This window comes from Marinobacter sp. ELB17 (assembly GCF_000169375.1).
Classification (GTDB): Bacteria; Pseudomonadota; Gammaproteobacteria; order Pseudomonadales; family Oleiphilaceae; genus Marinobacter.
Genome location: NZ_AAXY01000010.1, coordinates 1 through 115343, shown reverse-complemented (window position 1 = coordinate 115343; position 115343 = coordinate 1). Strand labels below are relative to the sequence as shown.

The 115343-nt window shown below is 54.0% G+C and carries 109 protein-coding genes and 9 pseudogenes (1 of these 118 running past the window's edge); 61 read left to right on the top strand and 57 right to left on the bottom strand.

Features of this window, described 5'->3' with window-relative positions; genetic code table 11:
- Window positions 1-245, top strand: a pseudogene (locus MELB17_RS13350) (flavin reductase family protein); it begins 375 nt to the left of the window's first position.
- Window positions 246-376: 131 nt separating this feature from the next.
- Here the strand turns inward: MELB17_RS13350 and MELB17_RS23885 are convergent.
- The gene (locus tag MELB17_RS23885; RefSeq protein ID WP_007350792.1) at window positions 377-553 is read right to left on the bottom strand and encodes a CCGSCS motif protein; all 177 of its coding nucleotides are present in this window, start codon (window positions 551-553) and stop codon (window positions 377-379) included.
- A 222-nt stretch (window positions 554-775) separates the two neighbouring features.
- Between MELB17_RS23885 and MELB17_RS13345 the strand changes: the two genes are divergently transcribed.
- Window positions 776-1984 (top strand): MFS transporter, encoded by a 1209-nt coding sequence (locus tag MELB17_RS13345; protein WP_050774931.1) that lies wholly within the window; start codon window positions 776-778, stop codon window positions 1982-1984.
- Between the two features lie 498 nt (window positions 1985-2482).
- On the opposite strand, the gene MELB17_RS13340 is transcribed toward MELB17_RS13345, so the two are convergent.
- Window positions 2483-3478, bottom strand: coding sequence for an NADP-dependent oxidoreductase (locus MELB17_RS13340; RefSeq protein ID WP_007350789.1), 996 nt, complete (start codon window positions 3476-3478; stop codon window positions 2483-2485).
- Window positions 3479-3612: 134 nt separating this feature from the next.
- Between MELB17_RS13340 and MELB17_RS13335 the strand changes: the two genes are divergently transcribed.
- Complete coding sequence (locus MELB17_RS13335; protein ID WP_007350788.1) at window positions 3613-4416, top strand: LysR family transcriptional regulator; 804 nt, start codon at window positions 3613-3615, stop codon at window positions 4414-4416.
- Between the two features lie 17 nt (window positions 4417-4433).
- Here MELB17_RS13335 and istB (MELB17_RS13330) read toward each other — a convergent pair whose 3' ends face one another.
- The 3 genes from istB (MELB17_RS13330) to MELB17_RS25670 are packed head-to-tail and all read right to left on the bottom strand — an operon-like array spanning window position 4434 to window position 6630.
- Window positions 4434-5189 (bottom strand): IS21-like element helper ATPase IstB, encoded by a 756-nt coding sequence (istB, locus tag MELB17_RS13330; RefSeq protein ID WP_007348516.1) that lies wholly within the window; start codon window positions 5187-5189, stop codon window positions 4434-4436.
- Window positions 5186-5797 carry a Mu transposase domain-containing protein gene (locus tag MELB17_RS25675; RefSeq protein WP_227498901.1) on the bottom strand — a complete coding sequence of 204 codons (612 nt, stop codon included), beginning with the start codon at window positions 5795-5797 and terminating at the stop codon, window positions 5186-5188. Before MELB17_RS25675 ends, istB (MELB17_RS13330) begins: the two co-directional genes overlap by 4 nt.
- Window positions 5740-6630, bottom strand: a complete 891-nt coding sequence (locus MELB17_RS25670; RefSeq protein WP_007350786.1) for a DDE-type integrase/transposase/recombinase — start codon at window positions 6628-6630, stop codon at window positions 5740-5742. The genes MELB17_RS25675 and MELB17_RS25670 overlap by 58 nt, the downstream gene beginning before the upstream one ends.
- A gap of 100 nt (window positions 6631-6730) precedes the next feature.
- On the opposite strand from MELB17_RS25670, the gene MELB17_RS24610 reads away from it, so the two are divergent.
- Both MELB17_RS24610 and MELB17_RS13315 read left to right on the top strand, forming a co-directional pair.
- Window positions 6731-6910 (top strand): hypothetical protein, encoded by a 180-nt coding sequence (locus MELB17_RS24610; protein WP_157133303.1) that lies wholly within the window; start codon window positions 6731-6733, stop codon window positions 6908-6910.
- A 287-nt stretch (window positions 6911-7197) separates the two neighbouring features.
- The gene (locus MELB17_RS13315; RefSeq protein ID WP_007350785.1) at window positions 7198-8415 is read left to right on the top strand and encodes a polyhydroxyalkanoate depolymerase; all 1218 of its coding nucleotides are present in this window, start codon (window positions 7198-7200) and stop codon (window positions 8413-8415) included.
- Window positions 8416-8585: 170 nt separating this feature from the next.
- On the opposite strand, the gene MELB17_RS13310 is transcribed toward MELB17_RS13315, so the two are convergent.
- The 4 genes from MELB17_RS13310 to MELB17_RS13295 form a co-directional block, all read right to left on the bottom strand.
- Complete coding sequence (locus MELB17_RS13310) at window positions 8586-9644, bottom strand: 2,3-butanediol dehydrogenase (protein ID WP_007350784.1); 1059 nt, start codon at window positions 9642-9644, stop codon at window positions 8586-8588.
- A gap of 33 nt (window positions 9645-9677) precedes the next feature.
- The gene (locus MELB17_RS13305) at window positions 9678-10673 is read right to left on the bottom strand and encodes an NADP-dependent oxidoreductase (RefSeq protein WP_007350783.1); all 996 of its coding nucleotides are present in this window, start codon (window positions 10671-10673) and stop codon (window positions 9678-9680) included.
- A gap of 121 nt (window positions 10674-10794) precedes the next feature.
- A complete protein-coding gene (locus MELB17_RS13300) occupies window positions 10795-12681 on the bottom strand; it encodes a monovalent cation:proton antiporter-2 (CPA2) family protein (RefSeq protein WP_007350782.1) in 1887 nt (628 codons plus the stop codon).
- Window positions 12682-12849: 168 nt separating this feature from the next.
- Window positions 12850-13527 carry a fasciclin domain-containing protein gene (locus MELB17_RS13295; RefSeq protein ID WP_227498900.1) on the bottom strand — a complete coding sequence of 226 codons (678 nt, stop codon included), beginning with the start codon at window positions 13525-13527 and terminating at the stop codon, window positions 12850-12852.
- 445 nt (window positions 13528-13972) lie between these two features.
- Between MELB17_RS13295 and codB the strand changes: the two genes are divergently transcribed.
- From codB to codA, 3 genes are read left to right on the top strand one after another with little or no spacing between them, the layout of a single operon-like run.
- Window positions 13973-15256: a cytosine permease gene (gene codB, locus MELB17_RS13290; protein WP_007350780.1), complete on the top strand. Its 1284-nt coding sequence runs from the start codon at window positions 13973-13975 to the stop codon at window positions 15254-15256.
- The gene (locus tag MELB17_RS13285; RefSeq protein WP_007350779.1) at window positions 15257-15880 is read left to right on the top strand and encodes a PucR family transcriptional regulator; all 624 of its coding nucleotides are present in this window, start codon (window positions 15257-15259) and stop codon (window positions 15878-15880) included.
- 28 nt (window positions 15881-15908) lie between these two features.
- On the top strand, window positions 15909-17168 hold the full coding sequence (gene codA / locus MELB17_RS13280) for a cytosine deaminase (protein ID WP_007350778.1): 1260 nt from the start codon (window positions 15909-15911) through the stop codon (window positions 17166-17168).
- Window positions 17169-17205: 37 nt separating this feature from the next.
- Here codA and mtgA read toward each other — a convergent pair whose 3' ends face one another.
- Window positions 17206-17907, bottom strand: coding sequence for a monofunctional biosynthetic peptidoglycan transglycosylase (gene mtgA, locus MELB17_RS13275; protein ID WP_036184738.1), 702 nt, complete (start codon window positions 17905-17907; stop codon window positions 17206-17208).
- Window positions 17908-17970: 63 nt separating this feature from the next.
- Here mtgA and MELB17_RS13270 point away from each other — a divergent pair, with 63 nt between their 5' ends.
- Entirely contained in the window at window positions 17971-18618 is a 648-nt protein-coding gene (locus MELB17_RS13270) for a DsbA family oxidoreductase (RefSeq protein ID WP_036184736.1), read from the top strand.
- A 62-nt stretch (window positions 18619-18680) separates the two neighbouring features.
- Here the strand turns inward: MELB17_RS13270 and putA are convergent, their stop codons facing one another.
- Complete coding sequence (gene putA, locus MELB17_RS13265; protein ID WP_036184734.1) at window positions 18681-22310, bottom strand: bifunctional proline dehydrogenase/L-glutamate gamma-semialdehyde dehydrogenase PutA; 3630 nt, start codon at window positions 22308-22310, stop codon at window positions 18681-18683.
- A gap of 371 nt (window positions 22311-22681) precedes the next feature.
- On the opposite strand from putA, the gene MELB17_RS13260 reads away from it, so the two are divergent.
- The 8 genes from MELB17_RS13260 (at window position 22682) to mnhG (ending at window position 29115) form a co-directional block, all read left to right on the top strand.
- Window positions 22682-23137, top strand: coding sequence for an Lrp/AsnC family transcriptional regulator (locus MELB17_RS13260; protein ID WP_007350774.1), 456 nt, complete (start codon window positions 22682-22684; stop codon window positions 23135-23137).
- A gap of 183 nt (window positions 23138-23320) precedes the next feature.
- Window positions 23321-25627, top strand: a complete 2307-nt coding sequence (locus MELB17_RS13255) for a putative monovalent cation/H+ antiporter subunit A (protein ID WP_036184732.1) — start codon at window positions 23321-23323, stop codon at window positions 25625-25627.
- The gene (locus MELB17_RS13250; protein WP_007350772.1) at window positions 25624-26049 is read left to right on the top strand and encodes a Na+/H+ antiporter subunit B; all 426 of its coding nucleotides are present in this window, start codon (window positions 25624-25626) and stop codon (window positions 26047-26049) included. Before MELB17_RS13255 ends, MELB17_RS13250 begins: the two co-directional genes overlap by 4 nt.
- A 52-nt stretch (window positions 26050-26101) precedes the next feature.
- Window positions 26102-26449, top strand: coding sequence for a Na+/H+ antiporter subunit C (locus tag MELB17_RS13245; RefSeq protein WP_007350771.1), 348 nt, complete (start codon window positions 26102-26104; stop codon window positions 26447-26449).
- Entirely contained in the window at window positions 26446-27957 is a 1512-nt protein-coding gene (locus tag MELB17_RS13240) for a Na+/H+ antiporter subunit D (protein WP_007350770.1), read from the top strand. Before MELB17_RS13245 ends, MELB17_RS13240 begins: the two co-directional genes overlap by 4 nt.
- Window positions 27954-28427 carry a Na+/H+ antiporter subunit E gene (locus MELB17_RS13235; RefSeq protein ID WP_007350769.1) on the top strand — a complete coding sequence of 158 codons (474 nt, stop codon included), beginning with the start codon at window positions 27954-27956 and terminating at the stop codon, window positions 28425-28427. The genes MELB17_RS13240 and MELB17_RS13235 overlap by 4 nt, the downstream gene beginning before the upstream one ends.
- Before the next feature lie 11 nt (window positions 28428-28438).
- Complete coding sequence (locus tag MELB17_RS13230; protein ID WP_007350768.1) at window positions 28439-28705, top strand: monovalent cation/H+ antiporter complex subunit F; 267 nt, start codon at window positions 28439-28441, stop codon at window positions 28703-28705.
- Window positions 28702-29115 (top strand): monovalent cation/H(+) antiporter subunit G, encoded by a 414-nt coding sequence (gene mnhG, locus MELB17_RS13225; RefSeq protein ID WP_007350767.1) that lies wholly within the window; start codon window positions 28702-28704, stop codon window positions 29113-29115. The genes MELB17_RS13230 and mnhG overlap by 4 nt, the downstream gene beginning before the upstream one ends.
- Window positions 29116-29290: 175 nt before the next feature.
- On the opposite strand, the gene MELB17_RS13220 is transcribed toward mnhG, so the two are convergent.
- The 6 genes from MELB17_RS13220 to istA form a co-directional block, all read right to left on the bottom strand.
- Window positions 29291-30013 (bottom strand): amino acid ABC transporter ATP-binding protein, encoded by a 723-nt coding sequence (locus MELB17_RS13220; protein ID WP_007350766.1) that lies wholly within the window; start codon window positions 30011-30013, stop codon window positions 29291-29293.
- Window positions 30010-30663: an amino acid ABC transporter permease gene (locus MELB17_RS13215; RefSeq protein WP_007350765.1), complete on the bottom strand. Its 654-nt coding sequence runs from the start codon at window positions 30661-30663 to the stop codon at window positions 30010-30012. Before MELB17_RS13215 ends, MELB17_RS13220 begins: the two co-directional genes overlap by 4 nt.
- Window positions 30663-31328, bottom strand: a complete 666-nt coding sequence (locus tag MELB17_RS13210; protein WP_036184763.1) for an amino acid ABC transporter permease — start codon at window positions 31326-31328, stop codon at window positions 30663-30665. The genes MELB17_RS13215 and MELB17_RS13210 overlap by 1 nt, the downstream gene beginning before the upstream one ends.
- A 153-nt stretch (window positions 31329-31481) precedes the next feature.
- A complete protein-coding gene (locus MELB17_RS13205) occupies window positions 31482-32303 on the bottom strand; it encodes a transporter substrate-binding domain-containing protein (RefSeq protein ID WP_007350763.1) in 822 nt (273 codons plus the stop codon).
- 296 nt (window positions 32304-32599) lie between these two features.
- Window positions 32600-33355 carry an IS21-like element helper ATPase IstB gene (gene istB, locus MELB17_RS13200; protein ID WP_007350762.1) on the bottom strand — a complete coding sequence of 252 codons (756 nt, stop codon included), beginning with the start codon at window positions 33353-33355 and terminating at the stop codon, window positions 32600-32602.
- Between the two features lie 11 nt (window positions 33356-33366).
- Window positions 33367-34908: an IS21 family transposase gene (istA, locus tag MELB17_RS13195; RefSeq protein WP_036184729.1), complete on the bottom strand. Its 1542-nt coding sequence runs from the start codon at window positions 34906-34908 to the stop codon at window positions 33367-33369.
- A 1178-nt stretch (window positions 34909-36086) separates the two neighbouring features.
- Between istA and MELB17_RS13190 the strand changes: the two are divergent.
- From MELB17_RS13190 to MELB17_RS13180, 3 genes and pseudogenes are all read left to right on the top strand, one after another.
- Window positions 36087-36632 (top strand): annotated as a pseudogene (locus tag MELB17_RS13190) (TRAP transporter small permease subunit).
- Entirely contained in the window at window positions 36622-37944 is a 1323-nt protein-coding gene (locus tag MELB17_RS13185; protein ID WP_007350757.1) for a TRAP transporter large permease, read from the top strand. Before MELB17_RS13190 ends, MELB17_RS13185 begins: the two are co-directional and overlap by 11 nt.
- 96 nt (window positions 37945-38040) lie before the next feature.
- The gene (locus tag MELB17_RS13180) at window positions 38041-39504 is read left to right on the top strand and encodes an NAD-dependent succinate-semialdehyde dehydrogenase (protein WP_007350756.1); all 1464 of its coding nucleotides are present in this window, start codon (window positions 38041-38043) and stop codon (window positions 39502-39504) included.
- On the opposite strand, the gene MELB17_RS24605 is transcribed toward MELB17_RS13180, so the two are convergent.
- From MELB17_RS24605 to MELB17_RS13165, 4 genes are all read right to left on the bottom strand, one after another.
- Complete coding sequence (locus tag MELB17_RS24605; protein ID WP_157133302.1) at window positions 39496-39678, bottom strand: hypothetical protein; 183 nt, start codon at window positions 39676-39678, stop codon at window positions 39496-39498. The genes MELB17_RS13180 and MELB17_RS24605 overlap by 9 nt on opposite strands.
- 223 nt (window positions 39679-39901) lie before the next feature.
- Window positions 39902-41035: a glycerate kinase gene (locus MELB17_RS13175; protein ID WP_007350755.1), complete on the bottom strand. Its 1134-nt coding sequence runs from the start codon at window positions 41033-41035 to the stop codon at window positions 39902-39904.
- A gap of 42 nt (window positions 41036-41077) precedes the next feature.
- Window positions 41078-42421: a GntP family permease gene (locus MELB17_RS13170; protein ID WP_007350754.1), complete on the bottom strand. Its 1344-nt coding sequence runs from the start codon at window positions 42419-42421 to the stop codon at window positions 41078-41080.
- Window positions 42422-42571: 150 nt separating this feature from the next.
- Entirely contained in the window at window positions 42572-43705 is a 1134-nt protein-coding gene (locus tag MELB17_RS13165) for a sugar diacid recognition domain-containing protein (RefSeq protein WP_007350753.1), read from the bottom strand.
- Between the two features lie 310 nt (window positions 43706-44015).
- On the opposite strand from MELB17_RS13165, the gene MELB17_RS13160 reads away from it, so the two are divergent.
- Window positions 44016-44225: a hypothetical protein gene (locus tag MELB17_RS13160; protein WP_007350752.1), complete on the top strand. Its 210-nt coding sequence runs from the start codon at window positions 44016-44018 to the stop codon at window positions 44223-44225.
- 129 nt (window positions 44226-44354) lie between these two features.
- Here the strand turns inward: MELB17_RS13160 and MELB17_RS13155 are convergent, their stop codons facing one another.
- The 8 genes from MELB17_RS13155 to MELB17_RS13120 all read right to left on the bottom strand — a co-directional run bounded on the left by MELB17_RS13155 (window position 44355) and on the right by MELB17_RS13120 (window position 54942).
- Window positions 44355-45278: a LysR family transcriptional regulator gene (locus MELB17_RS13155; protein WP_007350751.1), complete on the bottom strand. Its 924-nt coding sequence runs from the start codon at window positions 45276-45278 to the stop codon at window positions 44355-44357.
- A 149-nt stretch (window positions 45279-45427) separates the two neighbouring features.
- Entirely contained in the window at window positions 45428-45856 is a 429-nt protein-coding gene (locus tag MELB17_RS13150) for a universal stress protein (RefSeq protein WP_007350750.1), read from the bottom strand.
- Window positions 45857-45867: 11 nt separating this feature from the next.
- Entirely contained in the window at window positions 45868-48462 is a 2595-nt protein-coding gene (locus MELB17_RS13145) for a TRAP transporter permease (RefSeq protein WP_007350749.1), read from the bottom strand.
- 138 nt (window positions 48463-48600) lie between these two features.
- Window positions 48601-49578, bottom strand: coding sequence for a TAXI family TRAP transporter solute-binding subunit (locus MELB17_RS13140; protein ID WP_007350748.1), 978 nt, complete (start codon window positions 49576-49578; stop codon window positions 48601-48603).
- 198 nt (window positions 49579-49776) lie between these two features.
- On the bottom strand, window positions 49777-51765 hold the full coding sequence (locus MELB17_RS13135; RefSeq protein ID WP_007350747.1) for a hypothetical protein: 1989 nt from the start codon (window positions 51763-51765) through the stop codon (window positions 49777-49779).
- An 85-nt stretch (window positions 51766-51850) separates the two neighbouring features.
- On the bottom strand, window positions 51851-53176 hold the full coding sequence (locus MELB17_RS13130; RefSeq protein WP_036184762.1) for a PQQ-dependent sugar dehydrogenase: 1326 nt from the start codon (window positions 53174-53176) through the stop codon (window positions 51851-51853).
- Window positions 53177-53383: 207 nt separating this feature from the next.
- Window positions 53384-53803: a hypothetical protein gene (locus tag MELB17_RS13125; RefSeq protein ID WP_007350745.1), complete on the bottom strand. Its 420-nt coding sequence runs from the start codon at window positions 53801-53803 to the stop codon at window positions 53384-53386.
- Window positions 53804-53994: 191 nt separating this feature from the next.
- A complete protein-coding gene (locus tag MELB17_RS13120; RefSeq protein WP_007350744.1) occupies window positions 53995-54942 on the bottom strand; it encodes a sodium-dependent bicarbonate transport family permease in 948 nt (315 codons plus the stop codon).
- 281 nt (window positions 54943-55223) lie between these two features.
- On the opposite strand from MELB17_RS13120, the gene MELB17_RS13115 reads away from it, so the two are divergent.
- The 4 genes and pseudogenes from MELB17_RS13115 (at window position 55224) to MELB17_RS13105 (ending at window position 58017) form a co-directional block, all read left to right on the top strand.
- Window positions 55224-55661: a hypothetical protein gene (locus MELB17_RS13115; RefSeq protein ID WP_007350743.1), complete on the top strand. Its 438-nt coding sequence runs from the start codon at window positions 55224-55226 to the stop codon at window positions 55659-55661.
- Window positions 55662-55777: 116 nt separating this feature from the next.
- Window positions 55778-55879, top strand: a pseudogene (locus MELB17_RS26495) (PEP-CTERM sorting domain-containing protein); the annotation flags it as partial.
- Between the two features lie 614 nt (window positions 55880-56493).
- Window positions 56494-56745 (top strand): hypothetical protein, encoded by a 252-nt coding sequence (locus tag MELB17_RS23270; protein ID WP_007350741.1) that lies wholly within the window; start codon window positions 56494-56496, stop codon window positions 56743-56745.
- A gap of 33 nt (window positions 56746-56778) precedes the next feature.
- A complete protein-coding gene (locus tag MELB17_RS13105) occupies window positions 56779-58017 on the top strand; it encodes a cation:proton antiporter (RefSeq protein ID WP_007350740.1) in 1239 nt (412 codons plus the stop codon).
- Between the two features lie 48 nt (window positions 58018-58065).
- Here MELB17_RS13105 and MELB17_RS13100 read toward each other — a convergent pair whose 3' ends face one another.
- Together MELB17_RS13100 and MELB17_RS13095 are read right to left on the bottom strand one after the other, a co-directional pair.
- Window positions 58066-58266 carry a hypothetical protein gene (locus tag MELB17_RS13100; RefSeq protein ID WP_007350739.1) on the bottom strand — a complete coding sequence of 67 codons (201 nt, stop codon included), beginning with the start codon at window positions 58264-58266 and terminating at the stop codon, window positions 58066-58068.
- Window positions 58267-58342: 76 nt separating this feature from the next.
- Entirely contained in the window at window positions 58343-58897 is a 555-nt protein-coding gene (locus MELB17_RS13095) for a YgjV family protein (RefSeq protein WP_007350738.1), read from the bottom strand.
- Between the two features lie 230 nt (window positions 58898-59127).
- Between MELB17_RS13095 and MELB17_RS13090 the strand changes: the two genes are divergently transcribed.
- On the top strand, window positions 59128-59538 hold the full coding sequence (locus tag MELB17_RS13090; protein WP_007350737.1) for a hypothetical protein: 411 nt from the start codon (window positions 59128-59130) through the stop codon (window positions 59536-59538).
- A gap of 34 nt (window positions 59539-59572) precedes the next feature.
- Here the strand turns inward: MELB17_RS13090 and MELB17_RS13085 are convergent, their stop codons facing one another.
- From MELB17_RS13085 to MELB17_RS26170, 4 genes are all read right to left on the bottom strand, one after another.
- On the bottom strand, window positions 59573-60103 hold the full coding sequence (locus tag MELB17_RS13085) for a hypothetical protein (RefSeq protein WP_007350736.1): 531 nt from the start codon (window positions 60101-60103) through the stop codon (window positions 59573-59575).
- 163 nt (window positions 60104-60266) lie between these two features.
- Window positions 60267-60620 carry an SDR family oxidoreductase gene (locus tag MELB17_RS13080; protein WP_227498898.1) on the bottom strand — a complete coding sequence of 118 codons (354 nt, stop codon included), beginning with the start codon at window positions 60618-60620 and terminating at the stop codon, window positions 60267-60269.
- Window positions 60621-60762: 142 nt separating this feature from the next.
- A complete protein-coding gene (locus MELB17_RS13075; RefSeq protein WP_007350734.1) occupies window positions 60763-61218 on the bottom strand; it encodes a GatB/YqeY domain-containing protein in 456 nt (151 codons plus the stop codon).
- Window positions 61219-61365: 147 nt separating this feature from the next.
- Complete coding sequence (locus MELB17_RS26170; RefSeq protein ID WP_264673233.1) at window positions 61366-61554, bottom strand: DUF1294 domain-containing protein; 189 nt, start codon at window positions 61552-61554, stop codon at window positions 61366-61368.
- Between the two features lie 303 nt (window positions 61555-61857).
- Here MELB17_RS26170 and MELB17_RS13065 point away from each other — a divergent pair, with 303 nt between their 5' ends.
- Window positions 61858-62415, top strand: a complete 558-nt coding sequence (locus MELB17_RS13065; RefSeq protein ID WP_007350731.1) for a cytochrome b — start codon at window positions 61858-61860, stop codon at window positions 62413-62415.
- Window positions 62416-62549: 134 nt separating this feature from the next.
- Here MELB17_RS13065 and MELB17_RS13060 read toward each other — a convergent pair whose 3' ends face one another.
- Window positions 62550-63413: a substrate-binding periplasmic protein gene (locus MELB17_RS13060; protein WP_227498897.1), complete on the bottom strand. Its 864-nt coding sequence runs from the start codon at window positions 63411-63413 to the stop codon at window positions 62550-62552.
- Between the two features lie 360 nt (window positions 63414-63773).
- Here MELB17_RS13060 and MELB17_RS13050 point away from each other — a divergent pair, with 360 nt between their 5' ends.
- On the top strand, window positions 63774-64331 hold the full coding sequence (locus MELB17_RS13050; protein WP_007350728.1) for a cytochrome b: 558 nt from the start codon (window positions 63774-63776) through the stop codon (window positions 64329-64331).
- Window positions 64332-64390: 59 nt separating this feature from the next.
- On the opposite strand, the gene MELB17_RS13045 is transcribed toward MELB17_RS13050, so the two are convergent.
- Window positions 64391-64654, bottom strand: coding sequence for a hypothetical protein (locus MELB17_RS13045; RefSeq protein ID WP_007350727.1), 264 nt, complete (start codon window positions 64652-64654; stop codon window positions 64391-64393).
- Between the two features lie 185 nt (window positions 64655-64839).
- Here MELB17_RS13045 and MELB17_RS13040 point away from each other — a divergent pair, with 185 nt between their 5' ends.
- The 12 genes from MELB17_RS13040 (at window position 64840) to MELB17_RS12985 (ending at window position 79627) form a co-directional block, all read left to right on the top strand.
- Window positions 64840-65844 carry a DUF6635 family protein gene (locus MELB17_RS13040; RefSeq protein ID WP_007350726.1) on the top strand — a complete coding sequence of 335 codons (1005 nt, stop codon included), beginning with the start codon at window positions 64840-64842 and terminating at the stop codon, window positions 65842-65844.
- A 179-nt stretch (window positions 65845-66023) separates the two neighbouring features.
- Window positions 66024-66152: a hypothetical protein gene (locus MELB17_RS26165; RefSeq protein ID WP_007350725.1), complete on the top strand. Its 129-nt coding sequence runs from the start codon at window positions 66024-66026 to the stop codon at window positions 66150-66152.
- Between the two features lie 215 nt (window positions 66153-66367).
- Entirely contained in the window at window positions 66368-66670 is a 303-nt protein-coding gene (locus tag MELB17_RS13035; RefSeq protein ID WP_007350724.1) for a 2OG-Fe(II) oxygenase, read from the top strand.
- A gap of 16 nt (window positions 66671-66686) precedes the next feature.
- Complete coding sequence (locus tag MELB17_RS13030; protein WP_007350723.1) at window positions 66687-67655, top strand: ribonuclease Z; 969 nt, start codon at window positions 66687-66689, stop codon at window positions 67653-67655.
- 113 nt (window positions 67656-67768) lie between these two features.
- Window positions 67769-68650: a crotonase/enoyl-CoA hydratase family protein gene (locus MELB17_RS13025; RefSeq protein WP_198136487.1), complete on the top strand. Its 882-nt coding sequence runs from the start codon at window positions 67769-67771 to the stop codon at window positions 68648-68650.
- Window positions 68651-69185: 535 nt separating this feature from the next.
- Window positions 69186-71960, top strand: a complete 2775-nt coding sequence (locus MELB17_RS13015; RefSeq protein ID WP_007350720.1) for a DEAD/DEAH box helicase family protein — start codon at window positions 69186-69188, stop codon at window positions 71958-71960.
- Window positions 71957-73540 (top strand): restriction endonuclease subunit S, encoded by a 1584-nt coding sequence (locus tag MELB17_RS13010; RefSeq protein WP_007350719.1) that lies wholly within the window; start codon window positions 71957-71959, stop codon window positions 73538-73540. Before MELB17_RS13015 ends, MELB17_RS13010 begins: the two co-directional genes overlap by 4 nt.
- Window positions 73537-75108, top strand: a complete 1572-nt coding sequence (locus tag MELB17_RS13005; RefSeq protein WP_007350718.1) for an LA2681 family HEPN domain-containing protein — start codon at window positions 73537-73539, stop codon at window positions 75106-75108. Before MELB17_RS13010 ends, MELB17_RS13005 begins: the two co-directional genes overlap by 4 nt.
- Complete coding sequence (locus tag MELB17_RS13000; RefSeq protein ID WP_007350717.1) at window positions 75108-75749, top strand: DUF4433 domain-containing protein; 642 nt, start codon at window positions 75108-75110, stop codon at window positions 75747-75749. Before MELB17_RS13005 ends, MELB17_RS13000 begins: the two co-directional genes overlap by 1 nt.
- A 17-nt stretch (window positions 75750-75766) precedes the next feature.
- Window positions 75767-76810, top strand: coding sequence for a macro domain-containing protein (locus tag MELB17_RS12995; protein WP_007350716.1), 1044 nt, complete (start codon window positions 75767-75769; stop codon window positions 76808-76810).
- A 265-nt stretch (window positions 76811-77075) separates the two neighbouring features.
- Complete coding sequence (locus tag MELB17_RS12990; RefSeq protein ID WP_007350715.1) at window positions 77076-78134, top strand: virulence RhuM family protein; 1059 nt, start codon at window positions 77076-77078, stop codon at window positions 78132-78134.
- Window positions 78131-79627, top strand: coding sequence for a type I restriction-modification system subunit M (locus MELB17_RS12985; protein ID WP_007350714.1), 1497 nt, complete (start codon window positions 78131-78133; stop codon window positions 79625-79627). The genes MELB17_RS12990 and MELB17_RS12985 overlap by 4 nt, the downstream gene beginning before the upstream one ends.
- A 75-nt stretch (window positions 79628-79702) precedes the next feature.
- On the opposite strand, the gene MELB17_RS12980 is transcribed toward MELB17_RS12985, so the two are convergent.
- Window positions 79703-81487: a DEAD/DEAH box helicase gene (locus MELB17_RS12980; RefSeq protein WP_007350713.1), complete on the bottom strand. Its 1785-nt coding sequence runs from the start codon at window positions 81485-81487 to the stop codon at window positions 79703-79705.
- Window positions 81488-81856: 369 nt separating this feature from the next.
- On the opposite strand from MELB17_RS12980, the gene MELB17_RS12975 reads away from it, so the two are divergent.
- From MELB17_RS12975 to MELB17_RS12965, 3 genes are all read left to right on the top strand, one after another.
- On the top strand, window positions 81857-82537 hold the full coding sequence (locus MELB17_RS12975; protein ID WP_157133301.1) for a TetR/AcrR family transcriptional regulator: 681 nt from the start codon (window positions 81857-81859) through the stop codon (window positions 82535-82537).
- 218 nt (window positions 82538-82755) lie between these two features.
- The gene (locus MELB17_RS12970; RefSeq protein WP_007350711.1) at window positions 82756-83889 is read left to right on the top strand and encodes a zinc-dependent alcohol dehydrogenase family protein; all 1134 of its coding nucleotides are present in this window, start codon (window positions 82756-82758) and stop codon (window positions 83887-83889) included.
- On the top strand, window positions 83882-84343 hold the full coding sequence (locus tag MELB17_RS12965; RefSeq protein ID WP_007350710.1) for an acyl-CoA thioesterase: 462 nt from the start codon (window positions 83882-83884) through the stop codon (window positions 84341-84343). Before MELB17_RS12970 ends, MELB17_RS12965 begins: the two co-directional genes overlap by 8 nt.
- 49 nt (window positions 84344-84392) lie before the next feature.
- Here the strand turns inward: MELB17_RS12965 and MELB17_RS12960 are convergent, their stop codons facing one another.
- Window positions 84393-85100, bottom strand: coding sequence for an SDR family NAD(P)-dependent oxidoreductase (locus MELB17_RS12960; protein WP_007350709.1), 708 nt, complete (start codon window positions 85098-85100; stop codon window positions 84393-84395).
- Between the two features lie 122 nt (window positions 85101-85222).
- Between MELB17_RS12960 and MELB17_RS12955 the strand changes: the two genes are divergently transcribed.
- From MELB17_RS12955 to MELB17_RS25655, 11 genes and pseudogenes are all read left to right on the top strand, one after another.
- Window positions 85223-86002, top strand: a complete 780-nt coding sequence (locus MELB17_RS12955) for a cobalamin-binding protein (protein WP_007350708.1) — start codon at window positions 85223-85225, stop codon at window positions 86000-86002.
- A 140-nt stretch (window positions 86003-86142) separates the two neighbouring features.
- Window positions 86143-86439 carry an ArsR/SmtB family transcription factor gene (locus MELB17_RS12950; RefSeq protein WP_007350707.1) on the top strand — a complete coding sequence of 99 codons (297 nt, stop codon included), beginning with the start codon at window positions 86143-86145 and terminating at the stop codon, window positions 86437-86439.
- Window positions 86440-86493: 54 nt separating this feature from the next.
- Window positions 86494-86709 (top strand): annotated as a pseudogene (locus tag MELB17_RS12945) (NAD(P)-dependent alcohol dehydrogenase); the annotation flags it as partial.
- A gap of 498 nt (window positions 86710-87207) precedes the next feature.
- A pseudogene (locus MELB17_RS25665) lies at window positions 87208-87702 on the top strand (tyrosine-type recombinase/integrase); the annotation flags it as partial.
- Window positions 87698-88423 carry a tyrosine-type recombinase/integrase gene (locus MELB17_RS12940; RefSeq protein ID WP_007350705.1) on the top strand — a complete coding sequence of 242 codons (726 nt, stop codon included), beginning with the start codon at window positions 87698-87700 and terminating at the stop codon, window positions 88421-88423. The pseudogene MELB17_RS25665 and the gene MELB17_RS12940, both read left to right, overlap by 5 nt.
- The gene (locus MELB17_RS12935) at window positions 88395-89429 is read left to right on the top strand and encodes a tyrosine-type recombinase/integrase (protein ID WP_227498895.1); all 1035 of its coding nucleotides are present in this window, start codon (window positions 88395-88397) and stop codon (window positions 89427-89429) included. The genes MELB17_RS12940 and MELB17_RS12935 overlap by 29 nt, the downstream gene beginning before the upstream one ends.
- A 395-nt stretch (window positions 89430-89824) precedes the next feature.
- The gene (locus MELB17_RS25085) at window positions 89825-90607 is read left to right on the top strand and encodes a site-specific integrase (protein WP_007350703.1); all 783 of its coding nucleotides are present in this window, start codon (window positions 89825-89827) and stop codon (window positions 90605-90607) included.
- Window positions 90514-91074, top strand: coding sequence for a tyrosine-type recombinase/integrase (locus tag MELB17_RS25080; protein ID WP_319795885.1), 561 nt, complete (start codon window positions 90514-90516; stop codon window positions 91072-91074). The genes MELB17_RS25085 and MELB17_RS25080 overlap by 94 nt, the downstream gene beginning before the upstream one ends.
- Complete coding sequence (locus MELB17_RS12925; RefSeq protein WP_227498758.1) at window positions 91053-92018, top strand: tyrosine-type recombinase/integrase; 966 nt, start codon at window positions 91053-91055, stop codon at window positions 92016-92018. Before MELB17_RS25080 ends, MELB17_RS12925 begins: the two co-directional genes overlap by 22 nt.
- On the top strand, window positions 92015-92374 hold the full coding sequence (locus MELB17_RS25660; protein WP_007350701.1) for a site-specific integrase: 360 nt from the start codon (window positions 92015-92017) through the stop codon (window positions 92372-92374). The genes MELB17_RS12925 and MELB17_RS25660 overlap by 4 nt, the downstream gene beginning before the upstream one ends.
- A 28-nt stretch (window positions 92375-92402) precedes the next feature.
- Window positions 92403-93023, top strand: coding sequence for a tyrosine-type recombinase/integrase (locus tag MELB17_RS25655; protein WP_227498904.1), 621 nt, complete (start codon window positions 92403-92405; stop codon window positions 93021-93023).
- Between the two features lie 88 nt (window positions 93024-93111).
- Here the strand turns inward: MELB17_RS25655 and MELB17_RS23860 are convergent.
- Window positions 93112-93559, bottom strand: a pseudogene (locus MELB17_RS23860) (IS66 family transposase); the annotation flags it as partial.
- Between the two features lie 104 nt (window positions 93560-93663).
- Between MELB17_RS23860 and MELB17_RS23855 the strand changes: the two are divergent.
- Window positions 93664-93858 (top strand): annotated as a pseudogene (locus MELB17_RS23855) (TatD family hydrolase); the annotation flags it as partial.
- On the opposite strand, the gene MELB17_RS12915 reads toward MELB17_RS23855, so the two are convergent.
- The 6 genes and pseudogenes from MELB17_RS12915 to MELB17_RS24595 all read right to left on the bottom strand — a co-directional run.
- Entirely contained in the window at window positions 93827-94546 is a 720-nt protein-coding gene (locus MELB17_RS12915) for an ABC transporter ATP-binding protein (RefSeq protein ID WP_007350697.1), read from the bottom strand. The pseudogene MELB17_RS23855 and the gene MELB17_RS12915 overlap by 32 nt on opposite strands.
- Window positions 94543-95289 (bottom strand): ABC transporter ATP-binding protein, encoded by a 747-nt coding sequence (locus MELB17_RS12910; protein ID WP_007350696.1) that lies wholly within the window; start codon window positions 95287-95289, stop codon window positions 94543-94545. Before MELB17_RS12910 ends, MELB17_RS12915 begins: the two co-directional genes overlap by 4 nt.
- Window positions 95290-95299: 10 nt before the next feature.
- On the bottom strand, window positions 95300-96277 hold the full coding sequence (locus tag MELB17_RS12905; RefSeq protein ID WP_007350695.1) for a branched-chain amino acid ABC transporter permease: 978 nt from the start codon (window positions 96275-96277) through the stop codon (window positions 95300-95302).
- The gene (locus tag MELB17_RS12900; protein ID WP_007350694.1) at window positions 96267-97139 is read right to left on the bottom strand and encodes a branched-chain amino acid ABC transporter permease; all 873 of its coding nucleotides are present in this window, start codon (window positions 97137-97139) and stop codon (window positions 96267-96269) included. Before MELB17_RS12900 ends, MELB17_RS12905 begins: the two co-directional genes overlap by 11 nt.
- A gap of 97 nt (window positions 97140-97236) precedes the next feature.
- Window positions 97237-98496, bottom strand: a complete 1260-nt coding sequence (locus MELB17_RS12895; RefSeq protein ID WP_007350693.1) for an amino acid ABC transporter substrate-binding protein — start codon at window positions 98494-98496, stop codon at window positions 97237-97239.
- Between the two features lie 156 nt (window positions 98497-98652).
- Window positions 98653-99037 (bottom strand): annotated as a pseudogene (locus tag MELB17_RS24595) (transposase domain-containing protein); the annotation flags it as partial.
- A 361-nt stretch (window positions 99038-99398) separates the two neighbouring features.
- On the opposite strand from MELB17_RS24595, the gene MELB17_RS12890 reads away from it, so the two are divergent.
- Both MELB17_RS12890 and MELB17_RS12885 read left to right on the top strand, forming a co-directional pair.
- Window positions 99399-100310, top strand: a complete 912-nt coding sequence (locus tag MELB17_RS12890; RefSeq protein WP_007350691.1) for a tyrosine-type recombinase/integrase — start codon at window positions 99399-99401, stop codon at window positions 100308-100310.
- Complete coding sequence (locus MELB17_RS12885; RefSeq protein ID WP_007350690.1) at window positions 100307-101380, top strand: transposase; 1074 nt, start codon at window positions 100307-100309, stop codon at window positions 101378-101380. The genes MELB17_RS12890 and MELB17_RS12885 overlap by 4 nt, the downstream gene beginning before the upstream one ends.
- An 848-nt stretch (window positions 101381-102228) precedes the next feature.
- On the opposite strand, the gene MELB17_RS12880 is transcribed toward MELB17_RS12885, so the two are convergent.
- Window positions 102229-103800, bottom strand: coding sequence for a transposase (locus tag MELB17_RS12880; RefSeq protein ID WP_007350689.1), 1572 nt, complete (start codon window positions 103798-103800; stop codon window positions 102229-102231).
- A 201-nt stretch (window positions 103801-104001) separates the two neighbouring features.
- On the opposite strand from MELB17_RS12880, the gene MELB17_RS12875 reads away from it, so the two are divergent.
- Together MELB17_RS12875 and MELB17_RS12870 are read left to right on the top strand one after the other, a co-directional pair.
- A complete protein-coding gene (locus tag MELB17_RS12875; protein WP_007350688.1) occupies window positions 104002-104241 on the top strand; it encodes a type II toxin-antitoxin system ParD family antitoxin in 240 nt (79 codons plus the stop codon).
- Window positions 104241-104537: a type II toxin-antitoxin system RelE/ParE family toxin gene (locus MELB17_RS12870; RefSeq protein ID WP_007350687.1), complete on the top strand. Its 297-nt coding sequence runs from the start codon at window positions 104241-104243 to the stop codon at window positions 104535-104537. The genes MELB17_RS12875 and MELB17_RS12870 overlap by 1 nt, the downstream gene beginning before the upstream one ends.
- An 89-nt stretch (window positions 104538-104626) precedes the next feature.
- Here MELB17_RS12870 and MELB17_RS12865 read toward each other — a convergent pair whose 3' ends face one another.
- From MELB17_RS12865 to MELB17_RS12820, 10 genes and pseudogenes are all read right to left on the bottom strand, one after another.
- Window positions 104627-105010 carry a hypothetical protein gene (locus MELB17_RS12865; RefSeq protein ID WP_007350686.1) on the bottom strand — a complete coding sequence of 128 codons (384 nt, stop codon included), beginning with the start codon at window positions 105008-105010 and terminating at the stop codon, window positions 104627-104629.
- A gap of 693 nt (window positions 105011-105703) precedes the next feature.
- Window positions 105704-105905: pseudogene (locus tag MELB17_RS23840) on the bottom strand (tRNA dihydrouridine(16) synthase DusC); the annotation flags it as partial.
- A 269-nt stretch (window positions 105906-106174) separates the two neighbouring features.
- Window positions 106175-106657 carry a type IV pilin protein gene (locus tag MELB17_RS12860; protein ID WP_007350684.1) on the bottom strand — a complete coding sequence of 161 codons (483 nt, stop codon included), beginning with the start codon at window positions 106655-106657 and terminating at the stop codon, window positions 106175-106177.
- Between the two features lie 42 nt (window positions 106658-106699).
- Entirely contained in the window at window positions 106700-107965 is a 1266-nt protein-coding gene (locus MELB17_RS12855) for a hypothetical protein (protein WP_227498894.1), read from the bottom strand.
- 33 nt (window positions 107966-107998) lie between these two features.
- Window positions 107999-108757 (bottom strand): PilX N-terminal domain-containing pilus assembly protein, encoded by a 759-nt coding sequence (locus MELB17_RS12850; RefSeq protein ID WP_083796389.1) that lies wholly within the window; start codon window positions 108755-108757, stop codon window positions 107999-108001.
- Window positions 108754-109869 (bottom strand): PilW family protein, encoded by a 1116-nt coding sequence (locus tag MELB17_RS12845; protein WP_007350681.1) that lies wholly within the window; start codon window positions 109867-109869, stop codon window positions 108754-108756. Before MELB17_RS12845 ends, MELB17_RS12850 begins: the two co-directional genes overlap by 4 nt.
- Window positions 109866-110456 (bottom strand): type IV pilus modification protein PilV, encoded by a 591-nt coding sequence (gene pilV, locus MELB17_RS12840; RefSeq protein ID WP_007350680.1) that lies wholly within the window; start codon window positions 110454-110456, stop codon window positions 109866-109868. The genes MELB17_RS12845 and pilV overlap by 4 nt, the downstream gene beginning before the upstream one ends.
- 29 nt (window positions 110457-110485) lie before the next feature.
- Window positions 110486-111058: a GspH/FimT family pseudopilin gene (locus tag MELB17_RS12835; RefSeq protein ID WP_007350679.1), complete on the bottom strand. Its 573-nt coding sequence runs from the start codon at window positions 111056-111058 to the stop codon at window positions 110486-110488.
- Between the two features lie 746 nt (window positions 111059-111804).
- Window positions 111805-112284 carry an FKBP-type peptidyl-prolyl cis-trans isomerase gene (locus MELB17_RS12825; RefSeq protein ID WP_007350677.1) on the bottom strand — a complete coding sequence of 160 codons (480 nt, stop codon included), beginning with the start codon at window positions 112282-112284 and terminating at the stop codon, window positions 111805-111807.
- A gap of 406 nt (window positions 112285-112690) precedes the next feature.
- Window positions 112691-113383 (bottom strand): VTT domain-containing protein, encoded by a 693-nt coding sequence (locus MELB17_RS12820; protein WP_007350676.1) that lies wholly within the window; start codon window positions 113381-113383, stop codon window positions 112691-112693.
- Window positions 113384-113552: 169 nt separating this feature from the next.
- Between MELB17_RS12820 and MELB17_RS12815 the strand changes: the two genes are divergently transcribed.
- On the top strand, window positions 113553-114356 hold the full coding sequence (locus MELB17_RS12815; protein ID WP_007350675.1) for a DUF3750 domain-containing protein: 804 nt from the start codon (window positions 113553-113555) through the stop codon (window positions 114354-114356).
- Between the two features lie 121 nt (window positions 114357-114477).
- Window positions 114478-115332, top strand: coding sequence for an ATP-grasp domain-containing protein (locus MELB17_RS12810; RefSeq protein WP_007350674.1), 855 nt, complete (start codon window positions 114478-114480; stop codon window positions 115330-115332).
- Window positions 115333-115343 lie beyond the last annotated feature (11 nt).

Genomic DNA, 115343 nt, shown 5'->3' with positions numbered 1-115343 from the left:
CGGAAAGTCCGGTAACATTTGAATGTCGGGTCACGCAGATTATTCAGTTGGCAGGCGTCGACGGTCAGAAGGTCAATACCTGGATGGTGTTCGGCGAGGTGGTGGGCGTGCACATAGCGCAACACCTGCTGCGGGACGGCGTTTACGATACGGCAGCGGGCGAACCCATTCTTCGCGGCGGCGGACCGGCGGACTACTTTGCAGTAAATGCGTCGCAAAAATTTCAGATGCATCGGCCGAAATAAATCAGCCCCGACTTAACTGGAATGCGTTAAATCGCGCTGTGTCAAAAATGGCGGCGCTAACATCAAGAAGCTGCAAACAGCTCGCGCGCGTTTGCAGCCTTAGTCATTCGAAAAGCGATACCGCTATCGGCTCACGAGCAAGAACCGCAGCAAACGCCCGGATCGCCGTGTTTACCGTTCTTTTTGGGCAGCATCTCGGCGTCAACTGCGGCTTCTTTTTGTGCTTTTGGGTCGAAGTGCTGAGCTGAATCCACTTGTACTGCCGCAGCTTTTTTTCCTTTGAATACGTCTTTAAATGATTGAACCATTGGATTGCACCTTGGATTGGGTCTTTAACATCTATTTATAATGAATCTTATTGGTTGGACCAAAAGTAGTCAAGAGGTTCTTTGCCCGCGGGGCTTGTTGCGTTAAAAAAACGCTAAAACCCGGCTTCCATTCATAGAGGGGCTTCTGCGACCTATGTACAATGCCCTTCACGGCTAATTCTTTGTTGCGAATCAACCTTCCGAAACCGTTACCAGACCATTATGCAATCATCAACTACGCACACAGACCCTCACAGCTTATCAGCATTCCTGGTGTTTCTCGGCACCGCCTTCGCATTCAGCGTGGTGATGATCGGTACCACCATGCCAACTCCGCTTTACCCAATCTATCAGGATGCTTTCGGGTTTTCCCAGTTAATGATTACCATTATCTTTGCCGCGTACGCCTTCGGTGTCATTGCAGCGCTGGTCATCACCGGGCGCTGGTCTGATCAGTTGGGGCGCCGGCCGTTGCTGTTTGCCGGCATCGCGTGTTCGATTATCAGCGATTTGGTATTCTGGCAGGCCGACGGGCTGGCAATGATTCTTGTGGGCCGTGTCCTGTCCGGGCTCTCGGCAGGTATTTTTACCGGCACCGCGACCGTGGCCGTGCTGGAACTGGCGCCGCCGCACTGGCGTGAGCGGGCCACATTTTTTGCCACCGCCGCGAATATGGGCGGTTTGGGCCTTGGCCCTATGCTTGCGGGCGCACTTTCACAATACCTGCCCTCTCCACTGCAATTAACCTACCTGATACACATCGCACTTGCCCTTCTGGCACTCATCTGCATCTGGCGAGCCCCGGAAACCGTAACAAAACCAACTCAGCCAAAGCTGTCACTTCAGCGCCTGAATGTGCCCCCAGAAGTACGCGGTGTGTTTGTGCCGGCCGCCATCGCAGGCTTTGCTGGTTTTGCGGTTTGTGGCTTCTTCACCTCGATAGCGCCGGCGATGATGGGCAATGTGCTGGGCTATGATAACCGTCTATTGGTCGGCGTTGTCGCGGGCAGTATCTTTATTGCCTCAACGCTCGGCCAGTTCCTGCAGGATAAACTGCCGCTGCGCCGGCGTTTACCAATCGGGTGCGCTACGCTCGTTGCTGGCGTGACGCCCGTAGCGCTCGGTATCTATTCTCAGTCGCTCACCCTATTCATGGCCGGTGCAGTCATCGCTGGCATGGGCCAAGGAATCGCTTTTCGCGCCGGCCTGGGCGCTATAAACGCAGCTTGTCCGCCGGCGGAACGCGCCGCGGTAACCTCCACCTTCTTTATTGTTGCCTACATCGCCATCTCAGTACCGGTGATTGGCATCGGCTTGATGGCCAGTCTGCTCAGCCTTAAGGCAACCGGTATGATCTTCTCCGTCTTCGTTGGCGCTATGGCAGCCGTGGCGTTGCTGATTATTCTATGGCGTGATTACCGTAGAAACTGATGGGTAATATCCGGCGACGATTAAGCCCTAGATTGATGCACGACCGCCTATAAACGGGCCATTTTAGTTCAAAAATACCGAATGCGTTGAAGGTAGGTTACCTGCTTTACTTGCTGTTGGTACTCAACCGATGTCGCCGATACAAACTTCTTAAACTCACGCAAGAAATGGAGCTGAACGCTTTAGGTGACATTCCCAAGTCACCGAGCTCGATCTGTGGGCCGAGTGGGTCGCCATGGATCATTTGATCATTAGCCCGCTGATTGGTTTCTATACGCCGGACTCCAGCGCCAGTAACCAGGGTAACGACGATACCAACGTTTATGCTCAGGTAATTGCGGTCGTTCCATTCTGAGAACAACAGCAGAACGGCTGGCACTGTTGATCAGCAAAGCTCTGACAACCGTGCCAACCGCCGTTTTGAACCCTGGGCGTTCAGGCGAAAGGCCTGAACAAGCAATTACCTATCACCTCAAGGGGTAATGGGTAATTTCGCAATTAAAGCCTCACCATCAACTTACCTTTGTTGTCACCGGTCAGGAACAGACTCAGACCGCCCATGGCCGACTCCAGCCCCTCCAGAACGTGTGCCCGGTATTTGACCTGCCCGCTCTGAACATAAGGCGCAAGTTTCGCCTGCAGCTCTCCCGCCTTATGCATGTGATCGGGCATAGTGAAACCTTGAATCTTAAGGCGTTTTTTGATGATGCGCATCCAGTTGGGGCCGGGGCTCGGGTTTGCAGAGGTGTAATCAGCAATCATGCCGCACACCACAATACGGCCGTGCGCGTTCATCCGCTCGAACACAGCGTCTTGAATCGGGCCACCGGTGTTCTCGAAGTAAACGTCGACACCCTCTGGTGCCAGCTCATCCAGTTTCGCGCCCAGGTCGTCGATTTTGTAGTTCACGGCGCCGTCAAAGCCCAGCTCGTTGATTATCCAGCCTGCTTTCTCATCGCTGCCGACCACGCCGATTACCCGTAAGCCTTCGGCTTTCGCCAGCTGGCCCACAATCGAGCCAACGGAGCCAGCCGCACCGGACACCACGAGCGTTTCGCCCGCTTTCGGATGACCGCAGCCAAACAAACCCTGAGTGGCCGTCAGCCCTGGAAGGGCAAATACCGACAGCGCCATTTCCGGTGGTATTTTCTTGTCGACCTTGTTCACGCCTGTTCCGTCCGTGAGGGCCATTTCCTGCCAGCCAAACATCCCCATCACTTGGTCGCCCACGGCGAAATCAGCGTGATTGGAGGCAACCACCTCACCAATGCCTGACGAACGCATCACTGTGCCCAACTCTACACGCGGAATGTAACTGTCGGTGTCGGCGGTCATCCAGCCCATCATGGCCGGGTCAAGGGACATATAAGCCTGTTTGACCACAAATTCGCCGTCGGCCGGTTGTGGCGCTGTTTTTTCCACCATCTCAAACAATTCCGGGCCGATATGGCCCTCATTACGCTTCACCAGATTGATCGCTTTGTAGGTACTCATAACTATGCTTCTCCTATGATGACTTATGGCCCAATTGTCCGCCATTGATTAGTAGACTTTAAGACAGCTAAAAGCGAAACTTTATTGTCATAAAGACAAAAATAGGCCGTTCAAACGGAACACCAGGAGAAAACGTGGACCAGTTGAGAGCAATCCGCTATTTCGTGAAAGTGGCAGAAACCGGCAGCTTTAGCCGTGCGTCGGAACATTTCGGGGTGCCGCCTTCGTCATTGTCACGACGGGTGGCCGACCTGGAAGCACACTTGGGTACCAGCCTACTCAAGCGCTCCACCCGCGTGGTAAAACTGACCGAAATTGGCCAGAACTATTATGCGGAGGTGTGCCATATACTTTCGCAACTGGAAGCCACGGATGAGGCGGTCGGCCAGTACCAGTCGCGCCCCATAGGCCGATTGCGCATAAGCTCCATGGTCGGCTTTGGAGAGACCATCTTTTTGCCGTTGATGGATCGGTTCAGCGCGCGTTATCCCGACATTACGCTCGACATCACCCTGACCGACTCCCTCAGCGTGCTCAACCGGGATGATGTGGACCTGGCGATTCGCGGAGGTTTCGCACCCGACGAACGAGTTATCGCTACGCGTTTGATGGACAACCGCTTTATCGCTGTCGCCTCCCCCACTTACCTGAAACGTTTTGGCAATCCCCACAACCCGGGCGACCTTCGTAACCATAAAGGGCTGTATTTTCGAACGCCCCAGGGGCCGACACCCTGGCTGTGCGAAGTGGATGGTCGCCTGCAGGACGTTTCAGCCCCCGCCGCCGCGATCAGTAATTCCGGGCACTGGTTACGCGATAAAGCCGAGCGTGGCGAGGGCATTCTGCTACTTCCACGATGGGTGCTAGAGCCCTTTCTGCAAAAAGGCTCCCTGGTATGTTCGGCGTCAACTATCCTGTCCGGTCCGCGACAACTATGATGGCCGGTTGGGTGGTCTTACTTCTTACTCTTTGCAGCCTGCTTGAGATGCTGCTGTCTTCGGTAACTTTCCCCCTCTAATTCGATAATAGTTGCGTGGTGTATCAGCCGGTCTATGGCCGCTACAGTCATCATGCTGTCTGGGAAGATTTGATCCCACTCACTAAATGGTTGGTTGGCTGTGACGATTAGACTGCCACTCTCATAGCGATGGGCGATGAACTCGAACAGTACCTGGGTTTCTGCATCCGTCTTTTTTACATAACCGATGTCATCGATGATGACGACCCTGTATTTATCCAGCCGTGTCATGGCTGTCATCAAGTCGAGATCGCGCTTGGCCTGTTGTAAGTGCTGAACCAGCGCTATGGCAGGGAACAGTTTGCAGCGTACCCCCTGTTCGGTGAGTTGATGACCCAGTGCATTAGCGATATGGGTTTTGCCAGTGCCGCTGGGGCCAATCAACAGCACATTGTCGGCATGGTGTGCCCAGTCACTGTCTTGTTGCAGCCTTGCCAGTGCGGTGTTGCAGGGGCGGCTGAACGCGCTTTGATCAAGCGCTGAGAAGGTCTTGTTGGCGGCAAGTTTTGCCTCGCGTACCCACTTCTGGGTCCGGCGCTGGTAGCGGTCTGAGAGCTCGTACTCACACAATGCCGCTAGGTAATCGGTGTGTGACCAGTTCTTCTCAATGGCGGTTTCCCAGAGCGATTGGTAATGACGGTGGAAGGCCGGCAGACGGAGTTCTTTTAACAGTAAAGCGACAGAGCCTGTCATATCTGTGCCTCCTGACTGTTGATCGAGGACAGTAGCTCGTCGTAGCTCACTAAGGTGTGTTGGCTTGATGCAGAGCACTTGAGGTCTGGGTTGCCGCGAAGGTAGCGTGACTGAATCTCGGTAATGGACGCGAACCGGCCTGCTTGGGCCTCAATCAGCAGATCCTCCCCCAGCGACTGTTCATCATCGTACTCGAAGGCCAGTCGCAATGTTGTCACGATCCATTTGCAGGCTTCTCGGGCTTCAAGGTGCGTATCCGCAAGCTGCCAGAGTTGACGGTAGTTGTCGTCCGGGAGTAAGTCATCACGCAACTGAGAGTAACGGAAGGCCTGCGGCTTCGAGGCCAGCGAGCGGATAACGTGCCGGTAATTGACGCTGCGGGCGCGATTCTCGCCAGGTTTGGGGTAAATGCGCGGTAATGTCAGTGCCGGCTGCTGTCCGACGAACAGCACCAGCTTGTCGTGGTGCAACCGGATTTGTACCGACTCTCCAATCAGCCGCGATGGCACGGTGTAAACAACGCGCCGGACTTCGATCGTTGAGCTGCGCGTCACCTTAAGGTGGAGGGTCTGATACTCGGCCGCCGTAAACTCCGGCAGAGGCTGCAAGGCCGCCTGCTCTTCAAGCGCGCGCGATCGGTTGCGCTGATGAGCTGTCGACACGCGATCATAAAGCTGATAGTGCGCACACGTCGAGTCACTGTGACGCGCATACACTGTGTGCAGCGTTCTGAGCGAGCCATGCGCACTCCACCACCCGTTTCATGGGACTGCCCCAGATTATTGCGAGTGGGTGTCATGCGGTAATGCTGGCACAGCTCGCTATAAGCCTCAGTCCACACGTTTTGACGGTTATTGCGTGCCGCGCTTAAGCTGTCGGTGCGGTGCTCAATGGGACTGCCACCCACCTGTTGTAAGGCTCGCTGCAAGCCCGCCGCCAGAGCCGCATAACTCTCACCACCTTGAACGACGGTAACCGAGCGCCAACCGCTGTAGGCCAATCGAAATTGATAGAGCAGGTGTGGAAAGGTCTTGGATTGAATCGTAACCGGGTTGTCGGGGTGGGTAAAATCAGAAAACCCCTGTTGCGCCACAACCGCCTGCTGGCGAAAAATGACCTCGCGTTCCGGCCCGTGTAGCGCCCGCCAGAGCTTCACACGGCGTTGCAGGGTGCGCAGAATGGTCTGATCGTAGTGCTCAGGGTAATGCTCTTGCAGATAATCAAGCAGAGTTGTACCGGTCAGCTTAGGCTCATTTTCTAACAGATGGAGCAACTCTGTTTCCCAAACCGCTTCCAGTGGATCTTCTCGGGTACGCCATTGCCGCTCGGTGTCAAGGCAGGGTTTTTGTGCTGATGTCTCGATGCGTCGCCCAGATCGGACAGAAACGCCTGCCTTGGCGGCAGCTACTTCTTGGCTTGCGCCATTTTGTCGGTGCTGCATGTACAGCTCCTCTTGTCGGTTGGTTATGTGTTGACCAGGCACCTTGTGCTCCACAGTGGAAAACAAAGTACCGATTGTTACACCCAACCGGCCAAGATAATTGTCGTTAACCGGTCATCCTAATTGTCGCCGAACACTGGTACCCCTGGCGCTATCGCCACTGTTGAGGGTAACACCCGACCCAGACCTGGCGATTTACCTGCTATATCGCGAGACCCGCTATCAGGTTCCGAAAATCAGGGTGGCGGTGGATTTTCTGATTGAAGAGATGGGGGCTTAAGCAAAAGAGGCTGCGACCCGCAGCGAGGGGGAGGGATAAAGGCCAGAACAATCGCCGTAGAAGCCAATAATGCTGCCAAAATAGACCTGTCCCGGTTTTTCACGCTGTCCGGTAAATAAGATATGCTAGTGTATCTGTCGCTTTTCCCCCAAGAGTAACCGGGGCACAGACGCTGTCCAAACGGTACTTCTACCGGGTCCACGCCCAGAAAATGACCATCGGGTGGTGTATGAGCCAAGGAATCTGCTCGATAATGCCGCAACCCAGAATTCAAGCAGGATAATGACATGATGTACTTTGCTCACGAGATAGGCCGCGCTGCGATGAAGCCTATGCGCATGATTACAAGCACCCATAGCACCGTGCTCCAACACCGCCTGAGCCCCTTATCCCGCATTCCCGGTTCACGCAGCATTGCCTCGGCTTACGATGTGTTCGGAGACCTCACCCGTCGTTACTCGAAACCGGCTTTCAATCTGCCTACGACCCTCTGTGACGGCCAGCAAGTCGACGTTCATGAAGCCATCTTATGCCGCAAGCCGTTTGCGCAGCTCAAACACTTCCAACGTGACGTAGCGCGGCCCGATGACCCGAAACTGCTGATCGTCGCGCCGCTGTCCGGCCACTTTGCCTCACTCCTGCGTGGCACCGTGGAGGCCATGTTGCCGGATCATGACGTGTACATTACCGACTGGCGCGATGCCTGCAAGGTTCCGCTGTCAAAAGGCGATTTTGGTCTTGATGATTACATCGACTACGTCATTGACTTCATTGACCACCTGGGGCCAGACACCCACGTGCTGGCCGTCTGCCAGCCAGTGGTGCCAGTGCTTGCGGCCACCGCCATCATGGCCGAGGATGGCCACCCCGCCGCACCTCGCTCGCTGACGTTGATGAGTGGCCCCATAGACGGTCGCGTCGACCCCACCGCGCCGTGTAAAGTAGCCACCGAACACAACCTGGCGTGGTTCAAACGCAATCTGGTTCACTCGGTACCCGCGCCCTACCCCGGAGCCATGCGCAAGGTTTACCCCGGATTCCTGCAGTTGACCGGGTTTGTAAACATGAATTTCGACCGCCACGTTGATGCGTATCGCGGGCTGTTCAGATCCATTCGCGACAAAGAGACCGAAAAGGTCAGCCGCCACCGTGAATTCTATAACGAGTACCTGGCGGTAATGGATTTACCAGCCACCTATTATCTGGACACCATAGAGCGCGTTTTTCAGGAGTTTCATCTAGCCCGGGGCTGTTTCAAACACCGCGGGCGCCTGGTGAACCCGGCCGCTATTCGTAACACGGCTCTGATGACTATCGAAGGTGAGAAAGACGACATTTCGAGCCCCGGACAAACCCGGGCCGCGCAAGATCTGTGCGTTAATGTACCAGACTCCCGCCGACTGCATCACCTGCAACCGGATGTTGGCCATTACGGTGTATTCAACGGCAGTAAATGGCGCGAGTCCATTGCGCCGCGGTTACGGGACTTCATCCGCGCCGCCTGACTGGTTGATGTGTGCCAATTCCTTGTAATGCAGGAAGAGGGCGTCTGAGCGCTTAAAAAAAGCTAAGTTATAGCCCTAATATTTATTAGCTATAACTTAGCTTTAACCAAATTCTTCTGCAATATTCATACAATCGACATTATTTTTAATTTTTTATGTAACGATGCCTGTTATGTATGAACAATGATCTTTACTGCTGATTCGTTATTATGAATTAGCCTTTCGAAGCCTTCAGAAACCAGATCATCTAATTGAATTCGCTGAGTAATAAACGGTTCGAGGTTCACTTTACCTTCCTCTACCAGCTTAATGGTTTCTGCATGGTTGTTTGCGTAAGCAATGGTTCCACGCACGTCCAGTTCTTTCATCACAACGCTGTGTACATTCACCGTCGCTGGGTGGCTCCAAATCGATACGATGACAACGGTCCCACCCGGTTTTGTCGTCTCTACCAGCGTATCCAGCACTTCATTGATGCTGCTGCACTCAAAAGAAACATCCACACCCCGATCTTTGGTAATCTTCATAACCTCTTCGGTCACGTTGACTTCAGAGGGATCCAAAACATAATCCGCAACGCCGGTTTCTTCCGCTTTTTCCTTACGCTTTGCGCTCAATTCCGTGAGGATAACGGTTATACCCTTGGCCTTTAACACAGACGCCAATAACAGGCCAATAGGCCCACCACCGCCCACCAGAGCAACATCGCCGGCTTTGGCGCCACTGCGAACAAACGCGTGATAGCCAACCGTAAGAGGTTCAATTAAAGCGGCTTGATCGAGGGGAATGGCGTCAGAAATCGGATGCACCCAGCGACGTTTGACTGCTATTTTTTCGGATAAGCCGCCACCGTGGCCACCAAGGCCAATAAAGTTCATGTTTTTGGACAACTGGTAACTCTCACCCGGGCCCGTGTCCACATCATCCGCAATAATATAAGGTTCAACCACAACGTGCTGACCAATTTCAATATCGTCTACACCGTCACCAACAGCATAAACCACACCTGAAAACTCATGCCCCATTGTTATCGGCGCAGATTCTCCCGAGACCGGGTGGGGGTGGCCGCACGGAGGAATAAAGATGGGCCCCTCCATAAATTCATGCAAATCGGTACCACAGATACCGCACCAGGCTACATCTATGCCCACAGTGCCTGGTTCTACCGTCGGTTCGGGGATATCTTCAATCCGGATATCACCTTTGTCATAAAAACGAGCAGCTTTCATTTGAACCTCCTTGCTTTTAACTGAAAAGAAACCCTAGATTTTAACCATCAACTTGCCCTTGTTACCACCGCTCAGGAACAGGTTCAGGCCGTCCATAGCCGACTCCAGCCCTTCCAGAACGTGAGTCCGATATTTGATATCGCCGTTCTGAACGTAAGGGGCCAGTTTGGCTTGCAGCTCCTGCGCCTTGTGCATGTGGTCAGGCATAGTGAAGCCTTGAATGCTCAGGCGCTTTTTGATAATACGCATCCAGCTTGGGCCAGGGCGTAGGGTTTCGGCGGTGTAATCGGCAATCATCCCGCACACCACAATACGGCCGTGCGCATTCATGCGATCGAACACGTAGTGCTGAATCGGGCCACCGGTGTTTTCGAAATACACATCAATGCCATTCGGCACCAGTTCATCCAGTTTCGCGCCCAGGTCGTCGGTCTTATAATTCACGGCACCGTCGAAACCAAGCTCGTTAATAATCCAGTCCGCTTTCTCTTGGCTGCCAACGACACCAATAACCCGCAGGCCTTCGGCTTTGGCCAGTTGGCCAACAATCGAGCCCACCGAGCCAGCCGCTCCGGACACCACCAGCGTTTCACCCGACTTGAGATGACCACAGCCGAACAGCCCCTGAGTGGCGGTCAGCCCCGGCAGTGCAAAAACCGCCAGCGCCATTTCCAGTGGTATTTTTTTATCCACCTTGTTGATGCCTTTGCCGTCTGTCAGAGCCATTTCCTGCCAACCGAACATTCCCATCACCTGATCGCCCACGGCGAAATCAGCGTGCTTGGATGCAACCACCTCACCAACGCCGGATGACCGCATCACCGTCCCAAGCTCCACCGGTGGAATATAGCTGTCGGTGTCGCCGGTCATCCAACCCATCATGGCCGGGTCCATAGACATGAAAGCCTGCTTGACCAGAAATTCGCCGTCGCCAGGTTCAGGCACAGTTTTTTCCACCACCTCGAACAGCTCCGGTCCGGGCTTTCCCTTGAGGTGCTTCACCAGATTGATCGCTTTGTAAGTACTCATAAACAAGTCTCTCCTATGATGATTAAGGGATCGCTATCGACTATTGATCACTAGACGTTAAGGCATCTGACAGCTGAACACTATTGCCATAAAGACACAATTGAACGTGGCGGAATGGCTTTTAATCCTTACCGGGGGGCGTCCATACAGGAACATCTTCAGGCTTTGGTGCTTCCCAGTCCCGCTGCATGGAAGTGCTCAACGATTCTTCGAGCTTCATGAACAGCTCGCCATAGCGGGGGCTGAAGTTAATGCCTTCCTCGATTTCTTTCCAGGCTTCGAATAATTCTGCGTCGTGGGCCCGCTCATTTTCAACGAACGCCCAGGTCATCTGTTTTGCCCGCATGGGGTGCACGCCCATCGCCGTAAGCGCATAGCCACCCAATTCCAGAGCAGAGTGATAAGTTTCGCTCATCACATCATCAGCACCCGCCTCCAGAAGCTGATATCCGTGGCCACGGTCGAAGGCACGCGCCAGCACCCACACACCAGGGAAGAACTTCTTCACATGCGTCACCATTGCCACAGCGCGGTCTCGATCATCAATCGCCACAATCAACAGACGTGCCTGTTCAATACCCGCCTTTTCCAGCAAATCGGGGCGACTGGCATCCCCAAAAAAGCTCCTGATGTTGATTCGTCTAACATTTTCAATCTGCTCGATCTCATGGTCGAGCACTACTATGGGAACGCTGTTAGCCCGCAGTAAACGGCAGACAATCTGCCCAAACCTCCCCACGCCAGCCACGATAACCGGGGCTTGCTCATCAATGGTGTCCGCATCCCGGTCATCGTTTTGCGAGCGTCGGTAACGCGGCAGCACAATACGGTCGTAAACGATAAACAACAGAGGTGTGAGGAACATAGACAGCGCAACAACCAAAGAGAGAATCTGGGAAATTTCTAGCGGAATCACATCGTTTTGCACGCTGTAGGTGAGCAACACAAAACCGAACTCGCCTGCCTGCGCCAGCCCCAGAGTAAATAGCCAGCCGTTGCTGCTGTGAATCCCGAACATCTTCGCAAGCGCAAATAGAATAAGCGCCTTGACCACAATAACCGCCGCGCCCAAAGAAACGATGGCGCCCCACTCGGCCAGCAATACCTCGAAGTTGATTCCGGCACCCACGGTAATAAAAAACAGACCCAGCAACAGGCCTTTGAACGGCTCGATGTTGGCTTCCAGCTCGTGGCGGAACTCGCTGTTGGCCAAAACCACACCTGCCAGGAAGGCCCCCAAAGCAGGCGAGAGGTTGACAACACTCATGAGTGCCGCAATACCAATAACCAACATCAGCGCCGTGGCGGTGAAAACCTCTCGTAACCCGGACTTCACCACGTAACGAAACAACGGACGGCTCAGATAATAGCCGCCAACAATGACGGCAGCGACCGCGCCGACAACAACAAGGGCATGAGCCCAGCCCGGAAGGCCAGCCACCAGACTCAAACCCGCGTCTTGGCTGGACCTAGAGGTGGGATTACCCTTCAATCCTGGCAACGCCAACAGCGGAATCAGGGCTAGCATGGGAATAACAGCGATGTCCTGGAACAGCAACACAGAAAATGTATTACGGCCACCTTCCGTCTTCGACAGCCCTTTCTCGTCCAGGGTTTGCAGCACAATGGCCGTAGACGACAGCGCGAAAATAAGGCCAACCGCGAGGGCCGTCTGCCACTGAAGCCCAAGCCACCAGGCCCCCGCCATCCCTGCGGCCGCCGTCAACGTAACCTGAAGACCGCCGAGCCCCAATAGGCGAACTCTCATGGCCCAAAGCGCTTTCGGATCGATTTCCATACCGATCAGAAACAGCATCATGACAACACCGAATTCCGCAAAATGCTGAATAGTGCTGGTTTCCTGCCCCACCAGACCCATAACCGGCCCGATCACCACGCCGGCAATCAGGTAACCAAGCACCGAACCCAGGCCGAAGCGTTTTGCCAAAGGCACTGCGATCACCGCCGCCAAAAGGTAAATAAACGCCTGAATGAAATAGGCCGTCATGGTTTGGTCACAATCCTGCTGACAGACATCTGATGCAATCGTCCTTCTGCAAAGTGATGCGTCACGATGCCTGACTGTCGGTTAAGAAAAAACCAATATTATTCCTAACCAAAAAAAGACGGCCGCGAAGGCCGTCTTTTTTCTATTCAATCTCTTTCCGTTCTAGCACTACGGCATCAGCACCGTATCAATCACGTGCACTACACCATTAGACTGCATCAAATCTGCCGCCACCACTGTGGCCATATTTCCTTTTGAGTCCTCGATCATCAACGAGTCACCTTGGAGACTGAACGTAAGCTCGCCGCCCTGAACCGTGGCTACTGAGGCCGATCCACCACCATCCTGAACCATCTGAATCGCTGCCGCCGCAGGCGCTTTGGTGGCCAATACGTGATAGGTCAGAATCGACTGAAGTTGTTCTTTATTTTCTGGCTTCAACAATGTTTCGACGGTGCCTGCGGGCAGTTTCGCAAACGCTTCGTTGGTGGGTGCAAATACTGTGAAAGGGCCTTCTCCGGAAAGCGTTTCTACCAAGCCGGCGGCTTTGACCGCAGCAACCAACGTACTCAGGCTATCTGTCTCTACCGCTTTTTCTACAATGTTCATTTTATCCATTTTGCCCATCGCATGATTTTCGGCGAAAGCTGGCAAGGCAACTGCTGCAGCGCCCAACATCAGCGAAGACATTACAAATGACTTTACGATTCCTGTTTTTTTCACGTCATCATCCTCTGATCTAGTTCGGTTAATTACCCCCATGTTTACGGACACCCGACGGTGGCGGATTCTGACGATCAGCTTAAATTGATTAACTTTTATACAGACAAGGATGTTAGCGCTCAATTTCGCAAGATGCAGATCTGTTCACGAGCAGGGCATTTTTATGAAAAATACATCTATCCCGATAGCTCAGGCTCTTAATCCATGAATAGGGGTTTCCAGACCTGAAAACCCTCAGGATTGGGTGCTCCGGCCCCATGCGTAGTGCTGTTCAGCGCCTCTTCAAGCTTCATAAACAACTCGCCATACTGGGGCGTGAAGTTAATGCCTCTCTCGATTTCAATCCAAGCCTCAAACAGCTGTGCACCCTCGCACCATTGCCGTCATTTACCACAAAAAATGCACCGATGAGGCGCACATCAATCCTGAAAAACATGTACAACGACACCCGATTGTGCATTTTGCACAACGCCTCCGCAGATTTCCGATGCCTATCCCTGCCTAAACCGTCTCTGGCACGAAGGTTGCCAACAATCAACGTGTTTACTCACGATACGGAGAGATCGCCATGACCACGCAGGCAACCCCAAAAGAGCAGGACTATCCTTTGAGCCCGGTGCCTATAGATCAACGCAAAAGCGTCTGGTCCATGGGACTGGTTCTTCTTGGCTTCACCTTTTTCACCGCGACCATGTGGGCCGGTGGCAGTGTGGGCGTCGCGTTTGACTTCTCAACCATGCTGCTGATTCTGGCCGCAGGTAATTTGCTGCTCGGAACCTACGCAGCCGTGTTGGGCTACATTGCCGCAGAAACCGGTTTGAATACTGCACTGATGAGCCGTTTCACCTTTGGTGAAATAGGCAGTAAGCTTTCGGACATTATCCTCGGCTTCACTCAAATTGGTTGGTACGCCTGGGGCACCGCGACCATGGCCATCCTTCTGGTAAAATTGACAGGCCTGCCAGAAAGCCTGACGACACCGTTGATGGTCGTGTTCGGTTTCGGCTTCTGCATAACCGCTTTTATTGGCTACCGTGGCCTGGAGTGGCTGTCACGCATTGCCGTGCCCGCGATGATCATTCTGGTCGCCGTAAGTATGACCATCGCCACCTCCGATGCCGGTGGCCTTTCAGGCTTGCTGGCCATTACCCCAACTGACAACATGACCGTCGCCGCTGCCATCACTCTGGTGTTCGGAACCTTTGTCAGCGGCGGCACCCAGGCAACTAACTGGACCCGCTTCGCTAAATCCGGAAAGACCGCCGTGTTTGCTACGCTGCTGGCCTTCTTCCTTGGCAACGGTCTGATGACCCTGATCGGCGCCTTCGGAGCCCTGGTGTATCAGCAAGCCGATATTGTCGACATCATGGTGACCCAAGGCCTGGCAACGCTCGGTATCCTGATGCTGTTCCTGAACCTCTGGACCACGCAAGACAACACCGTTTATAACTTTGCCATTGCAGGCTGCAACCTGGTGCGTACCCGTCGGCGCAAACTGGTAACGATTGCCGGTGCTGCCATTGGCACCGTGTTGGCCGTCATGGGCATGTATGAATGGCTGATTCCCTTTCTGGTGTTGCTAGGTACGTTTATCCCACCCATTGGCGGGGTGATCATGGCCAGCTATTTTGTTGGCTATAAGCGCCAGTATCCGGCTCTGGGCGAGGTAACGCTGCCCGCCTTTAACGTAACCGGCCTTGCTGCCTATGCCATTGGTTCGGCTGCGGCGTACACGTCACCCTGGATCGCGCCCATTGTGGGTGTTCTTGTGGCTGCCCTGAGTTACAGCGTGATTCTGGTGGTCAGCCAGGGCGTGCGCGAGCGCCGGGCCCAGCTTATGGGAGCCGCGTAAGTGCCACTGCGATGCGACGAAATCCCCAAACTTCCCGGCCTCGGCGCCATTCGGCTCCGGGGCGGGAGCGCGGCGGCAAAAAACCCGGTGCGCTGGCCTTACGTGGCGGAAAACCGCTCGTTCAAAAGCTGGGTAAAAGGCGGCGAACTGGTGTTTGTCACCGGTATCAGCCGGCATCGCAGTCCCGAGAACCTGGCGGAATGCCTTTACGAGGGCAAAGAGTGCGCTATATCGGGCCTGGTGGTACTCACCGGCGATGCGTATATCGGCCACCTGCCGAACACTCTTTGCAAACTGGCCGACGACCTGGCCATCCCGCTGTTTGAGCAGCCCTATTCCTTGCCTATGGTGGACGTTAGCGAAACGGTTGGCAGGGCCATCGTCTGGTCCGAACAGGCCGCCGGGTATAGGCTTGATGCCGATACCCTGGCCGGTTCGGCAGACCTGCTAGACGCCTGGATTGCGTGCCGGGGTAACCAGCGCGCCATGGCACAAACACTTGGCTGCCATAGAAACACCGTGCGCAATCGAATGAACCAACTGAGCCACACTCTGCCTGGGGGAACTGACCCCGCAGACCACTTCAAAACACGGTTAATGGCTCATCTGCTGTTACAGCCATAACCGCACCGAGCTATCACCTGGAGACACCATGACGGAAACATTAAGCGCCATCGTAAACGCCCGCTTACAAGGCCGGGAAGGCCTGCACCGGGTCACCATCGCCAATGGCCGTTTCGCCGAAATCACCGTCCAACCCGAGCCGGTGGCGGGCAGAGACAACGAACTGGATGCCGCCTGCAATCTGGTCACCCCCGCCTTCGTGGAACCTCACATTCATCTGGACGCTTCGATGACCGCAGGCGAGCCCCGTTGGAACCAGAGCGGCACCCTGTTCGAAGGCATCGAGTGCTGGGCCGAACGCAAGGCTACCCTGAGCCGTCAGGATGTCATTAACCGGGCCACCCAAACGTTAAAAATGTTCGCGGCCCACGGCATCCAGTATGTCCGTACCCATGTCGACGTAACCGACCCTAACCTGACCGCGCTCAAGGCCATGCTGGAGGTGCGCGAGCTGGTGGCCGGTTTTGTCGACCTACAGATTGTGGCCTTTCCCCAGGAAGGTATCTGGTCTTTCCCGAACGGCCGCGAACTGATGGAAGAAGCCATTCGCCTTGGTGCCGATGTGGTTGGGGGCATTCCCCACTTCGAGTTCACGCGGGATTACGGCACCGAATCCGTTCGATGGCTGATGGAGCTCGCCCACAAACATGACCTGCTGGTCGACGTTCACTGTGACGAAATCGATGATCCCGAGTCTCGGTTTCTGGAAGTGCTCGCCGCCGAAGCCCTGCGGCTGGATTACGGCTCCCGGGTTGCCGCCAGCCACACCTGTGCCATGGGCTCCTACAACGACGCTTACTGCAGCCGGCTGTTTCCGTTGCTGAAAAAATCCGGCCTGCGGTTCCTATGCATGCCCACAGAAAACCTGCACCTGCAGGGCCGGTTCGACAGCTATCCAAAGCGCCGAGGCATCACCCGCGTCCCCGAACTGCTGGACGCCGGCCTGAAAGTCGCCTTCGGCCAGGACTCCATCCGCGACCCCTGGTACCCCATGGGCAATGGCAACCTTCTGCGCACTCTTGATGTGGGATTGCACGCCTGTCACATGCTGGGCATGAGCCGGATCGATCGCTGCCTGGAACTGATCACCGACAACGGTGCAGCCGCCATGAACTTGAAAGAGTATGGCATTGCCACAGGACTACCGGCACGGTGCGTTGTACTTCAGGGACAGACGCCTTATGAGGTTTTACTGGGACAGCATCCGGTTTTAGCGTCTGTTCGGGATGGTAGAGTGTTGCTTCACAGAGAAGCGATAAATCACGAGGCTGGTTTGGTGCTCTCGTAAAAACCTGAGGCCCTCGTTAGGGAAGCTCTGGTACTGGTTAATCGTCTAGCCCGCGCAGGTATTGCAGCCCGGACAACTGTTCCATTTGGCCCCGGATCCACGCAACCCGACCCCATACATAGGCTGAAGGTTGTGCGGCGCTGAGCACTTTCGGGTTCGGAAGAACCGCCGCAAGCCTGGCAGCCTGCGTTTGCGACAACTGGCTGGCTGGAATACCGAAATACCGCCTGCTGGCCGCTTCCACGCCGTAAACCCCGCGGCCAAATTCCGCAATATTCAGATAAACCTCAAGGATTCTGCGCTTCGGCCAAAGTGCATCAATGGCCATGGCCAAGCCAGCCTCCAGAGCCTTGCGAACAAAGCTGCGACCATTCCAGAGAAACAGGTTTTTAGCGGTTTGCTGGGTGATCGTGCTGGCGCCACGCAGGCCCTGCCCCTTCTTGTATTCTGAAACGGCTTTGCGGATAGCTGCAAAATCGACCCCATGATGTTCAGGGAATCGCTGATCTTCGCTGGCAACCACAGCCAGCGGCATCCACGGGGAAATATCCGATAGCGCCACCCACTTTTGCTGAAGCTCAGGGTTTGTATTTGTCACCAGATAAGCCAACACAAACGTAGAAGTCGGCGGATTCACGAACCGGAACAGCAGTATCAACAACAACACAAACAGCACACACCCGGCAAGGAACCCGGTAAGGCGGCGTAGAAATTTTCGGATCAATGATTGTCGGGCCACAATTTTATCTTTACGCCGTTTTGGGTCAGAATCGAATCTGAACAGAAACTGGAGGAACTTTCCATGAAACACGTAACGATTGATATTGTGTCAGACATCGCCTGCCCGTGGTGCGCAATTGGCTATGCACGGCTGGAAAATGCCATGGACGAACTGAAAAACGAGATGGATTTTGCCATCGAATGGCACGCTTTCGAGCTCAACCCGGACCCATCCGGCGACGGCGAACCCATACTCCCGGCGCTGAGCCGCAAATATGGGCGCAGCGAAGACGAAATGAGGGCAAATCAAGCCCAGATGATAGACGTCGCCCACAGCCTCGGCCTGAATTTCGAGAAACTGCAGGAACGCTATACCCGCAATACTTTTGATGCTCATCGATTGGTGAAGTGGGCTGGGCAGCACAACAAGCAGACGGCGATGAAACAAGCATTTTTCGAAGCCTATTTCGGCCGCGCCGAAAACATCGCCCAGGCGGACGTCCTTGTTCAATGCGTGGAGCAGATTGGCTTGAGCGGTTCTGAAGCCCGAGAGGTTCTTACATCAAACCGGTATGCCAATGATGTAAGACAAGACGAGGCTAAATACCAGCAAGCTGGGGTCTCAGCCGTGCCTGCCTATATCATTAATGGCAAATATATGATTTCTGGCGCCCAGGAACCGGAAACGCTGGCCAAAGCCTTGCGGGAGATCGCAGCGGAGCCGGTCTAGGTCTTTCCATTGCCGGGCGTGGGGCCCTTCCAAGAGCCACCCGAGCCTTGTGACGAGATTGCTTACTCAGACGCAGCGATCAGGCTGGCATTGCCGCCAGCAGCCGTTGTGTCAATACACAGGTGGCGCTCAATCACGTACCGCTGGTCAAGTTTATGCTCGGTAATGAGTGGCAGCAGCGCACCATCGCGCTTCCTCAGCGCCTGGCGGTACGGTTTTAGCACTGAGTGCTCGCCACAGCTGACCACTGCCTCGAAGCCCTTGACGGTTTCAAGAGCATCTGGCTCCAGCTGGCCTTCCACACCAACCACCGGCAAACCAGCCTTGGCAGCGCGATCTACGGTATCACTGACACCCGGCGCAACCACCACGGCTTTGTTGCCCTGAGCCAGGGCCATGATCATCTGCTCAATCGCTGTGTCTTTATCCGGACCAAGACATAACACCGTGCCACGGGCGTGATTGGTCAGAACGTTGCTTTCACCGGTTGGCCCCGGCATTACCTCTTCGTGGGCGTCAAGTGGCTCCGGAACACTGTCGAAGACCGACTGCATGGCCTCAACCCGCGCTTTTGGCACTTGGGTGTTCATTCTGCCAAGCTTGCCGATCAGGCTCTCCAGCGCTCTTGCATCCACTTTCTTGCCGCCCGATTCTGCCGGCCGCTGAACCGTCTCGCCTTTCATAAACCGACGCACATACTGCGGGCCACCGGCTTTCGGACCAGTCCCTGACAAACCTTCGCCACCAAACGGCTGCGAACCCACGACCGCACCGATCTGATTCCGGTTGACGTAGATGTTACCCACCTTGATGCGACGGGAGATACGATCAATTCGGCTGTCTACCCGGCTGTGAACACCAAAGGTCAGGCCGTAGCCCTTTGCATTAATGTCATCCACTACCTTGTCGATATCTTTCGCATCAAAAGTAGCCACATGCAGAACGGGGCCGAAGATTTCTTCTTCCAGATCCCCAATACCGTTCACTTTGATCACCGCAGGAGACACAAAGTTGCCTTTGTGCGGCACTGACAGTTTCTTCAGAAGCTGGTTCTTGTTCTCGAACTTCTTGCAGTGATCGATGATTTTCTTCGCGGATGGTTCATCAATGACCGGGCCCACATCTGTAGACAACAGCCACGGATCACCAATGCCCAGCTCTTCCATGGCGCCGTACAGCATTTTTAGCAGACTATCGGCAATGTCCTTCTGCACATACAACATCCGCAGCGCAGAGCAACGCTGGCCCGCACTCTGGAAGGAAGAAGCCAGCACATCACGAACGACCTGTTCTGGCAGTGCGGTGGAATCTACAATCATCGCGTTCAGGCCGCCGGTCTCTGCCACCAAGACTGCATCCGGTGCCATGTTTTCGGCCATGGCCTTGTCGATGACCTTGGCGGTATTGGTAGAACCGGTAAAACAGACGCCGGCTATACGAGAATCCGAAGTCAGGCCCGCACCCACAGTGGCACCGGTGCCCGGCACCAGTTGGATCGCATCCTTGGGAATGCCTGCCTTATGCATCAGCTCTACTGCTCGAACGGCCAGCAGCGACGTTTGCTCGGCTGGCTTGGCCAGAACGACGTTACCCGCCACCAGGTTAGCCAGAATCTGACCGGTGAAGATAGCCAGCGGAAAATTCCAGGGTGAGATACACACCACCGGACCTATGGCTTCACCGCTGTTTTCATAGCGAACGCCTTCGTTGGCGTAATAGTGGGCAAAGTCCACCGCTTCACGAATTTCAGCGACGGCGTCCGACAGCGATTTGCCCGCCTCGCGGGTGGCCAGTGCAAACAGCTCGAGGGTGTTCTCTTCATAAAGATCCGCGACTTTACGCAGGCAGGCGGCACGTTCTTCTACTGGCGTGGCAGACCATGACTTAAAACCTTTCTGCGCGGCAGAAATTGCGGTTTCGATATCGGCCTCGTTGGCCTGGGTAACATGACCCACCAAATCTTCCGGGTTGGCCGGGTTGCGAACTACCTGTGCTTCGGTGCCCGATACCTTACCCGCAATCAGCGGCCCGCCTTTCCAATGGTGCTCTTTGTAAGCATCGCGACCCTGATCAATGGCTTCGATGGTGGCCGAATCAGTCAGGTCCCAGCCTTTGGAGTTGCGGCGATGTTCACCAAAAATTTTGGCTGGACGCACAATCGCCTTGCTGGAAATGTCGTCGCCCATTTCCTTAACCAGATCGATCGGATCTTTTGCGATCATTTCAGGCGGAATATCTTCATCTACAATTTGGTTTACGAAGGAGCTGTTGGCACCGTTCTCCAGCAGACGACGAACCAGATACGCCAGCAGTTCGTGATGGGGGCCTACCGGCGCATAGATCCGACAAGGTACGCCGCTGTCACCCATAACTTGGCCGTGCAGAGATTCACCCATACCATGCAAGCGCTGAAACTCGTAGTTGGCTTCACCACGCACTCTGGCCAGCTCAAGAATTGCCGACACAGAGTGCGCGTTGTGAGTCGCGAACTGAGGGTAAATGCGATCCGTCATGTTCAACAATTTGGTAGAACAAGACAAGAACGACACATCACTACAGGCCTTGCGAGTAAACACAGGGAATCCGTCCAGGCCCATGACTTGGGCACGCTTGATTTCAGCGTCCCAGTAGGCACCTTTAACCAGCCGCACCATGATCCGACGATCGTATTTTTCAGCGATTCCGTACAACCAGTCCAGCATGAAAGGCGCGCGCTTACCGTAAGCCTGCACACATACGCCGAAGCCATTCCAGCCTGCAAGTTCAGGATCACTCAGCAGCGCCTCAATGACGTCCATTGAGAGTTCCAGCCGGTCCTGCTCTTCCGCGTCAATATTGAAGCCCATATTAGCGGCGGCCGCTTTTTTGACCAGTCGCATAGCCCTGGGCACAAGCTCCTTCATAACCCGCTCTTTGTTGCCGTACTCATACCGTGCAAGCAATGCAGAAAGCTTGACAGAAATGCCCGGATTTTTGCGAACGTCACCACTGCAATGCTTGGCGATGCTGTCAATCCCGTCAGAGTAGGCGTTGTAGTAACGCTGGGCGTCGTGATCCGTGCGGGCCGCTTCTCCCAGCATGTCATAAGAGTAGGTGTAGCCCTTTTTCATGTAACCTTCACTGGCTTTCTGGGCTTCTTTGATATCGCGCCCCAGAACGAATTGCCGCCCCATCTCCTTCATGGCTTGGCTTGCCACCGTGCGAATCACCGGTTCACCCAAGCGCTTCAGGAGCTTGCGGAGCGTTTCGCCCACGTTTTTACGCTCGGAATCCTTGAGCAGGTTGCTGGTCATCAGCAGGGCGATGGTCGCTGTGTTTATCAAAGAGGAAGAGGCCCTGCCCACATGGTCACCCCAGCACCCGGACGTGATCTTGTCTTCGATCAGGTCATTAATAGTCGTAGCGTCCGGCACACGCAGCATGGCCTCAGCCAAACACATGAGAGCAACACCTTCCTTCGTCGTCAGCCCGTACTCGGCCAGGAATTTTTCCATGATGGTGGGCTTGGCGCTCTTCCGAACGCCGCGAACCAGGTCGGACGCTCTGGCAGAGATGGCCTTGCTCTCGGACGGCGATAATTGAGCGCCAGCAATCATCTCGTGAACGACGACATGCTCGAACGCAAGATAATAATCTTGGATCGCCTGTCGACTGTCGACAACTGCGGGACTCTCTGATTGCTGCGGTCTCATGGTTGTACCCTCTTCTACATTGTTTGTATAACTTGCCGATCCGGCATTCTACCGAGAACAGCAAAAAAATTTTCACTGAAAAAAAGGAATTTACAGGCCAATTTATCTTTTTTTGGAGGTAAAAAATGGTAGAAACTCTGAGACAGCACGGCTAAATAGGCTAAACTCCCAGATCCAAACACGTAAGTACCACGCTTTACCCTGATTACCGCACGCTTTTAAATTTTAAGCGTAGCCTCAGTATCGATGCTTTGCAGAAGCCGATGGACGCAAAATTAAAACTTAGGCAACTAAGTTTCGAACGCCGACCACATTTTACGTATGAAATACGGAAAAGTTCAAACAGACCGGTGCACACCCAGCAGGAGATAATGATCGTGGAACTGGACCGGATTGATCACTCAATTATTCGCGAACTGCAGAAGAACGCTCGAGTCACCGTCACCGAGCTGGCGTCCCGGGTTGGACTGTCCAAAACGCCCTGTCAGGTCCGTATGCGGCGGTTAGAAGAACAGGGATACATTACCGGTTACACAGCACTGGTTAATCACACCAAATTGCAACAAAGCCACATCGCGTTTACGGAGGTAAAACTGAGCGACACCAACAGCCACGCTCTCAACGCGTTCAACGAGGCAGTCATCCAGATCTCCGCCGTTGAGCAGTGCCACATGATTGCCGGTAACTTCGATTATCTGCTCAAAGTCCGCACCCGCAACATGGCTGAATACCGGCAAGTTCTCGGTGAACAGATTTCAGCCTTGCCCCACGTTTTACAAACCAGCACCTTTGTGGTGATGGAGAACGTCAAAGACGTGGGGGTCTAGAACGTAAACCTGAACGAAACCGAGGATAGGAGCGCACGCCTACGAGCTCTCTTGCCTTTAACCAAGTTGTCGGATAATCTCCCAAGTTATTGAGAAGGAAGCGATAATTAACGTTTATAGGTTGGTTCCTTACTGGCAGTAACCTAATTATTCCAAAGGACCTGACTGGAGCGCGATTACGTTATGTTACTGGCTGTATTATCAGGATTTTTACTTGCGATGGCCGTTCCGGCGCTGCACCGGATAACCGGGAAATACATTGGTTGGGCGCTCGCCTTCCTGCCAGCCAGCCTTACGGTCTACTTTGCCAGCCTGATTCCAGCCGTCCAGGCGAATGGTTCACTGCTTATCGAATATGCCTGGTTGCCTGGCCTGGATATTACGCTGAATTTCCTGGTGGATGGGCTCTCCCTCGTTTTTGCATTGCTGATCAGCGGCATCGGCACGTTTATCCTCATTTATTCTGGCTCTTACCTTGCTGGACACAAATATCTGGCCCGATTCTTCGTGTTAATGCTGTCTTTTATGGCGTCGATGTTCGGTCTGGTGCTTTCAGACAATCTTGTAACGCTCTTCGTGTTCTGGGAGTTGACCAGCATTACGTCCTACCTGTTGATTGGCTTTAATCACGAAGACATGGAAGCCCGAAAGTCTGCCCTGCAAGGTCTTTTCGTAACGGTTGCCGGTGGCCTGGCACTGATGGCGGGCCTGATTCTGCTGGCCATCATGAGCGGCAGTTATTCGCTGTCTGAAATCTTGTCGTCAGACATGGCGCTGCACGAGCACGCGTTTTACACCGCAGCGGTTATTTGCATCCTGGCAGGCACGTTTACCAAATCAGCCCAGGTGCCCTTCCATTTCTGGCTTCCCAACGCCATGGCCGCGCCCACGCCGGTTTCCGCGTTTCTGCATTCGGCTACCATGGTCAAGGCGGGCATTTACCTGATGGCGCGACTGAACCCCTCACTTGGACAAGGTGAGCTATGGAGCCAGGCGCTCATGCTTTTCGGCGCCGCTACTATGCTGACCGGGGCCTATCTTGCTTTCAGTAGCACCGGTATTAAGAAGGTATTGGCCTATTCCACCATAATGGCGCTGGGCACCCTGACCATGTTGCTCGGAGTGGGCACTGAGCTGGCCCTGACCGCCTTTGTCTGCTTTTTGGTGGCACACTCGCTTTATAAGGGCGCTCTGTTCATGATCGCCGGGGCATTGGATCACGAGACTGGCACCAAAGACATCACCGTCATGGGCGGGCTGCGAAAGGCCATGCCGGTTACGGCGGTAATTGCCTGCCTCGCCGCTCTTTCTCTGGCAGGGCTGCCACCGCTGTTCGGCTTTATCGCCAAGGAATTGCTGTTTGAATCTCTGCTTGAATCGCCAATTTGGTCGGCCAGCCTAACCATAACAATGGTCCTGGCGGCGATGCTGCTTGTGGGCGTGGCCGGGTTGGTTGCGATCAAACCGTTCTTCGGGCAAAGCGGCAACACACCGAAAAAGCCCCATGAAGCGCCCTTTGGCATGCTGATTGGCCCGGCGGTGCTATCGGTGACTGCCCTGGTGTTTGGACTGGTGCCTTTTCTTCCCGAAGCTGCATTACTGCAGACAGCGATAGGAAGCGTCAATGGGGCCGCCGTCGAAACCAAATTGGCACTCTGGCATGGCGTCAACAAACCCCTGATGCTGTCGGTCATTAGTCTGCTTCTGGGGTCGGGCCTGCTGGCCAGCTGGAATCGGCTCCGATCCCCTCTTGCTGCGATCAATGCGTCAGCCGCACGATTTGGCCCGGAGGCTGGGTATTTCAAATTTATGGATGGCATCACCATCATCGCCGCTTGGCAAACCCGGATACTTCAGAACGGCGTGCTTGGGCTGTACCTGCTGATTCTGGTTGCCGTGACCTTCGGTTTAACCGGCTACACGCTGCTGACTCAGCACGGTATCAATCTGACACTGGACCTTGCTGACAGTCACTTTTATGAGTGGGGCATTGCGCTGTTATTGGTGGCGGCCGCGACTTTCTCCAGCACGACCCATTCACGCCTTGGCTCTGTTGCATCTATGGGCGTGCTTGGCTTCGGTGTTGCACTCACGTTCATTTTGTTCAGCGCGCCGGATCTGGGCATCACCCAGCTGCTGGTCGAGACGTTGACAGTGATCCTGCTGGTGCTGGTGCTGTTCAAACTGCCTGAATTTGGCAACCTGTCGTCCCCGTTTGAGCGTTATCGCGATCTTGCGGTTGCGATTTTTGCTGGCATAGTTATGACCCTGGTGATTCTTGCGGCGCTGGACGTGCAGTACTTCGAGAGCATTTCGAGTTATTACATCGAAAACAGCGCAACGCTTGCCTACGGCCGCAACATCGTAAACGTCATTCTGGTGGACTTCCGGGCGCTGGACACTCTGGGCGAAATCTTTGTTTTGTCTCTTGCCGCTCTGGGTGTGCTTTCAATGATTAAACTGAAGGCGGAGGATCAGCACAAACCATGAAAACAAACACGCTGATTCTGCACACAGCGGCACTCTTCATTATGCCGCTGCAGTTGATGTTCTCGTTATTTCTGTTGCTCCGGGGCCATGACGAACCCGGCGGCGGTTTTATCGGCGGGCTTGTAGCCGCAAGCGCGTTCGTGCTTTATGCCTTCGCATTCGGTGCGACAGCCACACGGCACATTCTTCGGGTCGACCCTCGGGATTTGCTGTCAGCGGGCCTGCTATTCGCCCTTGCATCAACGATTCCCGCTTTTTTGGCCGGCCAACCCATGTTAACGGCCCATTGGTGGGAACTGCCTTTGCCTGGCGATACCTATCTCAAGCTGTCGACCGTGTTGATCTTCGATATCGGCGTTTACGCGGCCGTGCTCGGAACCATCATGACGTTTGTGATCAACCTGATGGAGTCGGAGGAATGATTCAGGACTATCGTAACCACTCGCCCCCGTTGAACTCACAAGGAGAGCCAGTATGGAAAGCTTGATGGCTTATGTCGTCGGCATCCTGTTCGCTGCAGCGATTTACATGATGCTGCGTCGCTCCATCGTTAAACTGGTTATCGGTCTGATCTTATTAAGCAACGCTGCCAACCTCCTTATTTTTGTAGTCTCAGGCATGACCCGCGGAGCGCCGCCTCTGCTTCCGGAAGGAACCAATGCACCGTTGGGCGCTATAGCGGACCCGCTACCCCAAGCGCTGATCCTCACAGCGATTGTTATTGCCTTTGGTGTTCTGGCATTTGCGGTGGTTCTGATACGCCGCGCTTATGAAGTCGTGGGAACCGATGACCTCGACCAAATGAAGGATACGGACACTTGAACCTGGAACTGGCCCTACCGATTCTGATACCGCTGACTGCCGGCGCAGTGTCGATAGCACTGTGGCGTTCGGTTCGCTATCAGCGCATTATTGCCGTGCTGGCGACCGCTTTGCTTCTTGCAGCCAGCGTATGGTTGCTGCGCTCCACTATAGACCAGGGGTTTCTGGTTATGGAAATGGGAAGCTGGCCGGCGCCGTTCAGCATTGTGTTTGTCTCTGATTTGCTCAGTGCCATCATGATCGTGCTGACCGGCATCATAGGGCTTGCCATCGCCATCTATTCGCTGGCTTCCACGCCCAAGGGTCACGAGAAGTTTGGCTACTACCCACTGATGCATCTGCTGCTGGCAGGGGTTGCCGGCTCTTTTCTGACCGGCGATATTTTTAATCTTTTTGTTTGGTTCGAGGTGATGCTGCTCGCCTCCTTCGCCCTGCTCACCCTGGGAGGCGAACGGGCACAAATGGAGGGCGCGATAAAATACGTCACTCTGAACCTGTTCTCCTCGGCCATTTTCCTGTCTGCGGTGGGTTTGCTTTACGGCACGATCGGTACACTGAATATGGCCGACATTGCTCAGAAAGTAGCCACCATTGAAGACCCCGGTATGGTGACCGTCATATCGATGATGTTCATGGTGTCCTTCGGTATAAAGGCGGCGGCCTTCCCCCTGTTTTTTTGGCTACCGGCTTCTTATCACACCCCCCAAGTGGCTGTTTCTGCGCTGTTCGCCGGCCTGCTGACCAAGGTAGGTGTCTACGCGCTTTACCGGGTTTTCACGCTGATTTTTACCCAGGACGTCGACTACACCCATACCATTCTCTTGTGGGCTGCCGCGCTGACTATGCTGACCGGCGTACTTGGGGCGGCCGCGCAGTTCGAATTCCGCCGGATCCTGTCTTTCCACATTGTCAGCCAGATTGGCTACATGCTTCTGGGCCTCGCACTGTTCACGCCGCTGGCCATCATTGGCGGGGTGTTTTATATCATGCACCACATCCTTGTTAAGACGAATCTGTTCCTGATCAGCGGTATCACCTACCGGTTGCTCGGCAGTTACGATCTGAAGGATCTTGGTGGCGTTTACAAAGAACGTCCTCTTTTGGCGCTGCTTTTCCTTATCCCCGCACTGTCACTGGCGGGCATTCCGCCGCTGTCCGGTTTCTTTGCAAAATTCGTGGTTATCCGCGCTGGCCTGGAAGCGGAGGCCTATGTTGTCACCGGTATTGCCTTGCTGGTCGGTTTGCTGACCCTCTATTCCATGATCAAAATCTGGGCGGAAGTGTTCTGGAAGAAAACACCGGAACACGTGACCGATTTGCGCCGTTTGCGGGGTGAGGTGAAAGACAAACACAACTGGGCCTACTTCGTGCCGGTCATCGGCCTTGCGGCCTGCACCGTGTTTATCGGCCTTAATGGTCAGCCGATCTATGAGCTGGCAGAAATGGCCGCACACCAGCTGTTGAATCCACAGCTTTATATCGAAGCGGTTCTGGAGCCACAGCAATGATCGGTTTTTTCTGGAACATCATGCTGGCGCTGGCATGGGCAGCACTGAGCGGCGACTTCAGCGGCATGAACTTCGTGGCAGGCTTCTTCTTCGGCTATCTGGCGCTCATGGTCTTGCAAAGACAGGTGCCGGTACTTAAAGGTTATTCCAGGCGCCTTCCGAGGGTCGTCGCGTTTTTGGTATTCTTTATAAAGGAATTGGTAAAAGCGAATTACCGCGTCGCCTACGACGTTGCCACACCGGTCTGGTATATGAAGCCCGGCGTTATTGCGTTTCGCCTCAAGGCCCGCACGGACGTCGAGATTATGTTCCTGAGCAGCGTGATTTCATTGACACCCGGTACCCTGAGCCTGGACGTGTCCGACGACAAAAAGGTGCTTTTTATACACGCCATGTTTCTGCAAGATGAAGAACAGTTGCGGCAAGACCTCAGGGAACTTGAGCACAAAATCCTGAACATCTTGCGCTGAGGAGCCAAAACGTGATCCCGTTTGTCATCAATATTGTTTATTTTCTGCTCTCCCTGGCACTCTTGCTTGCGTTCATCCGCCTTACGCGGGGCCCGTCTCTTCCAGACAGAGTGGTGGCTCTGGAGCTGATTGCATCGATCGTGGTGGGCTTTGTGGGGGTTCATGCCATTGACACCGGTATTTCAAGCCTGCTGGACGTCGCGATTGTTATCGCCCTGACCGCGTTTCTTGCAGCCATCGGCTTTGCGCGGTTTCTGGAACGGGGGACGCAAGAATGACGGATATCATCGTATCCATACTGCTACTGGCCGGCGCCGGCTTCATGTTGCTGGCTGCCGTTGGCATCATTCGCCTGCCGGACCTGCCCACACGCATGCATGCATCCACCAAGGCGGGTGCCATGGGGGCCATGTTTACTATGGCTGGAGTGGCGTTTTTCTTTGCCGACGGCGTCGTATTGGCAAGGGCATTCGCCATCGTCGTGTTCATCCTGATTACCTCGCCGATCGCAGCTCACGTTATCGGGCGTGCCGGTTACTTTATTGGGACGCCGCTCTGGAGCGGCACAATAAAAGACGAACTTCGAGACAACTATGACTCGCAGACCCACACTCTCAGGAGCGGTTATGAGGACAGCCCTGAAAGCGTTACGCTACCTCCCAAGCCGAACCCGGACAAGAACCCCTAAACGCACCACCCCCAGTCAACCGGGAGAACCGAGACCCTGCATGTGTGCTGAACTGCCTAACGTTATGACACCCCGCCCTATCAAAAAACGCTTGATGCAATGCGGTAACAAGAGCACTAAAAAAGGGGGCGAGTTTTAACTCGACCCCTTAAGAATTCAAATCAGCAATATCTTATCAGCGTACTTTTGACAGGAATTTTTGGGTTAGCGGGTTTTGCGGATCGATAATAACCTGTTTAGCCTCACCAATCTCGGCAATAACGCCTTCGTGAAAGTAAGCCACGCGATCAGACACATCACGCGCGAAGCCCATTTCATGTGTCACGCAAATCATGGTCATGCCTTCGTCCGCCAACAGGCGCAAGGTATCCAGAACCTCACCCACCAATTCGGGATCAAGGGCGGATGTAACCTCATCAAAAAGCATGCAATCGGGTTTCATGGCAAGGGCGCGGGCGATCGCCAGGCGCTGCTGTTGACCTCCAGACATTTTTGTAGGGTAGACGTCAAACTTGTCACCCAGGCCAACATGCACGAGTTCCTTTTTGGCGATTTCAATCGCCTCTTCCTTGCTCATTTTTTTGACGATTCTGGGGGCAAGAGCTGCATTTTCCAGCACGGTCATGTGCGGAAAGGAATTCCATTGCTGAAATACCATGCCCAGTTTTTGGCGCAGCTTATCTTTATTGGTCTCTTTACTATGAACATCAACACCATCCACGATGATTTTGCCTTTTTGAATATTCTCGATGGCATTGATGCAATACAGCAGGGTCGACTTGCCACTTCCGGAGCCACCGATAATGCTCACGACTTCGCCGTCGTTGACATCCAGACTGACACCTTTAAGAACTTCGAGATCACCAAAAGATTTATGGACATTCTGGATACTGATCATATTGCCATTTTCCTTTCAACATACCGACCATATGACGATAAGGGGTATGAAATAATAAAGTAAAAGATACCAACACCGATCAGAATCATTAATGGTTGCTGGGTACGGGAGATGAGCTGATCAGACGTGCGCAGCAGCTCCATATAACCAATAACAGAGACCAGAGCCGAGTCTTTGATGACGCTTAGGGCAACACCCAACCAGGAGGGAAAGACTGCGCGCAAACCGATGGGTAAACGAATATAGAAAATGGTTTGCCAGTATGACATACCCAATGAGCGGGCTGAGGTCCGCATGGATTGATGCACGCTTTCGAAACCACTACGGAAAACTTCACTCATGAACGCCATAGTGTAAAGCGAAAGAATGATGGAGCCAGCCACAAACGGATCGAGCGGGTATCCCATTGCGCCAACAAAGGTCGAAAAAAGAATCAGCTGAATGATCAGCGGCACACTTCTGAGTATATCCAGCACACTACCAAGCAGTACGTTGACCACCTTGCTGCTTTCAGCGCGCAAAAAACCGACGGCCAAACCCAGCAGGGTTCCCAACACTATCGCTACTATCGATATGGTCACCGTATTCATGACACCGATAAGAATAAAACCGGTGTCACTCCAGGACAGAGGCGTAAACAAAGAGTTCATCAGATTTCCCCTTTGAATAGTTTGCGGGAAAGAAGTGACGAACTGATCAGCACTAACTTAGTGATGATGAAGTACATAACCGCTGCCACCATAAAGAACTCAAGCGTCCGGAATGACAATGACTGGAGTCTTTGGGTTGTCCCGGAAAGCTCGCCCATTCCAACCAAAATACCCAAGGAACTCATCAGGATAGACCAGACAAACTGGTTGGTCATCGGGTGATAGATTCGTCTGAGCATTTGCGGAAGGATGATGTATCGATACACTTGAATACTGGTCATGCCCAGAGATTTAGAAGCGCTGTACTGTGTGTTGGGGATGGACTGAAATCCGCCACGAAAAGTCTCGGTCAGGTAACCGGCATTGATAAATACAAGTGCGCTCAACACAGCAACATAAGGGCTTAAATGAATACCTAAAGCTCCCAGCCCAAAATAAGCCATATAGATTTGGAAAAGTGCGGGAGTGTTTCGGGCTATCTCGACCCATGTGGTTGCAATATAACAATAGGGCTTGCTGTTGTTCATCTTGGCAATCGCCAACAGTATTGCTATCACAATGCCCAGGAGCATTGCGAGCACAGATACGTGCAGGGTTACAAAGGCCCCATTCAGCAACTCAGGCATATTCTGGAACACGACGTTCCAGTGAAATTCATAATCCATACCTTGGCCACTTTCTGTGGTTAAGAAGGGATCTGATGGGTGCTTTATCAAAGCACCCATCAGAGTACGAAGCCGTTACGCAAGGATATATGCGCTTGGCCTGTCGACAAGTAATATTGGCAGCCGCCTGACTGGCGGTCACCGATGTCGCTATTACTTGTTATCCCTCAAGGACTGGATCAAATCAGCAGGCGCATCTGAACCGAAGTGCTTGTTGTAGTGCGTATTCATGTTGCCATCGCGAATCTGATGCACCAGGAACAGGTTCAGGTAGCTAATCCAGGCGCCTTCGCTTCTTTTTGCAATCAGACCTACGACGTCGTCATAGTTGGGTACGAAAGGCCCCGCAGCAAAATCTTTGAACTCTGCGCTTTGCAGCTTGGTGGCAATATTGGTGTTGGTTGAGATAACCGCATCCACTTTGCCTTGGTACAAGCCCAGGTAAGCATCATTTTCAGACTTGAACGCTGTGTAATTATCCGTTCCCCAGCCTTTTTTCTCGGCGTAGGCAAGATATTCAGTTTCGTAAGTAGTACCCAGTGCAGCACCAACCTTCAGATTCTTAAGATCATCAAACGACTGGATATTCTTGTTTTTCGGGGCAATTACCTGGAATTTGAAAACAAAGTACGGGTAGGTGAATCCAACAGATTTTGCACGTTCCAGAGTATCGGACGTAGAGCCGATAACAACATCAGTTTTTCCGGAAATCAAGGATGGGATTCGATCACCCCAGGTAAGATTGAGTATATTTGACTCCACGCCGAGGGCGGCAGCCAGATCGTTACAATAACCGACATCGAAACCTGCGGGCTGATTGTTTCCGTCAAAATAGCCCATTGGTGGGAAATCTAGAACCACACCACAGTTCAATGTGCCTCGCTGAATCACGGTGTCAAGCTGATCGGCTGTAGCATTCACGGAGGTGAACGCAATGCAGGAAAGTACGAGTGACGTTGCTAATTTACGCATCATAGTTTGTTTCTCTGGTTTTTTTTGTTACGTCATAAGTTACGAAACTTACATAGACTTAAACTAAGCACAATCAGCTTACCTTAGATTTGTGAGTGAAAATCACTAAAAAGCATGATTAAGTAGGCTATTTAACTTTTGTATCTAGCTTTAACAAGAAATTACGAACAAAAATGATTAAAATTCAGCAAAACCTGCGTAAACCGCTGAAGGTTGCCACCCATTCCATCTGAAGCCTGCCACCCGGACCGGCGCAAGGCTGCCACCCATCGGAGCGTAGCGACGCGGGGATTTCATTGTTACTCCGAAGCTGTGGTGCCCGTCAACTTTGCTTGTCGTTTCCGCATGGATTCACCCCTGAGATTGATCTTGTAAGCGTTGTGAACCAGCCGATCCAGAATGGCATCCGCCAGAGTGGCGTCACCGATGACGTCATGCCATTCCTCGATAGGGAGTTGGCTGGTGGCGATGGTGGAGCGACGGCCGTACCGGTCTTCCAGCACTTCCAGCAAGTCTCTTCGGTTCTCTGCGCTCAGTTTCATGAGTCCCCAATCGTCCAGGATCAGTACATCGACTTTGGCGAGATTTGCTAGCAGTTTGGGGTACTGACCGTCTCCTTTAGCGATGGTCAGTTCTCGTAGCAGCCGGGCCAGGCGAACGTACTGGGCGGTGTAGCCTTCCCGGCAGGCTTTGTGCGCTAGGGCACAGGCCAGCCAGGTTTTGCCAACACCGGTGGGACCGGTGATGAGCACATTCAGGTGTTCCTTCACCCATTGGCAGCTTGCCAAGGATTGGATCAGTCCCTTATCCAGACCCCGTGAGTTCCGGTAATCCAGGTCTTCGAGAACGGCGGTGTGTCGCAGTCCAGCCCGGCGCAGCCGGCTGGTCAGGCGTCGGTTATCTCGTTCGGTCATCTCCCGGTCAACCAGCAGTCCAAGGCGTTCCTCGAAGCTCAGTTCCGTGATGTCAGGCGTGGCCGACTGATCAGCCAGTGCGGCGGCCATGCCGGTCAATTTGAGGGCATGGAGTTTGTCCAGAGTCGGATGTTTCAGCATGTCAGGTTCCCTCAGTGGTAGTAGGTTGGGCCGCGGATGTTGTCGTGGGCATCCGGTAAGGCCAGCTCTTGCTGTTCTTCCAGGGGCTGCTGGTCTAGGCGATGCTTGAGGATGGATTCAATGCTTTTGTAACGGCAACTACCCAGCATCAGGGCCCGCCGGCAGGCGGCTTCCAGTCGTGCCTCGCCGTAGCTCTTGCCCAGCCGGAGAATGCCCAGGCAGGAGCGGTAAGCCTGCTGTGGGTGTTTGCGGGCACCCAGTGCGGTGCGGATGAGCTTTTCCGTCGCGGGCCCGGTCTTGGCCGCCCAGGCAGTGAGCCGTTCCGGTGACCACTCACCCGCCTGCCGATGGGATTCGGGCATATGGGCGGAGATGGTGGTATGCCGTCCCTTTTGGTCAGAGCGACGGTGGCTGGCGATCCGGTTGCCCCGGTAAAAACACTCAATGGTGTTGTGGGTAATCCGGACCTCCACTTCCTTCTTGATCAGGGTGTAGGGTACCGAATAGTAATGCCCGTCAACGGCTATGTGGTAGTCGATGTTCACCCGAGCCTTCTTCCATTCCGCGTAGACATAACGCTCAGCTGGCAGGGGTTGTAGGGCGGGTTTGTCCAGCTGTTCGAAGTGGTCGCGCCGGCAGCCGGGCAGCTTTCGGAAGGGGCGGCGATTGAGCTTTTCCAGCAGCTCACGGAGGGTTGCATTGAGCTGCCCCAGGGAGAAGTGCTGACGGTGGCGCAGCGCCGCCAGAATCCAGCGTTCGACGATCAGCACACCGCCTTCCACCTTGGCTTTATCACGTGGCTTTCGGACCCGTGTAGGGACAACGGCTACGCCGTAATGGGCGGCCATGTCCTGGTAGGTCGGGTTGAGGTCAGGTTCGTAGCGGTGAGCTTTGGTCACACCGGATTTTAGGTTATCGGGGATTACCAGTTCAGGCACTCCCATGAGGAATTCGAAGACCCGGATGTGGGAGCCAATCCAGTCCGGCAGCTTCTGGCTCCAGGTGGCTTCGGCGTAGGTGTAATTGGAAGCGCCCATGACCGCCACAAAGATCTGCGCCTCGTGGATCTCTCCGGTGGTGCGGTCAATGACGGGCACGGTCTGGCCGGCGTAGTCCACAAACAGCTTCTCACCCGCTCGATGGTCCTGGCGCATCACCAGGTCCAGCTTGCCCTGCCAGGCCCGGTAGCGCTCGCAGAACCAGCTGTACTGATACCCTTCCGGGTTTGCCTGCCGGTACTCCTGCCAGAGCAGGAACAGAGTGACGTATTTACCCTTCAGTTCGTCGTGGACCTGATTCCAGTCCGGTATGCCCCGGACCTGAGCCGGCAAGTCTGGAGGGGGCGGGAACAACAGCTGCTCCAGCTGAGTCTCATCCAGATCCTCCGGCAATGGCCAGTTCAAACCGGCTTCGGCCAAACGCCGAAGATACTCGCTTACCGTGGGGCGGCTGACGCCGCAGGCCGCTGCAATCTGTCGGTTGCTCAGCCCTCGCTCCCATTTCAGGCGAAGGACTTCTTTGATCTTACGCATGGATAACCTCTTCGCAGGCATCTGGTCTTCTCCGGATGAAAAGACTCAGAGTACCGTTAAGTTATCCCGCGCCGGACGGTTTCGATGGGGTGAGTCAGACAGCCTGCCGGGGTGGCAGCTTTGCCGTGGAATCAGTGGCAGCTTTCGCGTGGAATGGGTGGCAGGCTTCGTCTGGAATCAGTGGCAACCTTGGTCTGGAATACGCAGCAAAACCCCCACAATTTACATTAAATTAATTATCCAATCCTTTGAATTAAAGTATTTTAAGACCTTTTATAGTGTGTGAACAAAATTATTTTGAGGCCTGCCCGAGCGAAAAAGTAAGTACCAGCGGGTCTTTATGAGCGGTGAAAAAGTCAGAGTGAGGCTAACCACTCGTTAAAATACGTCTTGGTGTCCCATCGTCGCACGGCACTTTCACCCATTTTAAGGGCGTACAGGCATGCGCAAATCAGCATCCTTAGTCAGGCGCCAGACCGGTGATTCCTACTTGAAATTGAAGGGAAAGAAACGTCGTTTCCCGGTCATCAGACACCTCACTTACGACTGCAATATAACCAACTAAATTCGTGTCCGACTTCATTGGACCACTGCAGAAAACCTATGCATCTAATAATTGATGCGACTGCTTACTTACTGTGCTTTTGCCTCGCGCTTAACCACCTAATGCCGCCGCATCCGATCAAAAACACATTAAAAACAGTTGTTTAAATTAATTTTTTTTCGGCGCACCACTTGTTTACCAATCTGTAGTTAGGGGAAAAATTTTGCCAATTGGCCCGAAAACCTCTAATTTCCTTCACGCTGTGTGCGTGCACCTTTCTCAGTTGCGGAGCACTTTCTTGTAAGACTGCGGAAACTCCAGTTGCTGGACTCAAATATGAGTAATCCGACAAAAAGACCTAAAGTCAGTGCGATTTGCTATGAGCGAAGCCGACAAAAAAGCGTGGGCTGCTGCGGGTTCAACTCTTCGGGAAGAGTACGCCGCGCAGGACAAGTACAGCAAGCAGCTGATCGACATCCTGAATACCACCGACTACTGATAATTTAGCAGGCATTTTGCCTCTATAATTATCGCCCTTGAAAACGGGTGAGTTTTTGCAAAAATCACCCGTTTTCAAGGGCTCGTATTGGGCCTTTGGCCAAGGCGGAAAGTAAACGGTACTTTTCGCCTTTTGTATAATTTCAGGATATCCCTTATGTTCCATTCTTTTCTGAGGGGGCTCTGCCACAGTATCGATTTTCTTGTCATGCTGACAGGCAAAGCAGCTGCCTACCTAATGCCGCTATTGGCCGGCATCGTCGCCTTTGAAGTATTCGCTCGCTACGTCCTGAACAGCCCCACCATCTGGGCCTACGACATGTCGCTGTTTCTGTTCGGCTATGTCACAGCCCTCGGCGGCGCTTATGCTTAACAGAAGCGAGCGCACATCAATGTCGACATTCTTTACCTGAAGGTCTCCCCCAAGACCAAGAGCGTTTTTAACGTCATCAGCTTCGCCCTGGGCATATTCTTCCTGGTCATCATCGTGAAGGTAAGCACTGGCAAACTGACAGAAGCCCTGGAATTCGATTACCGTCGCGAAAGCGAGTGGGCGCCGCCCATGTATCACTTCTGGGTGATGATGATCGCCTGCTCGCTTTTTATTGCCCAACTCGTGCGGGACATATTGAACGATATTTATTACTTGGCGACGGGTATACCGCTGCTGAAACAAAAAGAGGGTACCCATCATGGGCATTGAACTGCTGACCGGGGTGCTGCTGCTGTGCATCCTGATCTTCTTCGCTCTCGGAGCCCCGGTGGGCCTGGCTCTGGGTGGAATCGCCATGGGGATCGGCTACCTGACTTGGGGCGAGGGCATCTTCAACGTTATTCCAACGACACTGGAATCGACCTTTTTCAGTTTTATCCTGCTCGCCATTCCCCTGTACATCTACATGGGACAATTGCTGACCAAGTCCGGGATCGGCGATGCCATGTTCAACGCTAGCCAGCTGATGATCGGCCGGGTGCGTGGTTCTCTGGCCATCAGCGTTATCGCGGTTTGCTCAATGATCGGTGCCATGGTTGGCATTATCGGCGCCGGCATCATGACCTCAGGCAGCATCGCCCTGCGCCCGATGCTTGAGCGAGGCTATGACAGGCGCTTGGCGCTGGGCGTCATAATGGCGGGCGGAGGCTTGGGCATACTGATTCCTCCCAGCATTCCCATGATAATGTTTGCTGCCGCAACCCAGAACTCGGTCGGGCGCATGTTTCTGGGCGCCATGGTTCCGGCCTTACTGACGATCGCGCTCCTGATAAGCTACGTGGTAATCAGCTGCCGGCGCGATCCCACCAAGGCCCCCCTGGAAAAAGACAGGACCGACGAGGAACCCCGCACCTCAAGTCAGAAATTCGTCATACTGCGCGACGGCCTCTCCGCCTTACTGCTTATCTTTGTAGTGCTCGGCAGCATTATCAGTGGCATTGCCACCCCTACTGAATCGGGAGCCATCGGGGTGGTGGGCGCCATCTTGCTGGCGATCGTGTTCAAGCGGTTCAATCCGGCCATGTTCCAGGCCGCCGGCTTTCAAACAGCCACTCTGGTCAGCGTGGCCATGTGGATCATTTTCGGCGCCTCTGTATTCAGCAACTTCCATTTATTGATGGGAGTGCAGAATATGGTGGCCGAGGTCACGACCGGCCTGGACCTGCCACCCATCATGATCATCATAATATTTCAGCTGATCATGCTGCTGCTTGGATTCATTATTGACGAGTTCATCATCGTGCTGATGTGCGCGCCGCTGTTTACTCCGATCGCGGTGGCCCTGGGCTACGACCCCATTTGGTTCGGGGTGCTGATGATTCTAAACATCCTGATCGCTGTACAAACGCCACCCTATGGTTTTGCACTTTTCTACCTGAAAGGAGTCGCTCCCGATGACGTTGGAATGGGTGAAATCTACCGGTCGGTCACGCCATTTATCGCACTGAACCTGATCGTACTGATATTATGTATGATCTTCCCGGAGATCGTACTCTGGCTGCCTAACAAAGTGATGGGCTAAGAAGGCCCCATGTTCAATGAGATCTTGACCCCTATCGTTCCCGCTCGCCATTAGCAGGAAGGATAGGCCGGTCAACCACAAACGAGAATACTTACAATGGTACTAACGCTTAAAGACGCAGCGCTGCTTCGACAGCAGGCTTTTATTAACGGCGAGTGGTGCGCGGCGGCCAACGGCCGAAGCTACACCGTCACCAACCCCAGCACTGGCGACCGAGTAGGCGATGTGCCCGACATGGGCGCGGTGGAAACCACCCGCGCCATCGATGCCGCCGCAGCAGCGCAGCCCGCATGGAGCGCCCTAACCGCCAAAGCGCGTGCCAAAGCGCTGCGCAAATGGTTCGAGCTGATCCTCGCCCACCAGGAAGACCTCGCCCAGCTGATGACCAGCGAACAGGGCAAGCCTCTGGCTGAAGCCCGTGGCGAAGTGGCCTACGGCGCGTCTTTTATCGAGTGGTTCGCCGAGGAGGCCAAACGGGTTTACGGCGACGTTATCCCGTCCCACGGCCCCGACAAACGTATTATTGTTCTTAAGCAGCCCATCGGCGTCGTCGCAGCGATTACCCCATGGAACTTCCCTATCGCCATGATCACCCGCAAAGTCGCCCCGGCGCTGGCGGCGGGATGTACAGTGGTCGTCAAACCCGGGGAAGACACTCCCCTTTCCGCTCTGGCTCTGGCCGAGCTGGCATCCCGTGCCGGCTTGCCCGCTGGCACCTTTAACGTGGTCACCAGCCAAGATGCCGCCACCGTCGGTCAAACCCTCTGTAACGACAGCCGGGTACGTAAACTTTCTTTTACCGGTTCAACCCCGGTGGGCAAACTGTTGATGCGCCAATGCGCCGATACGGTCAAGAAGATTTCTCTGGAGCTTGGGGGTAACGCCCCCTTTATCGTCTTTGACGACGCCGATCTGGACGCGGCAGTAGCCGGTTTGATGGCATCCAAGTTCCGCAACGCCGGTCAAACCTGCGTCTGCACCAACCGCATTCTGGTGCAAGATTCCGTCTACGACACCTTCGTCGAAAAGCTCGCCAGCGCCGTAGCCCAGTTGAAGGTCGGTGACGGCTTGACCGAAGGAGTCACCATCGGCCCCCTGATCAACGCCAAAGCAGTAGCCAAAGTAAAAGGACTGGTGGCCGAGGCCGTCGAACAGGGTGCCATCCTGCATCAGGCCGACAACGCCGAGGGACTTGGAGAAAACTTCTACGCCCCGGTGATACTCACCCAGGTTACGACCGCCATGAGCATCGCCAATGCAGAGATCTTCGGCCCGGTGGCGACAGTATTCCGCTTCTCCAATGAAGCTGAAGCCGTGCAAACCGCCAACGACACCCCCTTCGGTTTGGCCGCCTACTTTTACGCCCGGGACATCGGCCGTATCTGGAGGGTCGCCGAAGCGCTGGAGTACGGCATGGTGGGTATCAACGAAGGGATAATTTCCACTGAAGTGGCTCCCTTTGGCGGCGTCAAGGAGTCCGGCATTGGACGCGAGGGCTCCAAGTACGGCATCGACGACTATGTCGAAATCAAATACCTGTGTATGGGCGGCCTAGGCTGATCGGTTAGAGGTCGCCGCAGAAACGATGAGCCCTAACGTCGGTCGATAACCATGAATTTCCATGGCGTCCACTTCAACCGGTACGATCTCCTCGCCAACACCGCACTGGCTAAACGGAGCTGGAATGAGTGCTGACGGCACGTGCTCCCGCACGTGCCGTCTACCAGTTGACACTCACTCTCTGAATTGAGTTATTTCTGCTTGAGAATATCTCTGATTTCACCAAGAAGCGTCTCTTCCCTGGTCGATGCCGGAACGGCTTCAAGCACTACTTACTCTTTTTTCTTCATGGAGTTCCTTTGATTAAAGTCGCTCAACAGCCTTTGGTAAAGAACGGAGAACACGAACCATAAACCCGCTTGACGAGTATTACTGCAACCTCGCATGTTTCGGTTTTTTATTTCAGCCTTGAAACAAGCCGAGCCAGCTGCTCGCTGGTGCTTTCAAGATAGTGCGATGCATGTGCGATAGCGTCGCTTTTACTGATGGGTCCAGGGGCAATCGAGAAAACCGATGTAATGCCCGCCTCATGAATGGCCGTCATATTTTTGCCCCCCAACATGCCGGCAAGGCCAATAACAGGTACCTGATAGCGTTGTGCCAGCTTGGCAACGCCTGTCGGCGTTTTGCCAGAAGCACTTTGGCCGTCAATCGCCCCTTCAGCCGTAATCACCAAGTCGGCTACCTTCATCTGTGCGTCCATACCCACGGCCGCCATTACCAATTCGATACCGGGTTTTAAAAGCCCACCAAGAATCCCAGCGACCGTTCCCCCAATGCCGCCTGCTGCGCCACTTCCTGCAAAGCTGCTTATGTCGTAACCATTTAGCGCCACACACTGGGCAAAGTGACCAAGGTTGGCGTCGAGCACTTTGACGTCGTCTGGCGAAGCACCTTTTTGTGGCCCAAACACTGCTGCGGCGCCCAAGTTGCCGAGTAGGGGATTCGTCACATCGCATGCGACCACAACGTCTATACCTGCCAGCTCTGCTTTCGCGTCGGCAATGTCAAAGTGACTGATGTATTTTAAACCCTCTCCACCGGGAGGTATGGATCGGCCTTTACTGTCCAATAATTGTGCGCCCATAGCTTGCAGCAAACCCGCGCCACCATCGGTGGTGGCACTGCCACCCAAGCAAACGATAAGGGTCTTCGGCCGGTGTTTCAAAGCAGCCATGATGAGCTGACCGGTGCCATAACTGGACGCTGACATCGCATTACGGTCAGGCTCGGCCACACAGTGCAGGCCGCTTGCCTCAGCAACTTCAACAATGGCGGTTTTGCCATTATCTATCAGCCCGTAACTGGCATTGACCGGGTAGCCGGAAGGACCGCTTACCCGTGTCTGGTGCAACTTGCCGTGCATAGCCCCCACGAGAGTGGCTGTTGTGCCTTCACCGCCATCTGCCAGGGGGATTTTAATCACCTGGTCAGCCGGAGCACCACGCAACCAACCAACGGCGATCGCGTCAGCGACGGCTTTCGCCGTCAGACACTCTTTGAACGAATCAGGGGCAATGAGTACACGCATGCTGCGGTCCTTACCAAGTTGTTTGAATATCGCTAGTGCCCCTTACAGAGCTGCCAGGGATGCTAGCCACACGGCAGTAATTGTTACCAGGCCCATAAAAAGTGTCGCCGCTGTGTGTGAGCGATACGCCGTTGCAACGTCCATTTTACTGAACTGGGATACCACCCAAAAATAGCTGTCGTTGGCGTGGGAGACGGTCATTGCGCCAGCACCAACGGCCATAACCGTTAGTACGCGGCCCATATCTGAGTCCAATCCCAATTGCGGCAACAACGGGGCAACCAGCGCAGAAGCGGTAACCAGGGCGACGGTTGAAGAACCTTGTGCCGATTTGAGCGCAGCGGCCACAATGAAAGGCATGATAACCCCCAAGCCCAATGTAGACAGGTTCTGGCCAAGGAAATCACCCAGCGGTGTCGCGGCCAGCACAGCACCGAATGCGCCACCCGCACCGGTAATCAGAATAATCGGTGCCGAGACAACCAGACCTTTTTCGGTGTGACGGGCAAATCCTTTGAGTTTCTCATTACCTTGAATCAGCAGTACTGCAAACCCAAGGCCAATCAACAGAGCATTTAGCGGCTTACCAAGAAAATTCAGCGCTTCATAAAGAAACCCATCACCCAGCGGGGCGGTTGGGTAACTGGCTACTGAGCCCAAACAAATAAGGGCAATGGGTACAAAAATAGGAGCAAAGGCTTTCCATGGGCCAGGCAGTTCACCGTAATGCTCTTTACCTTCCTCAAACGCTTCTTCTGTTAGATCCAGTTCTGTACTGGGCAGGTTTCGTGAGAAATAGGCCCAAACCAAACCCGCCATCGCCGCGATTATGGCGAAAACAAGGCCGACGCCGATAACCAGCCCCAAGTTGTTTTCCAACCCCAGGTTGCCTGCGGCCGCAATCGGGCCGGGCGTGGGTGGTACAAGGGTGTGGGTTGCAAATAGACCGGTAGAAAGTGCCACCGTCATTGCGACGGGGGATACGCTAAGGGTTCTCGCCATGGAGCGCTTCAGGCTGTTGAGAATGACAAAACCGGAATCACAAAACACCGGAATAGACACAATAAAACCAACGATGGACATCGTCATGGTAGGGAATTTTTTACCCAAACATTTAATGATCGTCTCAGCCATCACAATAGCGGCACCGGTGCGCTCAAGAATGACACCGATGATGGTACCCAAAACGATAACCAGGCCGATGTAGCCGAGAATTTTACCAAAACCACCGCGAATCGTTGATTCGATGGCATCGAGCGGCAGGCCAAATGCGAACGCGGCAATGAACGATGCCAGCAAAAGTGTAATGAAAGGGTTGAGGCGCAATTTGCTCGTTGCGAACACAATGAACGCAATAAGAGCGATTAAAATAAAAACCATGTGCATAGAAAATCTCCAGCATCGCTTTAATTATTATTTTCCCAAGGAGGGAGCTAAGTACAATCCGTGAGTCTAGAATCTGAGCGGGGATTCGTCTTTAGCCAAGTAACCTAAAAATTGAGCCATAACCTGCTAAATTTTGTGCAAAACGACAAATCAGTCATTTTTGCGGGGGCCGCCTGCGTTAAGTGCCAGATACAGGTGGAGAAGCTCGGGGAGCTTGAACGGAGACAACCCGGTGAGCTGCTCAATGCTTTTCAGTCGGTATCGAATGGTATTCCGGTGCAAATGCAGGGTCGACGCACATTGTTGTACATCGCCATTGGCGTCAAAAAACGCTTGCAGGGTTCGTGCATACAAAAGATGACGAGGGTGGGCGTGCAAGGCGTGCAAGGGACGCAGCAACTCGTGCTGCTGCCAGCCTGGGTGAAAGCTCTCCCACAAGATGGCTACTGGGCTATCCGAGTAACAATGTGTTTTGAGGTGTGGTGACTCACGTCGGCCATACGTCATTGTTGCAAGAGCAGACTCGTAGCAGCCCCGAAGATTGCTCTCAGTATACTGTCCGACGGCTATCACCATTGGCGCGTAAATGGCTGCGGGTAAATGGCGCTGCAGGCGCTTTAGCGACTGCTCTGTCATCGAGCGATGCTCTGGGGTGCCTGGCAGCTTTACCGGCACCAGAACAAGAAGTCGCTGGGGCGCTACTTGGGCCAATAACAAGCTTTTGTCACTGATTTCCAGCTGCCGCATCAGCGAAATAACAAAATCGTCGGGACCCGGTAACTGCGCAGGTTCTATGATCAATGCAAGGCGCGGCTGAGCCTGATCGAAGCCGACTCGTTCCAGCCAAACCTGCGGCACGGTGCGTCCATTAATCAGCGCTAACAACGTATCCTCAATTTGCCGGCGACGGTGCTGGCCTAGCTCCAGCAGAGCGGTATGCTCCAGCATGAGCTCTGCCGTAACCTTCACCAAATCTGCAAACGGCAAGACTTTGGCCGGTTCCCCGGAAATGCCAACAACAGCAACGACCTGGTGGCCAACCGTGATGGGGACGTTAACACCATGGCGAACCCCGGGGAATTGCTCAGCATTGTGAGCATCAACCGCCAGCGACTCCCCTCGCACAGCCACATGCCGTGCGCCCTGATGAATTTCACCAACTCGTAGCGGATCACCTGAAGCGATGATCACTCCGTCGGGTGTCATCACATTTACCGAGTGGCCAATAACCTGCATTGCCCTGTCTACGATGCGCTGAGCTGTCGTTTGGTCAAGCGTAATCATAGGCGCACCTTACCACAGGGTATTGCGGAGCAAATGGACGCCCAGCCACTTGAAAGCCTGCTTCTTACGACAAAAAGAGAAAGCATTCACACACTTGGCGATCAGGCGGTAAACCAACCGATTGGGGCTGACGCTAATCGACGACGCTATAGTCTATCGCTTTACTCATCACTTACAGTGATACCAGAAATACCACGCAACAATTATTCAACCTGGCTCTTCATCCTGATAATGCCCTCATCGGATTAGAAAGCACCCACGTGATTTCCAGTCCCTGACAAACCAATCAAAGATCCTTAGGAAAATAACCATGCGAAACATTACCGCAACCACAACCGTACTCGTAGCCGTCTTGGCCGCTTTCGCCCTACCGGCTTCTGCCAGCTTGGCAGACCGGAAGTCCGATGAGCAGAAAATCGAGCAGCCAGCAGCGCCCGCTCCATACAGCGGTCGCGACGTAATTCGCGGCGAGATTATTGCCGCTGACCACACATCTATCCAACGCACATCCAAAACCTGAACAGCGTAGCCACTCTGTTCAAGCACTCGAAGGTCGGAATGTATTTTTACCCGCTGCTCGGCGGTAAAACGTATTTTCCCGACCCGCTGGGCTTAATTCTGCACTTTCAATATCATCATAAATGCCGGCTTAGCCTGTCGTGTCCATAATGCTTGAGTAACGTTCTTTCAGCGAAGTCTCGATCAACTCTCGCAACCAGACAACGCCGGGATCGCGGTCGTGCCTGGTGTGCCAAAACAAATAGAGGCTGCTGGGGTCTAGGTCAAACGGCAAGCGCGTGACCCACAGATTCGCTGTAAAGTCGCTACTTTGAAGAATAACCTCCGGGACTGCACAAATAAGGTCGGTGTGGCGCAACAACCTGGGCACTCCCACAAACTCATTCACCGTCACCGCAACGCGCCGGCTCAGCCCTTTCAGGTCCAGATAGCTGTCGACAATCCCGTGAGCTTCGCCGGACATCGTCACCAGTAAATGCCGCGCATCTATGAAGTCTTCCATAGAGAGCGGTTTACCTGCGAGTGGATGATCGGCCCGCATGGCAACCTGATAACCCCCCTGAAACAAAAAAATACTTCTAAGGCTATTGTCATGATGGCTGATCGGCCCAATAGCGAGATCCACGCTGGCTTCGCGTAAATCATTGTAGGTCCCTTCCGGCGTGTAGGGTACAGCGTGAAAGTCGATGCCTGGAGCCACTCGCTCGAGTTTTTGAGCCAGTTGGAGCCAGATCATCTCTACGGTGAGATCCGTAACCGCAATCCGGAAAGTCCGGCTCGCCTGCGCGGGGTCGAACTTAGTGGATCTGACGGCGGTTGACAGGTCATAGATTGGGCCCCGAATACGTTTCCAAAGGCTGAACGCATAGGATGTCGGTTCAATTTTGCGCCCCTTTCGCACGAACAGCGGGTCATTCCAAACCTGCCGCATTCGCGAAATCGCGTTGGATACCGCTGGTTGCGTCATTGCCAGGCTTTCAGCCGCGCGAGTGACCGAACGCTCGGTCATGATCGCATCGAACACATAAAGTAGATGCAACTCGTCGCTTTTCATCGAGCGGTTTTACTCCGGTCTGAAATGACCCGCTGTTCGTGCGAAAGGGGCGCAGGAAAATAGTCGTCGCATGCCATAAACACCCAAGCCTATGACTATGACTATGCTTGGGCTTGGGCTTGGGCTTGGGCTTGGGCTTGGGCTTGGGCTTAGCGCACGATCATTACCGACATCTTGGCATGATGCACCACATGCTCGGCATTGGGGCCCAGCACATAATCGGCGAACTTACGCTTGTTATGGGACGCCATAACGATCAGATCGATATCGAGTTGCTTAGCCACCTTGATGATCGCCTCCCAGGGCGAGCCATCAACAATAACGCTTTGCGCCCTTACATCCGCCGGCACGTTCGCCTTGATAAAGGCACGCTGAGCCTCGGCTATCGCCTCATGGGCGTTCTTGGCGAAGTCCTTGGGAAAATAAGACCCCACTATGGGCATATTATAGTCCGGCAGAACCGTGACCAAATGCAACGATGCGTCGAAACTTCTGCATAGCGTCAAAGCCGTTGGAAGCGCTTTCGACCAGGATTCCTCCTCATTAAGGTCCACTGGCAACATAATCTTGCTGTACATGGCAATCTCCTTCAGGCAGTGGCGGTAGCCGCCATATTGTCACGACGCCGACGCTGCAACATTATGACCAGCCCGAAAACCAGGAAGGCGGGGATCCACATCAGCTCCTTGGTCCAGCGATCAACAGGAGCCAGTACCTCGATAATTTCCTGGTCAAAGTCGAAGCCAAGATCCGACGCCTGGCTGCCATAGGCCACCATATCGACAATTGCCTTGTCGCCTTCGATCAACAGCTCCAGGCCCAGATTATCGAGCCGCTCCTGCCCGCTATCGCCGTCTGGCACTGGCACGGTCATGTAGGTGGTCATGGGATCGCCGAACGCATCAAGACCTGCAATCTGTATGCGCAAGGCAGAGTCTTCATCGGCACTGCCCATGGCCTCCACGAATTGTGCAGGTGGCATGGACTCATAGGGATCATGAATCATGTCCATCCAGAACCCGGGCCGGAACAGCGTGAACGCAATCAGCAACAACACGGCGGATTCGTACCAGCGGCTGCGGGTGATCATGTAGCCCTGAGTCGCCGCCGCAAAGATCAGCATGGCTATTGTCGACACCACAAAGATCAGAATACCCTGCAAAAAGGTTACATCGATCAGCAGAAGGTCAGTATTGAAGATGAACAGAAACGGCAAAGCCGCGGTACGAAGGCTGTAGTAGAAGGCCTGAAAACCGGTCCGGATAGGATCGCCGCCGGAAACCGCCGCCGCCGCGAAGGACGCCAGCCCCACCGGCGGCGTAACGTCGGCCATGATGCCGAAGTAAAACACGAACAGATGCACCGCAATCAACGGCACCAGCAGGCCGTTCTCCGCCCCCAGATGAACAATAACCGGCGCCAGCAGCGCCGAGACCACAATGTAGTTGGCCGTAGTGGGCAGACCCATGCCAAGAATCAGACTAAGCACCGCCGTAAGCAGCAAGATCAGCAGCAAATTCCCCATCGCGAGGATTTCCACCACTTCGGCCAGCACCAACCCCACCCCGGTCTGCGACACGGCCCCAACGATGATGCCAGCGGTAGCAGTGGCAATACCGATGCCAATCATGTTGCGGGCACCTGTGACCAATCCAACCCATAAATCCAGAGCGCCTTCGCGCAAGTCGGCGCTCATTTTGCTGCGACCGCGGAAGATTGAGGTAATGGGACGCTGGGTAAGAATGATAAAGACCATGAACACCGTGGCCCAGAAAGCCGACAAGCCCGGCGACAGGCGCTCCACCATCAAACACCAGACCAGCACAACCACCGGTAGGATGTACTGCAAACCCACCAACACTGTGGGCCTGGTTTGCGGCAGCGAATAGATCGGCTGATTGGGATCATCCAACTCGAGTTCAGGGTAACCGGCTGCCAGCTTAAGCAGAGCGACATAAACCAACGCCAGCCCAACCGAGACCACCCAGGGAGTGGCATCGCCAAGAACTGGCTTGAGCCAGCCAAGGCCGTAATAGACGACCATAGCCGTCACCATCATCAACAGAAGCCCACCGAGAAAGCCCATCACCTTGCGCACCAGGGGCTTAGGCGGATTGCTGCTTTCAAGACCCTGCATGTTGGCCTTCAGGGCCTCCAGGTGAACGATATAGACCAGTGCGATATAAGAGATCAAAGCAGGCAAGAAGGCATGCTTGATGACATCGACATAGGAAATGCCCACATACTCAACCATCAGGAACGCGGCCGCGCCCATGACAGGCGGCATGATCTGACCGTTGACCGAAGACGCCACTTCGACAGCTCCGGCCTTTTCGGCGGAAAAACCGACGCGCTTCATCATCGGAATAGTAAAGGTGCCCGTGGTGACCACGTTGGCAATCGATGAGCCGGAAATTAGCCCGGTCATGGCAGACGCCACGACGGCAGCCTTGGCCGGCCCGCCCTTGTAATGGCCAAGCAGCGAGAACGCCACCTTGATGAAATAGTTGCCCGCTCCGGCCTTGTCGAGCAAAGCGCCGAACAACACGAACAGGAACACGAAACTGGTCGAGACCCCCAGCGCGATGCCGAAAACCCCTTGGGTCGTCAACCACTGGTGATTGATCAGTCCATAGAGGCTGACCCCGCCATGCGAGAGGATACCGGGCATCCATGGGCCAGCAAGGCTATAGATAAGAAAGAACGATGCCACGATCATCAGCGGCGGCCCAAGCGCTCGGCGGGTCGCCTCGAGCAGCAGCAGAACCCCAGCCACCCCGACGATTACGTCCTGCAATATCGGCGCACCAGGGCGCTGAGACAGTCCTTCGTAGAAAATAAACATGTAAGCGCCGCAGAAGGCCGCGACCGTCGCAAGCACCCAATCCTGGATGGGAATTCGATCGCGGGGCGAACGCTTAAATGCGGGATAGGCCATGTAAGCCAGAAAAAGCGCAAAGGCCAGGTGAATCGAGCGGGCTTCCGTGGCGCTGAACACGCCGAAACCCAGCATGAAGGGCACCGGAGAAGCGATCCATAATTGGAAGAGCGACCATGCCGCCGCAATGCACACCAATAGTTTCCCGGGCATGCCGGCTGGTTTGCGGGCTCCCGAGTCACTGGAAGCGACCATGTCCTCCAGATCAGCACTCGAGTCGCGAGGTTTTGTATTGTCGTCCGTCATACTCAGCCCTATCCGCCGTCAGTCAGGTTGCTATTGATATTATTATTGCGCTTGGAAACGGCCCCACAAACGCAATGCGCGGATACCTATAAGCATCCGCGCATCGGTCACTCAGTTATAACAGCCATCAAAGCAAAATCACTCAATCCAGCCTTGCTCGCGATAGTAGCGGGCAGCGCCATCATGCAGCGGTGCTGAAAGCCCTTGGGTAGCCATCTCTTGGGGAACCAGGTTCTCGAAGGCCGGGTGCAGCTGCTTGAAGCGATCGAAGTTGTCGAAAACCGCCTTGACCGTCTGGTAGATGACTTCCTCGTCGGCATCGACGGTGGTCACGAAGGTAGCCGCCACCCCGAAGGTCTCGACATCGTCCGGGTTACCCGTGTATAGGCCGCCGGGAATGACGGAAGCGCTGTAGTAAGGATACTCGCTGACGATGCCCTGGATGTCCTCGTCATTCAACGGAATCAGGCGGGCGTCGACGGTGGTGGTCGCCTCCTGGATGGAACCATTGGGGTGGCCGACCACATAGACCATGGCGTCGATATTGTTATCGGACAGGGCCGCAGCCTGTTCGGCGGCACCGAGCTGAGACGCCAGCGAGAAGGTGTCCTCGGTCCAGCCTTTGGCGTCCATTACTACTTGCATCGTATTGCGCTGGCCAGAGCCGGGGTTACCGATGTTGACGCGCTTGCCCACAAGGTCATCCAGGGTAGTAATGCCAGAATCAGCACGCGCCAGCAAAGTCAAAGGCTCACCATGAACCCGAAAAACGGCACGCAGGTCCGTATAGGCGTCGCCTTCGAAGCTTTTGGTGCCGTTGTAGGCCTGGTACTGAACATCGGACTGAGCGACACCCATGTCCAACTCGCCGGACTTGATGCCATTGATGTTGGCAACAGAACCACCAGTGGACGGTGCATTACACTTGATATTGGCATCTTCCAGACGATTAACCAGACGACAGATCGACTGACCGACGACATAGTACACGCCGGTCTGGCCGCCGGTGCCGATGGTGATGAACTGCTCTTGGTCTTGGGCCATCGCAGGTGATGCAAACATGGCAGCACTCAGCAGGGTGCCGGCAAATGCGGCAGAGAAAGCATGGCGTTTCATAAACACACCTCAATAATTGTCATTATGGTCGGTAAAAGTTGGCGAGATCTGCACTCGGCGGATTTACCGACGGCTCAACATCTCTTACTACTTTAGCGAAAAATTACACGGACGGAAAAAGCCTGCTTGATGAGGTCTGTTTCCCTTATTCCTCAGTTTAGCCGCGACTTACGTGAAGTAAAGCTTAATTTACAGACCCTAACGCCCCAAGGCCCAACTGTTTTGGGCCAGATGCATGGCCTGTTTTACGTCATCGGTTGGAATATCACCCGGCTCACCCTTTTCGAGCGGGTCGTAGTGAAACACGTACAATCGCGAGGCAAACTCGGCCACCGGCAACGAGGCTTCACCGTAGAGCTCGCCGTGGCCTTGGGTCGAGGTGACAATTCCCTGACCCCAGTTTTGCCCGCTGTCGTTATTGGGATTAAAGAAATAAACGCGCATAACCTCATCACTATCCAGCGCAAGCCGCTGGATAGTGATGGCGTGCCAGCCAAGAAAGCGTGTCGCGCTGTCGGTCACTGCGATACCGGCTGGCTGAGGATTAATAACCGGAATGTTGCCGTTGTAAAAAGGGTGATAGGCAGCATAAAAATCTCGAATAAACCCTTCAAAGTCCTTCAGGCCACCGGTGAATATGTCGACGGCTATGCGAAATCCGTGACCCACACGATCACCGTGGAATGCGGAGTTAACCCATTTGTGCGGATCTTCTCCACGCCCGGCGCTGCGACGACCCATTTCAAAGTAGATGCGGTCCAGGTGCGGCACAGTCAGCAGTGAAACGGCATCTACATCCACCGGAGGCTCGCTGGCCAGCCCGGCGCCCAGATCCCGCGAAGAAATGCTGTTGCCCTCAAAGCGCATCACCACTTCGTCGTCGCGTGCCGCCCAGGCAAGAATCCGAAGCAGTTCCGCCGGCATGTTGTAAGCCCACATAGACAAGGCGCGCGTCGACTGACAGGTAGGATAGTTCCCCTGCCCCACCCCTAGAGGGCACCCGAGCACATTGAGCACATCCGCAAGCAGAAAGCATTCCGGCGAACGGCTGCGCCCAAAGACCGCCACAATTTTCTCGGCTGCGGCCTCGCACAGCAACAGTCGTATTTGTCGCCACAGAGACGGCGCCACCGGAGGCGCATAGAGAATCCCCCGCTCGAGCATCATCGCCAGTCCGTAGGCACACTGGCTGGTCTCGGGAAACAAGGCCTCGTCAATCAGGGTGTGAATCAACGCCGGATAGCAGTGAAAGGCGTCGGCGCCCGTGTGGCTCAGGCCCAAAGCGGTGGGAATCAGGTCGTTCCAACGGCTACGCAGGTAACGTATAAACCCAGGCATATACGGTGAAACCAGGCCGGTACTGTGCATGGCCTTGGCAAAGGCGATGGCCTCTCGCAGCAAGGTGGCATCGTCCATCTGTGCCAGCCGCTCAGCATAAACATCGAAGCCGGGATCTTCGCGGCAGCCCTCGGTAGGGCTGAACACGGCATGGATCAATTGCAGCGCGTCATCGCCGACGTCGCCGCCGAGCGCATCCGGCTTTTGCAGGCAGACGGCGATCTGCGTCACCATCTGTTTAACACCATCCACCTGAACCGGCCGTTGCGCCAGAATTCGCCAGACTTCGGCCACTAAATGTTCCAGAAGATTCTCGTAACCCAAATGCCGGAGCAAAAAGTGATACAGACTCTGAACGGCGAAGCCGAGCCCATCCGGCCGCAGCCGGTCGCTCTCCTGAAGATCACTGACCACCAGATCCAAATTCATCGCCAGTACTTGGGCGAGAAAGTGATGGGCGTGTTCTGCCGAGATAGAAGGATGACTGTAATGGCCTTTAGCCACCGCTAAAAGGCGAATCTGGCTAAGAATTTCAATCAGGGTTACCACCGGTTCGCCATGGCGAATCGTGCGCACGGCCAGCGAGGGCACCAACGTCTGAGGATAATCCCAATCACTGCCACCAAAGCACCCGGCCGCCTCAATCGCCGGCACGCGCTGGTAGAGAGTTTCGAGGCCTTCGTCAGTAAACATCAAGGCCCGTGCCGCTTCGATGACCTCCAAAACGGGCGACACGCCCTCAGTCGCATTGATGTCGGCCAGGCGTTTGATGGCCGCGTCGAGTGACTTCGCTAGCTCATCTGACGCGCCGTTGTGCTGATTCACGGGGGTGTATGTGGCTCTACTCATACGTCGTGATCCTCCGGTCAATCCCGGAACATGTCAACCTGACCCGGTTTCCACACGCACATACCTTGGGCGGAAAAGCCGCCATTCACTGTGCCGCCGGCTCGGCGCGACTGACCCGCCAGATGATATTGCCCACGTCATCCGCCACTAAAAGCCCACCCTGCTTGTCGATAACAACGCCAACAGGACGCCCCTGGGCTTTATCGTCGGCATTGATGAACCCGGTGAGTATATCGACCGGCTGACCATCGGGCTCACCATCGGTGAAAGGAACAAAAATGACTTTATAACCGCTGCGGGGCTTGCGGTTCCAGGAGCCGTGTTGGCCCACAAACATGCCGTTGTTGAATTGCTCAGGTAACGTGTTGCCCTCGGCGGCCGTTAGCCCCAGTGAAGCGGTGTGCGGCCCGAGGGCGTAATCGGGCTTGATGGCCCGGGCCACTTTCCCCGGGTGTTGCGGCTTTACCCTCTCATCCACATTCTGGCCAAAATAGCTGAAGGGCCAACCGTAGAAACCACCCTCCGCCACCGATGTCATGTAGTCTGGTACCAGGTCACTGCCAAGCAGGTCACGCTCATTGACGGCAACCCAGAGCTCGCCGCTTTCCGGCTGCCAGGCCAACCCCACGGGATTGCGTAGGCCAGTGGCAAATTCGCGGTGCTGACCGGTTTCGGGGTCGATTTCCCAAATGGATGCGCGACCTTCCTCATTCTCAGGACCGTTTTCGCCGATATTACTGTTCGATCCCACACCGACGTAAAGCTTGCTGCCATCCGGGCTGGCAATCATGCTCTTGGTCCAGTGATGATTGATCTTGCCGGCTGGCAGATCGGTGACTTTGGAGCCTTCGGCAGTGATGCGTGTCTGGCCCGTCTTGTAGGGAAAGCGCATGACGGCGTCCGTGTTGGCAACGTAGAAGTCGTTCCCGATCAGAGCCATACCAAACGGGGAGTACAGGTCTTTCAGTAGCGTCGAGCGTTTGTCGGCTACGCCGTCACCATCACTGTCCCGCAGCAGGGTAATCCTGTCGGCGCTGGGAACAGTGGCACCGGCATCTTCCATGATCATTCTCGTGATCCAGCCACGAATACCCTGATGACTGTCCGGGTTCGGCTGGGCATTGGTTTCGGCAACCAGCACATCACCATTGGGTAGCACATAGAGCCAGCGGGGATGTTCCAGGTTGTCTGCGAAGGCGACCACCCGGGTTCCCGCGACGGCATCGGGTTTTCCGCTGGAAGGCCAGCCGGCGGCTTTGGCAATATTGACAATGGGAATCAGGGATTCGCTCGGACTGGGTAATGCCGGATCAGGGCCGGTTCCCTCGGCAATGGAGAACTGAGCTGTATTTCCGCAGGCAGTAAGCGTGAGTATCAGGCCGATGGGCAATAACAGGTGACGCTGTTTCATACTAATAAACTCCAAAACCAGAATAACCAAAGCGTAGGCCGATTTCGCTGTCACTGCGAGAGGCTTCCGACGTTTATTGACTGACTTGGTACCGAACTTTTCGTGCTCACCCAGGTTCTGGGTGTCTTCCTGCGCTTTGGATTTTTACCATTGCACCATAAAAAAAGGGAGGCGCGAAGGCCTCCCAAGGACACACAATTTTGTCTATCATGCAGAAGCAGTGGTGGCTGTCTTCTTGGCCGGGCTTTTCGTAGCAGTCGGCTTTCCGGTGTTGACTTTGTGCTTGGCAGACTGCGCTAAGCTGGTCACATCATCAGCGACGTCAGATACAACTTCAGCAACCGCATCGGTGCCTTCAGCTGCTTCTTTCTCAAGCTTTGACAGGATGTCGGCAGCGAAACTACCCATCCGCAAGTTCAGACTGCGGAGCTGGCTAAACAGCGTTTCACTGTAGCCGTAGTAGTGTTCGCGCAATGATTTAACGCTGTATTCGCGAGCGCCAGATTCCAGTTTCTCAGCGTACTCGAAAGGCTTGGCAGACAGCTTTTTCTGTTGCGCTTCTGCAGCATTAATACCTTTCTCGACAATTTCCTGAATCTGTTGCTGATATGTTTTGAGTTTACCCATTTTAAATCTCCTGATTGCTAATGATCGCTTTGATTAAAGAAGGGTTCACCAAGCGAATTTGTCGACTAAAGTTCGTCGAACTTCGAACTCAATACCGACAATACGGTGAAAAATTAGAGTGTTCATACTAGATCGCGAAAAATTGGAAAAGAAAAACAGTTTTATAATTCTGGATCGCGTTGAATCGGACGCTACGCCGTCAATAACTCCAGAAAGTGGCTGTACAGCCCGATACCAATCAATACGTTGAACGGGAAAGTCACACCAAGAGAAGCCAGCATCGCCAGCCCGATATCCGCTTCTGGAATGGCGTGCCTTATCGCTACCGGCGCGGCAATGTAAGAAGCGCTGGCGGTAAGAGCGCCCAAAATCACAACAGTTCCGGTCTCCAGACCCAGCCAGGAGCCGACTAAAAGCCCTGGCACGGACAGGATCGGGGGCATGCAAAGTGCGAAAGCAATCAAACGCCAATGACGAAGCTGAACCTTGCGCAGTGTTTCCGCCGCAACCAGACCCATTTCCAGCAAGAACAGCGAAAGCACCAGGGAAAAAGCACCCGTTAGTGGCGCCGTAACACCATCACCCTTGTCAGGCCCGTAAAGAATGCCGATAACCACGCCTCCCACCAGCAAAACCACGCTTCTGTTAGTGAGGGTTTCCTGCCACAGGGGTGTGCCTGTGCTGCTTGTTTGAGCCGCATCCTGGGTGTAGCGCCGATACAGCCACAGGCCGGTAAGAATCGCTGGCAACTCCAACAGCACCAAGTACAAAGTAACCTGCCCGTTAGTCGCCAACCCCCGGGACTCAACCCAGGCCAACGCCACTGCGAAAGTACCCGCGCTGACAGATCCATAATGGGCGCAGAAACTGGCGGCATCCGCTACATTCAAGCGCACAAGGTAGCGGAGCATCGGGAACAGCGCCAAAGGAATGGCAAAGCCCAACGCCATAATCGCCAGCACTTGCGTAATCAGACCCCAATGAAGATTGCCATGCAGGGCCATGCCCCCCTTGAGGCCTATGGTCAGCATCAGCAGAAGACTGAGAATATCGTAAACGGCCTTCGGGATCGTCAGGTCGGAGCGAAGGGCTCCCGCAATCACTCCAAGCAGGAAGAACATCACGATGATGTCGGGCATGAATCAAAAACTCCGGTAAATCGGCACAGGGAAAATAGAATAACTGATCGTTCCTATGCCACACCACCCGGCAAACGCGGCCGCGCCCCGTTTGGAAACGGAGGTGTTATAGACACCGAAAACGCTGTCACCGCCATTGCTGGCGGAATTTGTGTCAATAATTTTTACAGTCATTGGATTAACGAATTTGCAAGCTATTGGAAAATAACAGCAAGACATTATGGCGCCGTTATTGCATAGGTTATTTGCGGATCAGAATAATATTTTTAGGGGTTAAAACAATGAGTTATTTCAAACGAATCATTTCAATAGCATCTATTTTTGCAATCACGTCAGTTGCCCATGGCGCGGCTATCACGACGCAACTGGAAGATTATACCAACGGTGGCGGTTTTTTTGGTGAGGTAACGTTTGAGGACAACGGCACCAATACGGTCACGATTTCTGCGAACATCGCAGACCCAATCAACGTAGGCCTCACCAAAGGCGACGTTCTGGCGCTCTGGTTCGACTTTGCGAACATTGGTGCGCTTACAGGGTCGACAGCAACGTTCAGTAACGAAAACCCGACTGGCATAGTAAATGGCTATTCTTTCAGTGAGAACGCAGTCAATTCTCTGGGGGGTGGGCTGAACCTGAACGGGAGCGGCGAAAGTAATTGGGACTTTGCCGTACTACTGGAACCAATGGTAGCAAAGATGGTTTTATACAGACTCTAAGCTTTGACCTGACGATTGCCGGTCTGGACCAGACCCAGTTCTTGAACCAGAGAGTGGGCATGCGCGTGCAAAGTATTGTAGGCGGAGACTTCAGTGCGGGCTCATCAAAACTGGTTGGCACAGGCACATCGGTGACAGTCCCGGAACCTGGAACATTCGCCCTGTTGGGTCTGGGTCTACTTGGACTTGGAGTAAAGCGGCGTAAACATCAGATTTGAACCGGAGCAATTGATTCGCGTTCCAGGGAGAATGCCAAAGAGCGTCAGCTTAGCCGGCGCTCTTTGGCTTCATTGATAGGAGCAACCAGATAGCTACTTCCGCCCGAATCATTGCAATCTACGCATCCTCTGGCTTCAGGCCAGATTGACAGACCGAAACGTTCGGCCGTATTGCATTTCTAGCCTGTCCAAACTGCGTGTCGATAATCTTCACACTGTGATTTGGCTCACATAACCGAACTCAGCCTTAACGATTTTCATGCATCGAAATTTTTGACACCTTGGTTTAGTTCCGTAACCGGGTTGTTGCTGGAGCGAATCGTACCTTAGGCTGGGTTTTCTACGTGCCCGGCTTTTTTACTTTCTCGAAAGCCTCGGGATAACGCCGTTTCATTTTCGCCAGCCGGCATATGGTGATGAAGTTAACGGCCAGCATTAACCGCAGTCAGAAATTCCTCCTCAGCACTATTGCCTTACTCGGCTGTCTAGCAAAACGCCACGGTCGGCTATTTCGTGTTTGATGCTGTCGAGCAATTCCTCTTGGAAATGGTCTCGACGCCCGAACAATTCAAGCATATGCGCATGCGGATAGAAGGGACGGATTCTGGTTCATTATGAGTGTCGGGGTTATTCCGATTCCGTTTCAAATTGCCATGCTGGCATCCGGGGCCACCAGCTATTCCTTCTTTCTTTTTGTGCTCGCGTCTGTTTTGTCCCGGGCACTGAGATACTATGGCCTGGGAATGCTGATTCTCATTGCCGGCAATCACGCGCAAGCTATTTTCGAGCGTCACAAAGTGTCTGCTGCCATAGTGGTTAGAACAGTGGTGCTTGTGATCTGGGCCACGGTTTTATTGGGCGGGTGACAAAAAATCTGTCCTGGTTTTTTTGAGGAATACATGACACTTTTTGAAATCGTCGCCATCCTACTGAGCCTCTCCGCATTGTTCAGTTACATCAATGCTCGGTTTATCGGTTTACCAACGAGTATCGCCGTGATGGCGTTTTCGCTGGCCTTTTCGCTGGTTCTGGTCGGTATCAACCACCTGGGCGGGCAGGATCTGACCCGCTGGGCAGAGCAGCTGATTGCACAGGTTGATCTGGGTGAAACATTACTGAACGGCCTCTTGAGTTTTTTGTTGTTTGCCGGTGCCCTGCACGTAAATCTTGACGATCTGGCCGATCAGAAATGGCTGGTGGCGCTGTTAGCGACTCTGGGTGTTGTGGTCACCACGTTTTTAGTGGGATGTGCCATGTGGCTGGTGCTGGGCTGGCTCGCAATTCCGCTGCCGTTTATCTACTGCCTGCTCTTCGGCGCCGTGGTGGCGCCCACCGACCCTGTGGCGGTGTTGGCCATTCTTAAATCGGTGGACACACCGAAAGCCTTGTCCACCAAAATTGCGGGTGAATCCCTATTCAATGATGGCGTTGCGGTGGTCATGTTTATCGCCATTCTAGGCATTGCACAGGGTGACAGAGAGGCCTCGTTTCAGGGCATTGGCCTGCTGTTTCTGGAGGAAGTGGTGGGTGGATTGGTGTTGGGCTTTGTACTGGGGTGGGTGGGGTATCGCCTGCTGCGCCGACTCGACAATTACCAGGTCGAAATTCTGGTTACCATTGCTCTGGTGGCAGGCGGCTACGCGCTCGCCAGCCGGTTGCATATGTCCGGCCCGTTGGCGGTGGTGGTCGCGGGGCTGATGATCGGCAACCATGGTCGACGATACGCAATGTCGGAAAAAACCGAGCAGCAGCTGGATACGTTCTGGGAGTTGATCGATGAAGTTCTGAACGCGGTCCTGTTTTTGCTGATTGGTCTTGAAGTCCTGATCGTCACCTTTGAATTACCGGTACTGTTGGCCGGACTTGCAGCGATTCCGCTGGTGCTTCTGGCACGGCTGGTGGCGGTGGGTGTTCCTGTGATGGCGTTAAAACCGTTCCAGGAACATACCTCCAGCTCTATTCTGGCGTTAACCTGGGGCGGCCTGAAAGGCGGCATCTCCGTTGCATTGGCATTGGCGCTGCCCGCAGGGCCGGAGCGGGATCTGATTCTGCCGATGGCCTACGTGGTGGTGGTGTTTTCCATTCTATTTCAAGGTTTGACGGTGAAGCGCTTTTTAGGACGCGCGGTGGCTAAATGACCGGCCATCTGTGCTGACGTGACACTGTTGGTTTCTGACGGGCGATTGTCAGTTGATAGTGTGGTGAATCCTTAAATAAATCTGTTCCTGCGCATCCTCCGACTTCAGCCCATTTTTGCGCAACTGCGACATGACCATTTCGCCAATCTCTTGCGCTGCGGCCGCGTCCACGGGATCTATGTTCTGTTTTGCACGGTAAATCAGGAATGCAGTCACGACAACGATGGCTGTGACTATTAAGAATTTCATTGAGCACTCACCTCAGAAAATTCGCACTATTTTACGACATCAGCGAACGCCTTGGTGGCTCAGGCGCTTGGGTTTTCTATGTGCCGGGCTCTTTTGCTTTCTCGAAAGCCTTAGGATAACGCCGTTTCATTTTCGCCAGCCGGTATATGGTAATGAAGTTAACGACTAGCACCATCGCTTCCGCCAGCGTGCCGCCCACCGAACCGATGGCAATATTGTTTAGCATCCAGGCAACCGCAGCGGCGGCCAGCATTAGCCGCATCGGAATGCCCCTGAGCATGAACATGCCGAAGGTGCCAAAAATAGCTGCCGCAATAGCGAAAAAATCCACTGGGCTGCGCCAGGTCAGTAGTGCGGCCACAAGATTCACCCCCAATACCGCCAGCATCACCTGCCAGCTGCCCATATAGCGCCGCGCCAGCATAATGCGGCCGATTACCAGCAAGCTCAGGGTCGCCGCCGTCCAGCTACCAAACAGCGCAAACTGCAACGCAAAGGCCACATTCGCCGCAATCAACAGCACCATCAGCCGGTCATCGTGCTTGCTGGTAAAGCCGACAATGCAAAAGCCCAGCGCAATAAGGCTGACAATCTGGCCCGCCAGGGCGGTGTAACTCATCTCCTCGAACATCAACAAAGTCTACGGCACAGGCACTATCGAGAGAAGCCATCCAGATAGCCGGCACAGATTTATTTTCCGGAGCACAGACTCAGTCCCGATTTCCCGTATTGCTGCACCGGACACCCATACACAAGTGTCACGTCTTTCAGTCCACCACTGCCAGCATGACTACTTGTTTCAGGAAACATAATGACAGACAGAGCTGCACGCCCTCCCCAAGGACTGGCCCGCATTAAAAGATGGGCGATGGTTTACTGGATGACAGCGAGCGGGATGTGTTCCGAAGCGCGCTGACCAAAATGGCCGAATACAACATGCTCGATTTTTCCATTGAACGGGGCATGGAAGATATAATGAATCTGGCGGACCAGTGGCGTGAAGGCGACCGGGCGGAAGTCGAAGCCGCCGCGCTGGAGGCACTGCGACAGTTGCGAGGCAAGGAAAAGCTCGGGGAGTTGATCGCTAACACGACGGTGAGTGCTGGAGTCAGCAACCCTGCCTGGCAAGCTGGTGTGAAAAGTTCGCTGAATGTCAGCCATGGGGTACAGGCATCTTACGCGTCTGCCACGTCTGAACTGAAAGCCACTGGCAGTAATCGTGTTGATCAGATCACCAGGGAGATGGCGCAGACACACTTCAGGGCAGGTTAGCCGGAAAGCTAATCAAAAAATAAATCTATCCCGGTTAGTTCAGGCGCACCGGGACCATGATGTGCGCATAGTCTGTTCCTTTCCACATAACATAGGGCCCGCCGTTATGCGGATCGGTTGGCAGGGCGTCGAGGTCTTTCGGGTCGGAGACAATAACCATCAGGTGCGGGCCCTCCTTGATCCAGTCGTTGTCGTCGGTTTTGCCCTTGGCGTATGGATCGATGTTACTCGCCCCCTCGTCACCGCCCAGCATATAAGAAATACCGAGTCCGGGTGATGTGAAAGGCTGTTTGCTCATCCATGCCGCGGCCCACTTCTGCCAAGGGCCATCCAGGCACATGGGGGCCGTGCCTTGCAAGGTGGGTGGTGTGGGGAAGCAGACGTAATTGCTGCTTCCTTCCTGCAGCACGTTGTTATCCCAGTCCATAACAGTTACCTGATTGCGAAGCGAAACAGGCGCTGCACTCAGAGCATCCTTGAGAAGCTCACTGCTATCGTCTGCCACAACCTGGCTGGCAGGGATCATCAAAACCAGAGCGGTTAAAATACCTGTGGCTGTGTTCATGTGTATGGCCCTCGATTTTCATTGAAATCAGATACTGCTCGAAACAAGTATGAACGATTCTTCTGGGGCCATAGGACCAATTCGTTCTTAGGAACGCGAAAGAAAGTTCTAAGCCTTATGATGGGGGCAGCCAGCGAGGGAGATGCCCCCTACTCTTCGTAGATCATCTTGCGCAGGATGCTGGGGATGGTCGCTTGCGGTGAGGGGTGCGGGCTCCCCGGGTTCGGCGCAGGTGCGGTACCGCGTGTTTTGCCGTGAGGTAGGGACCGGTGAAGTTCACGTCCAGTCGTTTCGGCCACTCCACCAGCGCCAGCTCTTCCACCGCGCCCATCACGGGATCAGCCAGGCCGGCATTGTTCACCAACGCATCCAGCCGACCTCCCCAGTTTATCACCTGGCGCAACGCCGACTCGACGTCGCCTTCATCCGCCACATTACAGCGCACGAACAGCACATCCGCGGGGCCCCCAAACGCGGCAGTAACCTCATTCGCGCCAGTGCCATCGAGAGGTTCCACCACCGACATCCGGTGACTGTAGATCTGTTTCCCTTTCCGGCTGTCCACCCGGCGCTTCATTCAGTCAGTGTAGTTGGGCAAGTGTATGTTCTCCAGGGTAGCCGTATAACGGAAATAAATCTGTCCCGGTTTTTGCTGGCCATTAGCCCGCTAGCGCGGCCCGCACCTTCTTGCTCAGATGGCCCATATCGACCCGACCAAGTACCTGCGGGCGCAGCTCGCTCATCACCCGCCCCATGTCTTGCATTCCCTGAGCGTCGGTTGAGCTGATGGCCGCACGAACCAAGCCGTCGAGGTCATCCTCAGTCAGGGCGGCGGGCATGAATTCCTCAATAACCAGCATTTCTGCCCGCTCGATGTCGCCCAGCTCCTTGCGACCGGCATCGTCGTATTGACCGGCGGAATCGCGGCGCTGTTTGAGCATTTTGTCCAGCACCTTTAAAACGTCCTCGTTATTCACCTCGCGGCGCTCATCAATCTCGATCTGTTTGACGGCGGCCTGAACCAGTCGCAGAGTGCCCAGCCGAGTTTTTTCCCTATTCCGCATCGCGTTTTTTACCGCGTTGCTCAGTTGTTCCTTGAGTGATAATTCCGCCATTGTCGGGTTCCTGTTTCATAAGTTAAGAGGACTAGTTTCGCATTAAACGAAAAAGTAGGTGAGTTTGCCATCACCAAATAAGAGACTGCAAAGACTTCGACAAATCAAAGCCCAACGGCTGCCTAAAGCTCATGGCCTCTGGCGCAACTAACAGCCAACCCAGAGCGCCCACATTTGCCAAAACCACCAGCCAGAACACGAACTGATAGCTGCCCTTCCGCATTTTATGCCGGAAAACCTGCTGGGCCAGCCACAGCAACGTTCAAAAAGGTGCAGCGTATTTTCAGCGGTACGTTGTGCGCCCCGTTTCGCGGCCCGTTTATCAATCCAGTACATCACAAACACCAACAGGCTCATCACACCGTATGCTGCCAGGATGGAAACCGGCAGATAACCGCGATAGAACAAGCCAGCCAGGCTAGCGAACAACGCCATGACTCAGCAATTTGTGCCGATTGTAATGAGCTTCCCGGGCGAGTAAGGGGTTAGCTCATCCTCGCTTGGCCAATCACAAAGTCTTTGGGCGCCTGCCGGCTGAGCAGATAATATTAATTCCAATTTATTCGCGATGTTTTAAGCAGCGCAAGACCATTTTAATGACTAGAATTCGCTGACATCAATGGTTATCATGAGCGCCGCATGCAAGCACTGGATCGCTATGCCTATCCGCACCGGCTACTCCACTGGTCAGTGGCTGGCGTGGTGTTGCTCTCTTTAGCCAGCGGCTTAACGATAGGCTTTCTGGATTTTGACGGCGCCGTCGATCTGCTAGGCCAAACGCTGACGAACGTGCTCTTCGGCGGCCATAAAACGCTGGGTGTGTTGATACTACTGCTGATGATACTGCGTGTTATTACCCGCCTGGCTTTTGCAGTGCCAGACCATGCACCGCCCTTGGATACCTTCGAGAGAGTCGTCAGTAAAAGCGTCCAATACTTGCTCTATTTAGCGCTGATTGCCATGCCGTTACTTGGCTGGGCAGGCACAGCCGCCGGCGACTTCCCGGTTGAATTTTTCCTCTGGCAGTTGCCCGGGTTTATTGGCAAGGATGAACAGCTCTCTGAACTGCTCTTTCTGCTGCATCAATGGCTGAGCTGGATCATTTTAGCGTTGGTGGTGCTGCATGTGACGGGTGCAATGTTCCATTGGAAAATCAAGCGCGACAACGTTATGAAGCGTATGAGCCTGTTCGATTAGGAAATAAGATCGCGACACAAACCTTGCTCAAGAAACTCAGAATACTTTCTGCGCATTCGATGACAATGTTAGCCGAATGGCCGGGTGCTTTGTAACGGCAACAATGCTCCGGCCAGATTCGACCCGGAAACCGCTCAGAAAAAATTTGATGGGCAATACTCTCCGCTCAGGTCGAGCACTACTTCGGCGCCTAACCTGTACTTTTCCAGAATCTCGCAAAGCTGCCCGTCCTCTCGGATAGTCCTAATGCCGCGATCGAAGGCCTGGGCAATGGCGTTTGACCGGCCCGGGTCTTCCGGGGAAAGTGCCAGGTAACCGGCATGGCGTTCGTCGAGACAGCCGGCATTCACCAGGCCAACGCTGTTCTGGCTGGATTCGAACAGAAGCCGATCATCGAGAAGTGCATCAACGCGTCCCCTTCTGACAATCTCTCGGAGGCGGTTGGATACGTCATCTCCCCCGATCAGAATTACGCGCTCATCCTGATTGTTAGAAATATAAGCGTCCATATCTTCGCCATAGCTGTAGCCTGAAGTGGCCACGAATCGCATGTTCTCGATTGAATCCAGGCCGCTATAGCGGCGGGGTTCGTCCTCCGGAACGTAGAAACAATATTCGGTCAGCGACACCGCATATGAGGGAAAGATAAAACTGGGGGCCTCCCCCTTGAACGTCGGCATTATGGCGTCGATACGACCGCTTTTTGCCTCAACAAGTGCCCGGTCGTAGGGCAGGTTTTTATAAACGACTTTGTGCCCCTCAGACTCCAGCGCGGCACGGGCGATATCAACTGTGAATCCCGAGCGTAATCCAGCCGCATCACAGGCGTACGGGCACCAATAGGCCGGTGCGGCAATCGAGACAGTGAGCGATCCCTTCGCCTGAATTTCAGACCAGGCAGGCGAAACCGTCAGTGCTAAAAAAGCCCCTATCAGAGATTTAGCGGCAACTATCATCACTCTGCTACCTTTTCCGAGGAACACGCAATTGAAAGCCAAATACCTCTCCAGTCTTTCAGGGTGGCCCCTGAAAAAACAAGTTTTAATCAAAAAATGGCAGTGCTTGCCCATCAGGCAGTAGGCGGGGTGGACAAGACCTGATACCGGGCACGCGAACCACAAGCTCTTGGTTAAGGTCGACTAAGGGCATCTTTGGTCTAAATTCCGCCGTAACCAGAACCAGAAACAGATGTGCGAGAAACGTAATCCAGGGGCTCCGAGAATCTTGGCTGAGCGTTTTCATTCCAGCACTCCTGCTTTTCGAGCACACCGGCCAGAAATCGAAAAAATATGAAAATAGATCTGTCCCGGTTTCAGTGACTAAACTAAACTAAAATGAATGGCTATAAGGAGCGCCGCATGCAAGCACTGGATCGCTATGCCTACCCGCACCGGCTACTCCACTGGTCAGTGGCTGGCGTGGTGTTGCTCTCTTTAGCCAGCGGCTTAACGATAGGCTTTCTGGATTTTGACGGCGCCGTCGATCTGCTAGGCCAAACGCTGACGAACGTGCTCTTCGGCGGCCATAAAACGCTGGGTGTGTTGATACTACTGCTGATGATACTGCGTGTTATTACCCGCCTGGCTTTTGCAGTGCCAGACCATGCACCGCCCTTGGATACCTTCGAGAGAGTCGTCAGTAAAAGCGTCCAATACTTGCTCTATTTAGCGCTGATTGCCATGCCGTTACTTGGCTGGGCAGGCACAGCCGCCGGCGACTTCCCGGTTGAATTTTTCCTCTGGCAGTTGCCCGGGTTTATTGGCAAGGATGAACAGCTCTCTGAACTGCTCTTTTTGCTGCATGAATGGCTGGGCTGGATCATTTTAGCGTTGGTGGTGCTGCATGTGACGGGTGCAATGTTCCATTGGAAAATCAAGCGCGACAACGTTATGAAGCGTATGAGCCTGTTCGATTAACCGTGATAAACTGCCTTTTTCAGCTTAGTTATGTTCATCACAGCAGAGGGCTATGAGCGTCAAGCAGCATTTCTTGAACGAACGGTCTGGTATTCGTAGTTGTTTGCTCCAAAATTTTGCTCAGACCGAACTTGATCAATTGCTTCTCTTTGATTAACAGACGGGGCTAGCGCAGCCACACATAAGGTAAGTGGTTTGGCGAGTTCCTGACGTTTTTGATGACGCGCTTTAAGCTTTTGCACCCACACACTAAAACTTTTGCGCAGGTACTGGTTACGAAAATCACGGCTGTTGTTGACGGCGGTGAAAGGTGTGTAAGCCATTGTATTTCTCTTCGGAAAAGGTTGATTAATTTATGTACGATATTTTAGATTTAGTTAGTTTACTCAACAATAAGTCACAGTACTTATCAGCGGGTTTTTCGGGACTATAATTATTAATTTTTGTAAATCATTTCCAGACAGAAAAGGCGCACCCTCTCGTATCCGAAGCCTCCCAGATCTCGTCGATGCGGATCATTGCAAAAGCTCACGCAGAGGCGCTTGTTACTATGCCCATTGCCACATCGCCCGGGCAAAACGTCTCCGAAGCTGAGATAGAGCAAGCTATCCGCTCAGGCATCGAGCGCTACTTTGACGACTGCCGGGCGCGGGTACCGGCGTTTATTGACCGTCATTTCCATTATCCCGGTGCCATGGCGACCAACCAAATGGCGCTGGGATGGGACATGTTGCGGGCACCCATCAACCTACTGTGGGCGCCGGTGTACGCCTTGGTATGCCTGTTGAAAATTCTGGTTCCCAAACGAACAGGCCTGATGTGGCTGCACGGTTTGGCAAATCATGTACCCGCCGGTTTGACCACCCAGGTACAACAGCACATCTCGCACCTGATTCTGTTGGACCTGTTGAACAAGGGTCAGCAGAGCTCAATTCTGGAGGGATATCTTATTGAGGCACTGGAGGAGGTCTATGAGCGCCATACTTGCAAGCCGGTCGATCACCAGCGGTTTAGCACCCTGATTGAACCGCTGGTCGCGGACGCTCTCAGTCAGTACCGGATGACCCGGACGGCGTCTGCCGATATCACCAACAGTATTTTATGCACGGTGTTGGGCGCGTTCGCGTTCCAGAAGTTTACCCCAGGCGGCATTGGGCTCGGGGTGGTGCTCGCAACCATGCTCGCAACGACCCTTGCCGCCCAGGACTTTATCCTTGGTGAAACCCTCGGCAGTTGGTACTACAGCTGGTTTCCACCAGAGCCTTCGCTAGCGACGATGGCCAGCGTTATGATCGCTGTCATGGGCTCATTGGCGGCGTTTGCAGCCTTTTCCGGCGTTATATTCGATCCAGTTCAGGCGGCGGTCGGTTTGCATCGTCGGCGCCTGCACAAGCTACTGGATCACCTGCAGCGAGACGTTACAATCAGCACCCAAAGCAGCTTTCGCCCGAAAGACCAGTTTGTGGCGCGGATTCTGGACATGTTCGACATGATAAAATCGGGTTTACTGTAGTTACCGGAGTTTCTGCATCATGACCATGAAGGTGTGGACCCGTTGGACACCGAATTGGCGTTTTCAGATGATGACGCCAAATCCGATCGCGGAGGCATCTTTATAGTAAAATTTTACGTAACAAAACCCTCTCAACGTCTTCTCAGTAACTCTCTCCGTCACCCAAAGGGGAAAGTGACATGAACAGGCTCTTAGGGTTGATCGCCGCTATGCTGACCTTCACAACCAGCGCAATGGCTTTAGAATCACCAGTCTACACCGGCCTACTGAGCAACACCGCCGAATACCAAGGCGCTACCTTTACCTGAACTACAACCAGTTCGTGCAAGACCAGTGGCTAAAAAGTCCTGACGGGCTTATTCGTCAGGCGGATGTGAATTGGCCGAAGGTTCTGGAGTAGTAACCATTTCTAACTCAATGAAATTCTCCCTGTAGAGCCCCATTCTGAGAGCAGGCCTCTTTAAATTCTCGCGCTCCGCGCGCACAATTGTGGGGAATTTACTTCCAGGCGAACACGCACACGATGGCATTAAACATAAAAACCCGGATTCTCTTCTACTCCAAACGCTTGAGCATTTACCTGGTGCGTTACCCGGAGGGCCACAAGGTGGTTCCCCACGTGGACATGGTATCCGAAGGCCGGCTGTACAAGCTCAATTGCGTACTGGTTAAGCCCAAAGCCGGCGGTGAGTTCATCTGCGAAAAAAACGTATTCAATCTGTTTGGGAGAGTCATACTCTTCCGGCCGGACCTCTACCAACACCGGGTTTCGAAGATTGAGCGCGGCAACCGCTGGCTACTCAGTTTTGCGTTGACCCAAAACTGAGCGAAAACGAGGAACGATGGAATTCACCTTCCTGGGCACGTCTGCCGGAACACCGACACGTTCACGCAACGTAACCGCCCTGGCCCTGTCGCACTCTGGCCACAAACCCTGGTACCTGGTGGACTGTGGCGAAGGCACTCAGCACCAACTACTACGCGCTCACTACTCGGTGATGCAACTGCGGGCAATATTCATCACCCATATCCACGGTGACCACACCTTCGGCCTGCCGGGGCTGCTCACCAGTGCTTCAATGCTGGGCCGCACAGAACCTTTGGACATCGTCGCCCCGGTCCAAACTCAACGCTTCATCAACGCAACGCTCGAAAACAGCGACTCCAGTCTCGGCTATACCCTGAACTTCATCAATTCCGAAGCACCGGACTTCTGCTGGAAGGATCAAGACTTCGGGGTGACGAACGTGGCGTTGTCCCATCGAGTACCTTGCCGTGCCTACGTGTTCACTGAGCGAAACATTGAGCGACAACTGTTGCAGGACAAGCTGAACGAGGACGGCATCGAGCCCGGACCCAACTGGGGGGAATTGCAGAAAGGCAATGACGTGATGCAGGAGGATGGACGCCTGCTAAGGAGTGCCGATTACACACAAACGCCCCGCGTTGCCCGCCGCCTGATCGTCGCCGGCGACAATGACGACCCTACCCTGCTGACCGGCGCCTGCAAAGGCAGCCATGCGCTGATTCACGAAGCCACCTACACTCAGGACGTGGCCGATCGGGTTGGGCCCTGGCCACAGCACAGCTCCGCAGAACAGGTGGGCCGGTTTGCTCAACAGGCCCAACTGCCTAACCTGGTACTTACCCACTTCAGCTCACGCTACCAGTCCGCGCCGGGCGTCACACCCAACATCAACCAATTGGCAGCCGAAGCCATGCAACACTATCTGGGCCCGCTATTTATGGCCCGGGATTTCGACGCTTACCGGCTGGAGAAGGATTTGTCGCTGATATGTCTGAGCGCATAAGCGTGCAGGCAACCCCCTTAGCCCGCTCCGCTTTGACTTGCTCAAGCGTAGCATCAGACTAATATAGTGGCGTTGACGAATGCATGGCGCTACTGATGAACGGAACCAACGATATGAGCGCACGCCTCTCTCCAAAAGTAGATCAGCCAGAAGTAAAGCAGCCACAAGTAGAGCAACCGAAAGCACCGCCGCAAAAACAGGAACGGGTACTGATCGATATCGAGGACGGGATCGCCACGGTCACCTTGAATAGACCAGACAAATACAACGGTCTGGACATGCCCATGTTCGATGCCGTTACTAAAGCCGCCAAAGCACTAAAAAAAGACCGCAGCGTGCGCGTTATTATTCTATGTGGCGCAGGCGAAGCTTTCTGCTCCGGCCTGGACATAAAAACCGTTTCCCGAAACCCGGTGAACTTCCTCAAGCTACTTTTCAAGCCAGGGCGCAAGATCAGCAATCTCGCTCAGGATGTTGGATATCTCTGGCGCGACGTGCCTGCACCGGTGATTGCCGTTACCCACGGTTACTGCTTTGGCGGCGGCTTGCAGATTGCATTAGGGGCCGATTTCCGATTCTCTAGCGCCGACTGCGAGTTCTCGGTTATGGAGAGTAAGTGGGGACTCATTCCAGACATGAGCCTGGCGGTAACCCTGCGCGAACTGATCCCTATCGATCTTGCCAAAGAACTGACCATGACCGCGCGTCGCTTCAATGGCACCGAAGCAAAGGCGATGGGGCTGGTTACCCGAATCAGCGATGACCCGATGGCTGACGCTCTTACCTTTGCCCGAGAACTGGCGGAACGGTCTCCGGATGCTGTTGCAGCCAGCAAACTGCTGTTTAACCGCAGTTGGAACGCAACCGACAAGGTGGCACTGGACTGGGAAACGAAACTGCAGAAAAAGATTCTCGGCCGGGCCAACCAGCGCATTGCGGTAGCCCGGAATACGAGTTCTCCCGAGAAGCCTTGGCAGAATCGCCGGGAGTTATGATCGGGTATTAAGCGGCCAGTGCGGCTGCTCCCATAAAAAAGTTCGAAACAGCATTCACTGCGATAGCACCGATGCCAAACAGCAGAACCGGAAAAATCAGGCCAAGTATTCCACACCAGAGTCAGAAAGCTTCAGAAATTTAGCACTCGCAAGCCGGTTAAGCTCTTTCTGAATCGCCATTTCATGTTTTAACGTCCTTTGTTTTAACGCATTGTTCCACGGCGACGTCGGAAACACAGTTCAAGAAAATCCAACCAAAAAATAAATCTGTCCTGTTTTTGTGTCGCGACATGCGCTACTGCGATAACTGCTACAATGGCGATAAATTATACATGCTGACCCAACTCCAGAGGGGGCAGCACCTTGCAGGGAAGTGTGAACACTAACTGCAGTGTACCGTGATAAACCAGCTGCCTGAACATCGACAACCCTGCGGCAACAGGGTAAGTTTTTTGCTCTATCAGGAATTTGCCGAAGTATTTCTCATGAGACAGGGCATTGCCAAGGCTCACCGGGATAAAAACATGGAGTCCGTATGAGCAAGCCCTCGGCAAACCAGAACCCGGAACAAAAAGCTCGTGACCGGATAGACAGCCAGCTGATTGCAGCCGGCTGGCTGGTGCAGGATAAGAAATCGATCAACCTGAATGCTGGCCCCGGAATAGCCGTCCGTGAATACCAAACCGACGTTGGCCCAGCCGACTATGTACTGTTTGTGGCTAAACAAGCCGCTGGCGTGATTGAGGCCAAGCCGGAAGATTGGGGCCATAAGATTACGATGGTGGAGGATCAGTCGCAGGGTTATGCCAATGCGACCCTGAAATGGGTCAACAACCCAACCGCCCTGCGTTTTGTATACGAAAGCACTGGTGTGATTACCCGGTTCACCGACGGCGGAGACCCTGCCCCTCGCTCACGCGAAGTTTTCAACTTCCACCGGCCAGAAACCCTGGCAGAATGGTTGAGTCAGCCAGCAACTTTGCGTGCCCGCTTGCAACAGCTTTCGCCACTGGTTCATGACGGCTTGCGCGACTGCCAGATCACCGCCATTACCAATCTAGAAGAATCCTTCAAACAGGACAAACCCCGCGCCCTGGTACAAATGGCTACTGGCTCCGGCAAAACCTTTACCGCCATTACTGCCAGCTACCGGTTGCTGAAACACGCCGGTGCCAAACGCATCCTGTTTCTTGTGGACACCAAAAACCTCGGTGAACAGGCCGAGCAGGAATTCATGGCCTTTCTGCCCAATGACGACAATCGCAAGTTTACCGAGCTGTACAGCTTGCAGCGGCTCAAATCGTCTTTTATGGCCACCGACACCCAGGTCAGCATTAGCACCATCCAGCGCATGTACTCCCTGCTCAAGGGTGAAGACCTGGATGAAGCTACAGAGGAAAGCCCGCTGATCGGCGCCAATCTTTTGAACAAAACCCCGCTGCCGGTGGTGTATAACCAAAAGATACCGCCGGAGTTCTTCGATTTTATCGTCATCGACGAATGCCACCGCTCGATCTACAACCTGTGGCGGCAAGTCATCGAATACTTTGATGCCTACCTGATTGGCCTCACTGCCACACCGGATAACCGCACCTATGGCTTTTTCAACAAAAACGTAGTCAGTGAATACGATCACGAAAAAGCCGTAGCCGATGGCGTCAACGTGGGCAATGAAATCTATGTCATCGAAACTGAAAAGACTAAACAGGGTGGCGTGCTGACCGCCCAGCAGCAGATTGAAAAACGTGAACGCCTGACCCGCAAAAAACGCTGGGAGATTCAGGACGAAGACGAAGCCTACACCGGCAAGCAGCTCGATCGCGATATCGTCAACCCGGACCAGATCCGCACTGTGATTCGTACCTTCAAAGAAAAACTACCGGACATATTCCCCGGACGGAAAGAAGTACCTAAAACCCTCATCTTCGCCAAAACCGACAGCCACGCCGACGATATCATCAACTCCGTGCGCGAGGAGTTTGGCGAGGGCAACCAGTTCTGTAAAAAGATCACCTATAAGATCGAAGAAGACCCGAAATCTGTGCTCGCCCAGTTTCGCAACGATTACTACCCGCGCATTGCCGTCACCGTAGACATGATTGCCACCGGCACTGACGTCAAACCACTGGAATGCTTGCTGTTCATGCGCGACGTCAAAAGCCGCAACTACTTTGAACAGATGAAAGGCCGAGGTACTCGCACCCTGGATGCCGACAGCCTGAAAAAAGTCACGCCCTCTGCCACTACCGCCAAAACCCATTATGTGATTGTCGATTCCATCGGCGTCACCAAATCCCTGAAAACCGCCAGCCAGCCGCTGATTACCAGACCCGGCGTGTCACTGAAGAATCTCGCCATGGGTGTGATGATGGGCCAGCACGACGAAGATACCGTCAGCTCACTGGCTGCCCGCCTCGCCCGGCTGGACAAACAACTGGACGACAAAGAGCGCGCCCGCATCAGTGAAAAAGCCGGCGGCAAACCGCTGCTGTTGATTGTTGGCGAACTCTTCAACGCCATCAACCCGGACACCATCGAGCAAACAGCCCTGACCCTCGCCGGGCAACCAGAAGGCACCAACCCCGGTGACAGCGCCCGTGATCAGGCCCGCGAACAACTGGTCGGCCAGGCCGCCAACGTATTTAACGGTGAGCTGGTGGAACTGATCGACAGCATCCGCCGCGATAAAGAACAAACCCTCGTCCACGACGACCTGGACAGCGTTATCGCTGCAGAGTGGGCAGGCGACACCGAAGACAACGCCAAAGCCCTCACCCAGGAATTTGCCGACTACCTGCAAGAGCACCGCGACGACATAGAAGCCCTGAGCATCTACTTCCAGACCCCGGCCCGCCGCAGCGACATCACCTATCAGATGATCCGTGAACTGCTCGAACGCCTGCGCAGCGACCGTCCCAAGCTGGCCCCACTGCGCATTTGGCAAGCCTACGCCCATTTGGACAACTACAAGGGCGACAGCCCCATCGGCGACCTGACTGCGCTGGTAGCCCTGCTTCGCCGCGTCACCGGGCTGGACAACACCCTTTCGACCTACGCCGCCACCGTGCGCCGCAACTTCCAAAGCTGGATCATGCAACACCACAGCGGCGCCGGTGAAAAATTCAACGAGGAACAAATGGCCTGGCTACAAATGGTCCGCGACCACATCATCAGCTCTTTCCATGTCGAACGCGATGACCTGGAAATGGCACCGTTTGACAGCAAAGGCGGTATGGGAAGGATGTATCAATTGTTTGGTGATGGGATGGATGACGTGATTGAGGAATTGAATCGGGAGTTGGTGGCGTGAGTGCAGAATTAAACGAGCTGGCGGATGGTTGGGTCGAATGCGTAATTGAGGACGTCGTAGGAAAAGGTGGAATATTCAAGGATGGTGATTGGGTAGAAAGCAAGGATCAAGACCCGAATGGCGATGTCAGACTAATCCAATTGGCAGATATCGGGGATGGAAGGTTTTTAGATAAATCCTCAAGATTTCTTACGAGATCAAAAGCCCGTGAATTGAACTGCACCTTTCTTAGGGCCGGAGATATTCTCGTTGCGCGTATGCCGGATCCGCTAGGCCGGTGTTGTATTTTCCCTCTGGACGAGGATGGTCGATATGTCACTGTGGTTGATATTTGTGCAATTCGATTTGGCGATTCAAGAGTTAACGCTAAATTTATGATGTACCTGATAAATAGCCCGTCTATCCGAGGAAAAATTAGCGCGCTGCAGTCCGGTTCAACTCGGAAAAGAATTTCGAGAGGCAATTTGGCAACGATTCCATTGCCGCTGCCACCTCTAAACGAACAACACCGCATCGTCGCCAAAATCGAAACCCTATTCTCCGAACTGGACAAGGGCATCGAATCCCTGAAAACAGCCCGCGAGCAACTCAAAGTCTACCGCCAGGCCGTGCTCAAACACGCCTTCGAAGGCAAGCTCACCGCGAAGTGGCGCGAACAAAACAAGGACAAACTGGAAACACCTCAACAACTCCTCGCCCGCATCCAACAGGAACGCCAGGCCCGCTACCAGCAAAAACTGCAAGAATGGCAGGTCGCCGTCAAGATGTGGGAGGAAAATGGCAAAAAAGAGAATAAGCCGGGGAAGCCAAAAAAACTTGCTGCATTAAAAGAAACTTCAGAAAACGAAACAAGAAATTTTCCCCAGTTGCCTGTCGGATGGACATATGTCCGCTTGGGCTTGTTAATTGAGGAGCCAACGTATGGCACTTCAAAAAAATGCTCCTATGATTCCGGCCAGGTAGGTGTACTAAGAATTCCAAACATTTCTCATGGCGCTATAGATTCGTCTAATCTGAAATTCGCTTCATTTGAAGAGCATGAAGTCAAAGCACTAGCACTTGCAAAAGGCGACCTGCTCACTATCCGCTCAAATGGTAGTGTTTCTCTCGTTGGTAGTTGCGCCCTAATCGCAGAGGAAGATACTGATTTTTTATTTGCTGGCTATCTTATTCGATTGCGTCCAAACCATGATTTAGTCGCCCCGTTTTTTTTACTTTCGGTTCTAACTAGTCACCTATTAAGACGACAGATCGAAAGTGCCGCAAAGTCAACTAGTGGCGTGAACAACATCAACACTGGCGAGATTCAGAATTTAATTGTGCCTTTGCCTTCGATGGTTGAGCAAGTTGAGCTGTTAAAGTTTCTTGAGATCAGCACTCCAAATATCGCGGTTGCTGAGTACGAGATTGAAGTGCAACTCAAGAAATCCGAAGTCCTCCGCCAGTCCATCCTGAAAAAAGCCTTCTCCGGCAAACTCGTCCCGCAAGACCCAAACGACGAACCCGCCAGCGCCCTGCTTGCCCGTATTCATTCAGAAAGAGCCGGGCGGTCTCCGGTGAAGACAAGGGTAAAAGAATGAGTCGTAAATATACCGATTGGGAGCTTGGCCAGCATACTCTGCTTGAATCAATGAACCATATTGCCGAGTTGGTTGATGATGCCGCTGACAAAGAACTTCCTGAGCAGGCCAGGCAGGCGCTGTGCCTATGCGACGCATTAGAAGCACATCTTGATGCACGCCAACTAGTTGAACTTAATTATTTTCGGGCCAATGCCTGGTCAGTAATCCGTTATGCAAATCACCGCAACGGATCAAATATATGGGAATGGAATCAGCCTGAGATCCTGTACGAAATTTATTACTTGCGTTCTGCGGTGCGGTCTTCCGGTTTTCAATCACTTGACCTTTCAAGGCAGTGCCAAATATTGGTAAATACCGCAAATATACTGAATCATATCGGGCGACCGATAGAAGCAATCGAGCATTGGACCCGCGCTATTAATGTTTTGCCAAACTTCGCGATGGCGCGTGGAAATCTTGGGTTTGGCCTCGAATCGTATTCACATCATATTTATGACGCGGGCCATCAGATTGTTATTTTCAAAGAGGCGTGCAGCCTACTTCGATCGGTCACCGACAAAGGCATCATATGGGATCGAATTGATTACCAAGAAATTAAAAATAACATGGTAGAAAAGGCCGAGAACATTGAGTCAAATGTCGATTTTAGATCGATTCAACATGTTTCACTTACGGAGCACTCCTTGGGCCGGTCACTTACCGAGCGTCGTTACCGGGAGTGGGCCTTGGATAATGTACTATTCTTGTCTCCGCTTAATGAGCTTGGTGCGTATCCGATTGCCGCCCAGGATATTCTGAACCTGCCTGACATGGTTCGGCCGATTGGTGAGCCGCCTCATTTTATTGGGTTCTTCAACCAGATTAAACAAGAATTTACCTCCGCACGTTTTCTGTGTTGGCAAGGAATTATGGAATCTAAAAATCACAAAAAACACTATTCGGATAAGAAAGTCTTTCTATTCAATACTTTGGATTATCCTGCATACTCTATCTTTGTTGAGCAGGTCAAAATTGCTTTTCGTATGGCTTATTCGCTATTCGATAAAATTGCATTCTTTATCAACGAGTACTGGTCGTTGGGAATGCGGGAATGTTCGATTAACTTTCAGTCCATTTGGTTTAAAGGAGGCAATAGAAAGAATTCTCCGGTTTTACGTGATTGTTTTCAGAATCAACAGAATCTTCCTTTAAGAGGGCTCTACTGGCTAAGCAAGGATTTTGTTGAAAATGACCGATATGGCAATATTGCTTTGGGTGAAACAATGGAGCCCGATGCATTTATGTTGCGCTCAGTTCGAAACCATTTGGAACACAAATATCTCAAAGTCCATGATGATGTATGGAACTATACCGACCGCTCTGAAAAAGGATTATTTGCCGATCAGTGGGCATTTCACCTGTCAATGCAAGAGCTGAATGAAAAGACAATAAGAATATTAAAAACGGCAAGGGCAGGACTGACCTATTTATCGTTAGCCGTCCATCGCGAGGAAAATATTCGCCGCTCTCAGATGCCGGACAAGTTAACGTTGCCCATGAAATTACCTCAGTGGGAGCAATTCTGATGACTGTCCCAGCTCAACCAAAAGTCTATCACATCGTCCACGTTGATCGGCTGGCATCGATTATTGCCGATCAGGTGTTGTGGAGCGATGCGCAAGTCATCGCTCGTGCGCCAGCAGGCACGACCATTGGCATGAGTGGAATCAAGCAGCGCCGCCTCAATGAGTTGACCTTGACCAGCCACCCCGATTTGTATGTGGGTGCTTGCGTACCATTTTACTTTTGCCCACGCTCCATCATGTTGTATCTGATTTATCAGGGTAACCATCCGGATCTCGGCTACAAGGGAGGGCAAGGCCCCATAATTCACCTTGAGGCAGACTTGAATGATTCTGTGGCCTGGGCTGAGGCGAATCAACAACGCTGGGCTTTTACCCTTTCTAACGCAGGCTCGTGTTACTTCGAAGATCGTTCAGACCTGTTCAGGCTGAATGAGATAAACTGGACTGCGGTTGGCGCACGCAACTGGATGTCCTGCAAGGATGGCAAACAAGCCGAGTTCCTTCTGGAAAACTGCTACCCCTGGCACCTTGTCGAACGTGTCGGGGTATGTTCGCAGGCGATCTACACACAGGTGGCAAATATTTTGGCCGGTGTACCCCACCGACCAGACCTACAAATCAAACCAGACTGGTACTACTGATAATGGAGGAGGCCAAGATGATCGAATACAAAACCGGCGACATCCTGCGTGAGGACGCCGACGCCATTATCAATACCGTAAATTGTGTCGGTGTGATGGGGCGTGGAATTGCGCTGCAGTTCAAGAAAGCCTTCCCAGACAACTTCAAGGCCTACGCCGCCGCGTGTAAAAATCGTCAGGTTGAGCCAGGACGTATGTTTGTCTTCGAGACTGGGCAACTGACGGCGCCACGCTACATAGTCAACTTCCCCACCAAACGCCACTGGCGGGGTGCCAGCCGTCTGGAAGACATCGACGCCGGACTCAAGGCTCTGGTCGACACGATCCACCAGTATCAGATTCAATCTATTGCTATCCCCCCTCTGGGAAGCGGCCTTGGGGGTCTGGACTGGTCGGAAGTAAAGCCGCGCATTGAGTCAGCACTAAGACCGCTCGGCGATGTGCGGGTGATTGTCTATGAGCCCAAGGGCGCACCGCCTGCACAAAAGATGGTGCAGAACCGTAAGGTGCCTGAGATGACCGCCGGAAGGGCCGCTCTGGTAGAACTGGTAAATCGTTATCTTGGTGGCCTGCTGGACCCATCCGTCACGCTGTTGGAGGTGCATAAACTGATGTACTTCATGCAAGAGGCAGGCGAGCCACTGCGGCTAAAATATCAAAAAGCGGGCTATGGCCCGTATGCGGAGAACCTGCGCCATGTATTGAACGCGGTAGAAGGGCACCTTCTGTCTGGCTATGCCGATGGCGGCGATGCGCCAGACAAACCGTTGCAACTGGTGCCCGGTGCGGTGGACGATGCCAGCCGTTTTCTCCTGCAACACCCGGACACCCTGTCTCGGTTTGATAAAGTGGCGCAGCTTGTTGAGGGTTTTGAATCGCCCTTTGGTCTGGAGCTGCTATCCACTGTGCACTGGGTCATCAAGAAAGAGTCAGCTTCTACACGGGAACAGGCCATCCGCCAGGTGTATGACTGGAATGATCGCAAACATCAGTTCTCAGAGCGTCAGATTGAGTTGGCTGCCCGGGTATTAGAAACGAAGGGATGGACAGAAGCCGTCTAGGGAAGCGCCATTCAACAAAGTCATGCGCTATGTGCCCTGGTGGGCTTAATCTGGATTTGCTTGACCGTTGCTTGACTCAAGAGCCTGAAAAATGATCAGGGAAATTTAAAGCATACAAAAACAACTGGTTATGTTTTCGTTTTGCGTGACCAGTGCTTGAGGGAGATCCCCCTGAACAAATCGGCTTAATGCTGTTCACATATACAGTGTTTTGTTATTCTTCGGTTAACCGTTATGCCAAGTGGCGCGCCGCAAGGAGGCAGCAATGAGCAATCAACTGATCCGCAACAGCACCGCCGAATTTTTGATTTTCACCGGGCAATCGAGCGAGCAAAGCATCGAAGCACGGTATGAAGATGAGTCCATCTGGCTGACGCAAAAGCTGATGGCCGAATTGTTTGGCGTTGATGTCCGCACCATCAATGAGCACCTGAGAAACATATTTAAATCCAATGAATTGGATGAGCGTTCAGTTATCCGGAAATTCCGGACAACTGCCGCAGATGGGAAAAACTACAACACCCAACACTACAGCCTCGACGCCATCATCTCTGTCGGCTACCGCGTCAACTCACTACGAGCCACCCAGTTCCGCCAATGGGCCACTAGGGTGCTGCATGAATTTGCGATCAAGGGCTATGTGATTGACCGCGAGCGGATGGAGAACGGTAGTTTTCTGGGTGAGGATTACTTTGAGCGTTTACTGGAAGAAATCCGTGAAATCCGGCTTTCGGAGCGGCGTTTCTATCAGAAAATCACCGACATTTATGCCACCAGTTTGGATTACAACGGTGAGGCGCCAACCACTAAGACCTTCTTTGCCAAGGTTCAGAACAAACTGCATTACGCCATCCATGGCCATACCGCTGCCGAACTGGTAAAGCTGCGCGCCAACAGCAGCAAGCCGAATATGGGGCTGACCAGTTGGACCAAGGCGCCTGAGGGCAAGATTCTCAAGACCGATGTGGGTACGGCTAAAAACTACCTGAGCAAGGATGAGCTGGATTCCCTAGGCAGAATAGTGAACGCCTACCTTGAGCTGGCGGAAGACCGCGCCAAACGTAAAATCCCGATGACAATGGAAGACTGGGCGAAGCGCCTCGATGCTTTTTTGAAATTTGATGAACGCGACATTCTGCAGGACAGCGGCAGCATCAGCGCAGCGTTGGCCCGCCAATACGCCGAAAGTGAATTCGAGAGCTACCGTATTATCCAGGACCGCTTGTTCGAGAGCGACTTCGACAAGCTGGTCGAAAACCGCGATAACACGGCAGATAACGACTTACCCTTGAAAGACAAAACCGATAAGGATTTAACCGAATGAGCCCGGCAAGCGCCCCGATCATCTCCAAAGTATGGAGTTTCTGCACCACCCTGCGTGACGACGGCGTTGGCTATGGAGATTATCTGGAACAGCTTACTTACCTGATCTTCCTGAAGATGGCAGATGAGTACGCCAAGCCACCTTACAACCGTGATGTGGGCATTCCGGAACAGTACCGCTGGCATACACTGAAAACCAAAAAGGGTGCGGAGCTGGAAGTGCTCTACGTGGAGCTGCTACGAGCACTGGGTACCCAAAAGGGAATGCTCGGCCAGATTTTTACCAAGGCGCAGAACAAGATCCAGGACCCGGCTAAACTGTATCGCCTGATTGATATGGTGGACAGCACGCAATGGGTGATCATGGGTGCGGACGTCAAAGGGGATATCTACGAGGGCCTGCTGGAGAAAAATGCCGAGGATACCAAGTCGGGTGCTGGCCAGTACTTCACCCCGCGCGCTTTGATCCGGGCGATGGTGGACTGTTTGCGCCCGGAACCGGGCAAGACTATCGCCGATCCGGCCTGTGGCACGGGTGGGTTTTTTCTTGCGGCATACGATTTTCTGACCGATACACAGAATTACCAGTTGGACAAGGCGCAGAAGAGCTTTATCAAGCATGACACCTTCTTCGGCAACGAGATTGTCGCCAACACCCGCCGCATGTGCCTGATGAACATGTTCCTGCACAACATTGGCGAGATTGACGGTGATAGCCTTGTGTCGCCTAACGATGCCCTGGTGGCCGCCAGCCCGCAGAGTTTCGACTATGTGCTGGCGAACCCGCCTTTCGGCAAAAAAAGCTCCATGAGCTTTACCAATGAGGAAGGCGAACAGGAAACCGATGACCTGACCTACAACCGTCAGGATTTCTGGGCTACTACTTCGAACAAGCAGCTCAACTTTGTGCAGCATATCCGCAGCATGCTCAAGACCACCGGCAAGGCCGCAGTGGTAGTACCGGATAACGTGCTGTTTGAAGGTGGTGCCGGTGAAACCATCCGCAGGAAGCTGCTGAAGAATACTGACCTGCACACCATTTTACGCCTGCCCACCGGAATCTTTTACGCCCATGGCGTGAAGGCAAACATTCTGTTTTTTGATAACCAGACGGCCAGCCCAAGCCCTTGGACGAAAGAGGTCTGGTTTTACGATTACCGTACCAATGTGCACCACACGCTGAAGAAAAAGCCCTTGCGTTACGAGGACATGGCCGACTTTATCGCCTGTTACAATCCGGCGAACCGGCAGAAGCGCGCTGACACCTGGAACCCAGACACCAATCCTGATGGCCGTTGGCGCAAGTACAGCTACAAAGAACTGGCTGCCCGCGACAAGACCAGCCTGGATGTGTTCTGGCTTAAAGATAAAAGCCTGACAGACCTGGATAACTTACCAGAACCGGACGAACTGGCTGAAGAAATCATTGAGAATCTGGAGGCCGGGCTGAATAGTTTTCGGGAGGTGTTAGCAGGGCTGGGGGAAAAGGTTTGATATGAACGTAGGTGAACGGAACCCGAGACAGAGTCAGTGCAAACTGGCGGGCTTAACACTTAACAGGCTTCACGCTTAATACGCCTTACGATAGTTACCCTGATAATCAAAGATCCGTTCCTGCACCTGCCAGTAGTGCTTTTGTTTGCGAGCAATAACAAAATCCGGTGCAGGCAACGAGGCTTGTATCGCAAGCACCTGTTCAATCCTGCTGAACTCTTGCGGGGCCTGGCTATTCGCTAAACGCCGTCCAAACAGTTTGTTAAAAACGTTGCGTTGTGTCGGCTTGCTGAAATCAAAAGACTCGCTGAGCTCTTCCCCTTCTTCACCGTGATAGGTGATTCTCAGTTTGCTCTCGTTTTTGCTGTCATTGACGCTTAATGTAATCCCGGCGCAACGAATCACCATGGCATCTTTGAGTTTCAGCGCGTCTCTTAGCTGATCATCCGGGTCGATAATGGCTTTTTTACACTGCTGACAGTTACGGGCCGCGATATCATTCTCGGCACCGCAGTGTGGGCACTCCTTGAAACGAAAACGGTAATCGCACTGTTCAGGGCGTCTGTTCTGCGCTGCAGGTTCATCCTCTTCAGCAGGCCCTAGCAGCCCCTGACAACGACGACCGAAGTGCTCGATAACATGGCCCTCACTGTCTGCTTTGCCCCAGAAGATATTGGCAAAACCGCAGCCCGGGCAAAATACCTGCACCGGCTCACAATCCGGGTTCGGTTTCTTCTCCCCCACTTCCGGGTGATACAGATTGACACTGTTACCCGCATAATCAATCACCAGACAATCCTGTTTACCGTCGTCCAGACGAAGACCGCGACCCACAATCTGCTGATACAGGCTGACCGACTGGGTGGGACGAAGAATGGCGATGAAGTCCACATGGGGCGCATCAAAGCCCGTGGTGAGTACGGATACATTCACCAGATACTTTAACTGCTGCTGTTTAAAGCGCTGAATCAGCGAATCCCGCTCATTCAGATCGGTAGCGCCGGTAATCAAGGCGGTTTGGTGTTCCGGCAGATAGCCGGTGATTTCCCGCGCATGATCCACCGTTGCAGCAAAGAGCATCACCGCCTTTCGCTTAACAGCCAGCTCCATCACTTGCTCAATAATGGCACGGGTTACACGCCGATGTTTGCCCAGCAGCTGATTAACGTCTTTTTCGGCGTATTCGCCAAAACGGTTCTGAGACAGCGCGGAGAAATCGTATTGCGCCACCGCCGCGTTAACCAACTCGGGCCGGGTGAGATACCCCCGATTAATCATATAGCTCAGCGACAGCTCATAAATGCAATGCCCAAAGGGCTTATTCTGCTTATCACTACAGCTACGAACAAAGCCCCGGTAGTGATAGCGATAGATCCAGCCCATGCCCAGGCGATAGGGTGTGGCGGTTAACCCGAGCACTTTAAGGGAGTCATTTTGTTGCCGTAGCAACTCGATGATTGTTTGATACTGGCTGCTGTCATCTCCACTGACCCGATGGCACTCATCGATGATGATCAATGAGTATTGATCTCTGAACTGATCCAGATTCGCCGATACAGACTGCACACTGGCGAAGGTCACCTGATGCCGGTTTTCCTTACGTTTTAACCCGGCGGAGAAAACGCCGCCCGTTAAGCCATAGCTCTGGTATTTGGCGTGATTTTGCTCAACAAGCTCTTTTACGTGGGTCAGCACCAGAATTTTACGTCGGGCGAGACGGGCCAATTCGGCAATCACCAGACTTTTACCCGCACCGGTCGGCAACACAATAACGGCGGAATCATCCGATTTGCGAAAATGTTTCAACGTGGCGTCAACAGCCTCCTGCTGGTAAGGCCGCAGCTTAAAAGGAGCATTCATTTTGCAGCACTTGATTGTTATCAGGATGAGAAGAGAAAATCATACTATCAAGGATCGATGCCATTACCTGCATCAGTTTGAAACGACACAGCCCACCGGTGAAAACTGGCGGATTTTATGGTTCTAGAACAATTCAGACTTCCTCGATTTGAGCAAGTTTCTTCGGGGTAAGGTTGTAGTCGGCCTCGGTTACCGCCGGATGTTTGGGAAGTCGCCTCGCAACCGTCAGTAATATTACGGCAAGGTTCATCGTTTTATACTCGTTAGTATGCTTGTTAATACAAAGTTATTACTGGAGAGTATCGAATGGCAAGGAAAGCTCACACAGACATTTCACGGTTAAGCAGAGGGGCTCTAAGGGCTGTAGACATGAATATAAAACAGAAAACAGAGCGACAACTCGCTCAAAAGAAAGTGAGCCGGTCACCCTTCGACCGGGAGCTCGTGCGAGAGAGCAAGCGTGATGCCGTTCTGAGCGTCGCGGCGTCTGCGTTTAACCGCGGGGGTTACGCGAACACGTCAATGGATAACGTGGCAGAGGCGCTGCAGATCACCAAACTAACTCTCTACCGGTATTTCAAGAACAAACAACAGATCCTTTTCGAACTCCACATGCACGCCATGAACCACGGCGAAGAGGCATTGTGGCTCGCGCACGCGACAGGCTCTACCGGTCTTGAAAAATTTTTGATTTGTTGCCGACGGTATATGCAGGGTATTTTCGGCGAATTTGGCACCTGTCCGGTGCTGGTGGACGTCGGCTCGCTGAAAAATCCCGAAAAGGATCGTGTGATCGAGCGGCGCGCAAAAATTTCGAAAGCAACGGTGAAAATTATTCAGGAAGGAATCGCCGATGGCACCATCGGCGCGTGCGACGCTCGGCTTGCTACACTTTACACACTGAGTGCTCTCAACTGGATACCACTCTGGTATCGCGACGACGGTCGCAAAACAGCCGACGAAGTAGCTGACGAATTTCTAGAACTCTTCGAACGCACGCTGACTGGACAAGCGAGTCACCAACGCCCTCTTGCGGACTCCAAAGCTTGACAGGAAATGTCATAAAGTCAGGAAATGAACACTCAATCGTCGGGCTGCTGGCGCGGTGTCCACAACAAGGAAATCGCGCGTTACAGTCGACCATAAAGACATCGACGCAGCTTGCTCAGAGGCAAAAGACATAGGTTCGAATCCTATCGTCCTAACCCATCAGATTTTTAGTAACGTGCGTCTATTTCGAACAAACACCAAAAAAAGGGAGAAGGTCAATGAAAATCCGCGCAGCCGTCCTCCAAGCCATCGGCGTTCAGCGCCCTTATAGCGATACCCAGCCTCTAATCATTGAAGAGCTGGTTCTCGACCCACCTGGCGATCACGAGGTGCTGGTGCAGATCAAAGCTGCAGGCCTTTGCCATTCGGACCTGTCTGTGATTGACGGAAACAGGCCCCGCCCGGTACCTATGACACTGGGCCACGAAGCGGCGGGAGTTGTGAAAGCTTTAGGTAACGGTGTTCACGATCTGAAGCGAGGAGATCATGTGATCACCGTATTCGTGCCAAGCTGCGGCCATTGCGCGCCCTGCGCCGAAGGCCGGCCAGCGTTATGTGAGCCGGCAGCCAAAGCCAATAACGCCGGCATATTGATCGGCGGTTCTCATCGCATGCACCGAACAGACGGCACACCCATTAACCATCATCTCGGCGTGTCTGCCTTTGCCGACCATGTGGTGGTATCAAGGAATTCGCTGATAAAAGTCGATGCGTCGTTGCCCTTTCACCATGCTGCCCTGTTCGGTTGTGCGGTACTGACAGGTGTGGGTGCAGTCATCAACTCTGCCGACATCAAAGCCGGGCAAACAGTGGCCGTGATCGGACTGGGTGGCGTAGGGTTGAATAGTGTCCTTGGCGCTCTGGTGGCTGGTGCTGGTGAGGTCATCGCCATCGATCTGGACAACAGCAAACTTGCTCTAGCAAAAGAACTCGGTGCCAGCCACACATTCAACTCAGCCGAAGACGGCTGCGTGGATACCATCAAAGCACTCACTAATGGCGGCGTCGACTGTGCCATCGAAATGGCTGGCTCGGAAAAAGCCCTGGAATTTGCCTATCAGGTCACACGCCGGGGTGGAACCACAGTTACCGGTGGCCTAGCTCATCCGGACAAAAAAGTAGCCATCCAGCAGGTTAGCTTAGTGGCAGAGGAGCGCACCTTGAAAGGCAGTTACGTAGGCAGCTGCGTGCCAGTACGGGACGTTGCTCGCTATGTCAGCCTGTTCCGTCAAGGCAAACTCCCGGTGGACAAACTGCTAAGCGCTACGCTCCGGCTGGAGCAGATCAACGAGGGCTTCGAAGCACTGGCCGCCGGCAAGGCCATTCGGCAAGTAATTCTGTTCAATGATTAACACAGGGAGTAATGCCTTGAACCGCGCAAATTTTTCGATTTTTTATCCGATCACCACTCGATGGATGGACAACGACATCTACGGTCATGTGAACAATGTAACCTACTATTCCTACTTTGATTCCGCCATCAACCGTTACCTCATTGAAGAGGGCGGGCTCGATATTCACAACGCGCCGGTGGTTGGCTTTATCGTCAGTTCAAACTGTCAGTTCAAAAAACCCATCGCCTACCCTGATGCGATTGAAGTGGGACTTCGTGTGAGCAAGTTGGGCAGCAAGTCGGTGACCTATGAGGTGGCCATTTTCTGCGAAGGGGAACCTGACGCCGCTGCCATTGGGCAATTGGTACACGTATTTGTGAACCGTACTGAAAATACCTCAACACCCATTCCAGTTGCCATCCGGGTTGCCCTTGAGAAGATTGTCCACTCCTGTGCACCAAGCGGCAGCTGAAACCCAGAAAGCCCGCTTCCTTCCCTGGCTCCTTTTCACGAGAAATGCATCAGAGGTTTTGAATGGTCGACATTCCACCGTCTACACCCAATATCTGTCCCGTAATCCAGGATGCCTTTTCACTAAGCAGAAATGAAGCTGCCTCAGAGATGTCTTCGGGCTTCCCATACCTTTTGAGCGGGTGGCGTTTATTTCCGGCTTCTTTTTTTGAGTCATTGCTGAGCAAGCGCTCCGCCATTGGCGTATCGGTCAGTGAGAGTGCAATTCCGTTTACGCGAATAGTGGGTGCAAGCTCGGCACTCAGTGCTCTTATCAGACCCTCTACCCCACCTTTGGCTGCAGCCACCGAAGCGTGAAAGGTGAGTCCTCTTTGTACCGCGACAGTACTCAAAAGAACAACAGCTGCACTTCCGGCTTTTTTCATTCCCGGAAGCGACGCCTGGATGGTATTTACGGCGCCAATAACGTTTACATTAAAATCCTCTATAAAATCTTTGTTGCTCAGTCGCTGAAAAGGCTTCAGATTAATGCTTCCACCCAAATACGCCACTCCGTGTATCTCTTCCGGCAAAAATGACCAATCTGCAGAATCGTCTGTCGCATCGATATCAGCGACTGTAATGTTGCCGCCGCTTTCGAGCCGCGACGTCGCACTCCGGGAAGCGATGTAAAGATGTACATCGGTTTTTTCCAAGTTCTCTTTCAAGGCCTTACCAATCCCAGTTGTGCCGCCAATCAAAACAATATTTCTTGACATTATTCCTCCAGCCTATCAATTTCTTTGAAAGTAATGAGTATCTACGCCCTTGAAAAGACCCTGGCCCACCTCCCGATTTTCCGCCCTGTTTGGGAATCCCGCGTACAAAGGTATATGCAGCCATGAATTACCCCCAACGCATTGTCTGCCTCACTGAGGAAACCACGGAAACACTCTACGCCATCGGCGCGGAGGATCGCATCGTTGGCATATCTGGATTCACGGTCAGGCCCGAAAGGGCCAAGAAGGAAAAGCCCAAGGTTTCCGCCTTCACCTCCGCCAAGATCGGGCGAATAGTGGAGCTGAAGCCGGACCTGGTCCTGGGGTTCTCGGACATGCAGGCGGATATTGCTGCCGAGCTGGTGCGGAATGGCGTTGCCGTACACATCTTTAATCAACGTACCGTGGCCGGGATTTTGTCCATGATCCGAACCCTTGGCGGCATGCTGGGCCTCTCCGCCAAGACAGACGCCTACGCCCATGAGCTGGCCGCCAGGGTTGAGCGAGTCCGGCTCGAAAAGATGAGAACAAACCGCCCCCGCGTCTACTTCGAAGAGTGGGGCGACCCCATAATCACCGGCATAGGCTGGGTATCGGAGCTGATTGGCATCGCGGGTGGCGAAGATATCTTTCCTGAAAAAGCAGCCGAACCCGGTGCGAAGGAACGCATCATTCAGAATCCCGAAGAGGTCGTGAACCGCAAGCCGGATATCATCATCGGCTCTTGGTGCGGGCGTAAATTTCGCCCGGATCAAGTAGCCGGGCGATCCGGCTGGGAAGCTATCCCTGCCGTGGCGAACAACCACCTCTACGAGATCAAGTCACCCCTGATTCTTCAACCCGGACCAGCTGCGCTAACGGATGGGCTGGACGCGTTGTGTGAGATCATTGACCGGGTGTGACGATCACAACGAAATGGCAAGGCAGGGGCAAAACGCAAGACCTGATCCCGTCACCCCGCACCCCGCACCCCGCACCTCAGGATGAACGGTCAACAAATCACGTGTTGATCATTTCGTAAAAAAGCGTAACATCATTGACCATGATACTCGAACAGCTCAAAGCTCTGGGTAATGACACTCGCATGCAAATGATGGAGTGGCTCAAAGACCCGCTCAATAATTTCCCACCTCAGGATCATGACGATCCTGCGATTGGAGTGTGCGTGACCCATTTGCAGCACAAGGCCGGGCTTTCACCTTCTACCGCGTCTGCGCACTTGGCCATCTTGCAACGTGCAGGCTTCGTGCTAACCACTCGCATTGGCAAGTGGACCTACTACCGGCGCAACGAGCAGCTGATTGCTGACTTTGCGACAAAGCTGAGAATCGAGTTGTAATTTTTAACCATTCATTTCGTTATTTTGCGTAATTAAAAAATATAAGGGAACCCCATGAGCATCAAAACTATCTTCGTCCAACCCGGCGGCGGCTATGAAAAGGTCGTTGTTAGCAGCAGCGAAGTCAGCGCCACAGTACGTGATGAAATCACCGTGCGCCTTCACGCCAACTCGCTCAACTACCACGACTTCGCGGTGGTCAGCGGCATGTGGGGCCCTAGCGAAAAACGCATCCCCATGGCAGATGGCGCAGGTGAAGCAACAGTTCTCAGGGTCAGGTCTTGCGTTTTGCCTTTCGAATAATCCGGCTTACGCGAGAATAATGAAGTCAAAAGAAATCGCCGGTCTCCTTCATGTCGTATCCGCCGCTTAGATAGGATAGAACGATAGCCTCGTTCCGAGAAGGAGCAACATCAGCACGGTTTTTTAAGGAATTTGCCAAGGGGCGACGTTAGCTGGACGTTATCTCGCTCAGCCGATCTGGCCCCTCCCCCGCTGTCAGCCTAGTCGTCCAGTTGGCGATTTCGCCTAAATTCGTGTCAGATTGGGCGGTGTGAGAGCAGTCATGCCACGTTATTCCGAGGAACGTAAAGCGGCCGTGTTGAAGAAGTTTTTACCTCCGCAGAACCGCAGTGCATTCTGCTTCGGAAGTTTCTTCAGGAATGCTGTCGCGAGGGAACGGCAAGGTTTCTGAGACTTTCCTCGGAAGACATTGTCCGTTTTATAGCCGACCACGCTCATGACCATTCCCCCCGAACAGCAAGATCCATGTGCTGGACGCTGCGCGCATTCACTCGTTATTTGGTGTACAGGGGGTCTATCGTTGACGATCTCGCCGCCGCTGTTCCCAGTGTGCGGAGCTGGCGATTCGGACCACTGCCTGATCATCTTCCACCTCCCAAGATCCAGCGTGTGCTCGATGGCTGTGACCGGACAACTGCGATTGAGAAACGAGACTGTGCAGTGCTACTTTTGCTGGCACGCCTCGGATTGAGGGCCAACGAGGTTGCCACACTGGCGCTGGAAGACATCGACTGGCACTCGGGCCTCTTGACTGTACGGGGTAAGGGCCGTCAACTCGCAGTTATGCCCATCTTGTCCGAGGTCGGCATTGCGCTGGCCGATTACCTGCAACACGGACGATGGACTACCGACAGTCGCCGGGTATTCATCCGTTCACTCGCTCCACACCGAGGATTCACGTCATCGAGCAGTATCTCGATGATCGCTGTCTCTGCGCTGGAGCGGGCCGGCGTACATGTGTCTCGTAAAGGTACCCACATTTTTCGCTACAGCCTTGCAACTCAGCTTTGCCCGGTATCTGCGCAACAGCGAGCCGCGTACAGAGATTCCTCCAACAGGACTCATCCCGCGTTCTGGACGAATTCGCCCCTACCTCTACTCCGATACGGAAATTCAAACACTGCTGACAGCTGCATTGGCGCTGCCCCCCGAGCAAGCGCTTCGACGGTGGACATACCACTGTCTGTTTGGGCTCTTGGCGGTCACGGGTCTACGAATTGGCGAGGCACTGGCGCTGAGGCGTGATGATGTAGACATTGAAGAGGGTATCCTCACGATTCGTGGGGCCAAATTCGGCAAGTCACGCTGGGTGACAATACATCCGAGTACCCGACAGGTTCTATTGGATTATGCGCATCGACGGGATGTGCATCTCGCCACGCCCCACAGTCCGTATTTTCTCGTTGCGGAGCGTGGTGGTCAGTTGCTACCGCAGTATGTCTATCGGGTTTTTTGGGCTCTGTCGCGCCAGACCGGACTCCGGGCTGCGACCGCTCACACAGGTCCGAGGCTGCTCGACGGGTACCGGGCCGGGAAGGATGTGGACAACCTGATGCCTGTGCTGTCGACGTATCTCGGTCATACGTGCATTCGTGACACCTATTGGTATCTGTCAGCTTGCCCCGAGCTCATGGAACACGCCACGCGCCGACTTGAGAAACACTGGGAGGCATTGCCATGAACACTCCCACTCTACCGGCTCTGCTGGAACGCTTCTTTACCGATCGGCTTATGCGTCAGCGACACGTCAGCGACACGTCAGCGCGAACACCATAGCGTCCTATCGCGACACCTTCCGGCTGCTGCTGGTATTTACCCAAAAACAATTGGGCAAGCCGCCGTCATCTCTCAACCTAGAAGATATCGATGCGACGCTTGTCAGCGCCTTTCTCGAGGATCTGGAAGTCAATCGTTCGATTAGCGCCCGGACCCGAAACCTGAGGCTGACTGCCATTCGATCTTTCTTCCGTTTTGTGTCCTACGAAGAGCCCGCACACAGTGCACAAATCCAGCGAGTACTGGCAGTGCCCGATAAACGTCAGGACAGGAGGATAGTGCATTTTCTGGCGAGACCAGAGATTGAGGCGCTACTGGCGGCACCGGATCAATCAACGTGGATCGGTCGTCGGGATCATACGTTACTGCTGCTTGCTGTACAGACAGGTTTACGACTTTCCGAACTCACAGGTCTTGATCGCGCTTCGGTTGTGCTGGGCAGCGATGCCCACGTTCATTGTCTGGGTAAGGGCCGGAAGGAGCGGTGCACACCTCTTACACGCACTGTCTCAAGGGCAATCCAGGAAGGGTTAAAGGAACCGGCCAGGTGTGACAGCAAGGCATTGTTCTCGACAAGACAAGGCCGGCGACTGAGCGCCGACGCGGTCCAGTACCTTGTTGCAAAATATGCGGATATCACGCGGCAGCATTGCCCTTCACTAAAACAGAAGCGGATCACCCCGCATGTCCTGAGGCACAGCGCGGCAATGGAGCTGCTTCAAGCGGGGGTAGACTGTTCAGTTATAGCATTGTGGCTGGGGCATGAGTCGGTTGAGACCACCCAGGTTTACCTTCATGCTCATATGGCTCTGAAGGAAGCTGCGCTGGCAAAAATAGATCCATTAGGGCATGCCGGAATAAAGCGCTATCAGCCCGGAGATGAACTGCTCGCGTTCCTGAATAACTTGTAGCTGATCGCAAACTATGCCGAACCGGCACCGTTAGTGAAAGACCCAAAATGGCGTGGTGTCGGCTTATTTACGCAAACGACAAAGCCAGTTCGGCATAGTTCTGGGTTCGGCATAAACTGCTCTATGCCGCATGCGGCATAGGGCGGTCTCGACCAGGGAATAACACGTGGCACTGGCGCGGGCGCCCTGCGAGGTGTCCGCAAACAGCCACGCTTTTCGGTTATGCAAAGCTTCGCATAACGGTAGTTATCCTCACCCTATAATTATGCAAGGTTTGTTGGGCTATTCCGGCAAAGGCCAGTGGCGACGAAGCTTTTAGCTGTGTTGTAGCTATCGAGCTTTGCATAAAAACAGTGTTTCCTGTGGGCTCGTCCCTAACCGCAGGAGCACACACCATGCCCGCCGATAAAACCCTCACAAACCTTGTTCGCTACAACTGGCTGATTGATAGTCCGCTCGAGAGCGTCGTTTCATCCTACATTAAGGCGCTGCGAGGCCAGCGCTACGCTGATCGCACCATCAGAATCTATTTGGGCTGCCTTGCCCATTTTGGTTTCTGGCTTAAAGCTGAAGAGCTCGAGTTGACGCACGTCGATTCATCCCTTATTAAACGGTTCGTGCGCGAACACCTCCCGGCGTGCACCTGTCCCGTACCCTGCTACGATTCTGTAGGCTGCTCCGGAGCGGCGCTTCGGCATCTGCTCAAAATACTGATGCGTTCACAGCCATCGCCAACGATGGCGAAGGATCCAGTGACGATCGAGCTCACTCGGTTCGCCGAGTACTTAACGGATACTTGCGGGCTATCATCAGCCACCCGTGACAGCCGAGCTCAACACGTTGGGGCGTTCCTCTACGACGTAGGCGTTACTGATACCGTGAGCGTCTTGTCGCTGTCGGCGACCGACATAGATGCTTACTTTTCGACGCTGACGTCGCGCCTACGGCCGGCATCGCTGCGTATCGTGTGCAACAGTCTGCGTAGCTACTTTCGTTACCGTGCCGTGCGCGGTGACGAGACCGACGGGCTAGCGGCAGCGCTTCCACGAATCGCAGACTGGCGCCGGGCCACGTTGCCCAAGGTATTGTCGGACGCCGAACTAACGGCCTTTCTGGATGCCTTCGATCGCACGGACCCGTTGGCCTGCGTGACTATGCCATCGCGCGCTGCCTGCTGATCTGGGTTTACGCGGTCACGAGTACCTACCTCACGCTGGAGTCGATCGACTGGCGCAGGGCAATACTGACCATCAGCGGTACCAAAAGTAAACGCATTCAACAGCTTCCCCTGCCTGCGTCCACGGGAGAGGCGGTAGCGCAGTATCTGCGACAGGGACGCCCGCAGACGACGAGCCGCAGACTATTCGTCCGGCACCGGGCACCGCTCGACACGCCACTGAGCGTTCCGGCCATTCGCAATTCAATGAACCGCGCCTTTGTTCGTTGCGGTTTGCGCGATCAGTTCTGCAACACACACGTGCTGCGGCGAACGATGGCAACGCAGCTACAGCGCGCTGGGGTCTCAGTCAAAGAGATCGCCGACGTATTGCGTCACAAGAGTCTTGACACTGCCTACAGCTACGCCCGCGTTGACGTGGAGCAATTGCGCGCGATGGCACTGCCGTGGCCCGGGAGCCCGTCATGAGCGCCCGGTTGTCTTGGATGGCGCGGGTCGAAGCGTACCTGGCGTATCGTCGTCGTAACGGATTCGAGCTAACCATCGACGCAACGCAGCTTCAGTCATTTGCCCGTTTCGCGGATGAGGTCTCTCCTGAAGGGCATCTGACGGTGCCGCTCGCTGTCGCATGGGCACAGACTTCGCAGCTTAAGGCGTCGTTTACCTGGGCGCGCCGCATCGGGATTCTTCGCGGTTTCGCCCGCTTTTGCCAGCGCGAGGATCCGGCGACGGAGGTTCCACCGCGAAGTCTCTTTGGTTCGGCCCACCGGCGTCTCATCCCACACATCTACACAGAAGCCGAACTGTGCACACTGCTTGAAGCCACGCATGGCTTGGCGCCCACCGAGGGATTGCGTCCAGCAACTTGCCACTGTGTTTTTGGCTTGCTCGCCGCGACCGGGCTACGCATCGCCGAAGCACTGACACTAACCGCGGCTGACGTCGACATGGACAGTGGCGTTTTGCATATCCGCGAAGCGAAGTTCCATCAGCAGCGTCTCGTACCGCTGCATCCGAGCGTTACCGACTCGTTGCGCGCCTATGCACGACAGCGAGATAGGCTCGTGCCACGGCCTTGTTGTGACAAGTTCTTCCTGCGTGATGATGGCAGCGGCGTAAATCAGCCCAGCATGCTGTATGCCTTACAGAGGCTGTGTCAGCAACTGGACTGGCAAACGCGCGGTGACTATCAGCGTCACCGCCTGCATGACATCCGGCACACCTTCATCGTGAGAAGCATGCTGCGCCTCTATGAAGAGGGCGTAGATATTGATCGTGCCATTCTGGCGCTATCAACCTACGTCGGGCACGCCAAGGTGAGCGACACCTACTGGTATGTCACCGGCATTCCCGAACTGATGGCGATCGCCGCCGAACGCTTTCACCTCTATACGCAAGGAGAGGCGTCATGAACCCCTTGCTCACCGCTCCCACCGAATTCGGCGCGTTGCTCCAGCGCTTCTTCGCCGAGCGCTTGATCCAGCAACAGAACGTCAGCCCCCGAACAGTCGCTGCCTATCGCGATACCTTCAAGCTCTTGCTGAACTATGTGGGACGCGCAACGGGCAAGCCACCTGCCATGCTGGCACTGTGCGATGTCGATGCGGCCTTGGTGCTGAATTTCCTCACGCATCTCGAGACCGAACGGCACAACACCATTCGCACGCGCAATGCAAGATTGGCGGCGGTTCGTGCCTTTGCCCACTACGTCGCCTCACAAGCGCCGCCAGCTCTGCATCTTGCACAACAGATTCTCGCGATACTATGAAACGCTTCGAACGACCCATGCTTGAGTTCTGTCTCGCGACGAGGTTCGCGCGCTGCTTGCAGCCCCGGGTATAACGACCTGGTGCGGGCGCCGCGACACCGCCATGCTCACGGTGCTTTACAACACCGGCGCTCGGGTTTCCGAACTGATCGGCATCCGGGTGGCCGATATCACGTTGGCGGCAACCGCCTCTGTGCGCCTACATGGCAAGGGCCGCAAACAACGAACCGTGCCTCTATGGAAGGAAACGGCGAAGGAAATCCGGCAGTGGCTAAAATACGCCGACTTGCATGTCGAGCAACCCCTCATTCCAAACCGCAGCGGATTGCCAATGACGCGCACCAATGTGGCCGAACGACTGAACCTGGCCGTCAGCACCGCGACAAAGATGTGTCCACAGTTAGCAGGCCGCAGGATCTCGCCGCATACCTGGCGCCATACGACGGCCATGCACCTGTTGCAGGCGGGCGTCGATCTGACCGTGATCGCGTTGTGGCTCGGTCACGAAAGCCCCGTCACCACTCACGGCTATGTCGAAGCGGACATGGGCATGAAGGAGCGGGCCCTTGCCGCCATCACCCCACCTGCGACCCAGCACAAGCGCTACCGCCCGACGGACGCACTCCTCCAGTTCCTGGAAAGTCTCTGAAATTATGCAAACCTCCGCTCGCGCTCCGCCCCTGAAAATACCGCTTGTGTTCCGACGAACCTTGCATAATTATCGGGTGCAGATAATTTCGATCCAGTGCGAATGGACGGATGGCGTTTTCGGCCAGCACGTTGCTGATCTGTAGGTCGCCTCGTTCGCAGTAGCCCACCAAGGCGGGCCATTGGTTCAACGGATAATCCATCGCAGTATGTGTCAGGGTGCCCTTTGCAACCTTGCCTGCGTTGGCCTCCAGCCAGGTCTTCAGAGTGTTCAGTCCGGGTACACTCAGTTCCTGACAAATACGGTAACGCTGCTCCGCACTCAACGCTGTGATTTTACGTTCGATGGCGTATCAGCGGTTTGAACACGTCATCCAGGTAGATAACCCAGTGTGCCATGCTGGTGCGGCTGAGCTCATGACCCAAGCGTTTGAACATGTGCTCCAAACGATACAGAGGCAGGCCCTCGGCGTATTTTGAGGTGATGATGTAAGCCAGCAAAGAGGTGGTGGCCGTGCACTTGCCCAGCGGATGAACCCGGTGGACACGGCATGAAGCAGATCGGCGATTTCTTTGGGCTGCATTATTCTCGCGTAAGCCGGATTATTCGAGAGGCAAAACGCAAGACCTGACCCCGAGGAACTTCCGAGGAACTTCTGACTCCGGTGCCTTACCGGGGCAAGGAAAACGCGCCGTTCTACATTCCTTTTGTGGCGGAGAAAGTCGCCGAGGTAAAAGAGCTGCCACTCGATGAAGTGGTAAAGACCACCTACCAGAACAGCCTGCGAGTGTGTTTCGGCAAACCTAATCACTACCACCCATGTAAATCGACATGAGGTGTTCGTCGCTTCGTATATCGTCTCTGGTGCCAGAAAACTTATTTTTTCCACCTGCAAAAATATAAACACTGTCCGCCACCGGAAGCGCCTCCCGAATATTCTGCTCGATCATGATCACTCCAACACCGCGTTCGCGTAAAGCCTGTACTCTGTCCATGGTCTCATTGACCAAGGCAGGCGAAAGGCCCGCTGAAGGCTCATCCAGCATCACGAAAGCTGGATTCGGCACCAGTGCCCGGGCGATTGCCACCATCATTTGCTCACCACCGGAAAGCGAGCCCGCCGCAACGTTGCGTCGTCGTTGCAGGTTCGGATAGTCCGCGATCAATGTTTCGATGCGATCCTCAACGTCACGGGTATTCGTCAGCGAATAGCCACCCATTCGCAGATTTTCCATTACTGAAAACCGGGGGAACACACCGCCACCCTGAGGCATCATCACGATGCCTTTGCGAACCACCTCATGGACAGGAAGCCCGGTGAGATCAGTATCGCCCAACGTTATCTTTCCTGCCCACGGCGGCAGCAACCCGGCTATGCCCTTGATCACGGTGGATTTGCCACTGCCATTGGGGCCAAACACGCAGGTGATGTGGCCCGGCTGCGCCGTTAGGGAGATACTATGAACGATCTCCTGCTTACCGTAACCGGTAGTCAGATCGACAACTTTGAGCGCCTCGCTCATGACTGCCGTCCCAAGTAGGCATGTTGAACTTCGACGTTGCTCGCTATTTCTTCGAAGGTGCCTTCGGCCACAACCTCACCCATATTCATAACAATGAGTCGGTCACATATCTCACGCACCATTTCCATGTCGTGCTCGATAATCAGGAAGGTTATACCGGTCTGGCGAAGGCGCCGTATGGCATCCAGAATAATGCGACGGATATTTGGATGAACACCCGCGGTGACCTCATCAAGCAAAATCACTTTTGGGTCGCGCATGCACACCCGGCCAAATTCAAGAAGCTTCTGCTGCCCCCCGGACAGCTCCGAGGCCAGATTATTGATAACGTGCGTGATCTGAAGCATCTCCGCTACTTCCTCGGCCCTGCGTGGTGCGCCTTTCCAGTCACCCTCGACGGCCGCGGCCAACAAGTTTTCACGCACGCTCATGTTGTCGAACAGAGAGGGGATTTGAAATGTCCGCCCTATGCCCGAGCGAGCGATACGCCAGGTTGGCTGACCCGTGACATCAACACCATCAAGCCAAATACGCCCTTCATCCGCTGGCTGCCCCCCTGCCGCCAGACTGAACAGTGTGGACTTTCCGCTACCATTCGGCCCGATCACACCGACCACCTCACCCGGTGCTACCACCAGACTGACGCCGGCAACCGCGGTAACCCCACCGAAACGTTTGACGACCGACTCCAGGACCAGCGGTGATTTATCCGTGGAGGATGTCTTAATCGCAGGGGACGACATAATTCCACTCCTAGAGCTTGCGAAGAATACGCGAAATCAGTTCACGCCCACGCCGACGCCCAACAATGAGACTAATCAATCCATTGGGCAGGAAGAGCACCACCATCGCAATGATCAAACCGAGGATGGGAAGGTACACCACAGTATCTCCGAAAGTGGACCAGATATAGCGGTTGGTCATCCACAACACAACCGCGCCCAAAGCAGGCCCCCAAATGGTGCCCAGCCCACCCAGCAAAACCATGACCACCATCTGGTCCGTAATGTCAGGCCCCAACACTGAATGTGGATCAATATAAGTGGTCCAGTAGGCGAACACACTGCCAAACAGCGCGGTGATCGCGGCCGACAGGGCGAACGCCTGCACCTTCACCAGGTTGGTACGGATACCCATAGCCTCAGCCGCAGGCTCATGATCACGCAATGCCTTGAGGCGGAATCCGAAGCGGGTGTACTCAATCAGATACCAGACACCGAGAAAGCTTGCTGCCGCTGCCGCCAGCATCGTGTAGTAAAAGAAAAATTCGTTCAGATAGGCTGGCAATGAAAGGCCGGCAGTCCCACCAGTCACATCCAGTATGGTGGCCAGCTGAATCAACATCTCCGCAAATGCCCAGGTCGCGATGGCAAAGTAGGCACCACGCAGGCGCATCGTGGGGCCGCCGATGATAGCCGCCACAATCATTGCAACAACAACGCTGGGCAGAAGGGTCGCCAGAAATGGCATCCCAATGCCGGACTGCATGAGTATTGCCGTTGTGTAAGCACCAATGCCAAAAAATGCGGAATGACCGAAACTTATGTAGCCGGCGTAACCGCCGACAATATTCCAGGCGCAAGCCAAACCAGCCCACATCAATGCGCCAGTGACAATGCGCAGGCTGTAGGGATCGACGAAGGCGGGAACCACTGCCAATGCCAACAGGCAGACCGCAATGGCTGCCAATCGAAATAAATAACCACGAACTTCGCCAGGGTTAGATGCCACGGCCAAGAACCCCCTTTGGCGCGACCAGCAGTACCAAAAACAGTACTCCGAATACAATCAACAATGAATAGCGGCTGCCGACATAGGTGGACGCTAAAGATTCCAATAGCCCGAGGGCGAGCCCTGCAATCAGGACACCCCCCACGGACCCCAGGCCAGCCAGCACCGCAACGAAGAAGGCAAACAAGGTATAGCGCACGCCGACGGAAGGGTTTACGGAGTAGATCGTGGCGATTAGAACGCCCGCCGAAGCCGTTATTCCGGTATAGAGCCCATAGACGTAGGCCGAAACCCGCTTTACGTCGACACCCATCAACCCGGCATGGTCCCGGTTTTGAGCAACCGCCCGGACTGCCATGCCAAAACGGGTTCGGTAGAGGAGCAGGAAAACCCCGAGGCTGATGAGAATAGCCATTAAAAAGGCACTCAGGCGCAACAAGGGAATAGTGACAGACCCGACGGTTAAAAATTCGCCGGAAAATACCGATTCGACGTTTCGGCTATTATAGGACCACAGCCAGAGCGCGCCACCGCGCATCAGCAGGAAAAGACCAAAGGTAAAGGCGAGGGCCATCAGGTCCGGTCGGGCGTAACGACTGGTTCGCACGTGATAGATCAAAGGCCCTATTGCCCGACCAATAAGGGCAAACAGAGCGAACACAAAAAAAATGCTGATGAACGGATCAATACCGGCCAACGCCACTAACCAGTACGCGGCATAGCCACCCAGCATCACCCATCCACCGACCGCGAAGTCGATGACATGCAAGACGCCGAACGTCAGTTGGAAACCAACGGTCAGGCAGATCAATATCCCGCCTATCAATACCCCGTTAACGATGGCTTGCAGAAATAGGTCCAAGGCGCCACTCCCGAAAGGTGTTTACCGCTTCCTTAGAAGGCACGCTCCCGGTGTATCCGGAGGGCGTGCCGTCTTGCACTGCCACATGCAGACTCGGTCAGGACGCACCGGGCATGGGGTATAGCAGCTCTCCTTCCGATGCACCGCTCGGGGCAACGGGTACCACATTGCCGCCCTTGATCTGAACAACAACGGGTACTGGCTTAATATTGTTGTGAAAGTGATCCCCTTCTTTTGCAAAGGCGACAGGGCCATAGAAGGTTTCAATGTCGGTGTCTTCAATGGCTTTCGTCAACTCCACCCGGGTTTGCTGATCCCAAGGCGGTGCCTTGCCGAGCCGACGGGCCGCATCCTGGAGTACCAGGCCACTGGCGGAACACGCAGCCTCGGTATAGTCAGGACGGGTGCCCCACCGTGTAAACGAAAGTTCAGAATAGTCGCTGGCGGTGCCGAACAAATCATCACGGTAAGGTAGCCCCGCCGTCCAGACTGACACGCCGAGCACGCCGTTGGCTTCTTCACCCAACTGATTGATGAAAGCCGCCGAGGTCACACCATAATGCATGATGAGTGCTTTCGGCCTGTAATCGAGAGACTGCGCCGTATTGATGAAATTTATAAAGACACTTTCATGGCCGCCAACGGCGACAATGTCGGGATTGTCAGCCTTGAGCTTGGAGATGACGGGCGTAAGGTCCGCATTGGCCGGGAACAGCTCGAAACGCTTCAGCTCCAGACCAGCTTCTTGCACGCCGTTGCGAAAGCCTTCCGCCGTTTCTTTGGAAAAAGGCTCATCGACACCAATCACCGCTGCTGATTTCGCCTGTGAACCAAGACTCTCGGCAAGTACCTTGATCGATTTACCGGAAGTAAGGTCCACCGCCGGTATCATGCCGAAGTTGAAAGGCGGCTTCGGCAGCCAGACATTGGGGGATTCCGCCGAGCCTGAGATCATCGGCACCTGATATTTCGCACTGATTGGCTGAACCGCCAGCGTTACGCCCGACGTATAAGGGCCAAACAGCACATCAACCTTGTCTTGGATAATCAACCGCACCGCAGCGTCAGCACCCGAGGCCGGACGTGATTGCGCATCACCATAAAACATTTCCACAGGATAGCGCTCGCCGGCTATCTCTACTCCACCGAGTTTGTTGATTTCCTCCGCCCACAAGTCGTATCCCCGCCGAGTAAGGTTGCCGCCAAACCGGTTATCCCCGGAAAGCGAAGTCACCACACCGCAACGAATAGTTTTGCCCTGCGCCTGGGCAGAAACAGCCGGCGCCCCCAGAACCAGGGCACCGGAACCGAGCACGGTGCCCTGCAGAAATGCCCTTCGTGAAAATTTACCAGCCATGTTGTTCTCCCTACGACATACCGAATATAGGTTTAGCCCATTGATGGACTGTGCAGTTTATGTACAGCGCCTGCAGCTATTATTAGTCATAGTTCAGATTTGTGAATCTGTATAGCAAGAAAGAGGGTAAGCGCCGCTAAATCGCCACTCTTGTCTTCAATCGAGTTGCGCCACTTTTTTTGAGGTTCGTTCTAGGTCGACGTTCCATGGCAACAGTGCCTCCAGCTTCTCCAACGTGTCAGCCTCGGCAACGCGCGCCAGCACATGTTGTATATAAGCCGAGGGTTCCAAGCTGTTGGCTTTCGCGGTTCTCGACCAGGGAGTAACACGTTGCTGATCTGTAGGTCGCCCCGTTCGCAGTAACCCACCAAGGTGGGCATTGGTTCAACGTATAATCCATGGCGGTACGGGTCAGGCTGCCCTTTGCAACCCTGCCTGCGTTGGCCTCTAGCCAAGTCTTCAGTGTGCTCAGTCCGGGCAGACTCAGTTCCTGACGACTGCGGTAACGCTGCTCCGCACTCAACGCTTTGATCTTGCGTTTTTCCTCTCGAATAATCCGGCTTACGCGAGACGCTACATGGTACAACGCACCGGCAAATTCCCGTCGCAGCGGTCTGGCCGTTCCCTGGTTCCTTCCTTGGTTCTAATTGCGGCAGGATAAACTGAGAGGACTACAACGAAAGGGCAAGCCAGGGGCAAAACACAAGACCTGACCCCGGCAGGCACGTTTCTACAGCCTCAACGCGAAGCTAAACGGCGTGCTTTAGCGCATCCGGTGGAAGGCCGAAGGCCCGGAACGAACTTAAGCGATTTGTTGAACGAAGCCGCTATGCGGCAGAGGTCAAATTCGACTGTACTTCTCTGACCCCTTCCATTTCGGAGGGCCTGTCAGGAGAAGTGTGATGAACGCTAACGAACACGCTCGTTTTCAAGCTCTGCACCAACGCTACCTCACCGAACTCACCCTGCGCGGCAAAAGCCCCAAGACCATCGATCTGTACACCCGTTGCCTGCGACAGGTCTGCGACTATTTCGAGACCTGTCCCGATCAGCTTAGCACCGATCAGCTCCAGCAGTATTTCATGCATCTGGTCGAGCATCGGTCCTGGAGTCTGGTCAAGATTGCCCGCAATGCGTTGCAGAGTTTCTATCAGTATGTACTGGGCAAGCCCTGGGAATACGTCCCTATCGTCAAGGCCCCCAAGGTTCAGACCCTGCAGGACGTGCTCTCCCTGAAGGAGGTCGAGCGCCTGATCAGTCGCACACGCAAACTCAGTTATCAGGTCTATTTCCTCACCACCTACAGTCTGGGCCTGCGACTGAGCGAGTCCCTGAACCTGACCATCGCCGATGTCGACAGTCACCTGATGCGGGTGCATGTGCGCTGTGGCAAGGGCAAGAAGGATCGCTTCGTGCCTTTACCGCTGATGACACTCAAGGCCTTGCGGCGCTATTGGGCCACTCACCGTCATCCAGACCTGCTGTTTCCCGGGTGGCACCCGCCGTATGCGTCGGTTGCCACCTCCGGCAAGCCCCGGGTGATGGCCCGGGGTGGGGTGCAGAAGGCCATCAAGCAGGTCGCCCTGGACTGCGGTATCCGCAAGCATGTTCACATTCACTCCCTGCGCCACAGCTTTGCCACCCATCTGCTGGAAAATGGGGTGAACCTGCGCTCGATTCAGACTCTGCTCGGCCACGCCAGCCCGGTAACCACCGCCCGCTACACCCGGATGACCCATGAGGCCCAGCAGAACAGTGCCCTGATGATCAATGCCCTGGTGGAGCGGCTGCAAGTTGACTGGGTGACCCAATGATCACCCTGGCGCAGATTCTGCGCGATCATGAGGCCAGCCTGCAGCAGTTCGTCGGGGCGCGACTGCGACCGGAGCATCACGCCGCCCTGCAGTCGATCCTGGCCTGCCACACACCCGCCTGTGGCGAGGTCCGCTATCACTGTCGCGCCTGTCAGCAGGTGCAACAGGCGTACCCGTCCTGCGGCCATCGCAGTTGCCCGGCCTGTCAGCACGGCACCAACCGCCAATGGCTGGACCGGCAGCGGCAGAAGTTGTTGCCGGTGGACTATTTCCTGGTGACCTTCACCCTCCCGGCCCAGTTGCGGGGCTTTGCCTGGCACCACCTCCGGTGGACCTGCCACACCCTGTTCCAGGTCGCCCGGGAGGTCCTCGCCCAGTTCGCCCGTAACGATACACGCCTGGGGAGCCAGCTCGGGCTGGTCGGGGTGTTGCACACCCACTCCCGGCGCCTGGCTTTCCACCCCCATGTCCACATCGTGGTCCCTGGGGGCGGGCTGACGGGCCATCACTGGCACGCCCGGGCCGGGCGATACCTGTTCAACGGCCGGGCCCTGGCCACCGTGTTCCGCGCCAAATTCCTCACCCGGATGCGCGAGCAAGGCTTTACCTTGCCGGAATCGATTCCCGGGCACTGGGTCGCCCAGTGCGAGCAGGTCGGCCGTGGCGACCAGGCGCTGACCTATCTGGCCCGCTATCTGTATCGCGGTGTACTGCGGGAGCAAAACATCGTGGATTACGACGGTGAGCAAGTCACCTTCCGCTACCAGGACAGTCAGACCCGGCGCTGGCAGACCCTGACCGAACCGGCGAGCCGGTTCCTCTGGCGGGTTCTGCAGCACGTCCTGCCCAAGGGGCTGCGACGGGTGCGGGAATACGGGTTCCTGCACGGCGGTGCCCGCAAAACCTTACACCGGTTGCAGTGGCTCTTGCGGGTCGCGCTACCCGGGATCGTCACCCAACCCCGGAAACAACGCATTTGCCCCTGCTGTGGCGAGCCCATGGGCATCACGCTTTGGCGGCGCCCCTGCCGGTGGCCCGTGCCGACAACCCGGCGACGATGTCTGGCATAGGCCTACATCCGTCCGACATGCACCTCACAGGGAGGGATCAGAGCACCCTATGACACCACCACCAGGACAGATCGGCTATCGGTTCCACCGAGGGTCACGGGAACCTCTGGCCTGACGGAAATGACCGCCCAATGCCAGGGCCAAAGCACCTCTCAGTTCGCCGACGATATTTCCTTAATAGAGAAGCACCGGGCTCGTCCAACACCGGATCAGGTCGCGGCTGCGCGCGACCTATCCTTATTTGTTAGATGCCGCGTTAGCAGACAAGACGTTTAGGATACCTAATGTCACTCACGATCCATGTTTGGCGGGCACTACTCCATGTTGTAAGATAGTTTATTATGCACCCTTCGCTATGGAAAGTGCCTCCGCCAGTAGTAATTGAATTTGCAGAAAACCAAGCACTATTTCCGTAGGAGGTAACAGTTCCCTGTGTAGTGGTAGTGCTCGGCATACTGTAAGTTCCGCCACCCCACGTGAACTGAAAAGCTCGTACCCCATCGCCCATATCCAATGCATTTATGGGGGGGCCGGAATCGAGTATTACTTCACGAATATCTTTTCCAAGGTATTGCTTCATATGCGTCGATGCACAACCGGACAGGAAAAGTAACAGCACAATGGTAAGCATAGCTTTCATAGTTTTACTCCGTGCATCTAACGAGGCTGTAGAAAAACCCTTTTCAGAGCCTAATCCGCAGCCACTCTGTTGTTTTTTCGCACCCGGCGATCAACTGGCGCAAGTTTGATCATTTACTGGTAACACTACAGCATTATTGATATCCGGCGCTGAACATTCTACACATGGCCGTCTGTGACCTATATCTGGCCATATCCTAGCCCTGGTTTCATGCTGCTAACTGCCCATAATTCGCCAGCTTCTCAATATTATGCACCAGGCAATACAACTGCCACTGACCCTGCACTTTTTTCTTAGTTCGCAGGCTGATGCGATTCAGACGTTTGTTACTGCCAATGTTGCCGAACACGGGCTCAACCACGGACATGCGATGACCGTAAATCGCTTTGCCTTGTTGGCTATCGACTCGGTGTTTCATCCAGTCGGTATACGTTGGGCCTCGCCTGAGTTCCAGAGTGTAAGAGACCTGTCTTCCTTTGCCTTTACGATGATCTGCTGAGCTGGGGTTTTGCATGCATTGATGTTTTTTTGGACAGTGGCGACACTGCAATAACCGGCCTTGGAAGCGGACTCTGGGTACGCCATTTTGGTCGGTTCGGGTGCCTTCGTGGCGCAGGGATTCTCCGGCGGGACAGATGCACGTCATCGTAACCGGGTCGAACTGGAATTCACTGGCTGGAATCACGTGTTTCCAGCCGCTCTTCGATGGAGTTTGCGGGCGCTTACCGTACTTTTCTTTCTGCTCGGCGAATTTGGGATCACGGCTGCGGAAACGATTGTCCGGAATGTAACCGTTGATCTGTTGCTCATGCAGGTACTGCATATTGGCTTCGTTGGCGAAGCCGGTGTCGGCGGTCACGATCGCGCCGGTTTGATAGATGTTGTCGGCAATGCCGAGCTTTTTATAACGACGCTGAACCGTCTCCAACACCGGCTTTAACGTGTGATGTTCCTGGCCTTCACCGAAGGCTTGTGCATCGATGATGACCGGGTGTTTCTTGTCCACCGTCGCCACGCCGTTATAGCCCTGGATCGTGCCTTTGCTGGTGGTCATCTTGCCGCTTTCGTTATCGGTGATGTTGCTTTTCACTTCCTTGAGTCGTTTACCCTGGCCCAGCCTTGGGCTGTTCGTCTTCAGGAAACGGTCCACTTTTTTCATCGACTCATCCAGAGAGAGCACGGTTTTCGCCCTTCGAATATCTCGATCCAGTTCCGCTTCGGTTTCAGCCTCATCCCGTTCGTGATGCTCATGCAGGTGGTGGCGAATCAGTCGCTTCAGCTTGGCCCGCTTTTCGCTCAGCTCTTTAAAGGTGCCAGACCATTCCTTCGCCGCGTCTGATGACATTTTGCAGCCATCTATGGCGAACAGTTCGTTGCCCAAAAGACCCTGCTCATGACACACCAACAGTATTTGCTCGAACAGTTCTTCAATCTCATCGGCGTGCTGGCTAACGAACTTAGCCAGGGTGGTGAAGTGCGGGACGGTATCGCAGGACAGTGCCTTGAAAATGATGTTGGTCTCGCAACACCACTGGATCTCGCGGCTGGAGGTGATGCCTTTGGAATAAGCAAACAGAATGATCTTCAACAGAATGGCGGGATCGTAGGCCAGGCGGCCGGTGTTGTCGTTGCGATATTTCGGGTGAAACACCGTCAGATCCAGCTTGTGTTCAATCAGGTAGTGAACCGCGTGCTCGAAGGTGCCAGGCTGGAGTTGCTCCTGGTAGTTGATGACAACCATCGTATCTTGGTCGTAGTTGTAGTGCTTGAAACGAGGCACACCGACGGCTCCCTGTCTGTTTTCTCAATACTACCAAAATCGGTCCGACTTGGGGTTTTTCTACAGCCTCAACGCTGAGATAAGCGGCGCGCGGTTTTTAGCGCGTCCGGTGGAGGCCCGCAGGACCGGAACGTATTTAATTGACTTGTTATGCCGCCTGAACCAAAATATACCAATTATTGGTATTAATGAGATGGCATTATGCAAAAGAACACCAGCATCACTCTAGGCCAGCATTTTGATGCGTTCATTACAGAACAGATCAAAAACGGCCGATACAGCTCAACCAGCGAGATCGTTCGTGCAGGCTTGCGCCTGCTTGAAGTGTCCGAAACCCGCCTAACCACGTTGCGTAAAATGCTTAAAGACGGCGAGGACAGTGGTTTTGAGGACTATTCCTATGACTCCTTCATCCGTGAGCTGGACAGTGAAGGACACTGATGCCGAACTTTAAGCTTTCTAGAAAGGCTAAAGCTGATCTCAAATCTATTGCACTTTACACGGAAAGTGAATGGGGTCGCGGCCAGCGAAACCACTACATTCTTCAGTTCGATCATTGCTTCCATCTTTTGGGCGAAAATCCAAACCTAGGGCAAGTCTGCGACCAGATAAGCGCGGGTTACCGGCAGTATCCTCAAGGGAGCCATATCATTTTTTACCGTCTATCCACCGAGGGTGTTGCTGAAATTATCCGTATTCTGCACAAGCGCATGCTACCCGAGGTGCATTTGCTGTAGGGCATAACGCCGCCAGCATGCGCGGCTTTTTAGTGGAGGCGAAGCCGCAACGAAAAAGGCGTCGCCGTGCCTGGCTTGGTTAAAGGGTGCTATGGGAGCAGAGAGTCGTGCGCTCTTCCAAAAGCGACAAGGGCGATTACCAAGCCGAGCATTAGTGGGATGGACAACCAGAGGCTCATGTTCACCGCCAATGTTGTTAGACCTATAAAAAACGAGGTAAAACCGGCAGTAGTTACCAACGAATGAATATTCTCTGCCTTTGCGTTCTCTTTTTTGGAATCCGCGATCAATTTTCCGATTGCTGTTGCTGCGACCAAGGTCAACATGGCGAACAAGAAAAGACACGCCGAGAAAATTTTAAAGCCAGCGCTGACTCCATTCACGGAAGGAACAAACACGAACAGAACCAGTGAGGCAGCTGCCGCACCAGAGGTCATCCATTGGAAAAATTCTTGATATTTCTCAAATTTCATAATTCACCTTTAATAGCAACTATACCGAATTCCACGATATTGCAAAAAAGTGCGTTCTCGATAATGCCGCGTTTCTGCCACACCACGCGGAGCAAGACTCATATTTAACAATAGCTTAGACTAATCATTCCTGCACCACCATGTAATCGCTTGAGTTCGTGATTTTACTTAATCAATAATGCTGTACATTTATACAAAAAAAGGGATTTTCGCCAAATTAAACAGCACACAACCTCAACCGCGTCTTCGCGATCAAGTTCGCGCGGTCATTCGTGTCAATCGCTACAGTCTTCGTACCGAAACGTTGTACTGGTACTGAATCCGTTTTTTTATCCACTTCCACCAAATGAGGCATCCCAGAGATAGGGGGCCTAAAGAAGTGAGTGAGTTTCTTACCTGGCGTTGAATGCCTTGGTGTTTCTTTGCTCCAAAGTTCTCGATCTACCCCTGGGAGAGCTTGGTTCTGTTGTTTATAGCAATTTTTTCCTCATTTATCCGGACAGCGAAACATCCGCGTGATGTACCCAGCGAACCCTCTGAATGCTATGAGTTTCCCATCTCGTGAATTCTTGGGCAACTATGGGGTGAGCCTTCTTTTGAGGTCGCGTACGGACCGAAACGTCAGCCCATGATATGGCCTTGTCAGTATAGGGTTTGCAGACACTTGAGCGTCTATTACGCCGCGCGTTACTTTAGCGTTTCGGCTTCCGGGAGGCCTCGGCGCAGGTAGTTCAGCCACTGTTTAATGCGGCCGGTGACGTATTGGTCTTCCAGGTGGCCCTGAAGTGCGCGGCCATAGTCTTTAACGAGTTCAACCGCCTCCGGCCACGTCATGTCGGGCTTCGCCGCGCTGGCTGGCCTTGATCTGGGCGGCCAGGTCGGGGTGGGATATGATATAAAGGAAAAAAGAAGGGACAGGGACAACCACTCCACCCCTCCTCTGGAATGCCTGCCCCCTGTCAATAGGTCTGCCAGCAGGAAATTTTGAGCATCAGCTAAATAAGAGTAGAGGCCTTTGCTCATTTTTCTCGGGCTGGTGTGTGCGTAGAGGTGCCTGTCTCTATAACCGTTGTGTCTTCGATGCGTTTAAAAATCTCAGCGACTGGGACAGCTCGTTTTGAAGCTATCTCAACCCCCAGCGCTTGGGATTTGAAAACGCGTTGCTTATTTCCAGCAAGTGTCGCGCAGGGCTGCGTCGCCGACTAAAACGCCGCGCACGCCAGTTGAGGTCAGGGTATAGGTTCCACAAGAATCCGCACCCATCGATCCACCGGTAACGGGAGTCATTCTGAGCTCATAACCGACAGCAGTCAGCGTTGCCGTGGGAATTGAAAGCTGATAGATCGCGCTGCCGGCTTCAGGCGACTGCTTCAGGTTGTCTGGGATTTGATCGATCACATCGTTGTCGGCGCGATCTTTTTTAAAACTGTCATTGGCAGCATAAAAACGCTGCATAAACTGGGCAACCTGCAACAACTGGGTTCGGGCGTCGGCCCGCTTTGCGCGCGCTATGTACTGGGTATAAGACGGCAGCGCTATGCTGGCTAAAATTGCGACAATTACCACCGCGATCATGAGCTCGATCAAGGTAAACCCGGAACTAAACCGCCACGGTGAGGGTTTGAGCGAGTGGAAATTAAATCGCATAAAACATACTCCTGATTGAGTGCGGGGGGGGTATTTTTTCTGCTAACGCATAAAAATTTGACGCCACTGGCGCGATATTATTCGTGGTAGTGAAATGGGGGGGGCAACAACCTTGCAACTTGTACCAATTCTGTCGCCGACTGTTGCACCAGCCCCGATTGTTAAAGCGCCAGCGTTATGGACTTTGACCCTGCCCGTGACGTTAGCCAAAGTGCCAACAGTGATAGCGCCTGCTGTGGCGGTTTCAACATTGCCGCCAACGTTTGCGCTAGCCCCGATGGTGATAGCGCCGGAGTTGCCGGAGCAGACACTACTGCCAATATTTGCGTTAGTCCCAACTGTAATGGCTCCATCGTTGGTGCTGACGTTGCCGTCAACTTTTGCGTCTTCCTCAACTGTAATTGCACCGGCGTTAGTGGTGACCGAGCCATTGACTTCGCTACCGCTTTTGATGGTGATAGCGCCGGCACCAATCTCGCTGCCGAGGTAGGTGGTGGCGACATCGCCCGTAACTTTTGCGTCAGCTCCTATTGTGATAGCACCCGCCCCACTAGAGAGGATCGAACCTGTGATCGTGCTTCTATCGCCGACGTTGATGGCACCAGCTAGGGTGTTGAGATTGCCGACTATGCTGCTGTCATCACCGATTGTTATAACACCCGCCAGACTAGAGCTGATCGAACCTGTGACCGTGCTTCTATCGCCGACGTTTATGGCACCAGATTTGGTGGTGAGTTTGCCGACTATGGTGCTGTCAGAACCGATGTTGATGACGCCTGCTGTGGTTGTGGTCAGGTCACCTTCAACTTGGCTGTTAGCACCAATGGTGATGGTGCCAGTTGTGGTGTTGTTGCCAATAATGTTTCCTTTAAGAATTGTGTTGGCGCCCAAATCGGTAATCCCGGTAACCGTAATAGTCAGGTCGGAGGGGTTTCCTGCTGCATTGATTTGGGTGGAGCTGTCGGTTGTGAAGTCACCGCTGACATTGATAGCGGTTGGCTCTGTGATGGTGATAGTGTCCCCGGCGGCAAGCGTTAGTGGAGTGCAGGTGTAAACATCACTCACAGGTCCTGCGCAGGCTGCTGGAATATTGTCTGTTGGGATACTGTTAGTGAAGGTGTAATCTTCCGCTTGAGCCGGTAGCCAAACCAGCAGCAATAATAGTGGGACCAGCCGCAATATCCATTGACGTGCGTCGAAACCGAATGACGGGCTGTAACAAAATAGTGCCAGATACTGCCGTGACCACGGTCCCCGGTTGTTGGACCTTCTCACAGTGGATAAAACAGTACACAAAAGCATAATCATGGATGATTTTATCCTGTGTTTTAATATGTGAATTTAATCATCATCTTCGTAATAGCGTATTTTAATCTGAGATTGCAGCCAGACTTCACTGCCAACGGGACGGCCGGCACCATTTTCCACTTCAGGACCAAACCCGCGGACAGTGATCCGAAATGAGGAATCCGGATCTACATCAGAATCCGGATCTACATCATACTTTGCTGGTACAGCCGGTACTGCCGGTACAGCCGGCACGGCCGATGGTACACCCCCCGGTCCAGCCGGCACAGCCGGTACAGCCGGTACAGCCGGTACAGTCTTCGCTACAGTCTTCGCTAAAATCATGCGCTCGACCATGCAATCGGGTGCTCGCTTGTAGGTGGTGGCGACCATGCCAGTTTGGCTGACCATGCTCAGGGGAAGCGCGTAAACCTTAGATGAGGTGCTATCCCACATTGTCATATTTTGCCAATTCGGCGGTTGAGCCTCGGATAAAATATTATCGTCACTAAATGTGGTTACATAGTCATCGGTGCCGCCAGCGGCAACTGTCAATATCTGCAAAACAGAACGCTCGCAGTGCTGTAAAGCAATCTCCGCGGCTTGGGTAGCCAGTTCAGTGGTGCGTACATTGCCGGACACACTGATTGTGGAGCTGGCATTGCGGATGCTGGTGACGGCAAGCAGCGAGATTACGATTAATATAATCAGCGCAATGATCAGTACTACGCCATGCTGGGATTGCGCCAATCGAGAGTGCGGCGAGATTTTTCTCGGCGTTGGGCTGGGTACAGATTGGATGGATATTTTCATAGCGAGGTGGGGACAGCAATTTCTAGCCAATTTCGCAACATGACTGTGGTGGAGTAAGTGCGCCGTAGCCGAAGGTCATCTGGGGGGGCGGTTTCCAGAGTGCCGGCACAGTTGAAGTAACGCGCTGAGGCTGGGTCTGACACCACGGCATTCTCGCTGCGCACCAGAAGGCAAATGCGAACCGTGACGACTTTTCTCCAGCGTTCTTGTGGGGTAAAAGCCGCCAAGACGTCGGGGTCGGGATGGGCGAGGAGTTCATCGGCGCGCAAATAGCCGGCCACAGTTCGCGTTTGGTTGTCGGGGATCTCTACCCCATAGGTGATCTGCATGTCCTCAATGTTCTTGACTAAGGGTTGAGCTGTACTGTTGATGCCATTACCTTGGCAATACAGGCTGGGTACGGACGGTGGTGTGGCAGTGGCAGAGGATGTGTCAATATAAAACCGATTGTCTGCCACGAAGTAGAACACATTTTCAGGGTCGGCCTCGAAAACACCTGAACCGTGGCCATTTGGAATTCCGGGGATTACGGCCTTAATCTGATTCAACGCATACCCAAGGCAGTCGGTCGGGAGCGGTGTGCTGGCGGTGGTAGGCACAGTATTGAATTCATCTGCTTTGTAACTAAGCGCAATGGAGTCTGGTTTGGCGATACCGGCAACCGTTACGACGCAGCCGAGGCCATCGATACTGGTCGCCGCAGTAATGTTGCTGAACGCTCCGTCGCAGCCACGAATGCTGTAATCGGAGAGTTCGAACGCTGGTGTAATTGATGAGTCGACAAACTCAGGCGATATATCACCAGAATATGTCAAACCAGAAGCTGTCGGCTTCGTGTAGATAGGGTCTTTTACACTGGTGTCGAGCCGATCAGTCTGATCGGGGTTGTTGCCCGCCATCCGTAACTGCTGGGTCAGAATGGTCAGTGCTGCCTGGGCATCTTCGTACATGCGGCCCTGGGCTTCGGACATTCTTGCGGCTCCTGCTGCGCCCACGTACGCGGACAAAGCCGCACCTATAATGATCAACCCAAGGGTGAGGGAAATCATCAGTTCGATCAACGAGAAACCCTGAAGGTAGCGCGATTCCGGTGAGCGGAGATGGCGTGTCATAGCTTAAATCTCACATACAGGCAACGCGGGTTGGTGTTGGTGCTCGTTACTGCAGCGGGGCAATTGTCGGAGGATGATGGATTGAGTGCGTCAAACGTGTCGGGCTCCTGCCACATAACCCACAGGTTGCCGAGGCCGTTGCTGCAACCGCCGACGTCGCACGATACGACAATACCGCCAGCAGGCAGTCCGCGACGTGCTGCGGCTTGCATCTCATAAACGTCCCGAGTGACCATGGTGTCGGTATCGCATGTGGGGTAGTCGCAGAACGTCGTCGGGGTGGCGGTATCGCAACCAGTGCCGGTGCAGAGCGGAACAGGTATATCCGCTCGTGTACCGTCGTAACTGCTGGGTTTCTCGCTGTAGGGGAAGAGGCTGACAGGATTGGCCGGATTGGCCGGATTGGCCCGCATGCGTTCGACATAGTTGGATGCCAGGTTAACAGCTGTTGCACGGTAGCCCGCTAATTTTGGCATCTGTACGGCGAAAGTCATCATCGCAACAAGAGGCAGTACCCCAAGCGATAGAAGCAGCGTAGCGACCATAACCTCGATCAAAAAGGCGCCGCTTTGAGGATGATGGTTCATGGTTGGTCTCTTCTTCATAGTTATTGGGGCTAGCCACACGAGGTGGTCCCGTCGCCTGCAACCCGGGCGCGGCCGCTAAGGCTGATACACACCACGCGCTGCACTGTTTCGGCAAACAGGCCATCACCGCCAAATGGCATTGTTGTCACCCCAGTTAAGTTGCGCAGGCGTCCGGTCGCCGTAAAGCTAAATGTGGTGGAGGATGAGCTGTCGGGTAAGGTGCCCACAATGGAATTTATCGCGATGATGGGTGCCTGCACGCGCAGCAGTGGGTCGCCTGTGCCTTTGGTCCCGCTATTGTTCAAGTCGTGAAAAATAATCCAGCCACTGACCCAGCCATTTCCACCAGGGCCGAAGGCGTTGCCGCAAGTGGGAGCCGCCGCTTCGGGGGCGTCGCTACGACACAATACAACGCCGCCGCCGCGCCGAATGGCTTCACTGCGCGCATAGCGCATGTCGGACAGAAAAGTGTTGACGTTGCTGGCGATCGTGACCTTCTGGATCATCCACTGGAACGATGGCACTGCAATCGTAATGAGAATGGCGACAATGACGACCACCAACATCAATTCGAGTAAGGTAAATCCGCGAGATTTATACATTGTACTTAGAATACATACAGTGAACCGCTCCGTTAAGACTGCCTTGTCCTGTTAACAGGGGCTGTGACGTTGCCTCTTGCTTCAAACAGATGGACTGTAAAAAAATGGGTGCCTCCTGGGCCCTAATGTATAAGGCGGTAATTCCGTTCGTAGCTTTGATAATCGTGGCATGCGTACTGTTGGCATTCTTCCCTTGGTTGGTTACCGGTTTGCCGGCCATCTTGTTGGGCTGATCTCTTTTTCCTGGGGCTGAAGCCCCATTCGGGTTGATGACCACAACGCCCGCCACTGAAAAGTGGCGGGCGTTGTGGTTCAAAGGTTGTGCTCAAATGCCTGACACAGGCTGCAAGCATAGACATTGAGAAATAATATTTTGAGGAGCTGTCCGGTGTCTACCGTAGCGGACACCGGTAAAAACTTTTGATAGCAAGATGCTCGAAGAACTGCAGTTTGGCGGTTGTTAATCCCGAAGCGCATGCAGGACCGGAGGCCACAGGAATTCTCTGAGCGGAGTGAGCGTTTTTTGCACGCACCGGCTGCCTGGAGCCGTAACTGGCTAAAATCAGAACGGTGGAAGGCTTGAGTGGTCTGGCAGAGATCTATCCGGATATTTGCCAAGGCAAGCTCGCCGCAGACGAAGGCGTTATCGTGGCACTCGCATCGTCACGCTGAGCCAGAGCGGCGAGGTTCAAAGCCACGCCAAGCCAGATGGCGTAAATCACAAAAGTGACCAAGCTCATCTCCCTTCAATGATGCCCACCCGGCCCATGCGCGTGGCCGTGGGCTATCTCTTCCGGACTGGCGGCGCGTGCTTCGATGATGTCGACATCGAAAGTCAGGGTTTTACCGGCCATCGGATGGTTGTTGTCGATATCGGCAAACTTGAGGCCAACCTTAACAACGATCACGTGGCGCTGGCCCTGCTCGGTTTTTACCTGCGCGACCATCCCCGGCTTCCAGCGTTTGGCACCGATCAAATGCTTGATCGGCACACGCTGAATGGAATCGGCTTTACGCGGGCCGTAGGCTTTTTCCGAAGTGATGGTGACACTGAAACTTTCGCCGGCGTCGCGACCTTGCAGGGCTTCTTCCAGGCCTCGGATAATGCCGCCGTGACCATGCAGGTAGGCGTTCGGCTCGCCGCCACGGGAATTTTCAACGACCTTGCCTTGGTCATCACTGACACTGTAGTGAAACAAGACCACCTGATTCTTTTCGATTGGCATAGGATTCTCTGTGAAGGTTCAAAGTACGCCATTATAACCAGAGGCGGCGCTGATTCCGTCCGTGATGGTTCTAATTGCGACGAAATAGACTAAGGCGATTACAACGAAAGGACAAGACAGAAGCAAAACACAAAACCTGACCCCGGCACTTCGCTCCAGCACAATAGGCTTGAAGCCCATCTGCACGAGAATCAACGCGGCGAACAGACCTCAGGGCTGTGATCAAAGAGCAGTTGCAGTTCATTGATGCGAATCATGGGGCTTTCCTGGCCGGTGACGCCGACAGAGGCAGATAACATCTGGGTAGCATTAATCTGTCAGGTGCACAGACTGAGAGGGACAAGTTTACTTCGCACCCGCTGAACAGCCATGCGCAGGCTGCGTCCAGGTCGTCTATTTTTGGAGGTTAGCCGGGCGGAAGGCTGTCGACTTTTGATGGACCCAAAAACCAGCGTTTTGCCAAACCGCCCAGCGCCAGCAGTAGAGCCAGGATGACAAGAGGCAGTAGAGTAAAAAAGTCCATTGCTTGCTCTGCTTGCCGAGCTGATACCATGCCGTGCACCGCGTGTGCGTAGACTGTCCATTTGATTGCCAGCCCGACTATCGCGGCGCAACAGAAAACCAGCAACGGCAGACCTAATACGCCGCCTGCCAAATTCACGAATGCATGGGGGAAGCCTGGTAATATGCGGACTGCACATTGCGTAAGAAAGTCGCTGCGTTTGCCAAGCAAGTTGAGTACTTGCCTGGCCAAATAGCCGGGTTTCCAGGTATCACCCAGGCCCTTGCCAAAGTGATAGGCACCCATTGAGCCGGCGACACTGCCAACCAACAGTACGCTGACGCTTAACAAAGGCGCATGAAAAGGTGCGATAAGCCAGAAGCACAGGCTACCGGGCAGCCCAACGCTCATCAGCACAGCCATGACCAGAACGATGCCAACCAAAGCCATGGGATGACCCGCCAACTCGACACCCCAGCGCAATAAGTAGCGGATCTCGATAGGCAAAAAGATAGCCGTCACCGTCAACACCACTACCAGGCTCAGTAGCAGCATTAACAGCCATGATCGAGGTGCGAATCGTGATTTTTCAGGCATAAATGCGGTGGTTCCGGGGATAAGCGGTTAAGGCGAAATCAAAAGCCGTATAGGCGACCATAATAATAGCTGTCGGTAATGCTTCGTATTGATACCTGAAATTATACGAGACGTATACTGGATGGGTTGTATCCACCAACCAATGCATGCAGTCCGAGGTACCCCTGGAATGATGAAACCCCTTCTTTGGCTCGTCAGAACCACCGTATTTTTATTGGTTCTGCTGGCAGGCCCCGCGCTGATTTCGGCCTGCAGTAGTCAGTCTGGCCAGAGCTGGCGTGACGCCGATCGCTCCAGCGCAGGCATTGCGCCACTACCCAGCCAGACGGAAAAAGCCATTGTGCAGGTTTATGGTGCCCGAGCTTATAACTGGCGCGGAAATTTTGCGGTCCATACCTGGATTGCGACCAAGGTACGCGGGGCATCCACCTACGAAGTTCACGATGTCACTGGCTGGGGTTATAAGGCGGTGCGATCACGCCCCGGTGAGCCGGATACCGCTTGGTATGGCAACCCGCCGATGTTGCTGGCAGATCTCCGTGGTGAGAAAGCAGGCGCCGCCATCATCAATATCCACACAGCTATCGACGCCTACCCCTTCGCGAATGAATACAAAGCCTGGCCCGGGCCCAACAGCAATACCTTTGTAGCCTGGGTAATCCGGCAGGTACCCGAACTGAATGTTGCACTGCCCAACATTGCCATCGGAAAAGACTATCTCGCTGACGGAGTATTTGCGAAAGCGCCCAGCGGTTCGGGCTACCAGTTTTCCCTCAATGGGTATTTCGGCCTTATGGCGAGCATTCGGGAAGGTGTTGAACTGAACATCCTTGGCCTCAACATTGGCATTGACCCTCTGGCTTTGGCCGTCAAATTGCCCGGGATCGGGCATATTGGCCTACGCGACCCCTGGATGGATCGCTCGACGTGGCACAAAGCCCCGGTTATGGAGCAGGTTTCAGATGCCAATTGATGGGGGCAACATTAACCAGGCAGCAAGCGCCCGCTTTGCGGAAAGCTCCTCGCGCAACCCTGCGCAACCCCTTGCCAGGCAAGCACGGGGATCTTTGCATCAGCAAACCGGATACTAATCAATGTCTATTATAATTCTCACAGATATCCCGGAATGGGTTCGGCCCCTCGTTGACCTTTTAGAATCGAGGGGCATCAAAGTACACGTCACTGATGATCCGGAGGAGATCGTAGCGAATGGGTTGATCGTCAACCGCGTATCCTCCCTTCTTGCTGAGCGGGATAAGGCTCGTGCGGATCAGATCACCCATTCTTTGCGAACCTGGGAGGCCGAGGGTAGATCTGTGATCAACGGATCACTCTGCTTCCAGATCGGCTACAGTAAGATGGCTCAAGCCAAGCTTTTTACCGAGTGCGGAGTGCGTACGCCGCAAACGTACCCCGCCGTTCCCGGCGGACGCGCCATACATGGGCAGGCTGTCCTTCTCAAGCCACCTGCAGGTGGTTTTGGGCGAGGGATTCGGGCGCTTGAAGACGGCGAACCCGCCCCGGATGGACTTTTCAGTCGAGAAGAAGGCTGGATTGAGCAAGAACTGCTAACCGCCGCAGACGGCTGCGTCCACCGGATCGAAGTCCTCGGCTCCGACATCCTTTACGAAGCCCGCTCACCGATTCAAGCTGACCAGTTCAACTACTGCCTGGCTCACCCGGAATCGGAAGTTACCCTCTTGCCTCCTCGCGAAATTGCCCCGAAGGTGACCGAGTCAGTCAAAAAAATCCTACGGGCCGCGCGGATGGAGCTCGGCGCAGTCGAGTACCTTCTGGATGAAAAGGACAATCCCGTTTTCATCGACCTGAACCCAGTTTCCAGCTTTCATCCCGGAGCGACAGCCGTACTTGGTCGCGATCCCCTCGACGCCACCGCCTCCTATTTGATTCATAGATCTGAGAGTCTTGAAAAAAAGGGTCAAAGGTAGGCCTAGAAACA

Excerpts from the sequence above, each read along its gene's own strand:
- MELB17_RS23885 (WP_007350792.1), bottom strand. The coding sequence starts at position 553 with ATGGTTCAATCATTTAAAGACGTATTCAAAGGAAAAAAAGCTGCGGCA.
- MELB17_RS13345 (WP_050774931.1), top strand. The coding sequence starts at position 776 with ATGCAATCATCAACTACGCACACAGACCCTCACAGCTTATCAGCATTC.
- MELB17_RS13340 (WP_007350789.1), bottom strand. The coding sequence starts at position 3,478 with ATGAGTACCTACAAAGCGATCAATCTGGTGAAGCGTAATGAGGGCCAT.
- istB (WP_007348516.1), bottom strand. The coding sequence starts at position 5,189 with ATGACAGGCTCTGTCGCTTTACTGTTAAAAGAACTCCGTCTGCCGGCC.
- MELB17_RS25670 (WP_007350786.1), bottom strand. The coding sequence starts at position 6,630 with ATGCAGCACCGACAAAATGGCGCAAGCCAAGAAGTAGCTGCCGCCAAG.
- MELB17_RS13315 (WP_007350785.1), top strand. The coding sequence starts at position 7,198 with ATGATGTACTTTGCTCACGAGATAGGCCGCGCTGCGATGAAGCCTATG.
- MELB17_RS13310 (WP_007350784.1), bottom strand. The coding sequence starts at position 9,644 with ATGAAAGCTGCTCGTTTTTATGACAAAGGTGATATCCGGATTGAAGAT.
- MELB17_RS13305 (WP_007350783.1), bottom strand. The coding sequence starts at position 10,673 with ATGAGTACTTACAAAGCGATCAATCTGGTGAAGCACCTCAAGGGAAAG.
- MELB17_RS13300 (WP_007350782.1), bottom strand. The coding sequence starts at position 12,681 with ATGACGGCCTATTTCATTCAGGCGTTTATTTACCTTTTGGCGGCGGTG.
- codB (WP_007350780.1), top strand. The coding sequence starts at position 13,973 with ATGACCACGCAGGCAACCCCAAAAGAGCAGGACTATCCTTTGAGCCCG.
- codA (WP_007350778.1), top strand. The coding sequence starts at position 15,909 with ATGACGGAAACATTAAGCGCCATCGTAAACGCCCGCTTACAAGGCCGG.
- MELB17_RS13270 (WP_036184736.1), top strand. The coding sequence starts at position 17,971 with ATGAAACACGTAACGATTGATATTGTGTCAGACATCGCCTGCCCGTGG.
- putA (WP_036184734.1), bottom strand. The coding sequence starts at position 22,310 with ATGAGACCGCAGCAATCAGAGAGTCCCGCAGTTGTCGACAGTCGACAG.
- MELB17_RS13260 (WP_007350774.1), top strand. The coding sequence starts at position 22,682 with ATGATCGTGGAACTGGACCGGATTGATCACTCAATTATTCGCGAACTG.
- MELB17_RS13255 (WP_036184732.1), top strand. The coding sequence starts at position 23,321 with ATGTTACTGGCTGTATTATCAGGATTTTTACTTGCGATGGCCGTTCCG.
- MELB17_RS13250 (WP_007350772.1), top strand. The coding sequence starts at position 25,624 with ATGAAAACAAACACGCTGATTCTGCACACAGCGGCACTCTTCATTATG.
- MELB17_RS13245 (WP_007350771.1), top strand. The coding sequence starts at position 26,102 with ATGGAAAGCTTGATGGCTTATGTCGTCGGCATCCTGTTCGCTGCAGCG.
- MELB17_RS13235 (WP_007350769.1), top strand. The coding sequence starts at position 27,954 with ATGATCGGTTTTTTCTGGAACATCATGCTGGCGCTGGCATGGGCAGCA.
- mnhG (WP_007350767.1), top strand. The coding sequence starts at position 28,702 with ATGACGGATATCATCGTATCCATACTGCTACTGGCCGGCGCCGGCTTC.
- MELB17_RS13220 (WP_007350766.1), bottom strand. The coding sequence starts at position 30,013 with ATGATCAGTATCCAGAATGTCCATAAATCTTTTGGTGATCTCGAAGTT.
- MELB17_RS13215 (WP_007350765.1), bottom strand. The coding sequence starts at position 30,663 with ATGAACTCTTTGTTTACGCCTCTGTCCTGGAGTGACACCGGTTTTATT.
- MELB17_RS13210 (WP_036184763.1), bottom strand. The coding sequence starts at position 31,328 with ATGGATTATGAATTTCACTGGAACGTCGTGTTCCAGAATATGCCTGAG.
- MELB17_RS13205 (WP_007350763.1), bottom strand. The coding sequence starts at position 32,303 with ATGATGCGTAAATTAGCAACGTCACTCGTACTTTCCTGCATTGCGTTC.
- istB (WP_007350762.1), bottom strand. The coding sequence starts at position 33,355 with ATGCTGAAACATCCGACTCTGGACAAACTCCATGCCCTCAAATTGACC.
- istA (WP_036184729.1), bottom strand. The coding sequence starts at position 34,908 with ATGCCTGCGAAGAGGTTATCCATGCGTAAGATCAAAGAAGTCCTTCGC.
- MELB17_RS13185 (WP_007350757.1), top strand. The coding sequence starts at position 36,622 with ATGGGCATTGAACTGCTGACCGGGGTGCTGCTGCTGTGCATCCTGATC.
- MELB17_RS13180 (WP_007350756.1), top strand. The coding sequence starts at position 38,041 with ATGGTACTAACGCTTAAAGACGCAGCGCTGCTTCGACAGCAGGCTTTT.
- MELB17_RS13175 (WP_007350755.1), bottom strand. The coding sequence starts at position 41,035 with ATGCGTGTACTCATTGCCCCTGATTCGTTCAAAGAGTGTCTGACGGCG.
- MELB17_RS13170 (WP_007350754.1), bottom strand. The coding sequence starts at position 42,421 with ATGCACATGGTTTTTATTTTAATCGCTCTTATTGCGTTCATTGTGTTC.
- MELB17_RS13165 (WP_007350753.1), bottom strand. The coding sequence starts at position 43,705 with ATGATTACGCTTGACCAAACGACAGCTCAGCGCATCGTAGACAGGGCA.
- MELB17_RS13160 (WP_007350752.1), top strand. The coding sequence starts at position 44,016 with ATGCGAAACATTACCGCAACCACAACCGTACTCGTAGCCGTCTTGGCC.
- MELB17_RS13155 (WP_007350751.1), bottom strand. The coding sequence starts at position 45,278 with ATGAAAAGCGACGAGTTGCATCTACTTTATGTGTTCGATGCGATCATG.
- MELB17_RS13150 (WP_007350750.1), bottom strand. The coding sequence starts at position 45,856 with ATGTACAGCAAGATTATGTTGCCAGTGGACCTTAATGAGGAGGAATCC.
- MELB17_RS13145 (WP_007350749.1), bottom strand. The coding sequence starts at position 48,462 with ATGACGGACGACAATACAAAACCTCGCGACTCGAGTGCTGATCTGGAG.
- MELB17_RS13140 (WP_007350748.1), bottom strand. The coding sequence starts at position 49,578 with ATGAAACGCCATGCTTTCTCTGCCGCATTTGCCGGCACCCTGCTGAGT.
- MELB17_RS13135 (WP_007350747.1), bottom strand. The coding sequence starts at position 51,765 with ATGAGTAGAGCCACATACACCCCCGTGAATCAGCACAACGGCGCGTCA.
- MELB17_RS13130 (WP_036184762.1), bottom strand. The coding sequence starts at position 53,176 with ATGAAACAGCGTCACCTGTTATTGCCCATCGGCCTGATACTCACGCTT.
- MELB17_RS13125 (WP_007350745.1), bottom strand. The coding sequence starts at position 53,803 with ATGGGTAAACTCAAAACATATCAGCAACAGATTCAGGAAATTGTCGAG.
- MELB17_RS13120 (WP_007350744.1), bottom strand. The coding sequence starts at position 54,942 with ATGCCCGACATCATCGTGATGTTCTTCCTGCTTGGAGTGATTGCGGGA.
- MELB17_RS13115 (WP_007350743.1), top strand. The coding sequence starts at position 55,224 with ATGAGTTATTTCAAACGAATCATTTCAATAGCATCTATTTTTGCAATC.
- MELB17_RS23270 (WP_007350741.1), top strand. The coding sequence starts at position 56,494 with ATGAGTGTCGGGGTTATTCCGATTCCGTTTCAAATTGCCATGCTGGCA.
- MELB17_RS13105 (WP_007350740.1), top strand. The coding sequence starts at position 56,779 with ATGACACTTTTTGAAATCGTCGCCATCCTACTGAGCCTCTCCGCATTG.
- MELB17_RS13100 (WP_007350739.1), bottom strand. The coding sequence starts at position 58,266 with ATGAAATTCTTAATAGTCACAGCCATCGTTGTCGTGACTGCATTCCTG.
- MELB17_RS13095 (WP_007350738.1), bottom strand. The coding sequence starts at position 58,897 with ATGTTCGAGGAGATGAGTTACACCGCCCTGGCGGGCCAGATTGTCAGC.
- MELB17_RS13090 (WP_007350737.1), top strand. The coding sequence starts at position 59,128 with ATGGGCGATGGTTTACTGGATGACAGCGAGCGGGATGTGTTCCGAAGC.
- MELB17_RS13085 (WP_007350736.1), bottom strand. The coding sequence starts at position 60,103 with ATGAACACAGCCACAGGTATTTTAACCGCTCTGGTTTTGATGATCCCT.
- MELB17_RS13075 (WP_007350734.1), bottom strand. The coding sequence starts at position 61,218 with ATGGCGGAATTATCACTCAAGGAACAACTGAGCAACGCGGTAAAAAAC.
- MELB17_RS26170 (WP_264673233.1), bottom strand. The coding sequence starts at position 61,554 with ATGTACTGGATTGATAAACGGGCCGCGAAACGGGGCGCACAACGTACC.
- MELB17_RS13065 (WP_007350731.1), top strand. The coding sequence starts at position 61,858 with ATGCAAGCACTGGATCGCTATGCCTATCCGCACCGGCTACTCCACTGG.
- MELB17_RS13050 (WP_007350728.1), top strand. The coding sequence starts at position 63,774 with ATGCAAGCACTGGATCGCTATGCCTACCCGCACCGGCTACTCCACTGG.
- MELB17_RS13045 (WP_007350727.1), bottom strand. The coding sequence starts at position 64,654 with ATGGCTTACACACCTTTCACCGCCGTCAACAACAGCCGTGATTTTCGT.
- MELB17_RS13040 (WP_007350726.1), top strand. The coding sequence starts at position 64,840 with ATGCGGATCATTGCAAAAGCTCACGCAGAGGCGCTTGTTACTATGCCC.
- MELB17_RS26165 (WP_007350725.1), top strand. The coding sequence starts at position 66,024 with ATGAACAGGCTCTTAGGGTTGATCGCCGCTATGCTGACCTTCACAACC.
- MELB17_RS13035 (WP_007350724.1), top strand. The coding sequence starts at position 66,368 with ATGGCATTAAACATAAAAACCCGGATTCTCTTCTACTCCAAACGCTTG.
- MELB17_RS13030 (WP_007350723.1), top strand. The coding sequence starts at position 66,687 with ATGGAATTCACCTTCCTGGGCACGTCTGCCGGAACACCGACACGTTCA.
- MELB17_RS13025 (WP_198136487.1), top strand. The coding sequence starts at position 67,769 with ATGAGCGCACGCCTCTCTCCAAAAGTAGATCAGCCAGAAGTAAAGCAG.
- MELB17_RS13015 (WP_007350720.1), top strand. The coding sequence starts at position 69,186 with ATGAGCAAGCCCTCGGCAAACCAGAACCCGGAACAAAAAGCTCGTGAC.
- MELB17_RS13005 (WP_007350718.1), top strand. The coding sequence starts at position 73,537 with ATGAGTCGTAAATATACCGATTGGGAGCTTGGCCAGCATACTCTGCTT.
- MELB17_RS13000 (WP_007350717.1), top strand. The coding sequence starts at position 75,108 with ATGACTGTCCCAGCTCAACCAAAAGTCTATCACATCGTCCACGTTGAT.
- MELB17_RS12995 (WP_007350716.1), top strand. The coding sequence starts at position 75,767 with ATGATCGAATACAAAACCGGCGACATCCTGCGTGAGGACGCCGACGCC.
- MELB17_RS12990 (WP_007350715.1), top strand. The coding sequence starts at position 77,076 with ATGAGCAATCAACTGATCCGCAACAGCACCGCCGAATTTTTGATTTTC.
- MELB17_RS12985 (WP_007350714.1), top strand. The coding sequence starts at position 78,131 with ATGAGCCCGGCAAGCGCCCCGATCATCTCCAAAGTATGGAGTTTCTGC.
- MELB17_RS12980 (WP_007350713.1), bottom strand. The coding sequence starts at position 81,487 with ATGAATGCTCCTTTTAAGCTGCGGCCTTACCAGCAGGAGGCTGTTGAC.
- MELB17_RS12975 (WP_157133301.1), top strand. The coding sequence starts at position 81,857 with ATGAATATAAAACAGAAAACAGAGCGACAACTCGCTCAAAAGAAAGTG.
- MELB17_RS12970 (WP_007350711.1), top strand. The coding sequence starts at position 82,756 with ATGAAAATCCGCGCAGCCGTCCTCCAAGCCATCGGCGTTCAGCGCCCT.
- MELB17_RS12965 (WP_007350710.1), top strand. The coding sequence starts at position 83,882 with ATGATTAACACAGGGAGTAATGCCTTGAACCGCGCAAATTTTTCGATT.
- MELB17_RS12960 (WP_007350709.1), bottom strand. The coding sequence starts at position 85,100 with ATGTCAAGAAATATTGTTTTGATTGGCGGCACAACTGGGATTGGTAAG.
- MELB17_RS12955 (WP_007350708.1), top strand. The coding sequence starts at position 85,223 with ATGAATTACCCCCAACGCATTGTCTGCCTCACTGAGGAAACCACGGAA.
- MELB17_RS12950 (WP_007350707.1), top strand. The coding sequence starts at position 86,143 with ATGATACTCGAACAGCTCAAAGCTCTGGGTAATGACACTCGCATGCAA.
- MELB17_RS12940 (WP_007350705.1), top strand. The coding sequence starts at position 87,698 with ATGTGTCTCGTAAAGGTACCCACATTTTTCGCTACAGCCTTGCAACTC.
- MELB17_RS25085 (WP_007350703.1), top strand. The coding sequence starts at position 89,825 with ATGCCCGCCGATAAAACCCTCACAAACCTTGTTCGCTACAACTGGCTG.
- MELB17_RS25660 (WP_007350701.1), top strand. The coding sequence starts at position 92,015 with ATGAACCCCTTGCTCACCGCTCCCACCGAATTCGGCGCGTTGCTCCAG.
- MELB17_RS12915 (WP_007350697.1), bottom strand. The coding sequence starts at position 94,546 with ATGAGCGAGGCGCTCAAAGTTGTCGATCTGACTACCGGTTACGGTAAG.
- MELB17_RS12910 (WP_007350696.1), bottom strand. The coding sequence starts at position 95,289 with ATGTCGTCCCCTGCGATTAAGACATCCTCCACGGATAAATCACCGCTG.
- MELB17_RS12895 (WP_007350693.1), bottom strand. The coding sequence starts at position 98,496 with ATGGCTGGTAAATTTTCACGAAGGGCATTTCTGCAGGGCACCGTGCTC.
- MELB17_RS12890 (WP_007350691.1), top strand. The coding sequence starts at position 99,399 with ATGAACGCTAACGAACACGCTCGTTTTCAAGCTCTGCACCAACGCTAC.
- MELB17_RS12885 (WP_007350690.1), top strand. The coding sequence starts at position 100,307 with ATGATCACCCTGGCGCAGATTCTGCGCGATCATGAGGCCAGCCTGCAG.
- MELB17_RS12875 (WP_007350688.1), top strand. The coding sequence starts at position 104,002 with ATGCAAAAGAACACCAGCATCACTCTAGGCCAGCATTTTGATGCGTTC.
- MELB17_RS12870 (WP_007350687.1), top strand. The coding sequence starts at position 104,241 with ATGCCGAACTTTAAGCTTTCTAGAAAGGCTAAAGCTGATCTCAAATCT.
- MELB17_RS12865 (WP_007350686.1), bottom strand. The coding sequence starts at position 105,010 with ATGAAATTTGAGAAATATCAAGAATTTTTCCAATGGATGACCTCTGGT.
- MELB17_RS12860 (WP_007350684.1), bottom strand. The coding sequence starts at position 106,657 with ATGCGATTTAATTTCCACTCGCTCAAACCCTCACCGTGGCGGTTTAGT.
- MELB17_RS12855 (WP_227498894.1), bottom strand. The coding sequence starts at position 107,965 with ATGATTATGCTTTTGTGTACTGTTTTATCCACTGTGAGAAGGTCCAAC.
- MELB17_RS12850 (WP_083796389.1), bottom strand. The coding sequence starts at position 108,757 with ATGAAAATATCCATCCAATCTGTACCCAGCCCAACGCCGAGAAAAATC.
- MELB17_RS12845 (WP_007350681.1), bottom strand. The coding sequence starts at position 109,869 with ATGACACGCCATCTCCGCTCACCGGAATCGCGCTACCTTCAGGGTTTC.
- pilV (WP_007350680.1), bottom strand. The coding sequence starts at position 110,456 with ATGAACCATCATCCTCAAAGCGGCGCCTTTTTGATCGAGGTTATGGTC.
- MELB17_RS12835 (WP_007350679.1), bottom strand. The coding sequence starts at position 111,058 with ATGTATAAATCTCGCGGATTTACCTTACTCGAATTGATGTTGGTGGTC.
- MELB17_RS12825 (WP_007350677.1), bottom strand. The coding sequence starts at position 112,284 with ATGCCAATCGAAAAGAATCAGGTGGTCTTGTTTCACTACAGTGTCAGT.
- MELB17_RS12820 (WP_007350676.1), bottom strand. The coding sequence starts at position 113,383 with ATGCCTGAAAAATCACGATTCGCACCTCGATCATGGCTGTTAATGCTG.
- MELB17_RS12815 (WP_007350675.1), top strand. The coding sequence starts at position 113,553 with ATGATGAAACCCCTTCTTTGGCTCGTCAGAACCACCGTATTTTTATTG.
- MELB17_RS12810 (WP_007350674.1), top strand. The coding sequence starts at position 114,478 with ATGTCTATTATAATTCTCACAGATATCCCGGAATGGGTTCGGCCCCTC.